Here is a 115,343-nt window from a genome sequence, read left to right as displayed (position 1 = left end):
GATTCTACTAGTTCATACGCTTAGCCGCTGTCAACTTGCGATATACAACACGTCCAAGCCAGCGCGCAAGCAGGTTAAAGATAAGAACGAGGATAACGAGAACGGCCGAAGCTCCTGCCGCAATCTCAAGCGCATCAGGCGCAAGCTGCTCACTGTTGACTTTCCAGATATGCACGGCTAGTGTTTCTGCCGGACGCATCGGATTCAGCGGTGATCTTTCGCTGAACGGATTCCAGTCCGTAAAGTCAAGCGGCGGACTACTCATTCCGGCTGTATACATCAGCGCTGCGGCTTCACCGAAGATCCGTCCGGCAGCAAGAATCGTACCCGTGATCATGCTAGGCAGCGCAACCGGAAGCAAAATGGAAGTAATGATCTTCCACTTGGACAAGCCGAGTGCAAGACCTGCCTCCTTCTGCGCCGTCGGAACGGAACGGAAGGCCTGCTCTGTCGTACGTACCATCAGCGGCAGATTAAATACGGCGAGCGCAAGTGCACCGGACAAGAGTGAGAAGCCAAATCCAAAGGTGTTAACAAGTAATAGCAAACCGAACAAACCGATAACGATGGAAGGGAAAGAGGATAGTACTTCAACAACCAATCGTATAAAGTTAGTAATCTTGCCTGGTTTCGCATATTCCGCCATATAAATACCGGCTCCCCAACCGAGCGGAATGGTAATGATTAGAGTCAAGATAAGCAGGAACACGGAGTTAAAGAGCTGCGGCCCAATTCCGCCTCCGCCCCGAAGATTTTGCGGCCGGCTGGTAAGGAAGTCCCAGCTGATATGGCTAACGCCGCGAAGTATAATATAACCGATCAATCCCACCAAGATCGCGATAATAAATACAGCGAAAGCGATGATGATGCCAGTGGCTAATTTATCGGCTGTTTTTGGTTTCATCATACCTGGTTTCTCCTTTCAAGCAAACGCACCAGTAAGACGAACAAGAAGGTCATGATCAGCAGCACAAGTGCCATACTCCACAACGCATTGTTGTGAACTGAACCCATTGCAGTGTTACCCATGCTAAGCGTAATTACACTCGTTAGTGTAGATGCTGACTCCAGTAATGAAGTTGGTACAAATGGAGCGTTACCGATAACCATCTGTACCGCCAGAGCTTCACCAAATGCACGCGCCATACCGAGCACGACACCCGTCAGAAGCGCAGGAAGCATCGTCGGAATGACAACACGGGCAATCGTTTGCCAGCGAGTAGCTCCGAGAGCATAGGAGGATTCACGGAGTCCTCCAGGAAGAGACGTAATCGCATCTGCCATAATACTTGTAATTGTCGGAAGAATCATGACGGATAAGACTAGGCATCCTGCAAGAATACCAACCCCTGTACCTCCAAAGATCGAACGCAGTAACGGAACGATGACACTCAAACCAACAAAACCATAGACAACCGATGGAATACCGGACAGGAGCTCAATGGCTGGCTGCAGAATTCGCTTGCCTTTACCGGGTACTATTTCGGTCATGAACAGCGCCGCACAGAGCGCTAATGGACTTGCAATCAGTGCTGCCAGAATTGTAACAGCGAAGGAGCCGACAATGAATGGCAGAGCCCCGTAAGAAGCCGGATCAGATGTCGGGTTCCATGTTGCCGATGTAAAAAATTCTTTGACGCTTACACCGTTAACAAAGAAGGTAGCAAGCCCTTTGGAGGCTACAAAAAAAACAATTGATACAATGACGACGATAAGGAAAACTACACAGATGGAAGTATATATTTTACCGATCCAATCCTCGTAGAAATGCTTCTCCCGCTTGGGACGAGACTGTTCACCGGATTCTAGCACCGGCTCCCTCTTCGTTAGACTCATCTAAACCATCCTTTTGAATCATTTTAGTATAATTTGTATATCTTGCCGTTAACCGAACGAAAGAGGTCGGGCAAATTTGCCCGCCTCTTCTCATTAGGTCATGTATGAAATCATCATTGAGGAATCCTCGATTTCATACCGCTTAATTCGTATTCAGCATTATTTTTCAGTGATGTTACCTTCTACGTCACGCTCAACTTGCATACCGCTAACTGGAATGTAACCAAGCTCTACAACATAAGTGTTCTGAACTTCGTCAGAAACCATGTAATCAAGGAATGCTTTTGTTACTTCATTTGGCTCACCGTTCGTGTACATATGCTGATAAGCCCACACTGGATATTCACCAGACTCGATGTTTTCTACAGTTGCTTCAATACCTTCATACTTAACTGCAGTCAGCGTATCATCCAGATAGGACAATGCTAGGTAGCCGATTGCACCAGGAGTTTCAGTTACAAGCTTCTTAACGTTACCAGAAGATTCTTCTTGAATCGATCCTTCAAGGTCAGGAGCCGCTGCGCCAAGTGCGTATTTCTCAAATGTAGCACGAGTACCAGAGCTTGCAGGACGGTTAATAATCACGATATCTTGATCCGCTCCACCAACTTCGCTCCAGTTCGTCACTTTACCATTGAAGATGTCGGACAGCTGTTGCTTAGTCAGATCTGTCACGCCTACTTCTTTGTTTACTACAGCTGCCATACCAACTACTGCTACTTGATGGTCAACGAGTTGTGCTGCTTGATCAGCCTCAAGCTTCTCTTCAGCAAATACGTCGGAGTTACCGATGTCTGCTTGCTTATCAGCAACTTGTGTAAGTCCAGTACCACTACCGCCGCCTTGAACTTGAACTGTAATGTTCTCATTGCCTTCAATCGTCATGAAATCTTGTGCAGCTTGGTCAACAAGCGGCTGAAGCGCTGTAGATCCTACTGCAAGCACGGAACCGCTAAGCTGTGTTGTTTCTGTGTTGCCATTAGAGCTCCCTGCTGGGTCTGTATTTCCAGATCCGCTCGTATCTGTACCTGATCCGCAGGCAGCGAGTACGACGGTCATCGCTAGTGTAGTCATCATTAAAGGTAATTTCTTAACTCTTTTGAACATGTTAGGTTGTCCTCCCCCAATTTGTGTGTGGTCTTATTTGTGTTCACCACTTACATTACTCATTTTAGTGGCGGTGCATCATCTTAAAATTTATCCTTTGTTAAATGTGTATTAAATATGTATACACAGAATCTATTAAAGCATATAATAAATCTATGATAGATATAAAGAAGTGCGCCTTTTTTCCTGTAATCCTCCTTATAATGAACTAAATTATGATCTTATATTCCAAATGTTGCGTCTATTTTTGCAAGATTACTATATATAGATGTTAAAAATTCGTTTACAAACGTGATAACTTCAAGCAAGGAGGAACCTCGTAATGAATTTAATTAAATTTCAGATTCTCGTGTTAATAGATAAATGGAACAAAGTTACGGATGTCGCCAAGGAGCTTGATATGAAGCAGCCGACGGTTTCTTTTCATATGAAGAGCCTTGAGAAGGATATGGGGACCACCCTATATATTGCAGCAAGGGGCAGAATCATGCTCACAGAGGCGGGCAAAGCCATCCTGCCCTATGCCAAGCAAATGATAAATCTGGATCAGACCGCACGGCGAACGGCACAGCTGTTCAGTGAACTGAATCAGGGAAGTCTTCAGATCAAATCTGATCCCATGGTCTCAAACTATTACCTTCCCGGTCTTATCGCTGAATTCGCGGATCTATATCCTGGTATTCGTATTTCAAACCGCTTGTTTAATGAGGTAATAGATCCAGGCAGCGAGGAGAACTTTATTACGGCCAGGTTGGACAAGCTGGGTAACCCATTAGAAGAAGCGTCTTCTGACAAAGTTTTGATCCATACAGATGAGCTGATTCTCCTCGTCCCCGAGAACCATCCCTTTACACACGAGTCAACTTTGCATCCTGGAGACCTAAGCAAATATATGTTTGTTAATTATGAGAGCTGCGGATGGTTATCCGATCGGATGGAGCGTTTTACGCAGATCACGGGTGCCCATCTATGGGAGAGAGTATTTGCTGCGACACCCGAAGCAGCTGTAAACATGGTTGCTGCAGGCAAAGCGATTACTTTTTTTCCGGCAAGTGCTGTACTTTCGAAAAATAGAGGAGTTGTGAAGCTCTCGATCCCTGGTCTCTCTAAGGAAGATGTCACTATGCACATCACATTATCTAAAATGAATGAGCTCACACCGGCAGGCCAACAATTTTGGTCTTTCCTAAGTAAGAACCACAGGAACCCAAAGGCTCTTTAATCCATATATAAGAACATGGGCGTCATTACAATGAGAAAGGCCCTCTGCTTAGCACCTGGTCAGAGAGATTGACTCAGCGCTCAAAAAAGGGTCTTTCATCATAATATATGTGAATTATTTTAAAATGGCTGAAGTATAAGGTGGCAGCGTCAATGTCTGATCTGCCCACTTCGCCTCCGCATTTGTAGCATGTACAAGCTCGGTATACTTCACTTCTGAGTCGTTCAGGACAACCTGTCTCTCCTCTTTAGAGAGGTTATGAATGATCAGCGCTTGCTCTTCCTCTGCTGCCCTGACATACCCTAACAGCTGATCGTCATCCAGATCGAAATCGGCAATCGTCCCATCTGTGAGGGCTGGGCTTCCATTCCTCCAATCGATCAGTTTACGATAGTGAGACAGAAGGGATAAGCTGTCCGGCAGCTGGTCTTCGACACTTACAGCAGCCTCGCCCAGATTATGCTTCGGTGTCAGCCAGGTCGTCTGTCCCTCACCAGCCTTCGCTTGATACCATAGCATCGGCTCACGAATCTGCTCATCCGGCTTAGCGCCCTCCATCCCGATCTCCTCACCATAATAAATGAACGGATTACCAGGAAGGGTCAATAGGATGGATGCCGCCATTTTTGCATGATCTTCCGATCCGCCTAGCTGACTCATAACGCGATTCTGATCGTGATTGGCCAGAAAGACCGCATCAACAAATGTTCCTCCGGATTGTTCATTAAACAGCTCATAATTCCGGGCTAGCTGTACAGTAAACCCACCGTTCGTCTCGCTGGTCACCGTACGAATGATTTGATCAGCCAACCCAAAATTAAATCCCGAGTCAAATGCACTGTCCAAGTAAGGCGCTACGGAGACAGGGGAGTTCTCCCATACCTCTCCCACAATATAAGCATCTTCCTTGACCTGATTCATGGCCGTTCTGAATTCCTGCCACCAAGAGACATTCTTCTCCGTTGTTTCTGTGCTGCGGTCACTCTGCACATCCTCGTAGATATGCTTCGCTGCATCAAGCCGGAATCCGTCAAAACCAAACTCCAGCCAGTGCTGACCGATCTTGAGCATCTCAGATCGAACTTCTTCATTGTCAAAGTTAAGATCAGGCATTCCACTCCAGAAAGTCCCCAAATAATGCATGCCTTCCTGTTCGTGCCAAGCCGGCCCACTGCCTGCGGCACTCATCCCTGAAGTATTCTCACCCGTGTCCTCTGCCCAGCTGTACCAGTCACGGTATTCACTGTCCGGAGATATACTCGATTCTTTAAACCATGGATGCTCTGTACTCGTATGATTGACAACCAGATCCATGATGACCTTGATGCCCCTTTTATGCGCTTCTTCCAGCAGACGCTTCAAGTCATCCTTCGTTCCATAATCGGGATGGACATCGTAATAATCCGTCACATCATATCCGTGATAGCTGGGAGAGGGATTGATTGGCATCAGCCATATCCCTCCCACGCCAAGATCCTGTCCGCCAGGCTGACCATCATTTAAGTAGTCCAGCTTCTGCGTAATCCCGTTCAAATCTCCGATCCCATCTCCATCTGAATCATAGAAGGAACGAACAAAGATCTCATAATAAACGGTTGACGGCTGTTCAAGGGTGGCGAGTTCAGCGTTACCTTGGCCTCCTGCTTCAGCTTCCTCGGCAGCAGCACTCCCATCAGAATTCTTCTGCCCAGCTTCGGCATCTTCTGTAACGGGCTCTTCTCCATGCGGCTGCTGTCCTATGTCGGCTCCTTCACTACTGCACGCACCCAGCATGCCAGCTATCAGGAGAACAATGACGGGATATGCAAAGCGTTTGCTTAGCCCTTGCAGATAGCGCGGCGACATAGGCCTCACCCTTTCGTTGCTCCTGCAGTCAAGCCATCCACCAGGAAGCGCTGCAGGAACATGTATAGGAGCGTAATCGGCAGAGCTACGAGAACAGAACCTGCCGCGAACAGTGTAAACTCGGTACTCGTGTAGCTGTTTACCAGCTCATACAAGCCGACAGCCAATGTCCAGTTTTCACGTGAGCGCAGGATCAGTCTGGCAAAAATAAAATCAACCCATGCTCCGCTGAATGTCATCAGGGAAATATACGTAATAATCGGTTTGGATAACGGCAATATAATAGAAACAAAAATTCTCATGTGACTCGCTCCATCGAGCAATGCCGATTCTTCAAGTGCACGCGGAATGGTATCGAAGAAGCCCTTCGCTACAAACATACCGAGTGCTGCACCCGAGGTATATACGAGGATAAGAGCCCATGCTGAATCGAGCAAATTCATTTGCAGCAGCATCACGTATACAGCAATCATACTCATGAAGCCTGGGAACATCCCAAGAATCAAGATGACTGACATTGCCGTCTGACGTCCTTTGAACCGGAAGCGAGACATCGCATATGCAGTAAGCACTTGGATAATCGTTCCGAGCACCATGCTCGTGACAGCAATCTTCAGTGTGTTCCAGTACCACTGGAGAAAAGGAATATCCTTGTCTGCCTGCGGCATAAACAGATCTATATAGTGCTGTAATGTAAACTGTTCAGGTATGATCGTTTCACTGTATAAGGAATCCCCGACTTTAAAGGAAGACATAATAATCCATAGGGCGGGATATATACATACGATGGCGATCAGAATCAGCAAAATATAACTAAAGGTGAGCTTAATCCGTTTTTTTCTCTTCATTGAATCATATCCTCCTCTTTAAACGAACGGCTTCTGCGATAGTTATAGATCGAGAACGAGGCGATGATTATGAATATTAGAATACCGATCGCAGATGCAAAGTTGTACCTTTGATTATCCAGCGTCAGCTTGTAAAGCCACGTTACGAGAAGGTCTGTACTACCCGCAAATGCATAGTCACCGTTCGCCGGAGCACCTCCGGTCAACAGGAAGATTACGTTAAAGTTATTGATGTTGCCCGCAAACTGCATGATCAGAATTGGCGCAGTCTGGAATAGTACAAACGGCATGGTAATGTTGCGGAATTTCTGGAATGCGGAAGCACCATCCACCTCTGCCGCTTCATACAAATCCTTCGGAATAGCTGTAAGCACACCAAGCACAAGAATCATCGATACCGGAATACCAATCCACATATTGACGAGTATGACGGTGACTTTGGCCATGAATGGGTCATTGAGCCACGGCAGCCCGCCGAGTCCCAGCATGCCTAAATACTGATTGATCGGTCCAAATTGAGAATTGAACAGGTTCTTCATAATCAACAGCGAGATGAACTGCGGTATCGCATAAGGAATAATAAAAATGGTGCGCCACATGGTCTTGAAGCGTATTCCATGCTGCTGAATAAGCAGCGCAACCAGGATACCTCCGAAATAAGTCGTTACCGTAGCAACAATTGCCCAGATAATGGTCCAGATCAATACGCCAAAGAAGGTATTGCTCCAAGCTGTCAGCGTAAAGAGATTCTTAAAGGTATCGAAGCCGACCCAATCCACCAGGTTCTTCGGCGGAATATGGTCGGGAGCGGAATAATTCGTGAAGGCCATCAGAACCATGAACAAGATCGGTAATATAGTAAAAAAGAGCACACCGATGGTCGGGAGCGACAGCAGCAGGTACGGGAACCCTTTGTCCAGCAGCTGCTTTACCGTTTGGCGGAAGGATGGTGCCTGATTCCCTTGATCGCGGAGCTGTCCGATACGATGAGCATCCTTGATGTTTCCAATGTAAAAAGCAATAAGAAGCACGAAGTATATCAGTGCCACGAGCCCATAGATCATCATGAATATGGAATGATCACCCGGCACATTTTGATATAGACGTCCTACCTTCTCCATTCTTGAAGGTGAATCTCCCAGTGTTACGAGCCCCCATAGATTGGCTCCCAGCTGTGAAATAATCAAATATATACTAATGACTTCGACTAGAAAAAAGATTGCGCCTTTTACCCATTGTCTGTGATACCACTGCCCAAGCCCCATGAATACAGCTGATAAAATAGCGCCTGTGCGGGCATGGCTGCCCGAAGCCGATTGCGGCTTCCCGGTTGACATCATTACCGGTGATTGTCCTCTACTCATGTATGGTCCCAGCCCTTCCTTCCGATAGATGGTATGGAGCCACCGCGTGAAACTTATTTTACTAAAGTCTCTCGCGATGGCCTCTTGTCTTTTTCTACATATTGATCTACGTAATCTACCTATTAAGAACCTGTTTGAATGTTGCTCTTCATTTGCTCTACCATGCTGTCCATAGCTGCTTTAGGATCTTTATCGTTGTTCCACAGCTCGGACAGAGCAGCTTCCATTGGGGACCAGAACTGTGCCATAGCCGGGATGGAAGGCATCGGAATTGAATTCTCGAATTGTGCAAGGAAGGCAGAAGCGATCTCATCGCTCTTCACCGCTTCACTTGCGGCAGCTTCTGTATTTGCAGGAAGTGCACCTGTCATTTCAAAGTTCTTCGTTTGGTTCTCTGCATTCGTAATAAAGTCAGCGAACAGTTTAGCAGCATTCGGATACTTCGTATTTGCATTTACAAAATAGCTCTTCACGCCAGAGAACGGCTTCATCGGCTCACCATTAGGCAGGCTTGGATACACGCCAACTCCGAGATTAGCTACGCCTTCCTTCAGAGAACCCACATCCCAAGGACCAGATACGTTCATGGCCAGCTTGCCTTCAGTGAACAAGGATTTGCGGATATCCCCGTTAATGTTGGAAGAATTGAGCGGCAGAATTTCTTTCAGGCTCTGCATAAAAGTTGCTGCCTCGATACCTTGTTCATTGTTCAAGCCGATATCTGTAGGATCTGTGCCGTCACTTCCAAATACATAAGCGCCATAACCGCCAAAGAACGGGAATGCGTTATAACCATTACCTACATCCCACATAATCGCAAATTTATTGCTCTTCGTATCATTAAAGGTGCTTGCGAATTCCTTCACACCGTCCCAGTCAGCAGGAACAGCTTCAATCAGATCTTTGTTATAGAATACGGCCGTTGTTTCAACCGATTTTGGATAACCGTACAGAATTCCGTCATATGTCAGAGCATTAACAGCAACTTCGCTGTTTCTCGCTTTGGTTTCTTCTTCAAACCAGTCATTCGGCATAATAACTCCTGCAGTAACCCCTTGACCGATCTGGTCATGCACGCCTGCGAATACGTCAGCGCCTACACCGGCAGGTCCATCCGTTACCATCTGGCTCATTGCCTTGTCAGCTCCAAGCTCAGTGAAGGTTACTTTGACTCCATGTTTCTCTTCAAATGCTTTGCCCACTTCTTCAATAAATGCTTTCTGATCGCCGCCATCCCATACGGTAAGCTCAGCGCCTTCTTCAGGAAGCAGCTCCTCTACTTCAGCAGGAGGTGTCTCTGCCCCAGGTGCAGGTTCAGTTTCAGCCGGTGCATTGTTACCCGTACCACATGCAGCCAAAAAGACCGTCATGGCAAGCGAGAGTGTCATAAAACTAAATTTTTTACCTTTTTTCATGTGTAAATCATCCCTTCCCCTTTTTGTTCTGCATGCGCTTAACCCGATCAAGCTCCTGTTCAGAAATATTTGGATTTCATACAAATGTTTGCGCTTATGATATTTTTGAAACTATTGTGCAAACGTTTGTCCAAATAGTTAGATGTATTTCCTCTTTAGATAGGCACTTGAATCAAAATACAGAGGATATTGATAAAAATCAGGCTAAGTAAGCGCTTTATCAGCAAGCTAATCATAACCGAGAATTCAAATTTGTTAAAACGTTTGCATAGAGCATTTTCAGCCATAATTGACCATTTATATAAAATTAACACTTAATATCTCCTTTTTCCGTTTCTATGCTACTATTTACTCATGTTTTTGAGTTGGCCACTTGTAAATCCTAGGTATTATATACCAAAATTTTTATGTAGTTATGATCGAGGGTAAGAATATAATGTGATTTATAGCCTTTTTCAGGGCATTTAACCAAATGAACTCATTTTTGATGGAGTTCTCATCAGCGGACAAAAAATCTCATTTACAAATATGCAATTCATGGATTAACATAATCGGTAAAACGCAAACGGTTCCACGGAGGAGGTGAAACAAATGGCGGTAACGATAAAAGACGTGGCAAAAATGGCAGGGGTCTCACCATCCACGGTATCCCGTGTTTTGTCCGGGCATCCAAGAATCAGCCAGAAGACAGCCAGTAAGGTTCGTACGATTATGACGGAGCTGGGCTATCATCCGAACATGATGGCGAAAAGCCTAGTATCCAAGACAACCAAAAGTATTGGTGTCATTTTGCCCAAACCGGCTGAAGAGCTGTTCCTTAACACCTTCTTTATGGAGCTTATTCGTGGAATTGTGTCCCAGGCCAACAAATCAGGCTACGATATTGTAATCAGCTCGGGAGCTAATGAGCAGGAGGAAGTGGAAGCTGTCGGAAGACTGGTCCATGGTGGACGAATTGACGGCGCCGTTCTGCTGCACTCCAGGCAAAATGATCCCGTTGTAGAATATTTGCATAATCTAGACTTCCCATTTGTACTTGTGGGACGGAATGAACTGTATCAGGATGTATTATCTGTGGATACTGACAATGTACAGGCCGCCTATGATGCAACTCGGCATCTGATATCTTTCGGCCATGAACGCATAGGCTTTGTCAGCGGTCCCAAGAACCTGATTGTCTCCAAAGACCGTATGAAGGGTTACAAAAAAGCCATGCATGAAGCCGGTCTCTCTACCAAATCTGAGTGGATTGTCGAAGATGATTTTCTGCAGGAGAGCGGGTATCGTGCCATGTCATTTTACATGACGCTTCCCGAACGCCCAACAGCACTTGTCGTCATTGATGACGTGGTGAGCTTCGGTGTTCTTCGCGGGTTAAATGAATTAGGCTATAAGGTCCCCGAGGACCTATGTATTGTCAGTTTTAACAATAATGCAGTCTCAGAACTGTACAGTCCTCCACTAAGCAGTGTAGACATCGGAATATATCATCTTGGATATGTAGCGTCACAGGCACTCATCCAAGCCATTCAGGGAGATGATAAGTCGCTATTCTGCAAGCGCCACATCATTCCGCATCGTTTAATGGTTAGGCAATCTTCAATGCATACCGTGATGAGAACCACATAAGCTTTACGAAACACATGAACCTCTACACGTGGAATCGACATCAGTTCAAACGTTTGCATTAGTGTTGACAACTTGTGATCTATATTGAAATCAACTTATGAGCTAGCATGCTCATTTGCACTATTTTACTGTAGTAGCGCAAAAAATAGTGTACCCGCAGTCCTCCCGGGCAGCGGGTAGTTCGTGCTTCATTGTAACCAACATAATGACTACACTTCCTCTTCTACTCTTTCTCTTCTGGCCCTTCCTTCTCGTTATTCTCTTCTTTATACAGTTTGCTGTTCCTGATGAGTTCAATTAATTCCAGCTTCATGCTCTGCAGCGCATCTTCCTTCGGCATCGGAATATACCGGCTCAGAATCCGCATATCTTCTTCGAACATCTCGATGATGCGGGTCATACTGCCCTCATCTCCTTGCTTAACGCCTGCTACCAGCCTTAGGAACTCATTCTCTGGGATATGCTCTGGATCGATTTTCTTTTCCATTTGTTCACCGCCTGCTGGCTTATATTCATTCGTTTAGATATTTCTGCTTCACTATGCCCTTCTATATAGAAGAGCCGAACCACTCGCTTTCCTGTCTCTGAGGGAATCAGCCCCAGCAAATATTCAACGTACAGTTTAGAATCGACCTCCTGCTCTAGAGAGCTTGCAGACAAATGCACATGCTCATGCATGATCGGAATCTCCCTGCGGCGTTCCGAACGGGCCCGATACCCGAGACGCCATGCGATACGTTTAAGCTCCTGTTGATAATACTGAACTGTCTGATCCATACCCATTCCACCTTTCATATTTATTAAAATAAGAACGTGTGTTCCTATTTTTATGCACATTATAATCTATCCCCCTCTTTCTTCCAAGTCCCAAAAAAAGAGTTCTAATCTCCTACCGCCAGAACATACAGCTGCTTGGTTGTTCTTTCTTGATTTTTCGCATAATCCTCGGTGTAGAAAAAATGTTTTAAAATTTTTTTTGGATAATAGGTTGTAAAAAGAACGGTTAAAACTCCTTTATAAGTGAATCAATTTCATAACTCATTAAAAAGGTGATTTCGAAACTATATATAGACAAATTAAATCTTTTTGATCTGATCTATATATACCTTTGATTTAAGCAGCTAAAGGTAATATGAAATTGATTCAAATGAACAACAAAAAATAACGATTCAAGGAGGATGAACTTGAATGAGCTGCAAACAAACAAATCTGCCTGTAGAAACTTTAACTGTACCGGGGAACATCAATATCGATATGGCCTCTGCTTCAAGAGGAGACGAACGCCGCTTGATGGTGAGCGACAACCCGGAGACTCTGACTGCTGAGAGCTTCCCGGTCGAGTACGGAACACTCTGGCATGACGTCGTCAAAACATCGAAGCGTTCCGTGAAGCATCGCATTTTTGGCTGGCATTACAATCGCACGGGTGCTCCGGTTAAGCTAGGTGTTACGATTGAGAATAAAGACAAGGACCGTATTGAAGTACGTCATATCGAAAGAGATCTGATCCTCGGCCCGTCTACGGTCAGTTGGATTATTGATGTCGGTCAATGCATCGCCAAATCCTGTCTTGGCGGAACACTTGACCGGATCAAGCCTGTTGATCATTACAAATTCGGGACTGGTGTGGCGCTTATCGAGGAATTTATTGTAGACGAGGATGTACTCGCAGGATTTATCTATGAGTTTACGGTGGAGCATGCAGATGGAAAGGGAAGTCAGGATTATGAAATTCGTACTGTCGCATCGAAGCTGCTGGACAAGGATCTGCGTGAAATTACGACAGAGCCTGTACCGCCTCGCCCAGCACCTCAAGCACATCCTCGCGGCAGCTGGACCTTCTCCGAAACAGATGCCATTACCCCTGTATACCGAGTTGGACAAAGTGCAAACTTCCGCACATGTGCAGGAACCAAGCTCACTGGGGAGCCGCCAGTTGACCTGCTATTTACCGCCGAGAACAGTACGCTGCCGAACTCACTGACAAACCGCGGACAATTCGGTGCAGTCTATCAGGTGACGATTCCGATTCTGAATGAGACCGACAGTGAAGCAGCCGTGCGCATACGCGTCAATCCTAGAGGCGGAGCCTTTGCCGGAGCTGCCCTGATTGATGGCAAGACCTACGGAATTCCGCTTCTGCGCAACAACACCCAGCTCAGCCCGATCGCGGATATTACGGTTCCACCGGGTGAGAGCTCCTATAGCTTCAAATACATGACTGCAGGCAGTGCAAGCACACCGCTCGGCATCTACGTAACCACCATCGTCTAGTTCATTGTCTGATCATCTCTATCGACACATCTGAACAGCGATCAACAGAGCAGCGTTCAACTCCTGCTTCTCCTCGTTAAAAAATCTTCCCCGCAAACGGCAAAAGATCCGTACCCGCTGGCCACCTCTTGGCTCCTTGCGGGTACGGATCTTTTGTTCGTTCTTACATCTTAGGATGCAGGGATGATGATTTTTTGTCCTATTTGCAGCTTGTGTACATTGCTTATTTTGTTTGCCTTGGCAATCGCATTCCAATCAACCCCGTACTTCAGGCCAATTCGGTACAGGTTGTCCCCTCTCTTGATGACATACACCTGATCCTTGCCAGCCTCCGGTTTGACAGGCTTAGGGTCCGGCTTCGTTGCTGGAGTTGTCGGCTTTGGTTCCGTCGGCGTCTCTTCTGCTTCCGGTTCTTCGACTTCTGGAGCTGCCGTATCCGCGCCGCCGGACAAGTCTAAGGAATACTTGCCAAAACCATCCTCATTCTCACCCAGATAGGTCATCGCGCCGCTAAGCTCCGCATCGGCAGTAACAATACTGCTGGCTGCAGGGGAGGTATTGAAGATAATCTCCGGAGTACCGGAAATCTTGGCAAATGACCAGTTTCCATCCGCAGCTGGGTTGATTGTCTTATTTTGCGCGATATAATCAATAATGGCCTGACGGCTCTCATCTGGAGCAGCCATAATGATGCGCTTACCGTCCGGATTCGCCAATTTATTGGAGCCTGCACGATAGTTATTGGTAGCTACAATAAATTTTTGCTCAGGCTCAATCGCCTTACCATCATACTTCAGGTTCTTGATGCGGTTGGAAGATGCACTTACGACGTTCCCTTTACCGTCATATTTCGCTGGCTCCGTCACATCAATCTCATAGGTTACACCATCAATAACATCATAATTGTACGTCGGGAAGTCAACATTCACGAGCTCCTGCTCTCCACTCTTGGATGGATCAATGGTATTGAATTGTCCTGCGGACCATTCCAGCCATTCCTTCACTTCTGCTCCTGTCAGTTCAACCGCATGAACTGTATTAGGATATACATATAGATCTGCTACGTTTTTAATGGCGATTGTACCTGCCGGGATATCTGTATAATAGTCCGGACCCATGCGTCCGCCCGCCTTGAATGGAGCACCCGCGGACAGAACTGGAATTCCTTCATACTCTGTGCCCTTCAACTTGTTCTCTACATACCATTTCTGTGCATTGGTCACGATCTGAATGGATGGATCATCCTGTACAAGCGCAAAATAACTCGTAATTGGCGCTGTAGTCTCTCCTACAGGACCACGCACGTATTCCACGGTTGCTTCATGTTCCGCTTGTACCGCTGCCGCTATTTCTTCATCCAATGCTGCAATCGATTTGGCATTTGCTGAATCGTAGATCGGGCGGGATACTGCTGTGGAGTCGACAACCTCCCATTCTCCATCCACCTGCGCAAGCTCCAGATCAATGACCCCGAGATTATCTCCCCATGCTCCCGGCTCAACAGCCGCAACACCATTAATGGTTCCTTTCGCGAGGTCAACACCCTTCATTCCTTCAAAAGCAGATCCAGGGAAAATCTTATGGGCATGTCCGAACAGGATTGCGTCAATACCTTCAACCTCGCTAAGTGGCAGAACCGCGTTCTCCGCCATTTCTGCTGGTGGATTCTCATCATAACCCGAGTGCGCCAGAGCTACGATCAAATCCGCCCCTGCAGCTTCGATTTCGGGCACGAACTTCTCAGCTGTTTTGACGATATCCTTCGTAATTACTTTACCTGTCAAGTATGCGCTGTCCCATTGCATAATTTGAGGAGTAACGAGACCGATAACGCCGACCTTAAGCGTATGCTCCTTACCCGACTCGTCCGTTACCTTCTTCTCGATAATCTCATATGGTTTATAATGGTTCACATCATTGCTCTCATCATCATCGCCGTCATCCTTGTAGATGTTTGCATTCACATAAGGGAATTCTGCCCCTTTTAATACCTGGTCAAAGAACTCCAGTCCATAGTTGAACTCATGATTCCCGGGCGTTGCCGCATCATAATCAAGCAGATTCATTGCTTTATATACCGGATGCACTTCGTCACCCTTAAGCGGCTTAACCTTGGCTACATAATCCCCAAGCGGATTGCCCTGAATGAGATCGCCATTGTCGAACAGCATGCTGTTCTTCGCCTCACTGCGTGCTTGTTTGATCAGCGTTGCTGTTCGTGCCAGACCATAGGTCTCAATCGCTTTATCCGTATAGTAGTCGTAGTCTACCAAATTGGCATGAATATCTGTCGTTTCGAGAATGCGTAGTTTAACCTTGGCTGCTTCCTCTGCGGACACGGGCTGTCCTGGAATGGCAAAGAGCTGAAACAACAGTGCTGCCGTTGTCATTCCTGCCAAAATTGTATTCCTCTTCTTCAAATGTACCCCTCCTGTATTAGGTCCTTCATTCCCTTGCCACAGTTCCTTGTATGTAGAATCTACGCTGTCATCTAGCCTGACACCAAGACCTCCCTTGGAGAAATATATTTCTAAATGCTATTTTATATCAATATTTAGAAGTGTTAAAGAGAGAAGTTTTTGATTAATGCACAACGTTATAACATATTTTTATGAAAAAACACAAAAATGACTTTACCTTACAACCATTAAGTTAAGTTATTTGACATCTAGATGTCGATTATTCGAATTATGTGTCTGTGCAATCATCTGGCCTTCATCGTCAATCAAACACAAAAAAGAGCAAGAGAAGCTTCGGTAAGCCTCTCTTGCTCTTCCATCATTAAGCTTAGACGTCTACTGCTTGATCTGATCATCCTTATGATCTACAAATTACGCTTCCCATACCTGCAGTTCCTGACCCTTGCCTGTAAACTCAATTCGTTTAGGCGTGATATCTAGGATGACATAATTGGGATCATCGGGCCCTGTAAACCATTTCTCCAGACGGTCATTCCACAGCTGCTTGCGGAGTTCACCATTACGGCTCACTTCTGCTGTCCCTTCAATCTCCAGAAGGTCCTTCGTTCCGCCTGATTCGTATCCGAGCAGCAGGCTGACATTCGGATTATCCTCAAGCTCCTCCACTTTGTGGGTGCAGCGGTTGGTCGCCATATAGATGTTGAGACCGTCATTATAGACAGCCATATATCTTACCTTAGGCTTACCGCCTTCCACCGTTGCCAGCGAGCAATACGGATTGTCCTCAATCGCTTCTATAATATGTTGTTCAAGATCTGTTTTATTCATAGCACTTCAGGTCTCCTTTCAAAAATACACTCTATTATTAGTGTACCCTGCTCCTGAAAGTTGAACCCGTGGATATTTAACATAAACCGCCCCATACCTGCCCGGCTTGTCATTCACTAGGAATCTGAGTGCTGGCCTGATAGAACGAACAGGTTCTTTAATTCTCATTCTGCCGGACAGGAACCAGCCTCTCTCTATTTCCCATATAAGGGCGGAGCGCCTTCGGTATATAAACAATTCCATCCTCCTGCTGATGATTCTCAAGGAGAGGAATCAGGATTCTTGGTGAGGCCACGGCCGTGTTGTTCAATGTATGACAATACCTCAATTGACCATCGGTACCCCTATAGCGGATATTGGAGCGGCGCGCCTGAAAATCATGCAGGTTCGACGACGAATGTGTCTCCCCATAGCTGCCCCGGCTAGGCATCCAAGTCTCAATATCATACTGTTTATATGTTTTTTGAGACATATCACCTGTGCATACTGCAACCACCTGGTATGGAAGCTCTAGCGCCTGTAGCAGCTCTTCAGCGTAGCCCGTAATTTCCTGGAGCATCTCTTCCGACACCTCCGGATCAGCCTCTGTCAGGACGACCATCTCTACTTTGGCAAACTGATGCACCCGGTAGAGCCCGCGCACGTCACGTCCCGCAGAGCCGACTTCACTCCGGAAGCTTGTCGATACGGCCGCCAGACGAACCGGTGCTGCCACATCAATCACTTCCCCAGCATAATACGAGATGAGCGGAACCTCTGAAGTACCGATCAGAAACTTATCATCTCCTGCAAGCTCATAAGTCTGGTCACGACCGCTCGGAAAAAATCCGGTGTTCTCCAGCGCCTCTTCCCTGACCATAATCGGCACCTCCATCGGTACGAAGCCGTGCTTCATCACGATATCCAGTGCAAGCTGCTGAACGGCGCGGTGCAGCAGAACTCCGTCGCCCTTCAGATAGTAGCTGCGCGAGCCGCCAACTTTGACTCCGCGTGGAGCGTCAATGAGATCATGAAGCTCTCCGAGTTCCATATGGTCCTTGACTGGGAATGGAGGCGAACTGACCTCTCCAACCTTCCTTACAATGACATTATCCTTATCGCTCTGCCCTCGGGGTGTGTCAGGGGATACAACATTCGGGACAAGCAGCCGCAGCTTGTTATAACGTTCCGTCACCTCGGCGAGCCTTGCTTCTGCTTCCTCTAGTTGTCCGTTTACCTGCCGCACAGCTTCACGGGCAGCCGCTGCCTCCTCCTGTTTGGCCTCTCTTATCAGCTGTCCTATTCTCTCCGACTCGACATTTCGCTGTTGCCGGAGCTTCTCCACTTCGGTAATCAGCTCCCTACGCGCATCATCACACATTAGCAGCTCATTTATGGATATGTCTATTCTCTTCCAATTAGCTGCTTCCTGAACCTGCTCTGCATGCTCCCTAATCCATTTCATATCCAGCATTCACGTCACCCCTAAGTTAAATTCGTTATACTAAAAAAAGCATAGAGCGCCCTCATCCGTTGGGACGAGGAGCGCTCTATGCTCGCGGTGCCACCCAATTTATTGAAGCAGCCTTCATGCGGTCAGCATTAAGTCTCACTTCAATCTCTTTGGTTCCGCGATAACGGGCGGTTCCGATTAACTTAGGGGTCAGTATAAACTTTCCCTTGACGAGAATACCTCCGAGTTGGATGCTCTTCATTGGCATTTTTCACGTTTTCAATTAAAGGTATTATAGTTTAGACATTTCCACATTACAATGATTTTATTCCTGAATATGCTGTACTTTCCTGCCAAGGAGGGCTATAATTAGCTTCTGAAATGTCCTAAACTTCATATTCAACCTCAAGGGGTGCTGGGTTAGCCGGCTGAGATAGTATCCGTGAAAGCGTGTTAGATACGTACCCTTTAAACCTGATCTGGGTAATGCCAGCGTAGGAATGGAGAGAACTTCGAGTGTGCTGTTCTATATTTAGACAGCCCTTAGCCCTTACGTCTGCATGCGTCCCTTATCTGGGACGCTTTTTTTATTATGATCGCAAGAATGCACTCCCACTCTAACGATCTCCCGTTTCAGGATGGCTTTCAAGGAAGCCTCTCTTGAACTTATAGAAGTTGAAATGGAAATTTCGTCAATAATAGGGGTAATTTAAAAGGAGAGAGAAACATGTACAAAAAGTTAGGAATCCTGCTTCTCATTACACTCATGACGATCGTCACCGCTTGCGGCAGCAGCGGCACAGCGAATGAAGATTCTGGCGCAGGCTCGGAGGAACCGGCAGCGAGTGAAAGCCTCCGCGACATCAAGGTCGTACTGGACTGGACGCCAAATACGAATCATACGGGCTTATACGCAGCAGTCAGCCAAGGCTTCTACGAGGAGGAGGGCCTGAATGTAGAGATTATTCAGCCCGGCCAAGCCGGTGCAGATACAATGGTCGCTTCTGGTGAGGTTCCTTTTGGCGTAAGCTATCAAGAAGGGGTTACCCAAGCTCGGACACAAGGTGTCCCGATCGTATCCATTGCTGCCGTCATTCAGCATAATACCTCCGGCTTTGCAGCGCCTGCTGACCGGAACATCGAGTCTCCGAAGGACTTTGAAGGCAAAACCTATGGAGGATGGGGCAACCCCATCGACTCGGCAGTTCTGGATACAATTATGGGTATGGAAGGCGCGGATGTAAGCAAAGTGAATAATGTGAACATCGGCGATGCCGACTTCTTTACCGCAACGAAGCGAGACATTGATTTTGCATGGATATTCTACGCTTGGACGGGTATTGAAGCCGAGCTCCGCGGTGAGCCGATCGATATGTTCTACGTTAAGGACTATTCCGAGAAGCTTGATTACTACACTCCTGTACTTATCACGAATGAGGCAACCATTGATGAGGATCCTGAGCTTGTCAAAGCCTTCATGCGCGCCACGACCAAAGGCTATGAATATACGATTGATCATCCGGAAGAAGCCGCAGGGATATTGAGCGAGGCCGTACCTGACCTCGATAAAGAGCTTGTGCTTGAGAGTCAGAAGTGGCTCAGCCCGAAATATCAGGATGATGCTGCGCACTGGGGCGAACAAAAAGCAGAGGTATGGCAAAACTACTCCGACTGGATGGTAGAGCACGAGCTGCTAGACCAGCCACTGGATGTCGAGAAGGCTTTTACGAATGAATTTCTGCCACATCAATAATTATTAAAGGAAAGCGTTGGTGAACCAAATGGCTCAAACATTACTAAGCATTCAAGTTATTCCAAAAACACCGAATGGAGAAGATTCGATCCCTTATGTGGACCGTGCCATTGAAGTGATACAGCAATCCGGCGTGAAATATCAGGTTCATCCACTCGAAACGACCCTGGAGGGCGAGCTTCCCGAACTGCTCGAAATTGTGCAAAGAGTTCATGAGGTACTCATTGAGGCTGGCAGCCCGAGCATTATTTCACAAATCAAGATTGCCCATTATCCAAGCGGAATCAGCATGGAAGGATTAACGGAGAAGTATCCATCATGAAACGTGTTGTAAGAAGTGTGCTGCCGCCTGTCGCGGCGGTCATCCTCTTTTTGGCGGTATGGCAAATAGCCGTGCCGCTTTTTCACATTGAGAAGTGGATTCTGCCAAGTCCTGTTGATATTACCCGCGAAGCAGCTGCACAGGCGGCAAGTCTTACGGAGCATACTTGGGCGACCGTACAGCTCACCCTGCTCGGCTTCGGCATTGGCGCTGCGATCGGACTTCTAACGGCCATGCTGCTGCATCTGGTTCCATTTATGAAAACAGCCCTATATCCATTGCTCATCCTGAGCCAGAATATTCCGACGATTGCGCTCGCGCCGCTTCTGATGATCTGGTTCGGATTCGGCCTGCTGCCCAAGATCATCGTTATTACGCTCGTCTGCTTCTTTCCGATCGCGGTATCTGCCATGGACGGACTGATGCAAACGGATCGCGCAATGCTGAGCTACATGAGAATGGCCGGAGCCAGCAAAGGGCAAATCTTCCGCAAGCTGGAGGTGCCTCACGCGCTCCCGTCCATTTTCTCTGGTCTAAAAATCGCAGCAACCTACAGCGTCATGGGCGCAGTCATCGCCGAATGGATCGGCACAGATAAAGGCATCGGCTATTATATGATGCTGCAAAAATCGGCCTATCGGACAGACCGGGTATTCGTCGCCATGGCCATCATCGTCCTCTTGAGCCTGCTCCTCTTCGCCGTCATCGCTATGCTGGAGAGAGCGCTCGTCCGCTATAAGACAGATGATCATAGAAATTCCAGTTCATGAGACGGCAGCAGCCATCGAATCGAATCCAGTAACGAGAGGAGGATAATCTTATGGATCCTTTACTAGAAGTGTCTGACATCCGTTTATCATTTCGTCAGAAAAAGCAGCAGCTTCATGTCCTTGATCACATATCACTCACGGTCGGCCAAGGTGAATTCGTCTCCATCATCGGACCCTCAGGCAGCGGAAAGAGCTCTTTATTTCAAATCATTGGCGGACTTCTTCAGCCTCATGCAGGAACAATCCGCCTGGACGGAGAAGTGGTAACAGGAACCCGTGGCAATATCAGCTATATGCCACAGCAGCCAGCCCTGCTCCCATGGCGGACAATAGCCGATAACATCAAGCTCGGCAGCGAGGTTGCGCCTGCTCGATTCCGCAGCAGGCAAGGAGCGGATTACGAGCTAACCACTCAGCAATGGATGGCTAAGGCTGGTCTGAGCGGCTTTGAAGATATGTATCCACACAAGCTGTCAGGCGGAATGCAGCAGCGGGCTGCCTTTTTGCGCGCACTCTTGAGTCCACAGGAGCTTATGCTGCTCGACGAGCCGTTCAGTGCGCTGGATGCACTGACGAGAAGCGAGATGCAGGAGTGGCTGCTCGGTATTTGGGAGCAATCGAAGCGATCGGTGCTATTCATTACGCATAACATTGAAGAGGCACTCCTGCTGTCGGATCGGATCTATGTATTTTCAAATCGACCGGCGACCGTACTCCATGAGGTGAAGGTCCCATTTGCCCGTCCAAGACAGGAAGTGTTGACCGAGGACCCTCATTTTCTTCGCTTGAAGCGTGAAATATCCGAATGGATGCGGGAGGAAAGACGCAAGCAGCCGGTTAGTTCCAGCCCTTACCCGAACATGAAGTAAACCAAGCTAGGAGGTGATAAGCGTAATGCAGCAGTCTGAAGAGGATTTAGCGCCTGTCATTGACTCGCATATTCACCTGGACCAGTATGAAGACGAGAAGCAGCCCTTGCGTCTGTCGTTTGCACAGCATCAAGTGGAGGCTGTAATCGCTGTATCTACCCATCTTGCCTCCTGCCAGAGAACGGAGAAATTGGCGGCTGCCTCTCCTTCGCTGATATATCCTGCTTATGGATATCATCCGGAGCAAGCTATCCCCTCTGAGTCCGAGCTGACAGAGCTGTTTGAGTGGATGGAGGAGCATCTGGACAGCATGATTGCCGTAGGCGAAGTTGGCCTGCCCTATTACACAAGATTGGAAACAGCTGTCGAAGGCAAAGCTCTGGAGATGAAGCCCTACATCGATATGCTGGACAAATTCATCGCATTTGCCAAGAAACACGATAAGCCCATCATTCTGCATGCAGTTTATGAGGATGCAGACATTGCGGTCGAGCTCTTGGAGCAGCATCGCTATGAGAAAGCGCATTTCCACTGGTTCAAGGGTGCAGAACATACGGTCTTGCGCATGGCGAAGAACGGATACTATATTTCTTTTACGCCCGACATCGTATATGAAAAAGAAATACAGGATCTTGCCAGTATCTATCCTCACGATCAGATTATGGCGGAGACCGATGGCCCGTGGCCTTTTGAGGGCCCTTTTGCCGCGCATAAGACGCATCCCCGAATGGTGAAGGACGTGATCCGAGCCTGGTGTGATGTTACAGGAATCAAGCCGGAAGCAGCATTTGAGCTATTTTATAACAATACCAAATGCTTCTATGATATTTGACTTCAAGGTATAGATAAGCCTTGCATCTTACATATCAGCTTCGCAAGTGATGCCCCTGATGATTCAGGGGCTTTTTCAGCTTTAATGCCGCAATGATCTCATATGTTTCTTTATCCATTTCGTTCTCGTAATTCCCCTTTTCATGCAGCCATTATTTGAACTATTGTCGTATACGCAGGAAAGAATTAAAATTTGAGAGCATCTAGGATAATGGCACAGAGGCAGCCGAAGGAAGGAACCCTGTATAGAATGCGCTCCAGTCACCGTATTCTGACCCTATTCCATTTGTTGTCTTCAATAATGTAAGCACTTTCAACGGATGAAAGGAAACGTGGATAATATGTTTGGTTCCCGTTACTTTAATACACTTCGCAACCAAATATTTATTGGCTCTTTGCTCGTTATGCTGCTCGTTCTCGGCTCCATCGCACTCATTGTATATAACCAAATATCTGTACTGCTGCGCAGTAACGCAGAGAGCCATATTCAGCAGACCGCCGTCCAGGCATCCGGCAAGCTGGATGTCCTTCTGAATCAGATTGAGAACTGGACATCCCAGGTCGCAACCGATGCGACAGTTCAGCATGATCTGGCACTAGAGGCAGCAGGACAGCACATCAGCTTCTCACAGCGGCAACAGCTGCAGGAGGAAGTACGCAAGCTTGAAGCTTATGCCACATCGATTCGTTCTATCGAAATATACACAGCCGATTATCGCAGAATGCTTCCTCTGGATGATGCGGAGCTTGATGATCGTGTGCCTGCAGGCTGGATTACGAGGACGGATGAGGCTGAAGGACAGCTGGTGTGGTTTGGCATAGATCCCAGGGATCCGGCAAGCGTCGTTGCGATTCGTAATATTCGAATTATCAATCAGTCCTACCAGGCGGCAGGATATGTCGTTGTTCGCATTGATAAGAACTTTTTCCAGCTTACAGACAACGACTCCGGGAACCGTTCATCGCTCGAATTCTTGAATTTGTTTGATGATGAGGGGAAGCCGATCTCCCTTGCAGCGATGCCTGGTGTAAGTCCTGATATCCATCTACGGGAGCTTCAGTCCTCTGTAGAGCTGGATGGCGAGCCGTACATCACAGTTGAACGGCAATCCGAGAAGACAGGCTGGAATTTGGTCATATTGTCTCCAGCCGATTACCAGGCAGAGGGGATCAGCCTATTACTCACCGTTATGATTATTTCCGTTATCGGCGGGGCCCTGCTATTTGTCATCCTCTCCTTCTTCCTGTCGACGATGATTACGCAGCCTATTCTGAATATGATCAAGGTGATGAGGACCTCTAAATTCGGCACGCTCAAACCAAGCAAGGTCACTTCCGCTACGCTTGAAATACAAGAGCTCAACAACACATACAATCAAATGGTGGATCGAATGAATGAGCTGGTTGAGGTCGTATATCAGAAGGAGATTCTACAGAGCCGCACGGAGCTCAAAGCGCTGCAATCTCAAATTAATCCACACTTCTTGTTTAACACGCTGGAGGCACTGTACTGGGCTCTCGATGAAAAAGGAGAAGAAGAGCTTGGTGAGGTCGTCATTGCGATGTCCGGTCTGTTCCGATATGTCATTAGCCGAGGCGATGATGACGAGTGGGTAACTATTGATGATGAGCTCAGCCATGTAGAACGCTATCTAACGATTATGGACATCCGCATGGGAGACAGACTCTCCTGGAAGATCACTTGTGATGCGTCTATGAGGTCGGTGCCGATCCCCAAGCTGCTGATCCAGCCGCTCGTGGAGAATGCCGTTCTTCATGGGCTAGAACAGCAAGTCGGTGCTGGAAGCATTGAAGTGCTCGTTACTTCCTCCAGCCATTCGGGTTATATCGATGTCATCATCAAGGACAGCGGACCCGGCATGAGTGAGGCGAAGATTCGCTCCCTCTACACGGCTATGGAGGAAGGCCATTCCCCTTCCTCTAAGGGAACGGGCATCGGTATTGCCAATATCTACAGGAGACTAAAGCTCAGCTACAACCGGGAAGGAAGCGGACTTCACATTGCCAGCGATTTAGGCAAAGGTACCCTTGTTACGATGACGATACCCAATGAACCAGGAGGTACTTTTTATCATGAAAAAGATACTTATCGTGGATGACGAGCCCAGAACGAGAGAAGGGATTCGCAAAACACTGGAATCCTGGTCATCCGGACAGCATGTGATTGAGACCTCAGCCAGTGCGGTGGAAGCCCTTGAGTGGCTTAAGATAAATAATGCGCATCTTGTCATTACTGATATTCGCATGCCCGAGATCAGCGGACTTGATCTGATTGAGCAGATTCATAACGCCCCCTTCTCTCCGATTGTCATTGTCATCTCAGGCCATGCTGAATTTGACTATGCACAGCGAGCGCTGAAATATGGTGTGGTTGAATATTTGCTCAAGCCCATCGACAAGAAGAAGCTGGTCTCTGCTGTGGGGCTTGCTCTTCAGCGTTATGAGGATCAGAACCAGATTGAGAAGATGAAGAAGCTCGTCGATCCGAAACTGATGGCTACCTCGCAGGAAGAACGCAAGTATAGCCTCCCTGTCCAGGAAGCGATTGATTATCTGGAGCTGCATTTGCATGAGCCTGTCTCCCTGCGTGATCTATCTGAGGTGCTACACATGAACACAAGCTACCTAAGCGCCTTATTCAAGGAGCAGACCGGTCTTACATTTAGTGATTATCTGACACGCAAGAGGCTTCAACGGGCCAAGGAGCTGCTGCTGAATACCAGGCTCTCTATCAATGAAATATCGGAGATGGTCGGATACCAGACCCCCAAATATTTTGTAAAAGTGTTTCGAACCGCCGAGAATGTGAGCCCCGGGAGATATAGACAGCACATGCTGGAGGGTTCAGAGGAAAAGATCCAATAAAAGTGGTATTTAACCTAAAACCTGTTACGTTATGCGCTTACAAAAGCTTTGCTACAATTCAATATAGAGACAAATAAAGCGGTTTCAAAAACCGACTTAGATCATAAAGCAAAGGGGATGTAAACGTGTTTAAAACAAAAAAGAAGTGGACGTTAATGACCATGACTCTCTGCTGTGCCATTGCGCTTGCAGGCTGTGGGAACAGCGGATCAGGCAGTGACGAAGGAGCAGATGGCGGCGATAAAACAACGATCAATTTCATGCATCTGTGGCCTGAAGGCGTGTCAGCCGGACAGAACAAGATCGTTAATCAAATCATAGAAGATTACCAAACAGAGAACCCTGATGTCACCATCAAGACAGAGGTTCTGGATAACGAACAATACAAGAATAAGCTTAAGGTCCTCTCTGCTTCCAATGAATTACCCGATGTCGGCATTACTTGGGCAGCAGGCTTCATGACTCCTTATGTCGAAGGCGGATTGTTCACCCCTATTGATGACCTGCTGGGCGGCGAGCTGAGCGGCAAGTTCGTCGAAGGAACAACCGAAGCCTTCAACATTGACGGCAAGACGTACGGACTTCCACTGGAATTTAATATTACACCTGTCTTCTATAATAAAGCGATCTTTGAACAGTATGGACTCGAGACTCCGCAGACCTATGAAGAACTAAAAGCTATAATCTCGACCCTTACAGAAAACGGTGTAGCTCCGATCGCACTGGGCAATAAGGACCGCTGGACGGGGTCACTGATTTATATGTTCCTCGCTGAACGCTTTGGCGGACAAGAGGCACTCGCTAGCGCCATTAATGGAGAAGGCTCCTTCACGGATGAAGGCCTGACGAAAGCGGCGGCAGAAGTACAATCCCTTGTAGACAGCAATGCATTTATCAAAGGCTTTAACGGCTTGTCCAATGAAGAAGCCAAATCGGAGTTCCTGAACGGCAATGCAGCCATGTACATCATGAGCACATGGGAGCTTCCTAACTTTACGACCAATGAAGAAATACCACAGGAATTCCGCGACAGCGTTGGATTCTTCAAATTCCCTGAAGCCGAAGGCGGTAAGGGAAATGTCGACAGCTGGGTTGGAGGTCCTGGGGTTGGACTCTTCGTATCGGAGAACTCCGAGGTTAAGGATGAAGCGAAGAAGTTCGTTGAATACTTTGTATCCCAGTGGGGAGAGCAATCGGTAACCGGTGCAGGCGTTATTCCTGCAACCAAGGTAGATACAGCATCACTTGAGCTTCCTCAGCTGTACATCGACCTGTTCAATGAAATGAACAAAGCAACCAGCATCACCTTGTATGCCGATGTGCAGATGCAGGCATCAGCTGCGGAGACTCATCTAAATCAAATCCAGGCATTGTTCGGCAAAGCGGTGACTCCTGAAGCCTTCGCGGAAGAGCATGACAAAGCCATTTCCGGAAACTAACCAAACACAGCTCAGAATAATCACATAACAGGTGAACTGACCCGGTCCTGTACCGGGTCAGCTCGTTATATAACGGAAAGGAGTTTGATTCCTATGGACAAAGTGATGTCTAACAAGAAAATCATTGCACTATACGTGCTTCCAGCCCTGCTGCTGATCTTGACTCTTGTATATATTCCGATCATCTTGACCGGCTATTACGGCCTGCATGAATGGAACGGCATCGGTGCCATGAAATTTATTGGATTCGATAATTATGCGAATCTGCTTCAGGATAAAACTTTTTGGGACAGTGCCTGGCACTCCCTGCTGCTTGCGATATTCTCCGGCCTGAGCCTCCTTATCTATTTGGCAGTAGCAATGGTCGTGGCAGGACGCATCAAAGGAGCCAATCTGTTCCGCAAAATTTATCTTGTTCCGATGCTCCTGTCCTCTGTTGCAATCGCGCAGCTATGGCTTCGGATGTACCATCCAACAAACGGGGTCATTAACAGCTTCTTGACCTCTATAGGCATTGATAACCCTCCTGCATGGCTGGCAGAGCCTTCACTTGTACTGATTGCGCTCTTCATCCCGATTCTGTGGCAGTATGCTGGTTTCTATATTTTGATCTACTACTCTGCACTGAAGAATATTCCCACGTCACTTGAAGAAGCAGCCAAGATTGACGGTGCTACAGGAATCCAGATTGCGCTGAGAATTAAGCTTCCACTCATTATGGAAGTCATCAAGGTTACCATCGTGCTCTCTCTTGTCGGTTCACTTAAATATTTCGATTTGATCTATGTTATGACAGGCGGCGGACCCAATGGTTCAAGTGAAGTTATGGCCTCCTATATGTACAGTGAGGCGTTCAAATCCTATGACTTCGGCTACGGCAGCGCCATAGGCTTCTTCCTGCTTATTATTTGTCTTGTCGTGACCTGGATCATTCGCAAACTGACAGCGACGAAAGATACGATTCAATACTCATAAGGAGGTAACCTTCATGATGCACACTTCTGCTCAGATTGGCGGAGCCGCGAAGTCCGGGTCCAGTATGCTGAGAAAAATCGGTTATGCGCTGCTGTACATTATTCTCATCGGCGTGGCCGCATTTCAGCTGTTTCCGCTGCTATGGCTGCTGCTCTTCTCGCTTAAAAATAACCAGGAGGTATTCAACCTGCCTCCCCTATCCCTTCCGGCGAATCCGAAGTGGGAAAACTACGCAAAGGTATGGAATGCAGGCAATATCGACGTTTATTTCTTCAACAGTGTATGGATAACGGTTGCGGCAACAGTCATCACGGTCGTGCTTGGAAGCCTGGTGACCTTCGCCATTACACGGATGAAATGGAAAGGCAGCTCTCTCGTGCTCGGCCTATTCATGGTTGCCATGATGATTCCCGTTCACTCTACGCTGATTCCGTTGTTCAGCATGTTCAACAAGGTCGGTTTAACCGATCATCCGCTGTCACTGGTTCTCTCCTACGTCGCATTCAATATGCCAATTACCATCATGATTCTGTTAGGCTTCTACTATGCACTTCCCAAGGAAGTAGAAGAAGCGGCCATCATTGACGGCTGCAGCGTGAACCGCATGTTCTTCCGCATCGTGCTGCCAATGACAAGCTCGGTCATTGCAACGACAGGCATTATTAACATGATCTATAACTGGAATGAGTTCATATTCGTAAATACGTTCATTAGTTCAGATCATTACAAGACGCTTACTGTGGGAGTCCAGAACTTTATTGGACAATACACGACAGATTGGGGAGCCATCGGCGCAACACTGATGATCAGCATTCTGCCCATCCTCGTTGCCTACATGTTCCTTAGCGACCGAATCGTTGAGGGGATGGCGGCAGGAGCAGTTAAGGGGTAACAGCTTGTATAAGCCATTATCATTCTACGCTCTCCGTAGTTAACCCGCCGCCTAATGTGCTGTTGTATTGAAAAAAGCTCCGAACCCTTCAGCACGGGAGTCCATCCCGTGCGAGGTGTTCGGAGCTTTTCTATGGCTCGAATCTTGAATTAAGCTTCGTTGCTCTTGTAGATAAAGTAATCAAAATCCGCCGGCAGGCTATGTCCGGATGTATCCTGACTGCGCATACCGACAAATGCTCCCGTGAAGAAGCCGCCCCCTTGGATATAATCATCGGACAGCTTATGAGATTGGAATTGCACCGGAATTGTCGTCCAGTCCTGTCCATCCCAAGAGTAGGAATACTCGTAAATGTCGTACTTCACATCAACACGCAGGTATACGTATTCTGCCTCATCTGGAATGACAATTTCATTACCCAGCAAAGGCTGGGAGAATGAGAAGTTGTCGCAAGCGACCAGCTCCAGTATTCTTCCCTTCTCTTCATGCCAAGTGATCTGGCAGGAAGTCCAGTTCTGTGTGTTGTAGTAATTGCTAAGGCCTGCAGACTGCTGGAATGTCGTCGGGTTAAATGCCACCTTGGTTTCTGCGGTGAACCGGAAGTGCTGCCAGCGTCTAGCGATAAATGCCTGTGTAAACTTGGACGTGAACGACTCTTTGCCATACAGTCTCAAGTGACCCGGGCAATCTGTGAGTGACATAACCTCGCTTCCAAGCGGAATGCGCAGGCTCTGGAAATTCAGGTTCAGCACCTCGCTGTCAAAATCGTCCTTCTCCGGGAAGTCCGGACCCCAAACGACTTCTTCCATCTTCGGCCCTTCAATTTGAAGCGACGGCTGGTTACCGCCGACCACATAAGGCCATCCATCTCTCCATTCCAAACGCTGTATCGCTGTTTCGCGGCCGAGCGGACAGTATCCTCTTGGATCGAGCAGCGGCTGTCCTTCTCTAGAGAGTGGTCTGCCGGTTAGATGAATCAGGAACCATTCATCCGTATGGGTATGCACAATGGAGGAATGTCCTGCCTTCTGCAAAGGATTGCGCGGATGAGCAAAGGAAGATATAAGCGGATTCTCCGGGTGTACTTCATATGGACCACGCAGGTCTTTCGAGCGGGCAAGCGTTGAACAGTGATCATACTTCGTTCCGCCTTCTGCCGTGAGCAGGAAGTAAGTGCCGTCAATTTTGTATAAATGCGGAGCTTCCGTCAACTTAATGTCGGTTCCCTTGAAGATGATCTCTGATGTGCCGATAAGCTTCTGCTGTTCAGGATCATATTCCTGAAGCGCAATGCCGTAGAACGGATGATTTCCGACGCGCTGGTCCCACACCATGTTTACCAGATACTTCCTTCCATCCTCATCATGGAACAAGGACGGGTCAAATCCGGAGCTGTTCAAGTGGATCGGCTCAGACCACTCCCCGTCAATCGTATCGCAGGTTACCAAATAGTTGTGGGAATCCTTCCATTGCCCCTCTGTTACTTTGACATCCGTATAAATGAGCCAGAACTTGTCATCATGATAGGACAAAGCTGGCGCCCATATCCCGCCCGAGTCGGGATTACCCATCATATTCAGCTGACTCAAGCGATTAAGGGGTCTTGATACAAGTCTCCAATTCTTAAGATCTCTTGAATGATAGATACCCACACCTGGGAACCACTCGAACGTCGAAACTGCAATATAATAGTCGTCCCCGGCACGGCAAATGCTTGGGTCCGGGTTAAATCCTGTTAAGATCGGGTTCTGAATCGTAGCCATCAATATGCTCCTTCTCATTACGGTTCATGCTATTGTTCCTTTGACCATCATTTACCCAACTTATTCAGCATGATATACCCCGTATATTTTTAGTAGTATACTATAATCATAGCAAGGTTTATTGCGTTTACCCATATCCAGAAGAAGTCACAATTTATCCAAATCAAGCAAATAAAAAGCAGATCAATAAGAAGGGTTAAGAAGGTGAATCCATCGTGAACAATAGAAACGAACGTAAAAATGAACAGCCCATTCATCGGTTGAAATTTCCTGGAGGAGAGCTTAATCAAGACGAGCACAAGCGCACGGAATTTATGCTGCCTGATATGAACTCTACATTTCGTGTCTTTGCCGCCCACTACCGTACGGTAGACTCCGATTGGAGTTACCCTGCTCATACGCATCCCTTTTTCGAGGTCAATCTCGTCCTGTCCGGATCACAGCGGATGAGGGCTAATGGACAGCCTTACCTTCAGCAGCCTGGCGACCTGATGCTGCTAATTCCCGGTGAAGAGCACGAGAGCTGCGCGGCTTCTCCTCAAGGGATGACCTATTACTGCATTCATTTTGATGTGGATGAGCCCGCATTTAGAGAGCTGCTATGTGCCAGAAGCAGGCCATTCTTTGAGGCGGGAAGTGAACTCAGCAAGCAGATCCGGCCTGCACTGGACAAACTGATTCTGCTGACCCTTGATGAAGCTGGTGTACGTGTACAATCACGGATGATGATCCTCTCGGCCTTGTTCGAGCTGTTTGGAGCGCTCAGTCATGTGCTGTCCCAGGAAGAACACAGTACGCCTTCGCAGATTAACCCAACTGCATCTTATGTGGCCTCCAGGCTGGAACAGATGGTGGGAGATATTGAAAATGAGGATGGGGAGACACTCGCTCATGAGACCGTAGAGTCCATTGCTCAGGAGGTCGGCTATAGCACATCTTCGGTAAATCGAATGTTCTCCCGTGCTTTTGGCTTATCGCCGAGACAGTATATGTCCATGTTAATTCTAAAAAAAGCCAAGCTGCTGCTGATGGACCCCGATCTATCCATCGAGGAGATTTCCATGAAGCTGGGTTATAAGAACATTGCTCATTTCAGCAGGCAATACAAGCGCTGGACGGATGAATCACCCAGCCAGTTCCGGGGGAGATTTCATAAATAGCACAGTAAGCGGTTATTGAGCTATTGGAGCACTCCTATTTACTAAGGAAATAGCTCTAGCCACTAAAGAACTTCCCATTATAAAAGACACCGTCCAGTTTTTATTTGGACGGTGTCTTTGCTTCTTTTATGAATTGCTCGTTATAAGAATAGTTCATTATTATGAATCGCTCGATCGTTCACTTAACGCTTCATGAAGCCCTTGCTTTCAAGAAACGGCTTCAGCTGCAATCGCGCCGGCTGAGTCAGACGCTTCGCCATCATTTCAGACCAAGTTGCGGTCTGTTTACCGGATGAACGTTCTTGCATATAAGACGATAGAGTCTTGTCGTATTCCTTGACCTGTGCCGTCGTCTCTTCACGGTCGTATCCGTTCCTGTGAAGCACCGCAGGCAGTGGCAGACGCGGCCGAAGCAGCGGCTCCTGATCCGGAACACCAAGACACATGCCGAATACCGGGTAGACCAGCTCAGGAAGACCCAGCCGTTCTGCGACCTCGCCAATTTGATTGCGAATGCCCCCAATATATACGATACCCAGTCCGAGCGACTCTGCTGCAATCGCAGCATTTTGTGCAGCAAGCGCGACGTCAATGGTCGCCACTGTATAATTCTCTGTCGTATCCTCATAGGTCTCTTCGCCAGCTGCCTGCGAAGCGGCCGCTTCGCGAAGACGGTACAGATCTGCACACCAGACGAGGAAGACCGGGCACTCCTGAATATATGCCTGGTTGCCGGCAAGGGAAGCAAGCTCATCTTTCAATCCTGGATCTGTGACTGCGATAACGCTGTAGGCTTGCACATTACTGGATGAAGAAGCCATCTGAGCCGCAGCGATGATCGTATTTAGCTGCTCATCGGTGACAGGTTCGTTTTTGTATTTACGGATCGAACGATGGTTCATCAAGAGATTGATTGTATCATTCACGCTTCTTTCACTCCGTTCTCTAAAATAACAATTACTTTACGGATTAAGTCTACTCTTTCACTGAGCTTCTATCAATCACTCCTTGATTCTTGTCTTTTTCCATATATCTCCCTATATTCTTACCCACTTGCAATAATAAAATGAAAATAAACAGGGGCAAGTATTGCCCTTGAGATCTCCCCATACCCAGTGAGTGTTTTTGCATTCAGAGCGACTTTTGGCTATGGATGCTCTGATTACACTTCAAGGACATGCCTCGCATCCCAAAACAACCCGGAGCGTGGAAGGCAATACAGGAGCACCCAGGAGCACAAGGAACTTTTTGCGCTGTTCCTAAGTCTAATGGTAAGAGAGGTGACGCACTTGGAGTCAGATCATCAGATTTTATATAAACTCATGGACGAGTATGGCAACGACGTTTGGAATTACGCCTATTTTTTAACGAGGAACCGGGATCACGCAGACGATATCTCCCAAGAGGTCTTTATTAAGGTCTATCAGGGGCTGCATACATTTCGCGGAGACGCCTCTACGAAGACATGGCTATTTACGATTACGAGAAATACCGCTTTTTCCTATCGAAGATCCCGCTTCTTCAAACAAGGCCTGCTTGGAGGGCGGGTCTCTTCACTGGATTATTCGGCGGAAGGCAGCAGCGCCGCAAAGCTCAGTACAAGCACCATGCCTTCTGCGGAGACTGAGGTTATGGAACAGCAATATGCCGATGCGATATGGGACATCATCATGGAGCTTCCTGACAAATTCAGGGAGGTTCTTGTGCTGTCACTAAAGTACGATATGAAAATAAAAGAGATGGCAGAGCTGCTGAGCATCTCGGAAGGCACCGTTAAATCCAGGCTGTCCCGCGCCAAGCAAAAGGCACAAAAAGAATTAAGGAGGCTCGAAGAATGACCGATCAACATGAACACTGGCAGGAGCGATTGAAAAAGGGGCCTTTTAAGGAGGAACCTTTTACAGAAGAGCACAAGCAGCGAGTCATCCAAACGGTACAGAATCTGACTCCTCATTCTCAGCATAAACCCCGCCCTTGGCAGTGGAGACGTATGCTGCTCACTCTTGGTATCAGCGGAGCGGTGCTCGCTTCCGTATGGTGGATTATACCTAATGGTGCCGTTACCGAGAATATAGCGAGCTTATCCGATCAAGCAGTTGAGACCAGTCAAACTGAATCCATGGATACTGAGTTCGATACATCCCCAAATCAAAAAAACAACTATAATGCCAGCTCAGAGGCCTCTTCTCCCACCTCATCTTCAGAGCAATCCACCCATAAGGAGGAGGCCGCGACCGAGACAGAAGACCGCTCCGGCAGTGCATCAGAGAATGTGGAAGAGCAGCTCATCACACAGCAAGGCTCAGCAACAACTGGCACAACTGGCTCTGCCGAGAGCATTGCTGTCTCCTATTCCAGCTTCGAGGACCTCTTAGCAGATTCCGTGCTGGCCGCCGAGATTGAAGTCCTAGATGCCCAATCAGACCCTTATGAGGTCGAAGTCAAGGATGTTCTTTACTCAACAACCGTGGTTACACCTGGCGAGGAGATTAAACTGAATTATACTGGTGTTAAACAGGGACAAGAGAACGCTCATGCCGAAGACAGCTACAATCCACCGCTAACGAGCGGTGACCATGCCATACTGTTTTTAAAAAAAGGCGGGAATTCAGATCCATATTATATTGCTGGAGTCTATCAAGGAAATTACATGGTCCAGCAGGGTAAAGTATCCTCTGTCGGATCGCAACCAAGCACAGAGGAGTTAGAGCTTGTGCAGAAAGACAGCGGCACCTCACGGTTCGTCATAGATATGGAATTAACAGAGTTCAAAGATATGCTCAGAACCATTGCCAAGAAGTGAACACTGATCAAATGGTATGAATCCGCTATTCGCTTATCTATTGGTTTCTTCTGCAGCGTCAGCAACTATAGAGAGAAATAAATTCCAAAGTGACAATTAAGCGAACAAAAAAAAAGATACCTGGCCATCTCCACAACGAGATGCCAGGTATCTTCTATCTTTACTTACAGCTTAATTCGCTGGAGCCTTAAGGCATTGAGCACAACAGAGATCGAGCTGAGCGCCATTGCCGCTCCTGCCAGCCACGGAGCAAGAAATCCGGCTGCCGCAATGGGAATGCCAATGACATTGTACCCAAGCGCCCAGAATAGATTCTGCTTAATATTGCCCATCGTTTTGCGGCTCATTAGAATGGCATCAGGAATGCTGTTCAGGTCGCCACGCATAAGGGTAACATCTGCTGCCTCCATGGCAACATCCGTACCTGTACCCATTGCCATGCCGGTATCTGCTGTCGCCAGGGCCGGCGCGTCGTTGATCCCATCGCCTGCCATCGCTACTTTTTGGCCAGAGGCTTGAAGCTTCTTGATTTCTTCCGCCTTTCCTTCTGGCAATACCTCTGCAAGCACATGGTCAATACCCGCCTCAGCAGCAACCGCCTCTGCGGTACGCCGGTTATCCCCGGTCATCATGATGACTTCAATCCCCATCGCCTTCAGCCGCTGAACAGCAGCCCGAGATGTGTCCTTAATCGTATCCGCTACCGCAATGATTCCCGCATAGACGCCATCCACTGCGATGAGCATAGCCGTTTTGCCAGAGGCTTCAAGCTCCTCCATACCTTTCTCAGCAGAGTAACTATCCACCTTGTGTGCATCAAGCAATCTCCGAGTGCCGATCAGCAGCTCATGCCCTTGTACTACAGCCTTGACCCCATAGCCCGGCACATTCTCAAACCGTTCAGCCTCCGGAACAGCGATGCCTCGCTCTCCGATCCCTGTAACGATCGCACCTGCCAATGGGTGCTCCGATGCCGCTTCTGCAGCTCCTACAAGGGATAACAGCTCCTCTTCAGATCGGCCTTCAGCCATTATTACATCCGTCAGCTTAGGCTTCCCTTCTGTAACCGTCCCGGTCTTGTCCAGCACAACTGTCTCTATCTCCTGAGCATGCTCCAAGTGCTCTCCGCCTTTAAACAGAATGCCGTATTCCGCTGCCCGACCCGAGCCTGCCATAATGGAGGTTGGAGTCGCTAAGCCGAGGGCACAAGGACAAGCTATAACGAGTACAGCAATCGCTTTTTCCATAGCCGCCGCGAATTGACCCTGCTCCACGAAGAAGAACCACACGACAAACGTCACAATCGCAATTCCTACAACGATAGGAACAAAGATCCCAGAGATGACATCAGCGATTCGCTGTATTGGTGCCTTGGACCCCTGCGCTTCTTCAACCACCTTGATAATCTGTGCAAGCGCTGTATCCGAGCCTACCCGGGTTGCTCTAACTGTCAGCACTCCATTTATATTGATCGTCGCCCCCGCAACGGAATCGCCGACTTGCTTATCTACGGGCAGACTCTCGCCGCTCAGCATAGATTCATCTACAGAGGAGCTCCCTTTCTCAACTATTCCATCCACAGGAAACTTCTCACCGGGCTTTACAATAAGCAGATCGGATACGACAACATCTGTAGCCGGAATGATCATCTCCTGCCCGTCACGAATAACAGATGCCGACTGCGGTGCCAGCTCCATCAGACTGCGGATGGCCTGGGAGGATCGGCCTTTGGCCACACTTTCAAACCATTTGCCCACCAGCACCAGCGTGATCAGAATTGCACTTGTCTCATAATACAACTCGGCCCCATGGTGTCCTCCTTCAATGGTCCAGTTGATCGTCAGATACAAGCTATAGAAGTAGGCCGCCGACGTACCGAGGGCAACGAGTACATCCATGTTCGCACTCTTGCTGCGAAGAGCTGCATAAGCACCCTTATAGAACTGAAAACCGATAATGAACTGAACCGGTGTCGCAAGGATGAGCTGAAACCAAGGATTCATGAACAGCTCCGGCACATACATCCATGAAGTGAACGAGAAGTGGCCCACCATAGCCCACAATAACGGAATTGATAATATAGCAGATATGATCCATTTCCACTTCTTGCGAGCCATCTCCTTCTGTCTGATTTCTGTGATATCCTCCTTCGATCTCTGCAGCAGAGCGCCATAGCCCAGCTGTTCTACCTTACGGACCATATCCTGGGGAGTGGTCTCACTCGCATCGTATTCAACGTGGGCTGTTTCCAATGCGAGATTAACACTGGCACTAGCCACTCCAGGTATTCGGCTTAGTCCTTTTTCAATCCGTGTAGCACATGCCGCGCAGGTCATCCCTGTAATATCCAGATCCACCCGTTCCGTTACGGTTCCATACCCAAGTGCTTCGACCTTACTCCTAAGGTCACTGACCTCTAGGACGGCCGGGTCATAGCTCACAGTTGCTTGCTCTAATGCGAGATTAACATTCGCGCTGCGTACACCCTCCATGCGTGAAAGTCCTTTCTCGATGCGGGCAGAGCAAGCAGCACAGGTCATTCCTGTAATATTTATCTTCGCATGCTTCTCACTGCTTACGGAAGGCGAATTCATTTATATCATCCCCTAATACCCCTTGGGGGTATACTATTGTTCTGAAAAAAAGCAGACCTGAACAGGCTGCTCTTCGCTCATTGTTAACTTAATATGATCCATCCGCAGCTATATTAAACCACGTCATAACCTTGATCTTCAATCGCATGCTTTACTTGATCCACCGTTACCTTCTGCTCATCATATTCTACATTAACCGTACCGGAGGCCAAATCCACTTTGCCTCTAGCTCCGACGCTTTCCAGCGCTCCTTCAACAGACTTCACACAGTGGTTACAGGACATCCCTTGTACATTCAATGTTACGCTGCTCATATTCATTTCCTCCTATTAGATGGTTTTTTATATTATACGTCTGGACTTCCAACACCACGGATTCAATTACACTACTTCATTAGCTTCTTAACCGTCACCAGCAGCTCGTCAATCACTTCATGCTCGCCCGCCTGGATTCGATCAATAACACAGCTCTTCATATGCCCCTCCAAGAGAAGCTTCCCGACACCGTTAAGCGCAGACTGAATAGCAGCAATTTGCGTGAGCACATCATCACAATAGGTATCTCTCTCAATCATGCCCTTTATACCGCGAATTTGACCTTCAATCCGGTTCAGACGGGTCGTCAGAATATTCTTCATCTCATCGGAGTGATGGCTGTGCCTTACTCCATCTTGATGATGGTCTGAATGAGAATCATGGCAATGTACTCTGTTCTCACCTTCAACAGCTGTCTTCTTATCATCCACTCACATGACCTCCTTCCACTCTATCCTAATATATTATACCCCCCACGGGTATGTCAATACGCTTAAGTATACTTACCTGCTCGAGATCATTCTTAGGTCGATATACCTGTTGATCAGTGTTTGAACGAAATTTATAGTTAATTAGCAAGAGAGTTCACTCCATAACTCGTCGCAAAGATATATTTGATAATAATTCAGAATCAGACAAGAAAATTGATATCAGACAAATTAATTAAAAAATATCAAAAAAAATTTTAAATTCATGAAGGATTTACCAATTTGAAGTCGAATAATAGTATTACGATAAAAATTTGAAACTAACGGAGATTGATACATGGTCTATGATGGTATAATTCTAGGACTTATCGTAGGGCTTTTCAGAGGCGGCTTTAAGCATGGTCTCATGCAGTTTGGACAGATCAAGCTACGAGGCGGATTGATTTTCCCGATATTACTGCTTATCCAGTTTATCATATTCCGCTTTCAAGGCGACGCAGCTTGGCTTGCACCGGTTTCAGGATATTTCTTTATGTTCCTCTACATTGTAGGAATGTTCTTCCTATGGGTTAATAGGCAGAACAAGGGATTTCTGATCATTCTCATTGGCGTATTCCTGAACTTTATCGTTATGGCTGTCAACGGCGGCCGTATGCCTGTCTCATTAGAAGCTGCCCAAGTTCTCGGGCCTTACTATACAGAGCTTCTGACCAGCGGTGACGCTGTGTATAAGCATTACATGCTAGATGCCTCCACTCACTTATCTTTTCTGGGAGATATTATCCCACTCTCAAGTCCTTACCCTCGAACCCAAGTCATTAGTATCGGGGACGTTGTCATGAACCTGGGTATATTCCTGTACATCCAGAGTATTATGGTGCCCCCGAAGAAGGATTCTGAAGATCAAGATCTCGCACCAAGTTTACATACATCAAATTAAAACGAAAAGGAGGATACATACCATGAAAAAATCTAACATCGCCCGCATCATCATGAACGGGGTAATTGTTGCTTCTGTCGTTGTGGCATTGACTTCTGGATTTGCACTTGGCTAGGAGCTATTCTCGTCTCACATTTTCTCAAAACAGGCCTCATAGCCTGTTTTTTTCTTTATTTTTAATAGTTTAATGTCATGATAAAATATGAACATATACGATGAAATTAATAGGAGAATCTAGATTTCATGACAACACTTTTAATCAAAATAAAAAAAGTAGATATTAGCCAATGGTATATTCTTATGCTATGGATAGGCGGTATCCTCACTTTCTGCTACGTCAATAAGGGAGAGTTTTTTAATTATACCAGCGAACAATGGGTCAATCTCTACATCATGGTCGGGGCAACTCTTATTCTAAACAGCCTAACCTTTCGACTTCCACCTGAAGGAAATGTAATGTCCTTTGACTCATCCGTTTACCTCGCTTGTATTTTTATATATGGCAACTCGTTTACCTTATCTGTCTCTCTTTTGTGCTTAATTTGCTATCTGATATATAAGAGAAACGTTCCTCGTTGGAAGCATGTAACGAATTTTGCACTCTATTCGATCATGATCTCTGTATCCTACGAAGTATTTATCTTGCTTGATGGCAGATTGGGTTCGGTTTATGATCAGAACCTGCCATCTTATATGATCTCTCTTGCCGTTTACTTTGCAATCAACACGATAGGACTTTTTCTCTACTATTATCTGTTGTACCGGAAGGATCTTTATACAGCTCTAAAAGGTTTCGTCAAAGAAACCATGCTTGTTTACTTGTGTATGCTTATTCTTTCTCTTGTTCTAGTTGTTCTCATCGTGCATAACGGAGTTTTTGGTCTCATTCTCTTCTTAGGCTTAGCTATTTTATTATCTTATGCATTTCGTCAGCTATTTTTGGTGTATCATCAGATTCTGAATCGTTCGAATTTGGATCAACGTACCGGATTATACAATCACAGTTATTTTGAGAGTTCCCTGGAGACGAGCATCGACGATGCACGCAAGAACGAATCGCCGCTCACTTTAGCGATGATTGATATCGACGACTTTAAGAAATACAATGACAGCTTCGGACACCTCAAAGGGGATACTCTCATCAGCTTTCTAGGTGCTCTGCTTAAGGAGGAAACGAAAGACACTCCAATAATAGCTTCGAGATATGGCGGAGAAGAATTCACCCTGCTGATGCCTGGATATGCCATAGGAGAAGCACGTTCATTCGTCGATCGAATTCGAAAAAAACTAAACGATACTCCTTTTGATGGTGTAGAAGTTTTTCCTCATAAATGCTTATCCTTCTCTGCCGGTATTGCCGAATATGAAATTGAACTGTATGACAAATCCCAGCTAGTCGATTATGCGGATAAAGCGCTCTACTATGCGAAGAAACAAGGCAAGAATACCGTGCATACTTACGGATGTAATGTCGAGATGGAAGCTGACATTGATCTGGATCAGGAAATTCATTATATCGAGCAGCAGCTTAATCTGTTTATATACAAGGACATTGATACATTCAAGCATTCGAAGCGGGTATATAAGTATGCGCTTGATATGAGCACCAGTCTTGGTCTGGAGAAGGATGAGAGGCGTAATTTTATACTCGGCGCATTGATTCATGACATTGGGAAGCTCGAAATCCCCTGGGGCGTACTCAACAAAAAAGGCAAGCTGACTTCAGAGGAATGGGAAACCGTCAAACAGCATGTCGCCTGGGGCAAAAAAATTGCCATGACGGATCATCGGTTCAAGGACCTGATCCCCTATATCGAGCTTCATCATGAACGGTATGATGGCAAAGGTTATCCTCACGGACTTAAAGGCAAGGAGATTCCTAAGCTATGCCGAATGCTTACAGTTATTGATTCCTTCGATGCCATGACTTCGGAAAGACCGTATCAGAAGACAAAGACCTTCGAGGAAGCCATTGTCGAGCTTCGCACCTGTGCAGGCACGCAGTTTGATCCTGAGCTGGTGGAGTTGTTCATCTCTTATATCCAAGTGCAGATGCCGAGATCGGAATATATGGAAACAGGACATACCACCGTCTTATCCAATTAACATCAGCACTTCCCTATTCATATCAAAAAACCTATGTGTTCCTACGGATACCCGTAGAAATCGCATAGGTTTTTTTACATGCTCTTGCTTGGATTATGATTTCTTTACATCCAGTTCATGAGAGGTTTGATGAAGCTCTTTAATCATTTGTTGTAAAAACATACTCTGCTGTCTCGTAATGCCCCGCTGATTCTCTCTAATCAGCATCCGTTCGATATTCTTCTTGAGTATTTCACTTCGACGCTCCAATACGGCTTGACTCATGCTTTTACTACACTCCTTCAATCCATTTCTCTGTCTCTACACAAGTATATCGAAGTAACCTTACCTTAAGGAAGGCTGATTCTCTGTGATAATATCTAGTGAGGAGTGCTAAGTCCGTATTTTTCGTAAACCTTCTTCTGCAGCCATACAATTCCTCTTGAATGCTTGGGCTTCTTAATACAAAGAGTTCGTTCGTCTCTGAATTAAAGGTTATAATAAAATGAATTATACATCTTCACAACCTGCCTAGAAGGAGAACTCGAGCTGACAATGAGCTATAAACAAATGAAATGGATGATCCTATTCATCCCTACCATCACCGTTGGTCTATGGGAATATGTACGTCACCAATTCCTTATGCCCTATCTCTCCATGGAGGCAGGAAACTGGCTGACACCCGTTATTATATATTTCATTAGCGTCACTTTATTGAATAAATTGTTTACGATGATGGAGAAATCGCAGGCTGAGCTGGAACGTGAGAAGGCAGCGAAATCTGCACTGGAGGCCAGGGAGCACCTGGCACGGGAATTGCATGATGGCATAGCCCAGTCGTTGTTCCTGCTGTCCGTCCAGCTTGATAAAGCCGAGCGTAAACTGACCGGCACCCCTAACGAAGGAGAACTGCAGGAAGTTAGACAAACCGTACACGAAGTGCATCATTACGCCAGACAAGCCATCGCTCAGCTGAAAGTTCCTCACAGTGAAGAGAACAGCCCGAACTCTCCGCAGCAGCTGCTCAGACAGATTGAGGATATGGTTGCAGACGGCAGATATGATTCACGTATTCAATGGAATCTCTCGGATGAAGCGCTCACGACAAAAGAACATGTTGAGCTCATTGCCTGTATTCGGGAAGCAATTCTAAATATCCGCAAGCATGCCAATGCCAGCACGATCTCTGTAACAGGAACAGGAAATAAGGTGCATTGGAAGGTGTCCATTACAGATGACGGAACTGGCTTTACTGGCGACCCGGAGCAGCGGAAAGAACGGTACGGGCTTCGTATAACAAGAGGACGCGCGGAGGAGATGGGATGGAGGTTTCATTTCAGCAACATGGAGAACGGCGGAACTTGCATGCTGATTATCAAAGGAGAGGACCCCTCATGAATATGACACGAGTACTTATAGTCGACGATTCAGCCCATGCCAGAGCTGCCATGGAATCGATATTATCGGAGGAACCGATGTTTGAGATTGTAGCTACCGCGTCAAGCGGTGAAGAAGCACTGGTGCTGACCGAGGAATGGATGCCGGATCTCATCCTCATGGATATCCGCATGCCAGGAATGGATGGACTGGAGACGACACGAGCGATCAAGCAGCGCTATCCCTATGTCATCATTGTGATGGTTACCGTCTCCGATGATGTGACGCATCTGTTTGAAGCACTTAAACAAGGTGCGCAAGGATACCTCTTCAAGAACTTATCCCCCTCCACCTGGCTGGAATACCTGAAGGCCGTTGTCAGTGACGAAGCCCCTGTTAACCCGGAGCTTGCCTATCGCATATTGCAGGAGTTTCCAAAGACCAAGAAGGCAGACGATGGCAGCACACCGCTGACTACCAGAGAACGAGAAATTCTGAATTGGGTTGCCTCCGGCAAGACCAATCGGGAGATCGCCGATCGACTGGGAATATCGGATCAGACGGTGAAGAATCATCTCAAAAATATTTTGCAGAAGCTCCAGCTGGAGAATCGTGTACAGCTCACGAGGTATGCCCTGGAGCAAGGCTGGATTGAACGTGATTTTGATAACTGAACCCCTAGGTCTTTTCGTGCATCGCTCTGCTAGAATCAGAGCCCCAAACAGGGGGTCCATTCTTCTTAACGCGAACATAGTACACATAAACATTAAAAAGAGCTGCTTCCTAAAGTACAGGGATCAGCTCTTTCGTTATATTCTGAGAAGTCGATCAAGCCAGTGCAAGCTGCAATGCGGTCAGAGCAATCCCGATAATAAAACCAGTCACTGCACCGTTAATCCGAATCCACTGCAGATCCTCACCCAACTTATCCTCCATCATCGCAATGAGCGTTTTGTTATCCATTTTTTCGATATTTTCACGTACTAACTGGCCGATCTTGGAGTGATTTCGTTCTAGCAAGGTCGTTACGCTGTCCACAATCTTCTGGTTGATGCGTTCCAGAAGTTCAGCATCCTCTTTTACCTCTGCAACGAGAGATGAAATGACCGGAATGAGCTGTTTCTCTACGTAACTTCCATCCTCCATATAACTCAGCATCTTGTCACGGAACTCCACCAGCTTGTTTAGCACAGCTGATTCTGCATCCCAGTTCTTAAGCACTGAATCCTTCCACTCTTCAAGACCGCTTGTTACTTTCTTGCTGTGCGCTAAACGCTCGACCTGCCCACGAATGGCATTTAATGCACTGTGTCTGCGAGGGTGACCCTCATATTTCAAGTCCTGTACCTGATCATACAGGAAACGCTGAAGAATACCTCCAAGCCTTTCCTCATTCAGATATCCCATGAGTGCATTCAGGGCGAACTGCATCAGACCGTTAACCTGCAGGGAGTTCATCGCTCTCATACCAATCTCGCCGAGTGTATATTGGGTATCCGGTTTAACGAGCCACGCTTCTGCCTGATCAAGCCCATAATCCAGAGCCATTCGGTCGTATCCCTTACTCGTAATGTACTGCTCTGCCTTGGACAGCAGCGGCTCAATCTCTACACGTTCCGCCTGACGCTTGATCTCTTCTGCAACAAGCGGTGCAATCTTCTCCAAGGGAAGTGACGAAACGATGCGTTTGGCAAGCTTATCAATCGCCTCATGTGTAGTTGCTGTGTGAAGCTCCTTCTCAGCCATCTCCAGGATCATATGTGACACTGGCATTTCGGCAATCTTGGCAGCAATACTGTCTTTGTTCAGCAGGTTGTTCTCCACTGCAGATACGAGGGCCTCGGTAATTTTCTTACGATTCTTCGGGAGCAGTGCTGTATGTGGGATTTTGAGTCCCAGCGGATGGCGAAAGAGTGCCGTTACTGCAAACCAGTCGGCAAGTCCGCCAACAAGTCCGGCTTCGAAGGAACCGACAAGCATCTTACCGACCGTACTATCTTGAAAGGGCAGCGACGCCGCGAACCCCGCACCCATAATAACAAGCGACCATGCTGCGGCTTTTTTCGTCTGTTTAACCATTTGGGTTGACTCCTTCAATTGCTTAATCTATGTACAATACATGTTTATTTCATGCGGAATAGGCTATGTTTAATATTCATCTTATCACCACAATTGTATTATTCCAAACTCTGGATCTGGATAAGCAAAAAAAACGGGCCGACCTATTGTCGACCCGTATAAAGAGCTGAACCTTACATGAACCTGTTGCGCCGCATGCAGCTGCACATGGCTCCGCTCAGCTTAAATCTCCATCTTACTACTCTCCACGCTGGATCAGCCGGAAGTCATCATAGTGGAACCCTGGGGCTACTACACAGGATACAAGCACCGGCTCATCTCCGAGCGGCCTTGCCATCTGCCATTGTCCGCCTGGCGCCAGTGCCTGCGGATGCTGACCCGCTACAACGTCTGGGCCCAGAATGAAGGATTCCGTCTGACTCGGATCTCCTTCGCCGCTGCCGCCAATAATAAGCTCGAGCGGACTGCCGGAGTGCCACATCCACAGCTCATCTGAGTGAACGACATGCCAATCTGAGAACTCACCTGGGTGCAGCAAGAAATAAATCGAGGTGGCCGCTGGGCGGGCCCCGGAATACACGCCTGGCAGCACGGATTGAGGAATTTGGTAAGTCGCCTTCCAGATCTCCTTGTACCAGCCACCTTCCGGATGAGGCTCCATAGAGAGCGCAGCAACAAGCGGTGATAGATTACGTTCTGTCATATAAGTTAACCCTGCCTTTTATACAATGATTTCTTACAGCTTTCTTAATCCTATAGAGTGTATCATACTAGAAAACCTAAATGCTCTCAAACAAACAGCATCTACAAGCCGCTTCATTTCCATTCAATGATTCGGCTGCTCAGCTGGGACAACAAGCTCTCCTCATGGCTAATGACCAGTATACCCATTTCGCGCTCCACAGCTATGGCCTTAACGACATTCCAGATCTGAGCCTGAGTCACGGCATCCAGCATCGTGGTCATCTCATCAGCGATGAGAAATCGCGTGCCGGCTCCGAGTGCACGGGCCACACAAAAACGCTGCAGCTCCCCTCCTGACAGCTCGCCCGGTCTTCGTGCAAGCCATGCTTCATCAATTCCAAGCGAATGCAGCAGCTTCGCATCATGCTGACCGGCTTCCTGCAGCACTTTATGCATTCGCCATCTCGGATTAATCGCAGATTCTGGATGCTGGAAGACCAGCTGAACCGGAGCATACCCTTTATGTATTAACAGCGGCGAGTCATCCAGAAGCACCTCTCCTTCAACAGGCTGCACATAGCCTGCCAGCAGCCTGGCCAGTGTTGATTTGCCTGCACCACTCGGACCGCGAAGTCCGACAATTTCTCCAGATGAAATGGACATATGGACGTCTCTTATACACCAATCCTGACGACGATCGTATCGGTAACCGAGGTTCTTCGCTTCAAGTTGCATGAATGCATCTCACCTCTCCGCCTCGCAGCTCCCGGAGCAGCGGAAGCACTTCTGTACATTCCCATGTTGCCATCGGACATCGGTGGGCATACATGCACCCTCTTGAACGATGGTTGCTGTCCAGTGTCAGCTGAGGTCCTGGAGGCATCTTGAAGCCATTATGCGGTAACGCGTTCCAGAGCGCCTTCGAATAAGGATGCCTCAGCTGCTCCCCTCTGCCTGTAAAATCACCCGGGCGTGCGCTCTCCACATTAGTTCCTGCGTAAAAAACAACGAGTTCGTCTGCAATTTGAAGCGCGGATTCAATGTCATGGGTTATCCATAGGATGCCTGCTCCTTGATTCGCAATGGAGCGAAAATGTTTAAGCGTCTCGGACAGTGCCTCGACATGAATGCCTGGCGTCGGCTCATCGGCAATGATCAGGTCCGGTTCGCCTGCAGTTGCAATGGATAACAGCACTCGCCTGGCCATACCACCGGACAGCTCAAACGGATATCGCTCCGTTACCTCGATTGCCAAGCCGTATTTGCTGAGTATGTCATCAAGCCTCTTGCGCTCAAGGTTCTTTCGTTCATGCCTCCGAGCGATGTTAGACCCTGTCATTTTTATGGATTCATAGCGATCTTTACTTCGTTCAAAGCTGTAGCTTACTTGTGCGCCCACCTTCATAAGAGGGTCGAAATATTGTACGGATTGCGGTACAAGCGCAAGACGGCTGCCTCGAAGCTCCTCTTTAGCCGCGTTATTCATCAGTGTACCGTTAAAATGAAGCGTACCACGAGTGATCGCATTGGATGGAAGTATGCCCAGAATCGCATGGGCCAGCAGACTTTTGCCCGATCCGCTCGCACCGACCACTGCCGTAATTCTGCCTGCCTCAACTGTCATACTGAGTCCATGGATTACCTCCGTTTCCTCCACCTTGAATAATCCCTTGCTGCGCGCAAATGAGACCGACAAGTTATCTATTTCGAGCAAAGCCATATGAACCTTTACCCCCTCTCTTTATCGTTCAAGTTTAATCGGATCGCTATAGCTTCTGATTCCGTGACCCAGAGTATCAAAAGCAAGCACCGTAAGCGTCAGTGCCAGTCCGGGGAAGAAGGCCAGCCACCACATGCCCGCAGATAAATATTTCATTGATTCTGACAGGATAATGCCGATGGCAGGCTGCTGAGGTGATAATCCAAGACCAAGAAACGTAATGGCCGCCTCATGCAATATAGCATGGGGGAATACGAGCAGCAGACCCACTAGGAGCTGCGGAACCAAATGTGGAAGCATATGATGCAGAGCAACATAACCTCGAGACTTACCCAGTCTCCGAGATACCTGTATATAATCAGCCGACTGTAGCTGAAGCATATCAGCACGGATCACTCGTGCCAGCTGGGGCCAGTGTGTGCATGCGATTGCAACAATCACCCCTTTGGCGCCGCCGCCAAAGGCAAAGGCGATCAGAATTAACGATACCAGATGCGGAACACTCATAAACAAATCAATGAACCAGGACAACGCCTGATCCATTCTTCTGCCCGCGGCTGCAAGCAGGCCAACCAGCAATGCGATAAGACTGGAGCAGACTGCCGCTGTAAGCCCGACTTGTATGCTGTAAGCAAGTCCTTTTAAAGTGCGGTTAAACATGTCGCGCCCAAGCCAGTCCGTACCGAAGAAATGTCCGGCACCCGGCACCAAATTCCGTTCCGATAACGACGTATGGGCCGCCTGCTCTGGCAGGAGCGAACCCAAGAGCAGGATTGCAGCCAAGAACCCGGCACTTATTAAGATCTGAATCAGATTTTTGCCTCGGGTATTCAAGGAGCGTCTGACTCCGGGAGTTGAAGAAGAACGTTCTAGCTGCTGCATTACGCCGCCTCCTTATGATCAAACCGGGGATCAATCCATCGGTATAGCTGATCGGCTATGAAATTGCCGGTGAATACAAACAGCGTGCTGCACAGTACGAGACCCAGGAGCAGAGGCACGTCGCCACGAAGTCCTGCTTCAACCGTCGCTTGTCCCAATCCTGGATAGGAGAAAACCTGCTCCGCCAGTACGGCCCCGCCAAACAGTTCACTAAAGGAAGCAAATTGAAGCGTTACTGCAGGCAGCAGAATATTGCGGAAGCCGTGACGCCGGAACAGCGTGAATCCCTGTTCTCCTCTTGCACGCGCATAGAGCACGTAATCTGAATCCAGCACATCTATCAGCTTCTGACGCGTGTGAAGTGCGATATTCGCTACTCCCGCTACACTCAGTGTTAGTGCTGGTAGAATCATATGTCGCAGCCGTTCTATGACGGTAACCTCACTGCTGAGCACCCCTGCGGGTACACCAAGCCCAATGGGAAACCAACCCAGCCAAACACCAAATACCATCAGCGCAAGCAGGGCTATCCAGAATGCAGGCGTGGAAGCCAGCACGTAGCAATATCCTTTCACTACACGATCCAGCCAGCTTCCCTTGTTCATTGCAGCGAGCGTGCCGAGCGCAAACCCGAGCACACCCGAGATTGCCCAAGCTGTTCCCATCAGTGCAAAAGAAGCCATAAACCGGTCCTGGATCAAATCCAGAACCGGCTCACGATATATCATGGAAGTTCCCAAATCCCCTTGCAAAAGGGATGACAACCACTTGCCATACCTGACCAGCGGCTCATCGTTTAATCCCCAGCGCTCTCTGATCTGCTCCAGCTGCTCATGGCTTACCTTGATAGCATCAGCACCTACATAAGCCATCACCGGATCTATCGGTGAGTACTCAATCAGCATAAAGGCGATAAAACTGACTGCCGCCAGCAGTGAAGCCAGCCGCAGTACTTTTTTCAATAAGTATATTATCCAGCTGTTGTAAGGGACTCTTCGCTGACTGCCCTGCATTACAGCGACCCTTCCCAGGACCACTCTTCAATGTTTGAGGTAATCGGCCATCCGTGACCGTGCGGATGGATCTGCTGCTCTCCGATATTAAGCCCCTCACGCACCAGATAGATATGATCGACGTTAACTAGCCATGCCCAAGGGGCATCTCCTTGAAAGCCAAAGCCTGTTGTTCCATCCCATAACGCCTTCTGCCAGAACCCCCACGCTTCCTCTTCATCGGTTGCCCTCATCGCCTTGTCCATCCATGCGTCAACCTCAGGGTTGCTGTATTGTCCGGCGTTGTAATATCCCACCCCATTTTTGGTACTGGAGTATAAATTGTAGGTTTCAAGCGGATCATGACTTCCCCACCCGAATAGCACCGGATTCGCATACATCAGCTTCTGTACTTCTTCACGGCTCTTACCTTCGACCTCAATATGAATACCAGCCTCCTTCACCATATCGGCTACAGTCAGAGCAATAGACTGCCTGGTCATATCTCCGGCAAAATAATACAGATGGAAGCTGGCTTCAAGCCCACCTTTCTCTACAATTCCATCATTGTCTGAGTCAAGCCATCCCGCGTCTGCCAGGATCCGCTTTGCTTCTGTCGGATCGCCATCCTCAAACCGCGCTTCCTCACTGCCCCATGGCAGATCATCAGCCACAGAGTATGCCGGACGCCCATATCCCTCCAGCACACCTTCCACCAGCGCGTCTCGGTCAATCGCCACGTTTACAGCCTTCCGGATTGCAGCATCAGCGGTTACATCATTACCGGTCATAACCCCTTCCGAGGTTGTCCCTCCTGCCGAATTGTAAGGAAATACGATTCCTCGATTGTCTACGGTCTTCACTGCTTCAATCTTCATGCCCGAAATCTCTTGTCTGGTAAAAGCTGCCGGAATCGCAGCTACATCCACCGTGCCAGCTTGTGCCGCAGCATAGGCTGCGTCCTCCTCCAGGAACAGGAAGGTCAAGCGGTTGAAATACGGCTGTTCACCATAGTACTCAGGATTTCGCTCCACGATGACCTGTTGGCCCTTGTCCCACTGCACCAGCTTATACGGACCAGAACCGATTGGATGCTCGGCGTAGCTCTTATCATATGCATGCTCAGGAACAATCCCGAGTGTAGTCAGAAGAGATATAAATGTCGACTGTGCTTCCTTTAATGTGAATACCACCGTGGTATCATCAGCAGCCTCTACTTTCTCCATGTTGGTTAGATCAATGATGGATGCGCTCCTTGCGGCAGTCTCGAAGGTAAAGGTTACATCTTCTGCAGTCAGTGCCTCACCGTCCGAGAACCGGACATCCTCTCTCAAAGTAATCGTCCAGGTCTTGCCATCTTTGCTTACTGTATAGCCGGTAGCCAGATCATTAACCACATTGAGCTCAGCATCCCGTTTAAGTAACGTGCTCTGAAAAAGAGGAGAGCCATATTGCCCCCAGCCTGTTGTTGGGTCATACCCAGCCTCGGTCTCTGTGCCTATAGCTAGAATCAGCTCGTCCTTCACTTCAGGAACTGTATCTTTGCCTTGTGTGACTGTTGTCTCTTTCCCATTGGTACAGCCTGCAAGAATGATGATTGATAAAAATGATGCCATAATTAACATGGATTGCATTAACCGATGCTTCATTGGACAGTTCTCCCCCATTTTTCCCTCTTTTTAGGGTATCGTGCTACAAATTTCACTAATTGTAGCACGATATTTAATGAAGCATCAACCATATTTTGGATTAAACAGTGATTTCACGTGAAGAAAGTTGACATAAGAACCTTTCAACTGAAACAGTCAACTTGAAAAACAAAAAAAGAGGATCTTCAATTTACCCCTAGGCAAATTGAAGATCCTCTGTTGATATATAAACTGTAGTTATACCTTATACCTTAAGAAGCACAGTTCTCACATTCAAAATAACGATTAGATGCGTCCATCGTCTTAAGCAATTTACCAACGATGACATCCTCAAGCTCTGTAAATTCAAGATCAGCGATCCGCTCACGAACAGCCTCTTTCGCCTTCTCCTCAGACTCTTCTACCCAGCTGAATTCACCGCGGAAGCCAGTGGATTGTAATTCATATTCGAATAGATAACGGTTCATCTTATATTCCTCCATTTCAATATCGCAGCTCAGAAATACCAATATAATACAACAGATAGTGGTAAACTCTATTGTATACCCCTATATATAGTCTGTAAAGAGGGATGACAGCTTAAATATGCGAATGGGTCTTAGCATCATCATTAAACGTTACAGACAGTTCAGCATAGTGTACGCCCTTCTGAACCTGAATCTGTTGATGCAATGAACGAAGACTGCTGACGGATCCGCGGACGGCAATGACTTCAAGACACTGATGATGGTTTAGATGAACGTGCATATTCGAAATAATGTCTTGATGATAATGATGCTGTAATTCCATAAGCCTACTCGGCAGCTCACTCGCATGATGGTCAAAGACCATGACAATGACACCGGCTACCTGCTCGTCCGAATGCAGTCTCGAAGGTTCGAGCATCGTTCTTCTGGCCAGATCACGAATCGCTTCTGAACGATTCTTATAGCCCTGATCCAGTATATATTTATCAAACTGCTCAATCAGCGGCGTTGGAAATGCTACGCCAAAACGAGTCAGCTCATCCTTATCACTCATCATTAACCCTCCTGTTCTTCATTTAAGCATAATATGAACAGAAGTTTAACACAGGACCCGGCATGAAATATAGAAATGAATGATCACTGCCGCTTTATCTTCTGCGTATCAGTGAGCCGCTTCGCACGCCTGGACCTGCTGATATTTGGCATCCTTCCTGCCCACTCGAAACCCCGTATACAATGCCGGTGCTCTCTGATCCCGTTACGACGAGCAGCCGTCCATCGGCTCCGAGACCTTCGATCTCAGACAGCTCTACACCGCGGCATTGATGCAGGCTGACAAGAGAGCCTTGATCGACCTTTGCTGCAATATTCGTCAGCTTCAGATGCTTGGCCTGAGCGCACACAAAGCCATTAACTGCTTGTACATTGTAGTTCTCCACACGGATATCTTCCACCGGCATTTCTGCGAGTCCGCTCATGTACAGCGAAGTTTGGGCTCCACTGCATACCACCTCACGAATGGAGATATTACGAAAAACCGGTGTCCCCTCGTCCACGGCATAGATTTTCTCATCTCCGCGGCCCGAGCCTTCCTTCCCCTCATAGAACAGCGAGAATAAAATCGCTTCCTTTGCTATATCGAGCATCCGGATTCGCTCAATGAGAATATCCTCAACAATACCGCCACGGCCTCTCGTACTCTTAAAGCGCAGACCGATATCGGTTCCCATAAACATGCAATCAGAGACTCGGATATGCCGAACGCCTCCGGACATTTCACTGCCGATGACAAAGCCGCCGTGCCCATGGTACACCGTAGAGTGGCGGATCGTCACGTATTCAGTAGGGAGCCCAAGCTCACGACCTTCTGCGTCTTTGCCTGATTTAAGACAGATGGCATCATCTCCGACATCGAAGGAGCAATACTCGACGAGCGCATGCCTTACTGAATCCAGGTCCAGCCCGTCCCCATTCTGTGCATACCAGGGATTCCTTACATTCACCTTACGAATCGTGACATGCTCACAGGCCCATGGATGGAGGTTCCATGCCGGAGAATTCTGAAATGTGACTCCTTCCAAGAGCACACGCTTACAGCGGCGCAGACTGAGTAAATTAGGACGCAGAAATTCATGAGCCGGCTCATAAGCTGACTTATCCCGAACTCCTGACCTATGAAGCCCTTCCGTGAAAGAAGCCCCTGCCATCGCCCGTTCGGACGGCCACCAGATGGAATTGCCTCCTTCACGCTCGTTAACGACTCCACCGGAGGCTACGAGCGCTTCCCAGGCTGAAGCAGTAAGCTTGTTCTGCTTGACGGGTCTCCATGCATCACCGCTGCCATCAAATATACCTTCACCGGTTATAGCAACATCCGTGAGATTCTCTCCGTCGATCGGAGACCTTGAACGAATCGTCTCACGTCCTTCATAGCTCGATAGGATGAGCGGATAATCCGTATATTCCCGGCTAAACTGAACAAGCGCCCCCCGCTCTAAATGCAGTTCCGTTCTGCTCTGAAGCAGAATCGGTCCTGTCAGCCATACACCGGCAGGGATTACAACTCTGCCCCCGCCCGCTTGAGCACAGGCCTCCAGCGCTGAGTTAATACAATCTGTATTATCATATAGCCCATTGCCAAGGGCACCAAAATCAACAATTCGAAATTCACACTGCGGGATATTTGGAGGTTCGACATTATACAGAGAAGCTTCCGTCCCATCGATCTCATGCACATTCAGTTCCTTCACAGGCATCAAAACTCCTTTGTACTTATATGGTGAAGTTCAAGATTCCATCTTCCTCCCGTGATATATTCGCAGCTTCTCTATCATATTCCTTGCAAAAAAGATCATATTTTTGAAATATATTGCTATTTATGTTTTAAGTCCCATTTTATATACAAAACCAGAACTTAAATTTCGTTAATCCTAACAAGAAACTTACATTTGTACAACAAAAGAACTAGATAATTTGCTACTTATGTAATGTTTCGTGACAAAAAGATTGCTCTACTCTTTGGTCTTATAGTATCATTATAATCATATTTCCTTGATATTCCTTAAATGGATGTATAGAAATAGAAAAGGGCGGTGATCTTTCATTGATCGAGTTCAAAAATGTTAACAAACATTACGGCAGCTTTCATGTACTCAAAAATATCGACCTTCAGATCAAGGAAGGCGAAGTTGTCGTGATCATTGGTCCTTCCGGTTCAGGCAAGAGCACCTTGCTGCGCTGCATCAATCGTCTGGAGACGATATCCGGCGGAGAGCTGCATGTCAGCGGCGTTCCTCTGCATCAGCGCAAGATCGACATCAACAAATTCCGCAAAGACATCAGCATGGTATTCCAGCATTTTAATCTATACCCCCACAAGAAGGTTATTGAGAATATTACACTGGCTCCCATCAAAGTAAAGAAGGAGTCCAAGGCCGCGGCATCTGAGACAGCGATGAAATATTTATCCCGTGTCGGCATTGCAGAGAAGGCGGACAGTTATCCGAGCCAGCTGTCCGGCGGACAGCAGCAGCGTGTAGCCATCGCGAGAGGACTCGCCATGGATCCCAAGATCATGCTGTTTGACGAACCCACCTCGGCACTAGACCCCGAGATGATCGGCGAAGTCCTCGATGTCATGCGAACATTGGCAAAGTCGGGGATGACGATGGTGATTGTCACTCATGAGATGGGCTTCGCCCGCGAAGTAGCGGATCGGGTTATCTTTATGGACGAGGGACAAATCGTGGAGGATGCATCCGCAGAACAATTCTTCTCTAACCCAGGAGAAGAGCGCGCACGCCAATTTCTCAGTCGTTTAATCCATCATTAATTCAAATATGATAAAAAAAAGGGGTGTTCTTATTTATGAAAACGAAAAAGAGATTTAAAGGTCCAAAGCTCTCGCTCTTATTCATGCTTATGTTTGTCATCATTCTCGCCGGCTGCGGCAATGATGAAGCATCGCCAGCCACTGGCTCCTCAGGAACATCAGGCGGCCAGGAAGCATCGGAGAATATGGATACCATCGCAGCGATCAAAGAACGCGGCAAGGTCATTGCAGGTGTTAAATACGACACCCGGCTGTTTGGACTGAAGGATCCTATATCCGGTAATGTCGAAGGCTTTGATATTGATATGGCCAAGGCTCTCGCCAAAAAGATACTCGGAGATGAAACAAAGGTGGAGCTGAAGGAGGTCACCTCCAAGACCCGGACACCGCTTCTTCAGAACGGTGAGATCGACATCATTATCGCGACGATGACGATTACGGAGGATCGTATGAAGGAAGTGGACTTCAGTGATGTTTATTTTAATGCAGGTCAATCTCTGCTTGTCGCCAAGGGCAGTCCGATCACAGGTATCGACAGCCTAAATGCCGACACGACTGTGCTTGCTGTTAAAGGTTCAACCTCCGTTACTAATATCAAAGAAAAAGCACCGGATGCCAATGTACTCGAATTCGAGAACTACCAGGAAGCCTTCACTGCGCTGAAAGCAAACAAAGGAGACGCGCTTACAACAGACAACTCCATCCTCCTCGGTATGATGCAGGATGATCCTAATTACGAGATGGTTGGAGACATCTTCACTGACGAGCCTTATGGCATGGCGATTCGCAAAGGCGATCAGCAAATGGTCGATACCGTCAACGAAATGCTTCAAGAGATGAAAGACAGCGGAGAATACGATGAGCTCTATGAAAAATGGCTGGGAACAAGTCCGCCAAGCGCGGAGTAACCAGTATAAGCATACTTTCGTAAGGGCGGCTCGGCCGCCCTTCTTTATTTGCAATGAACCTTTACATTCCCTGCGGTCAGCCTAACTTTAATTATGCTCAATGGTATTCGCAGGGATCTAAGAAGGAGTGAATCCTATGCCAGAAATTGACATTAGTGTGCTATGGCGATACTGGGATGATTTCTCGGCAGGCTTTCTGAATACGCTGAAGATCAGTCTCATGGCTTTGATCGGCAGCTTTTTGATCGGTGCCGTTATCGCCGTCTTTCGCATTGCACCCATTAAACCGCTGAACTGGTTTGGTGCGGCCTATGTGGAATTCATACGGAATATTCCACTGCTTGTTACGATCTTCTTTTTCTATTACGGGCTCTCATCTGTAGGACTCAACCTGGATGGCTTCGTATCCGGGACACTCGGTCTGACCATCTATACCTCTGCCTTTGTGGCCGAATCCATCCGGGCAGGAATTCAATCCGTACCTAAGGGGCAACTTGAGGCAGCCCGCTCTTCGGGACTCAGCTACATCCAGACAATGGTGCATGTCGTTATGCCCCAGGCTGTTCGCATCGTGCTTCCGGCCATGGGGAACCAGTCCATCAATCTGGTGAAGAATTCTTCCATACTAGCTGTCGTTGCCGGACTAGATCTGATGTATTTTGCAGACAGCGTCAATTCGGCTACCTTCCAGACGCTTTCCGTCTATACCGTTGTTGCTATTCTATATCTCGTTATCACACTTCCATTAAACTTCCTTGTGCATTACTTGGAGAAACGCTTGAACCAGCGCGAGATCCGGAATACAACTAAAAAATCACGTTCACCAAAACTGTCAAGAGGAGTGGACAGGCCGCTTAACTAGCTTTTTTCCGACATGAAAGGAGGAGGACGAAATGGATTTTGCAGGTGCTTATACCTGGCCCTATATACGGTTTCTTCTGGAAGGCTTCATGCTGACATTGCAGGTCGCTGGTGTTGCCATCCTGCTCAGCTTTATTGTTGGCATCATCCTAGGCACTCTTCGATATACAAAGTTCCCTGTTATTTCGCAGATTGTTGCCGTGGTCGTGGATACGATCCGCAACCTCCCGCTCTTTCTCATCATTCTGGTGTCGTATTTGATACTTCCTCAGTTCGGCATCAATATGTCTGTATTCTGGGCTGCCGTATTTGGACTGACGGTATTTGAAGGCTGTATGATTGCCGAAATATTGCGCGGCGGGCTCAATTCCATTGATAAAGGACAGATTGAAGCAGCGCGATCATCGGGTCTCAGCTATTTTCAGACACTTCGTCTAATTACACTCCCGCAGGCCCTGCGCCGAATGGTGCCTCCCCTGCTCAGCCAAACCATATCTTTGCTGAAGGATACCTCACTTGCTGTCGCCATTTCCTTACCGGAGCTGATGAACCATGTGCGCATTGTCGGAGGTCAAAATCCTGATTTCTACCTTCCGATGATTGTTTTCGCAGCAATGCTCTACTTTATCGTCAATTATTCACTGTCACTCTTTGCCCGACGTCTGGAGACAAGGGTCGACGCTTAATCATTTTAAGAATGGGAAGAGGCCGGATAAGCTCCGGCCTCTTTTTCTCATTTTCGTACAGAACATGAATACCCTATTCATAAGGACTACCAGCTTCATTTGTATGCATCGTCTTGAAGATGTCGATACTTGAATCAAAAGGAGGCTGTCTTGAAATGAACACCTTGCTTATTGCTCTGTTTCTTATTCTTCCCTTCATTCTGAGCGCCATCTCACTGCTCTTCAAACCGATACAGAGGGTGCTGCACTTCATTGCCTTGTTCTGCTTCTATGCTGCAGGGATTTGTCTGCTGATCTCTGTATATCACACGAATATGAGCGGCATGACCTTCACGACCCAGATTCATCACATCTTGCTAGATCCACTGTTCGTCATTCCTGCCGCCTATCTCGGAATCTACATTCCATTCCTCATCATTACGTACTTTCTGCTGTCCAAAAAGAAATGACGAATATAACGGCTCACAAAAAAATAATCCAACAAAATACAGATTAACAATTGCAATTTGATTAAAAAACATGCATAATAAACTCATTGATAATGATTATCATTGTTGTAGGTTGTCTTCATGACAAACTTCAAATTTCTATATAAAGGGGACTCTAAGACAGAATGAAAGCATCGGTAACCAAAACCTCACTACAGCTTGATGATTATCTGGACCTGCTTAATCTGGCGGTGTCCATTGGCGACGAGAAATGGCAGAAGGAAATTATTCGCAAATTGTCTTATACTTATCCTGCAAAAGCCGCTGCCCATATGAAGTAACACATACTTAACTTATAATAGAATCGAGAGCTTGCCCACGATTCTCATTCAATTCGAAGACATCCGTTCCAGAGCCGCGGGTGTCTTTTTAATATGGAAGGACATGAACTCCTTCGTTCATCTGAGCGTCTTTGTCACGCTCTCACGTGTTGCCCCAATCATTTCGGCCAGATCGGCATGGTTCAGCTTTTCCATAATTAATATTCCTTCCGGAGTCGCTTTACCGTAACTATTGCCCGCTCTCACCCGCATCGATGCCAGCGCTCCTGCCTTGCCGTTCATTAGCAAATCGCGAAGCTTGAGTTGGGTGCCCGAAGTGCGGGCGGAGCCTTATCTATTGAGACGAGTATAGGCGAGGGCACGAGAATTACGGTGTCTTTTCCAAATAAATAAAACGATTGAAGGACATGCTTCTTGCAGCATGTCCTTCTTCTGTATCATTCTGTCTTCTTCCTCCGTCAGCTTGTTACCTGAGTTATCCGATAAGAAGCCATATACCACCCACTACTTGGTTGCTGCTATTTGAGGAGCAGTTACCTTGCTCTTGACACCCGCATCGCCTTTGACGAACAAGAAGAGCACCCCACCGATGAGCAGCAGAACGCCGGATAGATAAAATCCAACCTCAATATTACCCGTGACGTCTGACAAGTACCCAGTGATATACGGAGCAAAGATAGAGGAGAGCATTCCTGCAAAGTTAAAAAAGCTGTACGCCTTGGAATACATATGAGATTTCGTATTATCTGCGACAAAAGAGATCAGAATCGGGTCCAACGCCAGCTTGCCTACGAAACCATAAATGATCAGTCCAACAATCATAAGTGAATAATTCTCAACGTAAGGAATGACGAATTGGCATATTGCACCGAAGAATACGAGGATGAGGATAAGGGGCTTCTTGTTCTTCGCCCGATCGGACAAATAACCGAACAAGATCGCTCCCGGAATAGAGGCCCATGGAACCAGGGAGGCAATAATGCCCGTCTCCGAGCCTTCAAGACCGCGTGATTCCTGCAGGTAGAACGGCAGCCAGGTCATCATTCCGAAGAAGCCGTATAACGAGCAGAAGATGAGGATATACGTTAAAATGTGATTTCTGGTGAACAAATCGCGGATGTTCCCCTTCTCTACCGGTGCGGAAGCTTCTGATGGAGCCACTTCCTTGCTGCGGTCATCTTTGACGAACACAGCAATTGCGATAGCCACAAAGATTGTCAGCACGCCGAATAGATAGAAAGTGAACTGCCAGCTCATGCCGAGCTCGAAGGTAAAATAACTGGAGGCGATAAAGCCAAGGGAGATCCCGAGCGCCATGCCGCTATTGATCAGCGCCGAGGACACCCCCCGATATTTTTGGGGAATGGCATTGGCTGAAATACCGTACTGAGGGCCGTAATAGGTTCCTTCCCCAAGTCCGGTAATCGCCCGTATAACGAGGAATACAATAAAGCCGGGAGCAAATCCGCTGAGAATGGTGCCGATCCCAAACAGGATGTAGCCTGCAACAAGCACCTTCACTCTTCCAAAGCGGTCTGCTAAATAGCCCGCTGGGATCTGCATTGCAGCATAGGTAATAAAAAACACGGTCGACATTAGCCCAAGCTCCGTGTTGTTTAGTCCCCAATCCTCCCCAATGACACCCATTACCGGAGATAAAATATTGCGATCTGCATACATAAAAGTCCAGCCTAATGCAAACAAAATGATAAGTACCACCGGATTGCTTGTCTTCCAAGATTTCATCACAATCACTCCCTATAGTTTATGTGAGGTTTCTTTCCATAAATTTCGATATTTAAAGCTGTTTACGTAAAAACACCTCCATTCATTAAAATAGTATAAATAAAAATGATAAAATGAGTATTATGTGTTATTTAAACTAACATGTTGAAAGAATAGCATGCTCTTTTCATTGTAGTCAACAACGTTTTGAAAGTATTAAGAATGTTATATTAACGTTTCGCATAAAAATAATTGACTTATCTTTCGAAAAGTTTTTAAATAAGCAATGTGGGTTACATAAAGTTCGTTGTGAAATGAAATATGACGGTTCAACTTACACCATGTAAGAAAGGTGGTTTTTTTAATGAGTGAAGATTTTTACGTGAAAAAGAACTCAACAGAGATTCCGCTTATGCACAGTCTCGATGAGATAGATCGCAAAATATTACTTGCATTGCATCAGAACAGCCGGATTTCCTACACGGATCTGGGGCAGCAGATTGGACTATCGCGTGTCGCGGTCCAGGCTCGAATTAATGCACTCGCCGAGAAGGAGATTATTGAACGCTTTACGGTTGTCATTAATCCGGTCAAGGTGGGGTTGTCCGTGTCCGCCTTCTTTAATGTGGACATTGAGCCAATGTATCTGGATGAAGTCGCTGAACGGCTTGATCAGGAGCCCGCTGTAACGAGCTTGTACCACATGACGGGTCCGAGCACACTGCATATGCATGGTATTTTTGCGGATATGGAAGAGATGGAGCAATTTCTGCTTGAGAAATTATACAAAATGCCCGGGATCGTCAAAGTCGAGTCCCAGCTGCTGCTCAAACGCTACAAGAGCCGCATGGGCATGCGTTTATAGGAGGGAACACCTACGATGGACTTACAGCCTTATAAGGAACTTGCAATTGGGATGGCCAGAACAGGAGTGCTTGGCTATGGAGGCGGCCCGTCCGTTATTCCGCTCATCCGCTATGAAGCAGTGACCAGGTACAAATGGATGGAAGATGAGGAGTTTGGTGAGACACTCGCGCTCGCCAATGCGCTTCCTGGGCCAATCGCCACCAAGATGGCAGCCTATCTTGGATACAAGAAGAAGGGTGTGCTTGGTGCGATCATTTCTGTACTTGCTCATATTTTGCCTTCAAGCATCGCGATCGTCGCTCTACTCGGTGTCATGTATACTCTCAAAGACTCTAAATACATAGCTGGCATGATTGCCGCCGTACGTCCTGTTATCGTCGTGATGCTCGGAATTATGGCTTATGAATTTGCGATGAAGGCCTGGAAGGGGCTCGGAAAAGGGTTTGCGATATTATTCGGCGTGCTCGCTTTTGTCCTGCTGCAGCTGCTTCAAGTTCACCCGGGTATTGTCGTCATCCTCTTCCTCGGGTACGGCATGTTCCATTTGAATCTTGTGCAGAAATACAAGCGGAATAAACAGAACGATAAAGGAGTGTCTTAAGCGATGGAACGTTTGCAAACATGGTGGGAACTATTCTGGGGCTTCTTTGTCGCGAATGTGCTCGGTTACGGCGGAGGACCTGCCTCCATTCCGCTCATGCAGGAGGAAATCGTCAATCACTACAATTGGATGACGAATGAACAATTCGGCGATGTTCTTGCGATCGGAAATGCCCTTCCGGGTCCAATCGCTACGAAAATAGCGGCATTCGTAGGTTACCAAGTGGCCAGCTGGCCAGGATTCATTATTGCGACATTCGCAACCATTGTCCCTTCAGCTGCAGCCCTGATCCTTCTGCTCAGTCTCCTGAACAAATACCGCACCTCCAATGTCGTAAAAGGTATGACACTGCTCGTGCAGCCCGTCATCGCTGTGCTGATGATCCTGCTGACTTGGGAGATGGGTGTCGTCTCTGTCGAGGTAATTAACTTGTGGCAGACACTCGCTATCGCTGCTATCGCGCTATGGGTACTGACCAAGACCAAGATTCACCCGGCGCTTGTCATTCTGGCGTCCTTTGCATATGGCGCACTCGTAATATCGCATACGATTTAACATTAGATTTCAATTGATCATTTTCTTCTCTATCTGGTATAAAAAAAGAGGCGCTCCGGTCTCCTGCTCCCTATGGGGCAGATCTCCGGCAGACGCCTCTTTTTTTACAATTAATTTATTTCATTGCAGGGTAGGGTTCCATGAATTACTCTGTAACGATAACGCTGACCTTCGTCTTCTCTCCTGCAAAATCCACCGTAATCGTTGCCTTGCCTTTACCCGTTGCCTTAATCACGCCATCCTTCACCGTAGCAACGGTGATGCGGGAGGATTTCCAGAGGGCAGGCTTGGACACATTGGCTTCCGTACCATCTGCGTAAGTAGCTGTTGCGATCACGCTGGCGGATTTGCCTTTTTTCAGCTCCAATACCACCTCATCGGTCTGCAGATACTTGAGTGTATCAACATCAAGCGGAATACTGACGAGTTTACTTCCGTATTTGCCTGTAATTTTGGTCTTGCCATATCCTACGGCTGTTACTTCTCCCTTGCTGACCGAAGCTACTTTGTAGCTGCTTGCCTTCCATTCAGCGAAGTCGGTGACATCACGGGAGGAACCATCGCTAAGGAACACCGTGAGGGTAATCTCTGCTTTGTCTCCCGATTTCATTGACAGGGAGTCCACCGAAGCTTCAATCCGATCAATATCATCCACTTCTACCGATACCGTGATCTTCTGCTCGCCGTATTCAGCCGTAATGGTGGACTTGCCTTTGCTATACGCAGTTACGAGCCCTTGCTTCACATCGGCAATACGAGAGCTGCTTGATTTCCATGTTGCATCGCTGCTTACATCCTGTTCGTTCCCATACTGATCGGATGCCGTCAGCTTGATTTGATAAGTCTCTTTGGACAATAGTGCAACAACAGGTACATCGGCGGACAAGCCACTCGCAAGACCCACCTCTACAGACATCGTGTACGACTTGCCGTCATACTTTGCCGTAATGTTTGCCTTACCTGTTGAAACACCCGTAATCATCCCCTCAGACGAAACCTCGGCTACCTTCTCATTGCTCGAGCTCCACTCTGCTTCCTCATTAATGACAACCTCGCGGTTATCTCCATCGAGCGCATAAGTAGCGATCAAGTTCGCCTGCAGTGTACCTGCTTCAGGTAATACACCCTTCTTATTCTGCAGCTCTACCTTGGTCGGGATATCGACACTGATGGCAACTTCAACGGTTTTGCCGCCATAAGATGCCTTGATGGTTGCTTTTCCTGATTTATAAGCATGTACATTGCCTTTGGACACATATACGAAATCCGCATCACTGGAAGTCCAGTCTGCTTTGCCTGTAACCTCTTCTGTCGTACCATCAAGGTAAGTCGCATTCAGCTTAAACGCATGCGTGCCTCCTACCGTCATCCCAAGCTCTTCTTCCTCCAGATCCAGATGTCTCGCAACTTCAACGTCAACCGGGATTTCGATGCTGCGATCCCCATACTTGGCTGTAATCGTTGCAGAGCCAGAAGCATTGGCATACACTTTGCCATCAATGACATCGGCTACTTTTTCATTACTGGATGTCCAAGTCGCACTATTGGTAACGACCGTTTCCTTCTCATCCGGGTATACCGCCGTCAAGCTCAGATTGTCTGTATCACCAATCTTCATAAACAGGCTAGGCTTGTTCACGGTCAGCTTGCGTGTCTTGTCGACATCCACTTCCAGTGTTGTTGTCTTGGTTCCATACTCGGCCGTAATGGTAGCCGTTCCAGCCTTGTAAGCAACCACTTTGCCCTGGTAAGCATCCGCTACCTTCTCGTTGCTGGAGGACCATACGGCCTCTGTGGTCACATCTTTAGTTGATCCGTCCGGATAGGTAGCAATCAGCTCCACGGTCTGCTCCTCTGTTAGAAGCAGGGATAGCTTGGCGTAATCTTTAATTTCAATGCGTCTTACAACTTCTACATTTACATCCAGTGACACGCTTTGCTTGCCCAGCTTGGCTGTAATCGTGGCTGTACCTGCAGACAAGCCTCTGATGGTTCCGTTAATAACCGTAGCTACTTTGCCATCCGAGGACGTCCACTCCGCCTTATTCGATACTGCTTCGGAAGTATTATCGCTATAGATTGCCGTAAGCTCAATCTTCTCGCTGTCTCCGATGCGAAGATCCAAGCTCTGTTTATCCTTCGTCAATGCCTTTACTTTCTTCGTTACTTTGACCTCAACCGCCTGGGATTCTCCTTCATAGGCAGCAACAATGGTTGCCGTTCCTTCTCCCTTGGCTGTGATCGTTCCGTTATATACCGAAGCTACTGTACTGTCCTCACTCGTCCAATCCGTATTCACAGTCACATTGCTCGATTTACCGTCGCTGTATACAGCTGTCGCTGTGAGCGTAATGGAATCTTCCATTTCCAGACTCACTGTATTCGTCGATAGCACAAGTTTGCTTAATTCAGCATCTGCAGCAGAGACGCTCTTCATGGAAGTCAGCCCTGTCGTCGTCAGAATCAGGAGCAGTGCCATAAATACCGTAAACACTTTTGCATAGCTATGCTTTATCATGATTTCCCCCCATATTATGAATAAAAGTTTTATCTTCTCTTATTTCGGTCAGAGGAGAATAATTAATTAGTCTATTAGCCTACTTTTTATATATGGAAGCCCCTTCATTCTTCCAAATAAAGTGAGAGTCGTGTAGCGTGAAGCTCATGCTGATGAGGCATCGGATTGAAAAGCATACCCGGGGCAGGATATCGCATACGTTACAGGAGAGGAGGGAACACATATGTCATTTGACTATATCGGATATTGGGAAAACACGTATAGGAACGGGGGCACCTCTGGAGCTGGCTCATATGGGCTGCTGGCTGAATTCAAGGCAGAAGTCATTAATCGATTCATCGCATTGCATAAGCTGGAGCGCGTCATCGAATTTGGCTGCGGAGATGGCAATCAGCTAAGCTACATGGACTATAAAAAATATCTCGGACTGGACGTATCCGCTTCCTCCATTCAGATGTGCGCGAAACGCTTTGCTTCTGATCCTTCCAAGAGCTTCATGTTATATAATCCAGGATTATTCCTCAATCAAGGGTTTATAGAAGCCGACCTTGCTGTATGTCTTGATGTGCTGTATCACATTACCAGCGAAGAGGACTACATCAGCACCCTTCGAGATCTGCTCAGCGTATCTGCTGATTGGGTCATCATCTATACTCGCATAACGAACGCCTATTCTGCATCAGGAGTAGAAACGATTCAGGATCGGAACATATTTGATTATTTGGCGGCATTCCCAGAATACAAGGTAGAAGAGATCATTCCACAGCGATATCCGGACTTGTCCTCTGCCGATTTTTTGTTGCTGCGAAAAGCTTGAGCACATCTGTTTTGAAAAAATTATAATTTTGTCTCTTTTTACTAACATTTGATGTGTATAATAGCTAATGATGCCATTATTAATTAAGGATTCTCATCAATCCGCATTAAATGAATATGTAAAAGGAGTTTATCATGCTACAAAAGTTAGTGTTCTGGACCGTGGGCGCCGCTGTCATTATCAGCATCGTGGTGCTGTCCATTTATTTCAACAGCGGGATTGTCCCACAGGATACGATTCAATAGTACACTGGATCATTGGCCGCTGAAAAAGGCTGCGAGAGAAAGATATTCTCTGCAGCCTTTTTTGATTTCATTTCGAGGATTTATGCAATTCTTCATTTTTCTATTGTAGATCATGCTCGCCTGCTCTCATTTCAAACTTTAGCCTGCAATACGTTTCAAGCTCTGCAGATTGAACATTCCTGTGCGTAAGACAAGTGGTATAAAAAGTAAACGGATTCCCGTCATGATCAATATGATCCGTAGAGTACATGGATGCTTCCAGCTGCTCCGGATCATAGTGCAGTTGAAGCACAGCCTCTGCCCCATACCAATACACCGTTCCTGTCTCCACAATTACTGGCTTGAAGTGGCTGATAAGCCTTTCCTCAAAATGCTTTTCTTCACAGCTCCAGACGAACCGATCTGTCAGCTCCATCGTGGCCTTGTCCTCGGCAGGAGGACAAATCCACTGGGCACAACGGGTATAGCGCGCAATCCCTGCGTCGGGGTATGCCCCCGTCAAATCCAGCTCCACCTCAAAACTGAGTTCATTCTGACTCTGCCTGATGGTTCTGGCGCGATATCCACTGCCACTTCCCTGCATAAATCCGTTAATGATGGGGACATTGTGACCTCCAGACGATATGTTAATGATGCGCTCTCTTCCTGCTTGAAAGTATGCCTGAGTATACATCCCTGCTCCCAGGTCGCAGATGATGTTATCTCCGCCTGCATGCAGTATAAATTGACCCAGATCATTATGATTATGCGGCTCGCCATTATGCCCGCCCTTGATGGCAAACCCGCAGATTGTAGATTTCTGCTTATGCTCATGCTCATGTTCATGCTTATGCTTATGCTCGTTCTGATCCGCTCCAGATCGCTGAGCCCGGCAGATCCACCATCCGAGTTCGTCAAATGCGCTGACATGCAAATCAGGAGTATTCTCCTTCACCTTCATGGATGATTCTGCATTCAGAACTGTATCACTCGCTGTCCACAGCCCATTTCGCAGCACATGCGCCCACCGTCTCACCGGATCACTTAACAACCCTGGTACAGCAGCATAAGGAACGACCTGTGATCCGGTTCGCTCCAATAGACGATGAAGGAGACCTGTAGGGAGCACCTCCTTCTCACGGCTGTCCGAGAAATTGACATACACACCTTGAGACAGGTGAATTCGCTCTGGAAAACCGGCTATGGCAAGAGGATGGGATTCCGCCAGCAAATCCAGTCTGCCATCCGTCCGCTCTCTCAGCATCTCCGCGAAATAGGTATAGTACCCGAAGCCGTACACCCAATATCCCAGTCCCTCAGCACATCCTCCATCCGCTCCATAGCCGCTGAGAAAAGATTCAAGCGAAGCACATACCTGCTCAATCGCGGCTGCAAGCTCGTCTGTATTATCCATTAGTAACAGTGCGGCCATCCCGCTCCCTCCCGCACACACAGCCGACCAGTTATGATCGGCCTGTCTCCAGAAGAAGGACATCTTCTCTGTAAATACCGGATCAAGCACCCGTTTCCGCACTTCTCTTCTGATACGCTCCGCTACAGTGCGATCTAACACATCTTCATGCATATATAACAGCTCGGCAAGCATCTCTGCCGTCTCGGCAGCAAACAGATCCACCTCTGATGCAGGATCGCCTTCTGCCGGAAGATGTGCAGTCAGACACCAGGTATACTCTCCGCAGACATCCCAGAGAGCATCCTCCAGCGTAGCAAGATATATCCGTTCTTCATCGCTGTCCGCCGCTACTGCTGTCTGAATTCCCAGAGCAGCAAGCCTCGCTCTGCGTTCAAAATATACCTCTTCATAGCCTTTTCGCGCTCCGGTCTCCGCAAACTGTCTGAACACGGAATAGGTCAGCGGAGGGAGCGGCTCCTGCACTGCAATCTGTGCCGTTTCCGCAATCTGCTGCCAGTACAAACTGAACTCGGCTCTTTCGGTCGTCATTTGCAGCTGCGCCTTCCAATCTGCTGTACCTAGCAGGGATGCTTGCTGTTTATTGCTGTGGATCAAAGCTCCTTTTATCTGGCTGCTGTCTACTTTCAAGTATGGAGTCCTCTCGCCTGCCTGTTTCCTATGGTTCATATCGATCCAGACCACCTTTGCGTGGATAGTATGTATTCGTTTACATTTTATAATTGATATCGTCCATGAATTAAGACCTACAAAAGGGTTATAAAATGAGTTATACTGTGGTAAGAATAAGTAAGGAGCCGTGCTGGAACACGACTCCACTGTACAATAACTGCATAAAGAGCAGTCGGCCACACAGCTAGGTCGAGAATAGACCGTTACCCTGCCGAGGGCGGTCTATTTTTTCATGTAGGAAAGAAGCGCCAAAATGAACATACCGAACATGAACATTAAGGAGAGTGCATCTTTAACCTCCACGGGCATCACCTCCCTTCTGGGAGACTAGCCGACCGCCCTTCTAGCCGTATACCGTACTTGCAAATTATAGCATAAAAAGACATATAAAAACCCAAATTTATACATAAAGCAGATCATCTACCTTAACCTAATCAAAGGACAGCTCATCCACCACTTGGATCAGCTGTTCTTTAATTTTATGGAACTTTTTTTCAAATGACAGAGTCCAATTTCTAGTAAGCGAATTCGCAATTCAATGAAATGGGGGTCTTCAATTTGAGAGAAAAAGTATTACTGCTCTTTGTTCTGCTGATGCTTACCCTATCCGGCTGTACTACGAATGCAGAGCTTGAACCACCTCAGCCTGAGATTCAGACACCAAAGGAATCACCTGCCGATCAGGAAGTCATAAACCTGCACGGACAAGTTACAGGGCTGTATTACCTTGATGAATTTCTGAATAAAGAACGCATTTCTCAAAAAATCGTATCCTACACAATTGAAGGAGATCCGATTTATCACACCTTAACACACATGGAAGACGATACAATAGAGGTGCTCTATGATCCAACTCAAGATGCCTACGGTTCAAATGAAATCAGCACATTCAGCTGTAATGCCCTGCTTAAATCAGACACAGACAATGCCTTGGTCTATTCCCTCTCACAGTGCGATAACGGAAATTTAAGTGAACCCCTAATCCTGCTTGATTACCAGCTGGGTCACCTAGAGTCGCTGGACTTTCGGCTGGAATATGGCGTGGATCAAGGAAATGTAATAGATACAGAAACAAAGCAGATTACAGCCATTTTAGAGAATGGAGAGTCTTTTACAGCAAACGATGTTCATCTGAATGTAAAGACCCGCACGCAAATCTATAAGGAGATGGTCAAGCATGGGGCCTTTACCACGAGCAGCGAGGGAAACACAACTTGCAGCAAGACACCCTATGAGAGCTACAGCCTCATCGTAAAATTCAGGAATGAAACTTATCGTCACGAATGGAATGAATGTGATAAGGCGCATCAGGAGCTGACACAATTAACTGACATTATGACAGATTTGATCAATGCATACTATAAATCCAATGTAACGCTAGGAAAGGCATCCCCACATACTCCATCGGAGCTGCAAAGAACAGAACAGCTGCTTCTAGGCACGGACGAGAAAGAGTATCTGAGAGGAGAAACCGTTACCTATCACATGGCTAACCAATCTGATCAATATAACCTGACTTACGGGGAAGATGTCTTTATTGAGCAGAATACAAATTCAGGCTGGAGAGAAGCACACGTCAATGTTTCCTTCCATGAGCCGGCTTATGGCCTGAACCCGGGTGAGACCGCAGAGATGGAGGCATATCAGGCTCGCAAGCTTCCTCCTGGAGAATATCGGCTTATCAAAAAGGTTACCCACTATAACCCAAAGAATCGCGAAGCTAGGAAGGACCTGGTACTCATCAGTAATTCTTTTCATGTAATGCCGCTCTAGGAAACAGTAGGTTCATAATTTATTACAAAAAAGATCCTGATCGATTTGGAATCTTTCTTTTTAAGTTGCGCAAAAAAAATCAAAAACGCTCCTGTTTGTTTTGCTATCCTTGTAGACAAAGGAGGGCCTGACCTTGAGTACCCATCGCGCGATTCAACAAAGTATCGATTATATGGAAGCCCATCTGGAGGATCAGCTGTCACTCGAGAGCATCGCTGCTCACGTCAGCTTCTCGCCTTATCACTTTCATCGCATGTTCCGAAGACAGGTCGGGATGAACGTGGCCGATTATTTACGGAGACGAAGGCTGTGTTATGCCGCCCAGCTGCTGTTATACTCCGATGCTTCCATTATCGACATCTCACTGCACTGCCATTTTGAGAGCCAGGAGTCTTTTACAAGGGCATTTAAGAAGCTCTACGGCATGCCGCCTGGCCGTTATCGTAAATTATTCATTCTTCACACCTATAACCATGAACAAGGAGAGGGTCAAATGAATGAGCAGATTGCTTCACCAATCAAAGGCTGGTTTATCAGTGGGAGCCATCCCCAGGATTATGAAATGGGCATTGACCGGAATACCGTACACCAAGGAAGCACATCTGGATATTTAAAGGCACAGACTCCCATGGATGATGGGGCCTTTGCCACGATGATGCAGCAATTTAGAGCAGACAAATACAAAGGAAAAAGAATGCGTTTCTCCGGATTTGTCAAAACCGAAAATGTAAAAGAATACTGCGGGCTGTGGATGCGTGTGGACAGCCACTCAGAGGACGTGCTCCAGTTTGACAATATGAATGACCGCCGTATTACAGGCGATACACACTGGAACCATTATGCGATCGTGCTCGACGTGCCTGAAGAGAGCGGCACAATTTCGTTCGGAGTTTTGCTTATGGGTGAAGGGAAGGTGTGGGTAGACGGTTTTCAATTTGAGGAGGTCGATCTCAGCGTGCCGACCACGAGTCTGAGGCTCGATTACGAAATGAACGACGAACCAACCAATCTTTCTTTTGAGGAATAACAGGAATAATACGATATATTTGGACCGCTATAACCAAACTCATGCTTGAATCGAGCAATCTTATAACCAGCCTGCTAAAAAAGGAGCCCTCCTGAAATGGAAGGCTCCTTCTTGTGTTGTATATTTCTTATCTTACTTTTTCGAAATCGTAAATTCAAAGGACATATCCTGCGCCGGATCAATTAGGTACTCATCCAGCACGGGTGCGCCCCAGCTGTCATCACCGCCGACACCCATCTGGCGACCTGCAATCGTGACAACTGTATGATGCACATTTGGCAGCTCGTAATGATGCGTCGCATGCTCCAGCTCGAATGCAGTAAATGGCGAGATGCTCGCTTCAACCGGCTGTGTACTTGGAGCCACAATCTCGATCCCTTGTCCAAGCTCGTTCGTAATCGCAACACGTCTTACGCCCGTGCGGTTGCCAGATTCCTGCGGCACGAGATATGCCGCTACATTGTCCTCCGCTCTGTTCTGGAAGCGGCCAAGTCTCGCTCCATAAGCACGGTCAATGTAATTCTCCTCTGGTCCCTGTGCATAGTAGTCTAGGTTCGCATAATCGGCCGGAACCTTGAAGGACAGAGCAAAGATCGGGAATTTAGGCAGGCCTTGCGCCCCTTTATAATCCGACTTCACATGAATGCTGCCATCTGCAAATACGGTGTAGGCAACCTTGACGCTGACCTCATCCGATACACTGAGTCTGTACGTATACGCTACAGTCGCTTGATTCGCTCCCTCACTCAGCTCCCACTTCACGCATCTGCGGGACAGGCTTGCCGCATACCAGACAGAAGATTCAAAGTGGAGCCCTGCTCCCTTGTCATTATCCGTCATCGCTCTCCAGAAGAGCGGCGCTGGCGGCGCGGAGATCATCTCGCGTCCTCCATAATTTACAGAGATTAGCGTACCTGCTTGCTTCGAGAACATGATCGAGAAGCTTCTGCCATGCACACCGATATTCACGTCCCCTTCAACTACACGGAACTCACTGCATGCTGCAGGAGATGTAGCTGCTTCGGCCGCTTCCACCTGGAAGATATGCTGTCCAAAGGCCACTTCAAATCCTGCTTCTGCCCACAGCTCCTCTTCTCTCAGCACAAGTGATACATCTACCGTGTATTCTCCGGCTTCTCTATGCTCCGGCAAATCAAGACTCACATACTGCTCTTCTCCAGGAGCAACCGAGACACTCTCCTCGCTGCGGAACAGCTCTACGCCTTCCCACTTCAAGCTGCATACGAGATCGAACAGATCTGTATTCACAAACAGATTCTCATTCTTCACCGTCACGCCCTTCGCATCCGGCAGCAGCTTCACGTTCTGATACACGAACTTCACTTCCTGCATCTTCGGTGACCATCTGCGATCGGCATAGACAATCCCGTTACCCGAGAAGTTATAGTCGGTAGAGCGATCATCAAAGTCACCACCGTATGCCATGAACTCCTTGCCGTAGCGGTCCTTCTTCACAATTACCTGATCCATGTAATCCCAGATAAATCCGCCTTGATACATCGGATACTTCTCTTCCAGCTCGGTGTATTTCACAATTCCGCCGACCGAGTTGCCCATGGCATGCATATATTCGCAGCTGATATACGGCTTCTGCGGATCCGCATTCAGGTACGCCTCGATATCCGCGACTTTGGCGTACATCCGGCTCTCCATATCACTCGCCGCATCATAGTCCCGATTATGGAATACACCCTCGTAATGCACGAGACGGGAAGGATCGCGGTCACGGAAATAATTCGATACGTTAACGATGACTTCACCTGCATAAGATTCGTTACCGCATGACCAGATCAGGATTGACGGATGATTCTTATCCCGCTCTACCATCGATATGGCCCGGTCCATAACGATATCCTGCCATTCCGGAAGGTTGCCCGGAACGTTCCAGGACGGTTCTACTGCACCCATCTTCTGCCACGAGCCATGCGTCTCCAGGTTCATCTCATCAATGACATACACACCATATTCATCGCACAGCTCATACCACAGCGATTGGTTCGGATAATGCGAGGTACGGACTGCGTTCATATTCCCCTGCTTCAGTGTCTTAATATCCCACAGCATGTCTTCCTTCGTGATACTGCGCCCTCTGCGTGGATTAAATTCATGACGATTTACGCCTTTGAATACAATGCGCTTACCGTTCAGATGCATCACTTTATCCTTCATCTCGAACTTGCGGAACCCGACACGCTGAGGTACGACTTCAACCAGCACGCCGGACGCATCATAGATCGAGACGTACATGGTATACAGATTCGGCGCTTCCGCACTCCATAGATCAACTATGCCTGCATTCAGTGTTAAGGATACAGATTGACCAGGAGAACTCACATCACCCAGAGCAGTAACCTGACCCGCTTCATTCTTCAGCTCTACAGCCACCTTCGATGCCGGAGCTCCGCTCAGCTGCACATCGACAGTTAGCTTCCCTTGTTCATAACGTTCATCAAGATCGGTATGGACAAACAGGTCGCGAGCATGAATGGAAGGAGTGGAATATAAATAAACATCACGGAAAATACCCGAGAAACGCCAGAAGTCCTGATCCTCCAGCCAGCTGCCTGTACTGCGCTGATACACCTCGACAGCGAGCTTGTTCTCCCCGTCTGTAAGATACGGAGTCAGTTCAAATTCGCTCGGAGTGAAGCTGTCTTCACTGTAACCGACAAATTCACCGTTCAGCCACACATAGAAAGCGGATTCAACCCCTTGAAAAGAGATAAATACAGGACGCTGATTCCACTCCGCAGGCACTTCAAAATATTTAACATAGCTTCCCACCGGATTATGATCCTCCGAGATCATTGGTGGACGAAGATGCTCATGACCATCCCACGGATACATCGTATTTACATACTGCGGCTTCCCATATCCCTGCAGCTGGATGTGTCCAGGCACTTCAATAGGATCCCATCCTCTTACAGATACTTCGGTCTTATAAAAATCTGCCTGTCGCTGCGCTGGATTGACAGCATAACTAAACTTCCAGCTGCCGTTCAAGCTTCGGCGGAGCGGCATTTCCGAGCGCTGCTTCGCTTCCTCCATCGTTTCATAATAATAGTGATCGGAGTGAGCCGCCACCCGATTCACTGAAAATACGTTTACGTCAGACAGCCAGGCAAGGCTCGGTTTCTGTTGATGCGTCATTCGTATGATTCCTCCTGTCATAAAATGAAGAGGACTGCTGATATTCCAAGATTGTGCTCTTCGAGTATACAGACAGTCCTTCTTCCTCACTACTTAATTATTTAACGGACCCCGTCATTCCTGCAACGAAATGCTTTTGCATCAAGAAGAATACGATGGCCGTCGGCAATGTTGTAATTACAATCGCGGACATGATTAGTCCATAGTCCGGAGCGTACCCCGATCCGAGATTCGAGATCAGAAGCGGCACCGTCATATTTTCCGGAGATTGAAGCACGATCAGCGGCCACAGGTAGTTGTTCCAGCTGTTCAAGAACGTAATGATGGCTGCAGCAGCATAAGTGGATTTCATCGTCGGCATATATACACGGAAGAACAATCCAAGCTCTGTTAGACCGTCCATACGCCCTGCTTCGAGCAGATCCTTCGGAAACATCTTCGTGCTCTGACGGAAGAAGAAGATCAGGAATGCCGTTGTAAAGGTTGGCAGAATAACGGCCGCCGCTGTGTCAATGCCGAAGAATGGTGCGATATTGGATACCTTCGCAAACATTTGATACAAGGGCACCATAATTGCAGCAAACGGGATCATCATGGATGCAAGCAGGATGTTAAATACGACATCCTTGGCCTTGCTGCGGTATACCTCAAACCCATAACCGGCTGCCGATGCAACGAGCAAGGACAGAATGGTTGTGGTGATGGAGATTTTGGCCGAATTCCAGAGCGCCTGCCACATATCTACACTGTTAAATAAGTTCGTAACGTTCTCTATAAGATGGGACCCCGGCAGCAATGTTCCCTTGGTAACGTCCACCGACTGGTTCGTTGCGCTTACGATCATCCATATAAACGGAAAGATGGAAACGATGGTGGCGATAATAAGGAACAAATACGTAAAAAAGCGTTTCGGCTTGATCATTTTTTATCGCCTCCAATCTTGTTCTGAATAATGGTAAGCAGTACAACCATAACGACGATGGAATAGGATACTGTTGCTGCGTAGCCGAAGTCCGGCGTATATTCAAAGGATAAGTTATAGATATACTGCGAGATCGACATGGTCGAATTACCAGGTCCGCCCTTCGTGATATTGACGACCTCATCAAACAATTGGAGTGTACCAATCGTGGAGGTAATTCCTGTGAACAGGATCATCGGTTTGAGCAGTGGAATCGTAATTTTGAAGAACTGTGTAAAAGCATTTGCCCCGTCAATTCTCGCAGCCTCGTATACCGATTTGTCGATATTTTGCAGAGAAGATAAATAAAATATCATGTTGTAGCCTGTAAAGCGCCATGTAATGGCGATAATGATCGTTACTTTTGCCCAGAACGGGTCTGTAATCCATTGAATCGGCTCAGAGATCAGATGAAAGTTCATCAGCATCTTGTTGACGATACCGTCTGCACCGAACATGTATTTAAATACGACTGAATAAGCAACGAGGGAAGTTACCGTCGGCAAGAAGATTGCAGTTCTAAAAAATCCTTTGAACTTCAAATTCTCATCGTTCAGCAAGACTGCGATAAAGATCGCCAGTACGAGCATGACTGGAACCTGAATGATCAAGTAAATAAATGTATTTTTTACAGCTGTAATGAAGTTAGCATCGCTGAACAACCGGATGTAGTTGTCGAATCCGACAAAATCCAGATTCATCCCCCGGCCGGATTTAAACGACAGGATCAACGCCTGAATCATCGGATAGAAATAGAAAATACTGATTGCCAGAACCGGTATCAATATAAAGAACCAGCCCGCTAAATTCGTGCGATTGTAACTGACTAAACTTTTGCGGCCTGAGGTCAACTTCGCAGGTTTCACGCCACTCCACTTCCTTCCATAACTAAGCTTCTATTTATCTAATCTATTCTGTTCTTTAGAAAACCCTTGCCCCTTCTCCTCAAAAGAGCAATCCTCTTAAGAAGCAGCGTAAAGAGCAAGGGTTTGTTGTTATTCTAAGATTAGCGAATTTGCGTTTCCGCTTGAGACTGAGCATCACCCAGAACGGTATCCAGATCCTGTCCACCAAGGTAGCTCTGCATCGCTACTACGAGAATGTCTTCAATTGCATAGGTGTTCAGACCGTAGTTCACGTTCGGAATTTGTTCTGTCCAAGCAGCAAAATCGGATACGACTTTTTGATTCTGGAAGAATTCATCCTCTGCCTTGTACGCTTCACCTTCTGCAGCTGCTTTGAGTGTACCGATAACACCTACATCTGTATTCAAGGTTTGATACAGATCCACATCAGAACCAAAGGTCTGCTTCAGGAATTCAGCGGCCGCCTCTTTGCCATCCACATTCATAACATACCAGGAGCTTCCTCCAAGATTGGATGCATGCACAGAACCTTCAACACCAGGAAGCGTAGGAAGTGAAGCTACTGCCCATTGGCCAGACTGAGATGCCTCGGCTTTGATGGATGGTGTAATCCAGTTTCCTGTAGGAACGGTTGCAATTTCACCACTGTTGAATGCACCGACGAATTGGCTCCAGTCCGAGTTGACTTTGACGATACCAGAATCCATCATTTCTTTGTAGATCTCGAACGCCGACTTCATCGCTTCGTTATCAGCGATCGTTGGTGTTGAACCATCTTCAGCTGTATACCAGCTGCCAGCGGATTGGATCATCATACGGATGATACCCAGATCGTTAGGGTCTTGAGTCAACATCGCTTTGCCTGTCTTCTCTTTTACGTCTTTACCGATCTCAATGTACTGCTTCCAATCGATATCCTGCAGATCCTCAAGCGTATAGCCTGCCTGCTCCAGATAATCCGTTCTGACATACATGCCGGTGACACCAGAGTCAAACGGTACACCATATTGCTTGCCGTCTACACTCGTTGGACCAATCTTATAATCTGCGAAGTCCTCAGCATTGATCACATCGGTTAATTCATAGAAAGCATCCGGGTAGGATTGCAGGAAGCTTTGTGCTCTGTAATCCTCAATCAATACGATATTCGGAAGACCTCTTGTAGATCCAGAGTTAAGTCCCGTGTTCAGCTTCTGTACAATGTCATTTTGTGCGTTCTCCACGATGTTGACCGTCACGTCTGGATTAACCTCAGCATACGCTTCTTTTGCTTTGTTCATTGCCGCAATATTAAATGCCGGGTCCCAGGCCCATACGGTAATTTCGTTCGTATCTGCGCTGTCCCCTGATCCGGATTCTCCTCCACCGCCGCCACAAGCGGTCAACAGTACGCTACTCGCCAGCATTACAGACAATAATTTTTTCAAAATCATAACCCCCTCAAGGCTTGTAAATGAGATGTTCTATGTCCGGGACATGCGCCTCGGCTTGATGCAAAATCTGAAAAAATAAAAGATGGAAGCGTTTACTCTTACTATACTCCCATCTTATCACTCTTGTATGCGTTTTCTTTAGAACTATCTTTGCAAGCTTTTGTTCTTTTATTGGGTGTTGGCAAGAGTACAAGAGTCATTGTCAGGTAATATCTTTAGCTTTTTGCAATATTTTTATGACTACATGTACTCATAACCTGTAGTTTAGAATTATTTTCATCACTTTGGCAGTCACGGTATAATCCTGAGCCTTATGAATTGTCCTTGTTGGATTGAATTAGCGGCAGACTGATTTTCACCTTGGTTCCTTCACCGGGCTTGCTTGTAATTTGGACACCATAGTCTTCCCCGTACATGATTTTAATCCGCTCATCCACATTTTTAATACCGATCCCAGAGAACAGCTTGCGATTCCGCTTTGTCTGCGGAAGCTTGGTCTCCTCACCCGCTTTGTTATGACGATCTAATTCCATATCCATTCCGTCTCCGTTATCAACGACCTCACAGATCAGCTGTTCATGCTGACAGGAAATCATAATGATGATGCTTCCTTCCCCTTTGTGATTAAAAGCATGGAAAAATGCATTTTCGATAAATGGCTGAATAATGAGTTTAGGAACCTCATAATCCATGACACCGGGCTCTATGAAATAGTTCACACGAATTTTGTCTCCATAGCGAACATGGTTAATATACACGTAGTTTTTCAGTGTCTCTATTTCCTGCCTCACGGGAATGGTCGATTCCACATCGCTTACCGTATTTTGCAGCAGGGTAATTAAGGAGTTAATCGTCTCTGCTGCCCGTTCACGGTCTCCTTGCTGAACCAGAAATTTAATTGACGCAAGTGTGTTGTAAAGGAAGTGAGGATTGATCTGCATCTGCAGTGCTGCAAGCTCTGCATTACGCTGCTGCTTCTCGGTCTTAACAAGTCTGTCTACGTAGTCATTCAGCTCGTCCAGCATAAAATTGAACGCATTTCCGAGCTCCTGAGCCTCCCGGCTGCTTGTCGAGATATCGACATAATTGCTGAATCCTTTCGTTGGGATACCTGACATCTGATGAATCAGCCCTCGCAGAGATCTTGTCATTTTTCTAGTCATAAAGTACACGATAATAAGAGTTATTCCCACAATACCAAGGGTGGTCAGTGTCAGCGCTCTTACGTTAACCAACTGTCCGATAGCAGCATCCTTATCGATCAGGTTGACCAGATAGAAGTCGAACTCAGGTAAGTACTCGGAGAACAAGATGCGGTCATCACCCAGCAGATCGGCATTCTTCCCCAACTCTCCACTTCGCTGGTCAGCGACTACTTTGTTCAGCAGGGTTTTATCTGTCATTCCAATCAGTTCCTGCTGATTGCTGGAGATTACCATTCCTTCATCATTCATCAGGAGCACATCATTTCCGTCACTCGTGAAATTGGCATAGAAAGGTTTGAACATGCTGTCTCTGATCATGACATATATGGTTCCGTAAATTTCATCCGAGCCATGATGATACAGCGCTTTGGAAGCAATCAGCACAGGCTCTTTCCATGTACCTGACTGACTGTCATCATGGTAGAGCTGATACACGATCTTGTGAGGATTACGAATGGTTCTCTCTGTGATCGGATGATCCGCAAGCTCAGCTGCTGTTCCGGACCAGTACCACGGATCTGTCGTGTAGCTGCGCCCATTGGCGCCTAGTATCATAATACTGACTTCATAAGCACTCAGATTAGAGCTGATGGTCTTCATTCGCTGGGTCATATTGTATGTCTGCATCGCCAGAGATACGGAATCCGTATCTCCGCTCGTCAAATAGTTGCGTATGGTTCCGCTCTGACTAACCAAGTTCGTAGTAGTAGCCACCGCTCCGTTATAGGATTCAAGATTCGATTTCATCTGATTCAGCAGCTTCGTATTCGTGATGCTGAAGGTTTGCAGGAAGACCTGCTCCGACATCCGGATCGTTATTGCCAGTGTGAGTACAGATACCGTAATAAGACTGATTAATGTAACGAGGAACAGTTTGACAAACAAGCTTTGATTATTGAACATTCTCATATATCTCATTCCTCTTTTGCAAATTGCTCTCTGCGATAGGTGCTTGGTGATAAACCCGTAAGCTTCTTGAACACTTTGGTGAAATAGCTCTGATCCGAATACCCGACACTTGCGCTGATCTCAGAGATTGACTCCTCTGTTGAAGTAAGCAGCTCCATCGCTTTTTGAACACGGATCTTGTTCAGATACTCGCTGAACCCCTCGTTATTATGAGCCGAGAAATAGCTCGACAAGTAGGATGGGTTGAAATGAAATTGTTTGGCTACCTCGGTTAGAGTAACTGACTCCCTGAAATGCTCCTGAATATAGCTCAGCAGCATCGCCATATTCGGATTTACCGCAGTGTTGGTTTCGCCGATTACCTGCTCGGCTTCATGAATGAAATCAACAATCCGTTGGATCGCATCCCGGGCATATCTCGCCTCATCAATTCTGCGGAAGAACTCATATTTGCTCTGCTCCAGCCGCTCTGTATCATATTTCATTTTTCCAAGTGTGCTCGTCACATTAAAAATAAAATTGCCTAGATAGGCCTTGAACTCGAAAGTATCCGTTCGGTAATCCATAGATTTAAGATGAATGTGCTCCAGAAATCCGGCAAAGCCTCTCTGAAACTGCTTCCGCTTCAGCTGCTCTGTCAGCTCCCCCATGTCGAGGTCTGCTGCCACCTGAGGCAAGTCCGGCAGATCCCCGCCAAAGATAAAATGCATATCCGGCAGATAGAAGGAATACCGCGCAAGCGACAAGAACTGATTCTGATACACCTCTCCTAACTGGTAAAAATCCGTAAAACGATCAGTCAAAACAAAGTGCACCCCTGATTTTTTTTCCGGCGGCAGCTGCCCTATCCTTTCTCTTACTTCCATAATGAGGCTGTTCCAAACCCCAGAGTCCATATTCATTAAATAAAGAGCCTGGTCCTTCATATTCAGATGAATGCTTACCGTATCTGTAACCTGTGAGATCATCGTTTCTACGGTCTGAATCAAGCTAGATCTCACTTCCTGCATTGCGATGTGCTTCATATCCATGCCGAAGAGGACATAGCTGTCCCCCGGCAGGACGGTATCCAGCATTCCTGGCTGAAGCTCGGCTTCATAGCCTGCAATCAGCTTCTCCGCTGCCTGTTCAATGTACCTCTCCTCAGCTGGTTCTTCTACTGCAGTTTCCTGTAACTCCACGATTTGGGCTGCCGTTTTATTCAGAATGCTGAGCAAATAATCGGCTTCCAGCTTTGGTTTCAATATATAATCAGCTACACCGCTTTGGAAGGTGGACCTGACGTACTCGAATTCACTAAAGCTGCTGAGAACGATAACTTCAATCCTTGGATGCCGTTCCTTCACAATTTTCACGAATTTCTCGCCATCCATGATGGGCATCACGATATCGGTCAGAATGATATGAGGTTTAACCTCTTCCACAAGATCAAGTGCCTCAAGTCCGTTCGCAGCTTCGCCTACAATTCGAAATCCGGCCTGTTCCCAGTTCATTAGATGCTTAATGCCCTGCCTTACCAGCATCTCATCATCAACGATCATCACTTTGCATATGGATTTCAATATTTCATACCTCCTCTTGAATACAAAAAAAGCCCAACTAATCTCGCCAGGCGCCCAAAGTAGGGACATGGGTATCTTAAATCTGCAGAAAATAGTTAATGAAACGCTTCCGTTCATTTGTTTTATATATTGTATAGATGATGGCTTATACAAACAACCTTAATCAAGAACGAACCGGCTTCTATGTATGCAAATAAAATAAGCTAAGATGATATTTCTTGCAAATACCTTCTTAGCTCATCGCACTTATTCCTATCTTTCATCGTCAGAATTTCCACACCTAATGCGCTGCTCCCGTCATTCCTCCACCCTGGTAATCTGTCTCGTCTTCCTTAATCCGGACCCCTTTCCTTTTGGCTTCTTCAAGCAAGTCGGCAGCATCGTCCTGAGGCTTGTACCCGATCTGCGATTCCAAATATCCGATATCGTAGTAATTGTCGGTATTGGCCGAAGTCCCGTACAAGCATAGAAACTTATGATCATCCGAGGCCTCGATGCATTTCTCAGCCAGCTGCACCATATCCCGCTCTGAAATCCAAATATGGGCGGCTCTTGCCGAATGCGGACGGTCATCACCTGGGAAATTGCCGATTCGGATATTGATGGAGGATATCCCATGCCGATCTGCATACAATCTCCCGAGCAGCTCTATATAGCACTTGCTTAATCCATAGAAGCTGTCTGGGCGGTAAGGATCTGTCACCTCTACTTTTTCCTCCACTTTATAGAAGCCAGTCGCATGGTTTGAGCTTGCGAAAATAATGCGTCTCACTCCTTGCTTGCGTGCTGCTTCATATAAATGATAGGCCCCTGTTACATTGATCGGCAGCACTTTGCCCAGGAAGTCTTCTTCATCCTTCGCCCATGCAATATGAAGCACGGTGTCAACGCCTTCCGTAAGAGCAAGCAGCTGTTCCGCATTTGTGACATCCAGCGGTTTAATGCCCTGTGCATCATTCGCATTCAGATCTGCCGCAATAATGTCATATGCCTCTGTCGCCTGTAAGCCTTGGGCAAGACAGCTTCCGATCCTACCCGCGGCACCTGTGATGAGTATTTTCCGTCTATCAGCCATTCCTTCCTTCCACCCTTCGTAAGATTATTTCCCGGGATATAAAGATGAGTTCCACTATACCCCAGTATTAACTAACCAAAAAAACAAAAAACACATGCACAATAATCTCGATTGTACATGTGTTCTTTTTGAAATTTATGCAAATTCCTCATTATAAAGTGTTGTAGCCGTTCGGTGCATAAGGCTTGAGCTTCTCAAGCCAGCTCGCCTCCAGCTTCTTCAGCGCATCCTTTGCATCGAAGAAGGGATTGCCCTCCGGCACCTTCAGCTTCTCCAGCACTTCAATTTCGAATGCGCTCTCACCAAGCTCTGCCCACTCCTGTTGCAGCCCGTGATTTCGATGACTTCCCATGTTCAGCATAAATTGCTGTCCGTTTATAGATTTCAAATTCGGTGTGCTGGCAACGTAGAGCCTGCCGTTCTCCTTATTGCGAATTTGGTAAACCCCTGCCTCGGTCTTCATTTCTTTCGCCTGCAGCTGTAATTCCTCTCTCCGGTTCATCTTCTTATCCTCCATTCCTATAGAATTGGTCAACACATACCGGCTTCCGTCTTCTTCCCTGCTCAGTATTCCGTAATCCACCATATATCTGCGCACCGTCACATAGTCCTCATACACTTGTTCAAGCATCCGGTTCACCTCAGGCTCCGTGTACTCGACGCCGGGTATAAAGCGCTTAGCAAGCTCGTTCATCACAATGATGCGATGCTTCTCCTGCATGGAAAAGGTCTTAAGCGGTCCCTCCACGCCATGGGGGAAGTATTTCTTAAGCACCCTGTCTTGTTCAGAGGAGCTAATGCTGTACCTGTCATCATTCTTACCTGCGCGTTTGCTGATCGGAGCCTCCAGCTCGGCAGGGCGATTCGTATCAATCTCACTCAGCAGCTCCATCACCGCAAGCAGCACCTTGGCCTGGCGCTCCTTCTCCTTCAATACAAAACGATGATTGCGTATGGTCGATGTTGATCCTACACCAAGCTCCTTCTGAATGTCGGCATCCTTCTTGCCTTCGTAGAATTTCGCTAACACCTTGCGCTGTATATCCGAGAGTCCGCTCACACTCTTATCCAGTGAAATCAAATATTCAAACACAGACCCATGCTCCTGCTCGATATGGATCTGAATATACCTGAATGCTTCATAGAGGATGCCGTCAACCGGATAGATAACTCCCTTCTCAATCCGTTCGCCGCAGCAAACACAGACGAACTCGAGATCGCGCTCCATATATCCTCGCTTAATCTCCTCCAGCCCTGCATCATACATATAGGCTTTATTCACATCCATATTATTCGCACTCTCCATTACATTTTATATAGACATAATATTATTATGTTTGTTTATTGTCAAACATATATAATTTTTATCTATAAATTTTCAATTTTATGTATGTCAGATTCGATCTTCAGCTCTCAGAATGATGCGAACATTAAAAAAAGCAGGACAATGAGGGTAAACTCCCATCACAATCCTGCTTATCACACATTCAACAAGGCAATCTGAACGATTCATTTGATGATCCGATTCCACAGGGCGATCTTTCGCATCATTCCGGTTCAGCCGAGCGCCAGTTTGCCCATCACAACCCGGCGACCGGCGCCAGTAGCAGAGGGGGCATTGTTTGGTATGCCGTGGATACATTCGTTACCGAGCAGTGCAAAGATCAGCGCTTCTTTGGCATCATCATCAATCCCAAACGAGCTTGCTTTGGCAACTGTCCGGCCCGGAAGCAGCTCACTCAGCATAGCTAGGAGCACCTCGTTATGCGCACCCCCGCCAGATACAATGATTTGATCAATCTTGTTTTTAGGAAAAACCCAGCGTTCATAACTGTCCGCAATCGACTTCGCCGTGAACCAAGTAGCGGTAGCTACAATATCCGCTGAGGACAATCCACGCTCCCTTGCACCGGCTAGAACAGCCGCTGCATATGCCGCTCCAAATAGTTCACGGCCGGTGGATTTAGGGGGCATCTGTGAGAAATAGGGGTGTTGCATCATTTTAGCCACCAAGGCTTTATCCGGCGTTCCCTCAGCTGCCCACTTCCCGTTCTCATCATAGGCAAGCTTTCCTCCAGACAATTCGAGCACCACTTGATCGATAATCATGTTACCCGGTCCCGTATCATAAGCCGTTACCTGATCAGCCGTGCAGGCAGCAGGGAGAACCGTGCAATTCCCGATTCCCCCAATATTTTGCAATACTCTCCCCTGCAGTGCATCACCGAACAATATCAGATCTCCATAAGGAACAAGTGGAGCGCCCTGCCCTCCTGCCGCCATATCTGCTGGTCTGAAATCACCCACGACCGGTCTTCCGGTCCGAGTTGCGATGACCGACAAATCCCCAAGCTGTAAGGTCGAGCGGGCAAGTGACTGTGCTGCGTCTGACTTCGGAATATGCCACACCGTCTGTCCGTGCGAGCTGATAAAGTCCACTTCATCCATAGCGATGCCCGCTTGTTGGCATACGGCTTCTGCGGCAGCGGCAAATCGGTCTGCAAGCAGAAAATTCATGGAGCAAACATCCGCTACACTAGACTGTTCGATATTACACAGTGCTTTGATCTGCTCTCTGAAATCCTCCTCATATGGAAGCTGTACATAGGCAATCAGTCTGGACGTCGTAGTCAGCCCACTCCCTTTTATTCGAACCAGTGCTGCATCCACACCATCGAGCGACGTACCTGACATGAGCCCGATGGCTAGACTCTCTGTTTTGAAGCCTGTTATGCTGATCATCGCGAGGAGGTGCCTGCTGTCATCTCATCACCAAGGGTTACAGGCAGCTTGCCCTTGAATGGAATCGAGCCAAGCAAGGCTCTTGCAGCGCTCCTCATGGCGATAGGCCTGCTCTCATAAGCCGCGATATATACCTTAATATCCGGAAACGCCTTAAGATCATAAGGATTGCGCGTAGCGACCACCGCGAGCGGCTTGCCCGTAGCCTGCAGCTGTTTCACCAGCTGTGCCTGCTCGGCATAGAAATGAGCGTTATAAGTAGCGATCACAATTTGCTCAATGTCCGGGCTGCTTGCTGCAGTGATAACAGATTCACTCTGCTCCGCGACCTCTGCTGCCGCTATACTCAGATCTTCCACCTGAAGCCCCTGCTCCACCAGCGCAGCGCCAAGACTAAGCTGATCCTTGATTTTCTCATCCGCAATGGTCATCGCAGAGGAAGCCACGGTCACAGCAAGCACCTTCCTCCCGGACAGCGGGAGCATGCCTGCTTCATCACGAACGAGTGTCATGCTGTGTTCACTAATGCGGCGAGCGATGTCTCCATGCTCTGCAAGCCCGACACCCGCTGGCAAGCCGCTCGCGTCACTCACAGGTGCAGCCAGCACCTCTTCCGGGAAGCTGCCATCCTCCATCATGATGCCGCGCCGGATCTTCAGCGACAGCAAACGGCGGACTGACTCGTTAATTCGCTCTTCACTGAGACGGCCTGCAGCCACTGCCTGCTCAATAGCTTGATATGCCCCGGCAAGCAGCTCATGGGTATGACTGATCAGCACCAGATCGGCTCCTGCTTCAAGTGCCATTACAGAAGCCTCCACGGTGCCATATGTATCGACGATGGCATGCATCTCCATGCAGTCGGTCATGATTACTCCCTCATAGCCAAGCTGTTCTCTCAGCAGTCCTGTCAGTACAGATGAAGATAAGGTTGCCGGTTTCTTCTCAGCTTCAAGTGCCGGAAAGTAGATGTGAGCGGACATTATAAAGTCCACACCCTCTTCAATCGCCTTCACAAAAGGTGTCAGCTCCAGTTGCTTCATTCTCTCCAAATCATGGGGAACAATCGGCAAATCCAGATGCGAGTCAGCCGCTGTATCGCCATGTCCAGGGAAATGCTTCGCACACGCAGATACACCTGCATCCTGATATCCCCGAACCGCCTGGGCACCATACTCGGCTACCATTTGTGCTGACTCACCGAAGGAACGGACTCCAATTACCGGATTAAGCGGATTGTTGTTCACATCCAGTACGGGTGCAAAATTCAAATTAATACCGAGTGCACTTAATTCCTTGCCGCTGGCCAGCGCCGCTTCATAAGCATCCTCGCTGGAGCCTGCAGCGGCAATCGCCATATTGCCAGGGAATAAGGTAATTCCATCCGCTATACGTGCAACCATACCGCCTTCCTGATCAATGGATATCAGCAGCGGCAGCTGTCCCGCTTCACTCGCAGTGGTTTGCAGCTGATGTGTAAGCTGCGCCATCTGTCCAGGGTTCTCTACGTTCCGGGCAAAATAAATAATCCCTCCGACAGGATGCGCCTTGATAAATTCTGCGAGCGGCTCTGTCAATTCAGGACCCGGAAGTCCGCACAGCAGCAATTGACCGATTTTTTCACGCAGACTTAAACGAGCAAGCAGTGCTTCTACATTAGAATTTGAATTCATGTTCTCAGCTCCCATAGATCAGATAAGATGCTCTTCTCTCATGCCATTTCTCTTCGTCCTGATGCCAATTCGCCAGGATCCTCCGAAGTCCTTCTTCGTCTTGAATCCATTCTCTAATTTCCCTTCCTCCCGTAAGCAGATCAATAAAATATCGGCTGCCGCCTGAAGGAGGCGGGGTCCATTCAAAGTGCTGAGGATACGAGCATGCAATTTCGTGCAGCAGCATCAGCCCTGTCTCTACTGCTTTAAATTGATCTCTATTCGTAATGAACAGCCGAACACCCCCGCACAGCAGTCCCTGATGCTTGGAATACACCGGTGAAGCATACACAGGATGAATATGGACACCGGGAAGCTGATGAGCTTCCATCCGCCGTGCAATCCGCTCGCCGTCCATCCAGGGTGCTCCTATCCACTCAAATGGTCTGGTCGTGCCCCGGCCTTCAGACACATTCGTGCCTTCAAAGAAACAAGTCCCTGCATATATCTCAGCCGTTTCTGGCGAGGGGAGATTAGGTGACGGCATCATCCAAGGCTGTCCCGTTTCGGCATAGGTCATCGCTCGCCTCCAGCCTTCAAGCTTGACGACATCCAGCTCACATCCGATACCCTCTTCCTTGTTCCGCATCAAGGCGATCTCTCCAATGGTCATCCCATAGCGTATTGGTGTATGCCAGGCACCCACAAAGGATTCATACCCTTGCTGCAATATACCCCCTTCGACCTTCATTCCCCCAATCGGGTTGATTCGATCAAGAATAAGCAGTGATTTCCCACTGGCAGCACAAGCGTCCATTATATAGAAGAGAGTGGACAGATACGTATAGAAGCGCACCCCTGCATCCTGCATATCAAAAATAACCGTATCCACCTGTGCCAGCATTTCCGGCGTTGGTTTCTTATGCTTGCCGTACAGGCTGAACACCGGAATTCCGAGTACCGGATGAATCTCATCCTCGAACAGAACCCCTGCCTGACGCTCACCGTACAGCCCGTGTTCTCCTGCAAATAAGGCGGTCAGCCGGCTGTTCTCAAGCTGCGCACACACCTCAACCGTTGTTCTGAAATCAGCGGTCATGCCTGTAGGGTTCGTAACCAGTCCTATTCTTTTGCCTTCAAGAAATGGATGTGATACTTTGGATAATCGGTCAGCTCCGGTAAGCACGTTTATCTTCATGTCATACCCTCCCTTGGCTATAGAGAAGGCGCAGGATATCACTACCTGCGCCTTTTTATTACCTTTGCAGGCATAAGACCTTGAGCAATCAATTTCAATACTATCTAACAGAGCCAGCCGTTATTCCCTGTTCATTCCACTCGGCAGCGGCCGGCTCTTCTTCAATTAAATTAGCCGTCACCTTGTACATATAAATTCCCATCATCCCGTTGAACAGTACGAGGAAGCCGACTGCTGTCAGAGCGAGCAGCACAGTAAGACATACCGTCTGGAAGAAGGCGCCGACAGTGTAACCCGGATGCCGCAGGAGCAGCTTGACACTTTCTCCCATCGCCTTGAAGATCCCCATCTCCTTCTGTAGAACAAGCTGGAACGTATGAAATTGAGAGATGAACGCCATGATGACAAAATAAGTCTGGAACACAGCAATAATAGTATAGAACATGCCGTCTTTGCCCCCGTAATACCACCAAGTGGACCAGAGAATGAACACGAGCAGCGATATGAACAGCCCCATGACAACCGCAGGAAAATACCCTTTTCGCACTCCGGCAGCCAAATCCTTAAGCCCGTTCCTTCTGCTCTTACGCTCCATTTTATGATGGAATACATTCAGTACACCAAAGAACAGCGGCATATAAATGAAAGGAATGACAAACAAGGCAGCCGTTATGGGCAGCAGCAGTACAGTGGGAATCAGAATCAATGAACTGAGTACACTGTATAGGGCAACGGGGATGATCTCCCGATAAATCTCCGCTCCAGTCTTGACCAACACCTCACTCAGCTTACGCATCGACATTCACTCCCTTTACGAAGTTAAAATAATTCTTTGTTCTGTCTCCGGGTCAAAATAATGGGCCTTATGCAAGTTAAACAAGAAGGTTTTGGACATTCCCGTATAAGCTGTTGTTTCGGGATTGACCTTCGCCGTAATCAACCGGCTCCCGATGTGAAAATAGATCAGGTTCTCCGATCCGAGATGCTCAACGACATCTATCTTCGCTTCGATCTTGTGATATTCATTCAGACTCGGAGCGATGTCCTCTCCGTAAATATGCTCTGGACGAATACCGAGCACAACCTTCTTGCCGTGATAACCCGCAAGTCCGGCGGCTACCTCATCTGTTAGAGTCAGCTCCGCTCCTTCAATACGAATCCTGTTGCCCTCAACGACAGCATCAATGAAGTTCATCGCAGGCGATCCGATAAACCCGGCGACAAACATATTCTGCGGATTGGCATACAGCTCGGTCGGGGAATCAATCTGCTGGATAATGCCGTTGTTCATCACCACGATCCGTTCTCCTAGGGTCATCGCTTCCACCTGATCATGGGTCACATATACAATGGTTGCTCCAAGCCGCTTGTGAAGCTCGCTCAGCTCTACCCGCATTTGGATGCGAAGCTTGGCATCAAGGTTTGAGAGCGGCTCATCGAACAGAAACACCTGCGGGTCCCGGACGATGGCCCGGCCGACGGCCACACGCTGGCGCTGACCGCCGGACAGTTCTTTCGGCTTCCGCTCCAGCATATGCGTGAGTCCCAAAATACCGGCCGCATTTTCCACCTGCTGATTAATATACTCTTTATCCTTCTTCAGATTGCGAAGACCAAAGGACAAGTTCTCCCGAATCGTCATGTGAGGATATAGCGCATAATCCTGAAACACCATAGCAATGTCCCGGTCCTTCGGATGCAGGTCGTTGACGACCCTTTCGCCGATTAGAATATCGCCGCTCGTCTGCTTTTCTAGTCCTGCAATCATTCGAAGCGATGTTGTCTTTCCACAGCCGGAGGGACCAACGAACACGACAAATTCTTGATCCTCAATAACGAAGTCGGAGCCCGCTACCGCGGTAAAGGTCCCTTTTTTGTCATCACTAAACTGCTTGCGCACTTGTCGAAACTCCACGCGTGCCATAGGTATTCCTCCTTTCTCGTATCAGCCTTTAACGGCTCCAATAGTAATGCCTTGCAGGAAGTAGCGCTGCAGGGAGAAGAACAGGATAATCATGGGCATTGCGCCCACGGTCGCTCCCGCCATCATGGCGGCAAAATCGGACGCATCGCCGAACACGAAGGAAGCAAGCCCAACCTGAATGGTCCGCATATCGCTTGAATTCGTAATAAGGAAAGGCCAGAAGAACTCATTCCATGAGGCAACGAAGCTGAAGATCGCCAGGACAGCAAGTCCCGGCTTCGCCATCGGCAGAATGACCTTCCAGAAGATCCCGAACTCGCTGCAGGCATCAATCCGTGCCGCATGAATGAGCGAAGTAGGAAGGGAGGACATATACTGCTTCATGAGAAATATATTCCCCACGCTGACAGCCGTCGGCAAGATAATCGCCGTGTAGGTGTCCCCGATATTGAACACATTCACCATCAAAATATAGAGGGGAATAAGCGTAACCTGCGCAGGAATCATCATCGTGCTGAGCAGCACCCAAAAGATGGCCTTGTCCCCCGGGAATTTGAGCTTGGCGAAGGCATAACCTGCGAGCGAAGCGAAAAACACGTTCGTAATCGTGGTAATGGCTGCGATAATAAACGAATTCCATAACCAGCGCCAGGCATCCGTTTTGCCAAAGAACCGCTCATAAGGCGACATCGAGATCACTTCAGGAATCATCTGCGGCCGGAATGTAGCCGACACCTTCGTATCCTGAACAGAGCCGACCAGCATCCAGTACAGCGGAATGATCGTTATAATCGCCCAGAGCAAAATAATAACGGCTGCCAGAATGAGCAGAACCGATTTTTTTTGTAGTTTCATCGTCATACATCACACCCCCTCTATAGCCGCCTTTAATATTCAACATCGCTGGAGAAGTATTTAAACTGGATTACGGAGATGACCACGATGATGAGAGCCAGTACAAACGACTGCGCCGAAGCCAAACCAAACTCATAGAATACGAAGGCGGTCTGATAGATCAAATAAGCTATCGTAGTTGTCGCGAAGTTCGGACCCCCTTGGGTCATCAAATAAACCGAAATGAATACCTGGAACGACCCGATTACGCCTGTAACGAGCAGGTAGAGCGTCGTTGGCTTAAGCAGGGGCCAAGTAATCTTCGTAAACTTGGTCCATGCACTGGCATGATCAATATCCGCCGCCTCATAGAGCGACTTCGGAATGCCGCCCAGAGCGGCCATGTAGAGGATAATCCCCGCGCCATGGGAGCCGAGCCAGCTCATCAGGATGAGCGAGAAGAGCGCTGTGCTGGATTGTCCCAGCCATATCACAGGATCAAGCCCAAACCAGCTAAGGAACCTGTTGAGAAGTCCGACTTCGGTCGGATCGAATATAGCCAGCCATACCACGGAGATCGTAACGCCAGATGCGACTGCCGGCAGGTATAGCGTTGCTTTGAAGAAGGTCTGCCACTTACTCTTCATTTGAAAGATCAGCACAGACAAGACGAAGGTAATAATAATGTTGACAGGCACTGTTCCCAGTGTGAAAAAAGCGGTGTTTCGCATCGACTTCCAGAATGTAGCGTCCTGGAATAACCGACTATAGTTATCCAACCCTACCCAGGTGGAATTCATAATGCCGTACTCCTGGAAGCTCATAAAAAAAGCATGACCCACCGGATAAAGCGTAAATACGAGAAACAGCAGAACCGGAGCTAATATGAAGAGATAGGCCCAGCCATATTCCTTAATCGCTCGCATTGGGCTTTGCCGGGAAGGTGTCCTTTTTGGCGCAAGTGATGTCTGCATCAATCCTCACCCCCTCGAGTTTTTATTATCGAAATTGAATCCATCCATAGGCATTCCTTCTAATCAGAAAGGGTCCCAAGGACTTCGTCCTCAGGACAGCCTCCTCTGCTAATCACGCTATTTATTTGAGTATTTGCTCTGCCTTTGCCTTGAAGTCCTCCGCGATTTGCTCAGGTGTCTTCTCCCCGGAGAACAGGGCTTGAATGTTAGGCTTCACGACTTGTTCCTTGAACTGCTTCTGCTGTGCTGATTTGTCAATGTCGAGTGAGAGGGTTACCGGAATCTCGATATGCTCTGCCATGATATTCGCAGCTTCTATGGTGTCCGGTGTGCCCAGGCCCTTGCCTTCGAAATATTCGGCTTGTGATTGCCGAACGAAAGGAAGTACGAGCTCGTTGGCCGAGTTCCCTGCTTTGGCGCCGCTCAGCGCCTCCATCACAAGGAACGTGTTCTTGGCATGCTGCTCGCCCTTGTCATTCTTTTGCTTGAAGGCAACGTAACCTTCACCGCCCATGGTAGACTTGGGCTCAGCCCCGTCATTATGCGGTACGGGAAGCAATACAAATTCGATTTTTTCGCCTTGGACGGTGCCGGCATCAATATCTTTGTTACGATTTTGAATCATGACATCATAATAGGGAAGTGCTTTGGAGATGATGGCCGCTTGCCCGGCATAGAACATATCCGTCCGTTTTGCGGGAGCAATGGCTGCGGTTTCTTTTGGCATATAGCCTTGATCAATGAGGTTGTGTATGAAGGTAAGTGTGTCTAATATACGATTGTCATTCCACTGAAATTCGCCACTGGCGTTAAGTACATCCGGCATTCCATTGTTGCGGGTCAGCAATTCGATAAAATCCAGCGAGGTTCCGTCTGTGACGAGCGCATATTGCGTGGTGCCGTCAGGAGCCGTGCCTGTAAGCTTGGCAGCCGCCTCGTTGAATTCACTCCAGGTCCAGCCTTCCTGCTGGATCTGTTTCCAGTCAATTCCCGCTTCCTCCAGAATGCGCTTATTGCCGCCCCATGCCCACTGGAATTGATATATCGGCAAGCCATACTGTTTGCCTTGAATTTGCCCAAGCTCTAGTGTGCCGGGCACATAGTCATTCTTGATCTCCTCGGTCAGATAGGAGTCCAATTCAAGTGCAAGCCCCGTCTTCACATAAGCGCCATCAACACTGTGAAAATACAGATCTGGCGGATTGCCCGCATTCAGAGCAACGTCAAATTTCTTAGGACCCTCTGCCCATGTAAGCATTTCGTACTCGACCGTAATATGGGGATGCTCCTGATTAAAATCAGCGATAAGTTCCTTCAACTCATCTTCGTACGTGCCATGAACAGGGTAAGTCCACACGGTTACCGTGTCTTTGGCATCCGCATCTACGGTCTCCGCTTCACTGTCAGAAGCGCCGCCGCAGGCTGTCACGATGAGCATCATCATAGCGATCATAAGCGCAACCGGTTTTTTCATATACACCTTTCCCCCTTTTCTTAGTCTAGATTTTACTTGAACATCTCTTCTCCCTTAGCCTTGAACTCGGCCGCAATCTCTTCGGCTGTCTTCTCGCCTGTAAATAGTGCCTGAATGTTCGGCTTCATCACCTGTTCCTTGAACTGCTTCTGCTTCGCTGCAAGCGCTGAATCAAGGGAGAGAACGACTGGCTGCTCCATATGCTCTGCCATGATGCTGGCTGCCTCCAGCGTTTCTGGAGTACCCAGACCCTTGCCTTCAAAATATTCAGCCTGTGATTTTCTAACAAACGGCAGCACGAGCTCATTGGCTGAATTTCCGGCTTTGGCACCGCTTAGTGCTTCCATGACAAGGAAGGTGTTCTTGGCATGCTGCTCACCCTTATCATTCTTCTGTCTAAAGGCTACATAGCCCTCGCCGCCCATTGTTGATTTCTGCGGAGCATCCTTATGATGGGGAACCGGCAGCAATACGAATTCAACCTTGGCTCCTTGAACCGTACCTGCATCAATATCCGCGTTCCGCTGCTTGATGAGCACATCGTAATAAGGGATGGCCTTGGAGATAATGGCCGCCTGCTCGGCATAGAACATTTCTACACGTTTCGCAGGAGCAATGGCTGCCGTTTCTTTTGGCATATAGCCTTCTGTGCGAAGGGTCTCCAGGAACTTCAGCGTTTCTAGAATCCGATCATCATTCCACTGGAACTCTCCTTCCGCATTCAGTACATCCGGCATATTGTTGTTGCGAGATAGCAGCTCCATAATTTCCATGGTCTGTCCTTCAGTTACAAAGGCATATTGCGGAGATCCGTCTGGAGCAGTTCCCATTAGATCTGGCGCAATTTCAAGGAACTCATCCCAAGTCCAGCCCTCCTGCTGAATCTTCTGCCAATCAACTCCAGCTTCCTCAAAAATACGTTTGTTGCCTCCCCAACCCCATTGGTACTGGTAGATCGGAAGCCCGTATTGTTTTCCTTGAATCTGCCCGAGTTCCAGCGTTCCCAGGTAATAATCCTCCTTGATCTCGGGTGTCAGATAATCATCCAGCTGAATAGCAAGACCAGAATCGACATAGCTTCCATCTACACTGTGAAAATACAGATCCGGCGGATTACCCGCATTCAAGGCGACATCAAATTTCTTCGGGCCCTCAGCCCAGGTGAGCATCTCGGTCTTGACGGTGATATTCGGGTGTTCCTTATTAAAATCGGCGAGGAGTTCCTTGAGGTCCTCTTCATACTTGTTATGAACAGGATACGTCCAGACCGTCACCGTATCCTTGGCATCCGCGCTTTGTTCGCTGCCTCCTCCCCCGCTGCAGGCAGTCGCCGCAAACATAAGAATAGAGGTCAGCATAATCCATGTTTTACGCATTAGCACCTATCTCCCCTCATTCGTTCCACTTAAAGGAACACCGTAGATTAGACTACCTTCTTAGGGCCCGCCTGCTCTCCTCCAGATATTTCACCGACTGCTCGTAATTCTTGCTGGCTACACAGAGATACAAAATATCAATCAGATTGAGCTGAGTCATTCGGGAACCCATAGCACCGCTTCGAATTTCACTCTCTGTGGATGATGTGTATAGAGGTACGGTCGCAAGCTTGCTTAGCTTGGAATGTCCGTATTTGGTCATGCTGATCACTCCTGCCCCCCGCTCCCGGACCAGTTCAGCTACACGAAGCACTTCTTCCGTTTCACCCGAATAGGAAATGCAGACGGCCACATCTTCTTCTGTCATCGTGACCGCTGAGGTCAGCTGCTGATGCGGATCAGCAAAGGAGAAGCTCATCTTGTTAATTCTTAAAAACTTCTGTTGTGCATCCATCGCTATTAGGTTTGAAGCTCCAACGCCAAAGAAATAGATACGCCTTGCCTGATCCATTAAAGAAACGGCTCGCTCAACCATCGCCTCGTCCATAATCTTCAGCGTATCTCGGATGGACTGAATATTGTTGTTCGATACGCTTCGAATCATCGCAGATACACTGTCATTCGGTCTGATCTCCTGATAGCCTGCCTGCTCATCCGACTCCTGCAAGTCACCTGCCACTTTAATCTTAAGATCCTGATAGCCTTTGAAGCCGATCGTTTTGCATAGACGGATAATCGCTGCCTGACTTGCACCACTCTTTGCTGCCAGCTCGGCAACGGAGAGCTCGATAATCTCGCCAGGCTGCTGCAGAATGTAGGCCGCAATTTTACGTTCCGAAGGATTCAGCGTTTCATAGAATTCCTTGAGACGAACCAAGCCACCATTCATGTGTGCAGCTCCACCTCCATTCAACAAAATATGTACATATAGGTTAGATAAGCTAACATATTCAGTTCTCTATCCTTCCAAATATGTTTGGATTGATATTATTATATGAGGTATGAAATATAATTTCAATAATTATTTATATACTTAAAATTTTATTTTACATCCTGGAAATTATGACCTATACTAAATAAAAAATGAGAAGGGGTGAAGCGTTGAATGTCTTTATAGGCGTGGATGGTGGCGGTTCCAAAACAGAAGTAACAGCCGTGCTTGATGACGAGTCTATTCTCGCTCAATTCTATGGCGGGGCAACCAACCCCTATACAATTCCACCTCTTGAAGCAGCCAATGAGCTCGACAGGTTACTGGAAACCACACTCATATTTATTAACGAACGCTCTCTATTGTGTAATGGTATTTGTCTTGGTATGTCAGGTTTTTACTCGGATGAAGAGAAGAACACGCTTATAAATCAGGTTACACGATGTTTGAAACGCAGATCCCTCTCCTTTCCTATTGCGGTTTGTACAGAGGGAGAAATATCTCTCATGGCAGCAACTGGGGTGCACACAGGCGTACTTGTGATCGCCGGAACAGGCTCCATTGTGTATGGATTTACAAGAGAGGGAGGCATTCACCGTGCCGGAGGCTGGGGGCATCTCCTTGGGGATGAGGGCAGCGGTTATCAGATTGGCCTGCAGACTCTTCAAGGGATCATGAGAAGTTATGACAACATCGCCCCACCTACCTTACTGACTTCCCTCGTTCAAGAAGCCTGTCGGTTAAACGAGATAACAGAGCTTCGTACCTTCATTTATCAACAGCCCTTTAGTAAGAAGATCATTGCTTCTTATGCTAAGCTGTGCATTCGTGCCGCCGAGGAAGGAGATCTGCTTGCATGCAGCATACTTAGATCTCAGGCCGCAAGTCTGGCAGACACAACCATTGCTCTTCTACGTTCTCACCCTGATCTTCAGCAGGAAATGGTCGCTATGACTGGCTCTATCTTCCTTCATTCCTCTATATATAGAGCACACTATGAGGAATGCGTAAGTACTATCTTCCCCCACCTTAATATGGTCACAGGTTCAGAACACAGGCCGCCAGCCTATGGCGCAGCCCTGATTGCACGACAGCGGTTCTCCCCCGCTCAAGGGACCCATGGACTCTTATGAAGTAATCTCTCTTTTCCTTTACATCTACCGCTTCATCTCTGTCCTGCCGTTACTTACAAAAGAAGATTCACTAATATAGAGAAGCTTGTAATCAAGAGGCCCGGCCATATAGATGAATAGCATAATTCATAGTCTATTCAAGAGTTCGGGCCAGGAGCGAAGGAGGCCGTACCTTTTATGAATCATCTAAGTCATAAACTTAGCCAGTTGATTACTGAACAGCCCAATCCGAGAACAGACCATATTGATCAGCTGGATTCCATTGAAATTATGAAGCTCATTAACGATGAGGATCAGCAAATCGCCAAGGTAATTAGACCGCTCATACCTGATATCGCAAGGATTGCCGATCGAATTGTGGATAGTTTTGAACGAGGCGGACGCTTATTTTATGTCGGTGCTGGTACCAGCGGCAGGATCGGCATCCTTGATGCATCAGAATGCCCTCCAACCTACGGTACGGATCCATCACTCATTCAAGGGCTTATCGCCGGAGGCTTTGAGGCAGTTCGAGCAGCTGTGGAAGGTGCAGAGGACAGTGAACAAGGGGGCAGCTCAGATATGCACTCCCATCAGGTCGGCCCGTACGATGTTGTTATCGGCATTGCCGCAAGCGGCAGAACGCCTTATGTGCTGGGTGCCATGAAGGAAGCTCGTGCTCTGGGCGCTCTTGTCGTTGGACTCTGCAACAACCCCAATTCAGCCATGAAGCCGCTGGCAGACTATACGATTGAAGCTGTAACCGGGCCCGAGGTCATCATGGGCTCTACCCGAATGAAGTCCGGCTCCGCACAGAAGCTTATTTTGAATATGCTGACGACGACAGCCATGATTCGCTCCGGTAAAGTATACCGAAATTTGATGATTGATCTTAACCCTTCCAATGAGAAGCTGGTCCATCGCGCCAAACGAATCATTAAGCTGGCAACCGGAGCAGCCGAAGAGCAGATCAATGATGCCTATATAGAATCAGAAGGCCATGTCAAGACAGCCATTGTTATGATTATGACCGGTTCAGACGCGATAGCAGCCAGGAAGCTGCTCGCTTCATCCAAAGGCTATGTCCGCAAGGCGATCGACAGTACTCCAACTTCATAATAAAAAGAGCGCCCTATCATTCCTTAGCACGAAGGAATGATAGGGCGCTCTGTAAATTTCTCTACAATTTGAAACGCTGAATAATCTCCTGAAGCTCATCTGCAATATTAGATAAAGTTGCTGCAGAAGAAGCTACCTCCTGCATGGCTGCCAGCTGCTCCTCCGAAGCAGCAGACCCTTCCTGCGCTCCAGCGGATATCTGATCCGAGATCGCTACAGCGACCTCAAACGACTCTCCGACATGGACCATGGAGGCATCCATCTGCTTCGATGCAGAGGATACTTCCTCCATCTGAGCAGCAACCTCTTGAATGGACTGCAGAATCACTCTGAACCGCTCGCCTGCCTCCTGAACTGTAGCGATCCCCTTGGTAATCTCTTTGGTTGCTGTGCCCATAGATTCTGTCGCAGCACCTGTTCCCTGCTCCATTTCATGGGTCAATTTAGCGATTTGTGCTGCAGAGGAAGCCGACTGTGCTGCCAGCTCCTTCACTTCGTTCGCTACGACAGCAAATCCTCGCCCATGCTCACCTGCTCTTGATGCTTCGATTGAAGCATTCAGGGATAGAATATTGGTCTGTTTAGCGATATTCGTAATCACTTCGACAATTTTTCGTATCTCTACTGATTTATCTCCAAGCCCTTGAATAACCTCATTGAGGTTACCCGCCGATGCGCCGATCTGATCCATTTGATGCTTTGCTTGGTCGATACTGCTCATACCCGCCTGGGACTCTTCAGATACCTGTTTGGCTGCCAGAGTTGCTTCTCCAGCTTGGTTTGTAATAGCTTTGACGCCGCGTGACATCTCATCAACGAGCTGCTTGGCTTCGCCGAGGCTCTGATTGGAATGAATCGTTCCCGTTGCGGTCTCCTGCATAATCGTTGCCAGCTGTTCTGTCGCCCTTGTTGTCTGCTCCGAGCTGGCAGCCAGCTGCTGGGAGGAGGCTGCGAGCTGATGCGAAGTTTCACTCACTTCTCCGAGAACGGATCGAAGAGAACCGGTCATCCTATTAAATCCTTCCGCAAGAATGCCGTATTCGTCTCTGCGCTTCACGGACAGATCGATCGTCAGATCTCCGTTTCCAATATCGCGGGATGCTCTAACCATCGCCTGAATCGGACGGTGCAAACTGCGAATCATCAGAATCATAATCCCCACTCCCACGAGGGCAGAAATGCCAAGCACCACAATCAGCGCGTTTAGGATCGGACGAGAGGCTTCGTCCACTTCGGCATAATCCATTTCAGCGACGAGTTTCCACCCCGTAGTCGCATGCGTGCTAAAGAACGCATATTTATCTGCGTTCCCCATTGCATAACTCAAGTCCCCGTTATCCTGCTCTACTACACGACTTGTTAATGTCTCAAGCGCACTGGTTCCTGCATTAAAACGGGAGTGGACAAGATAATTGCCATCACCATCTACCAGATACACGATACCTGTATCTCCAATATGTACATTATTAACCGTAGAAGTCAGCGCTGCCAGACTGATCTGCATACTTGCTACCCCTTGACCATCTGATAAAGCTCTGGCCAACGTTACAACTACATTACCTGTCGAGCTCGATTTATAAGGCTTCGTCACGATAACCTCTTCACTGCTTTGCGCATCCTGATACCATGGCTGGTCTGTTACAGACTCATTCATTCCATACATTGGGGCTTTCATTTGCTGATCTCCACCAGACGATACGATGACAAGAGATTCAACCTGAGGGTTGGCATCCTTCAAATCATCAAGCAGCCGCTGTGCCTGTGGACTTTGATTGGCAATTTGCGCCGCATTCGTCTGTCTTGCAAGCAAATTAATATTCGATTTCTGACTGTCAATCAAAGAGTCGATTTGCTTACTGACAAGTGCGAGGGATTGCTCCATCGTCTCATGATCCGACTTCCGAATCTCTGAATCTGCCGTGTTGTATGAGACCCAGAAGATGGCTATACTAGGCAGGAACAAGAAGAATAGAAATGCCACAATCAACCTTACTCTGAAAGACAACAAGCTTTTCTTTTCTCTGCTTATCTTACCTTTTTGCTGTTCATTTCTTTGCTTATCGTTACCGCTATCTTCCTTACTCTTTTTTCCTTCGTTTTTGTTACCCAGCTTCATTTTTTCAAAGCTTTTTTTCAGTAATTCTTTCAAAGAAACAGCCCCCTTTCTACAGTATGTGTAATTCATGCAGCTTGTTAATGCATCAATGAAGATGACTTCACCAGCATACTGTCTATAAAAAAAGACAGAACATTTTATCTATCGGCAACTGGAGGCTGAGATGTTATACTTTTTCTGAAATTTTCATTTTAGTTTACATTCGATGTAAGATAACAGCTTGCTAAGCAGATACGTCAGTATAAAATAGATCAACGCAGCCGTTAAGTATGGCTCCCAGATCGCATAATATTGACCTCTCATCGCGTTGCTCCAGAACATAATCTCCTGAACGGAAATGATCGCAAGCAGCGAAGAATCCTTGACCAGCACAATAAACTCATTCCCGAACGCCGGGATCATTCGCCGAATAGCCTGAGGCATAATGATATAACGCATTGTCTGGTAGCGGTTCATTCCGGAGGAATAGGCTGCCTCAAACTGCCCCTGATCTACGGATTGAATTCCTGCTCGATAAATCTCTGCCATATACGCAGCAGAATTCAGTGTCATGGACAGGATCCCCGCAGTGATCGCATCTGTACTCCCATAGAACATCGGCACGACACCGAAGTGAATAATCAGAATTTGAACATAAAATGGCGTTCCACGAAAAAAGTTGATATAGAGGCTCGCAGGCCAATTCAAATACCTCGGCTTTGCCATTTTTCCGAATGAGATAAATAATCCCAGAATAGCACCCAGCACAATTGAAACGATCGAGAGCCCTATCGTTAGAAGCATGCCTTTCAGGATCAATGGCAGATACTCCACGATGATATCAAATCTAAAATTATCCATGAGCAGTACTCCCTTATTTAATATGGGCAACAAGAAAAGCATGTGCCCGCACATACCGCTGACACATGCATCCCGGTTTTAACCTGTGCGCTTACTCTGCTGCCTTATCCAATTCTTCCTTCAATCGTGTTAGATCCGGCTCATCTCCGAACCATTTTTTGTACACCTCTGCATATTTTCCATTATCTATAACCGCCTTGATCGCAGGATCAAGCTTTGCCTTGAGCTCCGAGCCCTTAGGATAAAGAATGCCGTAATATTCCGAATCAAAGTTCTCCGGATCGAGGATGCTTTCGAATGCTTTATCCGGATTGTTCTTCATATACTCCTGCACGATAGCCACATCCGCCACCGCAGCATCTACACCGCCGCTCTCAAGCTCCATGAAGGCAAGGACGTTACTCTCGAATTTCTTAAGGTCGCTGTTGCCCTGACCCATGATCTCCGTCATCAGTGTATCCGCCGTAGTAGCACCCTGAACCGCAACCTTCATATCTTTCAAATCCATAGCACTGGTGATTACGGTTCCTTCTTTGAACAGAATCATATTCGTCGACTCAAAATAGGGCAAGGAATAATCATACGTCTCTTTACGCTCTTCTGTGATGGATACGCTGGATATTCCTGCGGCAAATTCAGTGCCCTGCTGAACACTGGTCAGCATCGCATCCCAGCCTGTATTGCTGAGTTCATAATTGATGCCTGCTTCGGCCATCACTTCCTTGAGAAAATCAATGTCAAAGCCGGTAATCTCACCTTTATCCATAAATTCCATAGGAGCGTATGCCGCATCAGTCGCAATTTTGACGGTGTCCGATGCCTCCTCTGCTCCTCCAGCCCCTGTCGTAGTGCTCTCTTCATTACCGCAGGCTGATAAAACTATCACAAATAAAGCAATTAACATAACACCAAATCTCTTGATCATATGAATCCTCCCTATTTGAATCTAGTAATATAAACAGATTCTATCAACAGTTACATAGATTAACAATATATTTTATTATATGCGTCAATAAAGATAACATAGAAGTATGGTTTCAATCGTGATGCTGCTCACAAAAAAGCCTCACTGAAGAGTCAGGAGGCTTTTCTTCTCTCTATATTTTCAAGCTATAGCATAGTAAACCTTTATTGCTCTGAAATGTGTGTTTGTTTGATTGTGTGTTTGTCTTACTCTATTTCTGTACGAAGCACCCTCTTAACTTAAGTCGTTCCAATCCGCACACCCATCTGATTAATCCAGCGGCGGTAAGCTACGGATAACAGATCCGCTTTATGATTCAGCTCTGTCTGCAGATCCAGCGGCAATAGCTCAGGCTTCTGGGTTTCAATAATCCACTTGTCCTGCTCGAATACGGTATCCTGAAAATCAATAAACTGCTGGTCATCCACCTCATGCGCATAGTTGCGAGATACCGGCATATACACGATACACTCCTGTTCTGACACAGGAAGCACGGTCAGCATAATCCAGAGCGTCTGACCCGTTGCCTGATCTCTCTTGGATAAACGGGCAGCAAGCGGTCTAAACACCTCCTTTACATAGACATATGTGGTTCCCTCGCGATGCTCTGATCCGGAATGGGCAACCGGCTGAAAGATCGGCACATCCCCGGTATACACACGGTCAGGTTCCTTGAACACCTCGAAATCAGGAAGCTCCGAATAATCCGGGTGACCGAGCAGGCCGCCATGCACATACATCAAATGTGCAAAGTCCGTAAAATTCTCGATGACGCGCGTCCCTGCAGCCTTCACATGATACGGACCACAAACCAGCGGTCGGTATTCCGGATTCTCAAATTCATCGAAGCATGGCAAATCAGCCGTTGGTTGACCGATACATACCCACACAATACCGAATTTTTCTTGGCAATGATATTTGGTTGCCTTCGCTCTTGGTGGAATACGGTCATCCTTTCCTTGAGCAGGGATGCATACACATTTGCCTTCCGAATTGTATTGCCATCCATGATAAGGACAGACCAAGTTTTCATTCTTGTCTACCCAGCCTTTGGACAGCATGGCTCCGCGGTGAACACAGAGATCGCGCAGCGCATGCACACCTTTACTCGACCGGTAAACAGCAACCCTCTCCTCGAGCACGATGACAGATATCGGCTTGTCAACAAGCTCATGCGATGCGCATACCGGATGCCATTCGTTCTCGAGCACGGTATCTGACAGGGCTGCTGAGCCTAATGGTTTAAGCAGTTTTTGATCAATCATTGTGATCCCCTCCTGAGTTCATATACTTCCTGCCTATTCATCACTACTACTCGTTCTGAACTGAAATCTCTCCGCTCTTCAGCGCGTCGATCGTAGCCTGGACCTTATCCTTGACTTCCTGAGTCATTTTCTCCTCGAATCCATGGTAGGGACTCATGTAGACAGCACCGTCTTTCACGCCTAGGGACATCGGCTCCGCCTTCATCGTTCCGTTCATAATGGATTTGATCGCGGCCGTCATAGCGGTTGGATAATCTTGAATTACACTGGTAACCACCGTATCCGGTGCAACAGGGTTTAAATCTTCATTGGAGCCAATCGCGAGTACACCCTCCTGCTTGGCAGCATCAATACCGCCCATCCCCGCCTGATTCGCGTTAGTCATAACAACATCGGCACCTTTTTCAATGAGGGAAATTGCTGTCTCCTTGGCCTTTGCTACATCATCACTGGATCCTGTCATGGTCGTCAGGACACTAATATCGGGAACAGCTGCCTTTGCCCCTTCTTCGAATCCTTTGACGGAATTCGTAATCGGAGGAATCTCCTGCCCGCCGATCGCCGCTACCGTCCCCGTTTCAGACATCAGAGCTGCTACAGTTCCCATCAGATACCCCTGCTCCCGATTGTTAATGCTGATGGAAGCGACATTCGGGCTTTGGCTCACGGTTGCACTCGTGACCAGAAACCAGGTATCCGGATATTCACCGGCGACAGACATCATCGGTTCTGCGAATTCAAATCCATGACCAATGACGACATCATACCCATCCATCCCATATCCGCGAATAAACTCCCCCATATCAGACTGGGCAACCTTCTCGGAATACTGTACTTCCGCGCCAAGCTCGCTCTCAATCTGCTTCAACCCCTTATACGCCGTCGCATTCCATCCGTTATCATTCACTGGGCCCGGAGTGAGCAGAGCGACCTTAAGCGGCTGATTTGATTCTGTAACAGGCGTGCCGGAACCTGCAGCTGCTTCCTCGCTCTGTCCGCTATCCGCAGCACCGCCGCATCCTGCAAGCAGTACAGCAATACCTAGAATCAATGTACACAACAAGTGGAATCGTTTAATCCTCATTTAGTGCATCCCCCTTTAATTGATCAATCCATCATCCCGGCCATTCGCCGGCCGATTCGTTCACGCGTTGCCTCTTCCCTGCTCACCATATCCACAATACGGCCTTTGAATAGGACAGCGATTCTGTCCGAGAGGGACATCACCTCTTCAAGCTCTGTAGAAATGAGCAGAATTCCAACTCCCCGATCCCTCTCCGCCAGAAGCCGCTTATGTACATACTCTGCTGCTCCTACATCCATCCCGCGAGTGGGCTGCATCGCAATAAGCACCTTTGGATTCAGCATGAGCTCTCTGGCCAGAATCACTTTTTGCTGATTGCCTCCTGACAGCTGACCAGCCGTATGCTCGCTCGAAGGCGTTCTGATATCAAACTCCTGCACGGCTTGCTCGGCGGTCTTTCTTATCGCCCCCCTCCGCAGCATGCCGAATTTGCTGAAGATGGGTGACTTGTACTGCTTCGCGATCAAATTCTCACCAATGCTCATAGGCAGCATGAGCCCTTCCTTGTGCCGATCCTCGGGAATGTAGCCTACACCCTGCTCGGTCATATAGCGGGGATGCAGACGCTGTACAGGTCTGCCGTCAAGCTTGACCTCTCCACTCGCCAGTTCCGCCAGGCCCATGAGTGCTTCACTCAGCTCGCGTTGTCCGTTGCCGTCTACACCAGCGATGCCGACAATCTCCCCTTCCTGTACAGTGAGTTTGATGTCAGACAATACAGGGATCTGGCTCCGAACCACTGATAGATCCTGCACCTCGAGCAAGCATCGTTGGCTATTGTTATATGGACTATGCCTCAGTGCTGTGATCTCTCTTCCAACCATGAGCCTTGCCAGCTCCGCAGGGGTGGTTTCCTTCATCGCCATAGAACCCTCCATTTGACCGGCCCGAAGCACAGTTACCCGATCACAGACCGCTTCCACTTCTTGCAGCTTATGGCTTATAAAAACGATAGTTTTCCCCTGCTCCTTCAGCGATCGCAGTACAATGAACAAATCCTTGACCTCCGGTGGAGTAAGTACGGCGGTTGGTTCGTCCATAATGATGAATTCTGCGCCGCGGTATAATGTCTTCACAATTTCAACACGCTGCTGCTGACCGACAGATAATTCACTGACCCGCTTTGTAGGGTCCACATCAAGACCGTAGGCATCTGAGATCCTCTTAATTTCTGCACAAGCTCTGCGAAAATGAAACCAGGGACTTCGGTCTTCCTTAAGTCCAAGCACCACATTCTCTGCCACAGTCAATGCCGGTATCAGCATGAAATGCTGGTGGACCATGCCGATTCCGATTTCCATTGCCTGTCTGGGTGAATCAAAATTGACCCGCTTACCTTTAAACAGAAGCTCTCCTTCATCGGGATGAAGAAGGCCTGACAGCATATTCATCAGCGTACTCTTACCTGCTCCGTTCTCACCCAGAATGGCATGAATTTCGCCATATTTGATGTGGAGATCAAGTCGATCATTGGCGGTAAACGATCTAAACCGCTTGGTGAGTCCTCTGGTTTCCAAAATATAATCAGCCGAACTCCTGACAAGGGACGGATTCTTCATTCCAACCGAAGGCTGTTCTATAGGCTGAGAAGTGTGTGACTGCACTGGTTCATCCCCTCCTTCCGTGTATTGATCACCACGACGCTGCCTATGCGTGACGATTGGCTGCACTTTTATAAGGTTTGCCTGTCGCAGCAGGCTGTCTTGCCTTACCTGAGAACCAGGCCAGCGCAAGCATGGTCAGAATATAAGGAAACATCAGCATGAATTGGTACGGAATCTCGATGCCGAAGGATTGGATGCGAAGCTGAAGCGCATCAGCTCCCCCGAATAACAAGGAAGCTCCCATCGTTCCCGCTGGTGTCCAGCGCCCGAAGATGACAGCCGATAGAGCGATAAAGCCTCTGCCCGCTACCATATTCTCCGTAAATTGATTCAGAATGCCGAGTGACAGCGCACAGCCTGCAAGTCCTGCCAGCATGCCGCCAATGAGACAGCAGGTGTAGCGAACTCGATGCACTCTGACCCCAAGCGTATCTGTGGCAAGCGGATTCTCGCCCACGGCACGAACCGTTAGCCCCCATCGTGTTCGGTATAAAACCACACTTGTTATCGGAACCAGCAAAAATGCGAGGTATGCCAGCAGATTTTGTTCAAATAACGCCGGACCGATCCAAGGTATATTTTGAAGTAACGGAATATGAGGTACGGGAACCGCATCCACTTGTATCGTTTCAGACCCCATGCCCAGAAGACTCCTGCCAAAGACCGTCGTCAAACCCAGACCGAGAAGATTCAGCGCCGTGCCGATGATGACTTGGTCCGCTCCGGTCGTTACAGTCAAGAATGCATAGATGATGCCAACCAAGCCGCAGACCAGAGCTCCAGCAGCAAGTCCAGCCCATACATTGCCGCCGTAGTACGCACCGACGACTCCAGCCAGCGCGCCGATCAGCACCATGCCCTCCATGCCAATGTTCAGAATTCCGCTCTTGGACATGAACAGCACACCGATTGCTGCCAGAAGCAGTGGTATTGAGAGCCTGATTGCAGCGCCGACATAACTGATCCACAGCTCTTCACCCATTTTTCCCGCCTCCTGCCTTGGAAAGAGACACCTTGCCCGGGTGAGGGTCGGCATACGCCCCTTTGAGCTTGTGTTGTATCCAATTTGTAATTTGACGTTTGTATTTGCCGAACCAATACCGGTTGCATACCACGATGATAATCATCAGTGCCTGAATGACAAGCACGAGCGAGGTGGAAGCACCGGTTGCTCTCTGCATTGCATTCGCTCCGCTCTTCATCCCTCCGAACAAGAGTGCCGATAGCATATTGCCGAGCGGATGCGTGTTTCCGAGCAGTGCCACCGCAATTCCTTCATAACCATAGCCTGGTGAGAAATTTTGCAATAACCTGTGCTGAACACCGGCAATTTCAATATATCCGCCGAGCCCAGCCAGACCACCGCTGACAAGCATCACCATGACCATATTTCTTCTCACCGGCATCCCCATGACTTTGGCGGCCTGTCCGTTAAGTCCTGTGGAGCGGATCTCATAACCCCAGGTCGTCTTGTGGAGCAGGAAGTACATCATAATCGCGACGACAATAGCGATAATAAAACCATAATGCAACCTGGACCCAAGCAGTGTCGGCAGGACCGAACTGTCCGGAAGAGGAGCCGATTGAGGCATGCTCCCATTCGGATCTTTCAGCGGGCCCGTGACCATATAGCTGATCAAATAAATAGCAATATAATTCAGCATGATTGTATTAATGATCTCGCTTGCTCCCCGGCCTACCTTGAGCAGACCTGCAATACTTCCCCAGATCGCTCCGCCAAGACAGCCGCACAAGAGAGACAGCGGCAGATGCAATAGAAACGGAGTGCCTACCGGCATAAGCAGAGCAGCCATTGCCCCTGTAAGTGCCCCGATGTAGATCTGGCCTTCAGCTCCGATATTGAATAGCCCGCTTCGATAAGCAAAGCTGTAGCTGAGACCTGCGAATAAGAGCGGGGTTGCTTTTACAAGGGTTTCTTTAATACTGTTCACACTGCCGGCTGCCCCCTGCCAGATCAGCCCGTATGCTTCCAGCGGCGATACGCTGGCCGCAGCCATCACGAGCCCGCCTGCAACCAGAGCCAGCAGAATGGCAAAGACATAGAAGATAAGCTCCATCCCCCACTCTATACTTCTTGTCACCCACCTTCGATGTGTCATCCCATCCCCTCCTTCTATAGAAGCGTAATTAGCTGCGAACACTGTAGACAGGATAACGGTTCATCAGCTTTTCCCTTAGCCGATTCACTCTTGCCTGTGCGTGCCTAATGATCTCCTCCTCATCGACAAGCGTACAGCGTCCGGCTTCCACAACAATCTGTCCATTCACAAGCACCGTATGAACATCGTTCCCGTTGGCGTTGTATACCAGTGCCGAGGAATAACGATGAATTGGTGCAATATGTGCTTTTTGCATATCAATAATGACGATATCTGCCTTCTTCCCAGGTTCTAGTGATCCTAAGTCCTTCTCTCTGCCCATTGCCTTGGCTCCGCCGCGGGTACCCATTTCGAGCACCTCCATTGGAGGGAGCATAGTGGAGTCCAGATGATACACTTTATGCAGACATGCTGTGAACTTCAGCACTTCAAGATTATCCTGACAGTTGTTGCTGCCCGGTCCATCCGTACCTAGAGCAACATTGATGCCCGCCTTTCGCATTTCAGGCACCCTTGCAACACCGGAAGCGAGATACATATTCGATACCGGACAATGAATAACGGATGCCTGATGCTGTGCGAGCAGCTCAAGCTCGCCATCATCAAGCCAAATTCCGTGTACCACTTGAGTCCTTGGACCGAGCATGCCGACCGCTTCGACCAGCTCCAGATTACGAAGTCCAAACCGGGATAGCGTATTGTCGATCTGATCTCTCGTTTCGGCGACATGAATATGCGTGATCAGATTTCGATCCCTGCTGAATTTTGCCGCCCGTTCAAGGAAGGGCCTTGAGCATCCGTACAAATTCAATGGTCCCATAGCAATCTCGATGCGTCCTGTCCCTTCGCCCTGCCAGCGGTCGAGCAGTGCCGCCGTGCGCTCGAAGATAACGTCCTCCTCTTCTCTCAGCCTCGGTTCGTAGCTTAGATCCACTCCCCCGCGGGCCAGGTGTCCACGAATCCCCGATTCCACCATAGCCCGGAGTACATTCTCCGTGTTCTCCTCGTAGGTATGAATGTAATGGTGATCCATGATGTAAGTAGCACCTGATTTTAAATTTTCGATACACCCGATCAGTGCTGCCAAATAGAAATCCTCTGCCTCCATGGCAAGCGATCCCGGCCAAATAACCTGCCGCAGCCACTCGGACAAAGGGTGGTCATCTGAAACGCCGCGAAGAAAGGTCTGGAACAGATGCGTGTGGCCGTTAATGAGACCAGGAATGACGGCTTTGCCGCCGGCGTCTATTTTCCGATCTGCCTCAAGCCGATGGCGGACACTCCCTTCCTCCAGAGGCCATGCTCCTGTCTCTACGATGTGGTCATGCTGGATGTATACGTATCCCGGAGAGTACACTTCATTGTCCGCATTCATTGTAAGAATGGTGCCGTTATATATAAGCGTTGTACTAATGTTGATCACACCCTGCCTTATGTTAGTATTTATTACATTTCGCTGAATTGATCTCATCATAAAGGATTGAATATTTCATTGTCATTGGCTATAGTAGACTAAAACATTTTAATTTGTTGGTTAAGTTAACCAACTTCTAGCAATAACCTCACGTATACCTGACGTAAAATACCTAAAAATCATTTTTCCTTCTCCCAATCTTTCTTGCCCTAACGATCTTCACGCTAGGCCTGCTCCTTTCAACCGGGCAGATGTTTGATTGAGATGCAGCATTCAAGATTCGATACCTTCGGAGGTAATCTATGAAAATATCCGATCTGCTCGATATTCCCATGCTCGCCAGCTCCCGGGTGACGGCCGGCCGCGAGGGACTCCACCGTAATGTGTACTCGGTCAACATGATGGACTCGCCCGATATCTTCGATTACTTAAAGCCTAATGAGCTCCTCCTCACCACCGGATATGTCATCAAAGACAAGCCTGAGGTATTGACACAGCTGGTCACAAGGATGGCTGAGCTGGGCTGTGCCGGACTTGGCATCAAGACAAAGCGGTATCTTGATCACATTCCTCAAGAAGCCAAGGAGGCTGCCGACCGCCTTCAATTTCCACTGCTTGAGCTGTCTCTCGATTGCGCCCTCTCCGAAGCGCTGCATCAGCTGCTGGCCCGTATTATGGAATCCAGAACAGAGGAGATGAGATATGCGCTTGAGAGCCACCGTTACTTCTCAGATATTCTTCTGGAAGGACAAAGCCTTCAAACGATCCTGGAGGAGCTCGCAAGGCTCCTCTCCTATCCTGTAATTCTTGTGAACCGCAGCTTGGAGCCTTTTGCTACATCATCCGGATTTGGAACTGCCTACTCCTCGTTCCTGCAAGATATCTCGAATTGGCTGCCGTCTATGCTGAACGAAGCCCGCTCTCCCAGCATCCCGCTGCCATCCGGCAGTGCTGTTCCATTTTCCTATTTGCTGCAATATCCGATCCAAACCGATCAGTCCCAAGGGTACCTGCTGTCCTTTACAAATCAGAATCCTGTCAGTACGCTCTCCTTGCTCACCCTTGAGCAGGCGGCTAACGTTATTAGCTTTGATCTCCTGAAGCGCCAGGCTGTCAAGGAACGCTCCCGCCGCTACAAGAATGACTTCTTCGGAGACCTTGTGGATGGGCTGATCTCAGACAAGCAGGACCTGATTCATCGCGGCCGCAGATATGGTCTCAGCGAGCAGCGTTCCTATTACTGTATTGTGCTGAAGAAGGATGCACCGCTTTGCAACCGCAATAGCTTCAGTTCTTCCTATTCACCCATGCTGCCGAACGACTCGATCGGGGGGCGTACAGCTTCAATGAAGGAGGACCTGTATGAGCTCGTTAAAGGAGAAGCCAAGGCGAGCGGCTTCTCATTTATTCTTTTTTCCAAAAATGACGCCGTCGTCATGCTGCTTCCAGTGAATACCCTTGAGGAAGCGGCCTTAGGCGAGCACCAGCTGCCTGATCGTCTTCTTGCCTCACGTCTACAGCAGATGATTCATTCGCTCTGGTCTCAGCATAAAGTATCGCTGTCCATCGGGGTCAGCAATACCGCAGATGAGCTGTCCCAGCTGCCGAGGGCTTACCAGGAGGCACTGGATGCACTGCAGACGGGCATGCACAGCCAGCAGCAGCGTTACGTTCAGTTCTATCATGTCAAAGAGTTATCTGACCTCTTACGAATGCTTCCACAGGAGGATCTGCAGGAGTTTATCAAAGAAACGTTCGCACACTTGCTCTTTCTGGAGGACAAGGAACGCGGGGAGCTATTGAAGACGCTGCGATGTTTTTTGGATAACCACTGCCATATCGCCGATACGGCCAAGCAATTGTACCTTCATCGGAATACGGTTATTTATCGACTGGACAAATGTGAGCAGCTGACGGGCCGCTCTCTGCGCCTGCCTGCGAGCAGCCTGCGTTTCAGGGCAGCATTTTTGATGGAGGAGTTATTAAATTAAACCGCCCAGTATATGGGTTGTTTACCAGCTATCAATCCTATAAAATGAAACCAGTATGGTATCCTGATTTGATGATTGCTGCTCGTCTAATCCGGTTAGATCCATTACATAAGGTCATAATCAGAATTGGAGGCTTACTTACAACATGATTAGATTCAGCACAAATGTTCATAAGAATTCGATGCTTAATCGAACTTTATCAGCCATACTTGTTACCTCTGCTTTATTGACACAGACCATTGGTGTCTCGCAGGCTCAAGCCGCTTCCGTTGCAACCAAGCCTGCTTCAATTACAGTCGACAGCCAATCCGTGACGTGGGAATATGCCCCTTTTGTTGAGAAGGGAACCACATACGCTCCTCTAAGGCAGGCGGCTTCTGCTCTCGGTGGACAAGTGAAATGGAACCAAGCCAAACAAACGGTGGAAATTTACGATCATGGCGATACCATTACACACCGGGCGGGAACCAACGTCATTCAAATCAATGACGATCGGCTCATGCTCCCTGCTCCATCCAAGAATATGAGCGGCACGCTGATGATTCCGCTTCGTTCCCTCTCGGATGCGATGAAGGCCGGGCTGCAATTAACCAATACACCTACCAAAATGATCATCACACTGAAATCAGATTCGTCGACAATCATTAATCGTGAATCTACAGCAATTGACCAGTATCTTAAGGAGGCTGGCTATTCAGGCATAGCGCTTGTAGCTAGTAATGGAGATATTCGATTGAGAAAAGGCTACGGATTATCGGATATCAATTCCCTTGTTCGCCCGGATCAAAAATCACACATTGCCTCCATAACTAAAGGCTTTACAGCTGCAGCCATCATGCAGCAGGTTCAGCAGGGGAATATTTCGCTTGAAGATCCGGTTTCGAAATACGTATCCGGAATCGACCGCGGCAATGAAATTACAATTCATATGCTGCTCTCGCATACTTCCGGGCTACCTTCCAATTTTACGCGTAAGGAAGGGATTACAATGGAGTATACACTGGCCGAGATTCGTACAAAGAAGCTGATGGCAGAGCCAGGTGCTGAATACCGTTACAGCAATAATGGCTACATTTTGCTAGCTGCTATTTTGGAAGAGATATCAGGCAAAGAGTATGGGGCTTATCTTCAGGAGCATTTCTTCAAGCCGATTGGCATGAAGGATACGGGCACGGCAACGCCTTCAACCAAAACGATTAAAGGCTATACTGATCAGAACGGCACATGGGCTGAGGCGAGCTATTATGTTTCCCAGTCTGGAACCGGTACGCTGTATTCTACGGTCGATGACCTGCTGAAATGGGATCAGGCTCTGCGAGGGGATAAAGTCCTGTCAGAGGAAATTCAAGAGACGATGTACTCTCCTTATTCTGACCAAAACTATGGATACGGCTGGATCGTCAGTGAGACAGAAGAAGGCACGGTCGTGTTCCATAACGGCAGCGGCACAGGCTATTCCACAGGTATTTCGCGCAATCTGGATAATGGCATAACGGTTATCCTGCTTGGCAACCATGCCGGAATGGAAATGACAGGCATGCTCGATCAAATTCAGGAGATGGCACTCAAGCTATAGTTGTTAATTTCAGATCAGACCAACCCGAATAGAGGTGTCACTAGTGATCAATAAATCGCAGATAGATCATATTGAGATCATCGGAAACATTGCAGAACAACATATGGATAGTGCGGCAAGAGCAGATGAGCAGAATGAGCTGAACTACGCACTGATTGAAGATTTGCTGGCAGCAGGCTACCACGCCTATTCTGTTCCTAAGGAGTATGGGGGACTTGGCTTATCCCTCTCCGATTTCTTGCAGTGTCAGGAACGTATCGCCAAGGTCGATGCAGCAACAGCACTCGCTATTGGATGGCATCATATTACCGTGTTTAACGTGGGCCAGAACCAGCTATGGGATGAAGCGGCTTTCCGTGCTTTATGTACAGCCATCATAACGGAAGGCGCCTTGGTTAACGCAGCTGATTCAGAAAAAGCGACCGGCAGTCCTTCACGTGGAGGGAAGCCGCAGACCTCTGTGCAGAAGAAACCAGACCGCAACGGCTATGTGCTGACAGGCCGGAAGACATTCACTTCGCTGTCAACAGCACTGCATTATTATGTCGTATCTGCCACGGATACGATTACCGGTGAAATAGGCGAATATCTGGTTCATAAAGATATGCCAGGTGTAAGTATTGAACCTACTTGGAACATGATAGGCATGCGCGGAACAGCGAGCCATGATCTTGTGCTGAACCAGGTGTTGCTGCCTGAAGACGCGCTAGTTAGAAGACGTGCTGCAGGTAAGAAATCCATTCGTCCCAACGCCTACTTGCTTAACATTCCAGCCGTATATCTTGGCATCGCCCAGGGAGCAAGGAGAGAAGCGCTTCGTTTCGCCGCGGCATATCAGCCAAACAGTCTTACCCATCCCATCATCGAGCTTCCTCACATTCAGCACAAAATTGGGCAGATCGAAATGGAGCTTACGACGGCCCGGCATTTTTTGTACAGTGTAGCAGCCAGATGGGAGCAGCTTGAGAGACCTCTGACAGACAGCGACTTGGCCGGAATTGCTCCCGACCTTGGCGCAGCGAAGACCTTTGCTGTTCAGAACGCTCTCTCTATTGTAGATACAGCCATGCGAATCGTCGGGGTTCACAGCCTGGCCAGCTCCCACCCGCTCTCACGCATGTACCGTGATGTGAGATTCGGACTCCATAATCCGCCGATGGACGATGCCGTTCATCAAATGCTGGCTAAACGCGCCATAAGTGAGGTTCTCTTGAATTAAATTTATGGACCAAAAAAGAGATTCGGGCTGCTCCCCATTAATAAAAGGTCATAGCCGAATCCCCGATTATTCCAAGCGACACAATATAAAATATTAATGTGCTGCATAGAGAGGAAGCATTCCATTCTGCCCTCTGACGGTACAAAAAAGAAGCTACGACACATACCCGTCCTCCCTATAAGCGGCATGTGATGCGTAGCTTCCTATTTTTTAACTGATCTTCAGTTATCGATCAATCGATCAGTCAGATAAATCTTCTTATCGTCATCAGCTTAAGCTTTACCTGAATCTTGCGTTTACTGCTTTCTTTTTCTATGATTCAGCATGCTGCCTCTACTCATCCCATTTTATTATTTAACTTGGCCGTTTCGTATTTGTCCCATCCCACCATATTTTCTAAAATAATCACAAGCACAACACCCATTACAAGTCCATTGGACAACAGCGGCGTAAGCAGCGGAGGGAAGTCTCTAAAAGCAGAAATCGGTATATTCATGATGCTTATTCCAACAAGCACGGGCAGTGCAACCCGATAGATGGTCTTCGGATTAAATACCGCATCTTGAAACGTTCGAATGGCTGTACCGAACATTTGGAGATATGCGGCAAACAGAACAGCATTTCCGACCGTCAAAGGCAGCTTGGCCAGCCATCCGCTTAACGAAGGGAATACCCCGACGATGATATCAGAGCACCCGCCAACAAGGCCGCACGTCGGAGAACCTTTGTATTCTCCAGAAATCCGATCGAGGAGGCAAATGTGCCAAAAGGAATCAGCCCCAGACACCCCCCGAGCACAGAGAATAGATTGGTGAATATAAATGCTCTTTTTAATTTGTTAAATCGCGCACAAAAAAGCCTTCCGCAATAAGCGAAAGGCTTTTTCAAGTAAGCGGGTGATGGGAATCGAACCCACGCTACCAGCTTGGAAGGCTGGAGTTCTACCATTGAACTACACCCGCAAAATATATGAAATCGGGATGACACGATTTGAACATGCGACCCCCTGGTCCCAAACCAGGTGCTCTACCAAGCTGAGCTACATCCCGTTACACAGATTAAGAATGATAATGGCCTGTTATCATTTCATAAAAGTGGCGCGCCCTGAGAGATTCGAACTCCCGACCTTTTGATTCGTAGTCAAACGCTCTATCCAGCTGAGCTAAGGGCGCGTATTATGGAGCGGAAGACGGGAATCGAACCCGCGACCCTCGCCTTGGCAAGGCGATGCTCTACCGCTGAGCCACTTCCGCAAAACATATGGTGCGGTCGAGAGGACTCGAACCTCCACGGCTGTTACACCACTAGAACCTGAATCTAGCGCGTCTGCCAATTCCGCCACGACCGCATATGTTATTTAAAAAAGTGAGCCATGAAGGACTCGAACCTTCGACACCCTGATTAAAAGTCAGGTGCTCTACCAACTGAGCTAATGGCTCTTATTAAAATGGCTGGGGATATAGGATTCGAACCTATGCATGACGGAGTCAAAGTCCGTTGCCTTACCGCTTGGCTAATCCCCAACAGTGATAAGGAGTAAAAAATGGGGCGATCGATGGGACTTGAACCCACGAATGCCGGAGCCACAATCCGGTGCGTTAACCCCTTCGCCACGACCGCCATATTAAAAGAAACTGGTGGAGGATGATGGATTCGAACCACCGAACCCTTACGGGAGCAGATTTACAGTCTGATGCGTTTGGCCACTTCGCTAATCCTCCATATGAAACTATGGTGCCGGCGAGAGGACTTGAACCCCCAACCTACTGATTACAAGTCAGTTGCTCTACCAGTTGAGCTACACCGGCAAATTGATTACCAAAACTGTATTCCAAATCAGAAGTAAAAGTGGCGGAACTGACGGGATTCGAACCCGCGATCTCCTGCGTGACAGGCAGGCATGTTAGGCCTCTACACCACAGTTCCATGTAATTCAATTGCGGGGGCAGGATTTGAACCTGCGACCTTCGGGTTATGAGCCCGACGAGCTACCGAGCTGCTCCACCCCGCGATATTAAGAATGGAGACTGAGGGGATCGAACCCCCGACCCTCTGCTTGTAAGGCAGATGCTCTCCCAGCTGAGCTAAGTCTCCATATTAAAGTGACCCGTAGGGGATACTCTCACATTCGTTCGAGACTGCGATGCAGTTGCTAACGAAGTAAACGCTTCGACGAACCCTGATGAGTTCTCATCCCCAATCGAAGAAATAAATTAAAGTGACCCGTAGGGGATTCGAACCCCTGTTACCTCCGTGAAAGGGAGGTGTCTTAACCCCTTGACCAACGGGCCTTGCTATAAATACTGCTTGTCCAATAATTTAGTGGCGGAGAAAGAGGGATTCGAACCCTCGAGACGCTTGTGACGCCTACACGATTTCCAATCGTGCTCCTTCGGCCAGCTCGGACACTTCTCCGTGAGAGCTAAGTCCCTAAGAGCAAATGAATGCTCTCAGGATATTGGACTCCCCGAACAGGACTCGAACCTGTGACAACTCGATTAACAGTCGAGTGCTCTACCAACTGAGCTATCAGGGATCAATGGTGGAGCCAAGCGGGATCGAACCGCTGACCTCCTGCTTGCAAGGCAGGCGCTCTCCCAGCTGAGCTATGGCCCCATAATAGAAGTAATATGAAATTAAATGGTGGGCCCTAGTGGACTCGAACCACCGACCTCACCCTTATCAGGGGTGCGCTCTAACCAGCTGAGCTAAGGGCCCATGAATTTCACTTTGTGCAAAACCCTAAAGGGCTGCGCTTGGCAACGTCCTACTCTCCCAGGACCCTGCGGTCCAAGTACCATCGGCGCTGGAGGGCTTAACGGTCGTGTTCGGGATGGGTACGTGTGGAACCCCTCCGCTATCGCCACCAAACGGGATTTTTCGAAGCCTTCGCTTCTTGAAAAATCATCTGAAAAATCCATTCTTCACGTTAGAATCGGTACATCACATAAGTGTGTATGATTCTATAAGTG

Annotated in this window: 99 protein-coding genes, 18 tRNA genes, 1 rRNA gene and 1 riboswitch; of the genes, 37 read left to right on the top strand and 81 right to left on the bottom strand. The window is 47.9% G+C overall.

Annotated features, from left to right (window positions below; genetic code table 11):
• Nucleotides 1-7 precede the first annotated feature (7 nt).
• The 3 genes from pstA to BM415_RS14805 form a co-directional block, all read right to left on the bottom strand.
• Nucleotides 8-904 (bottom strand): phosphate ABC transporter permease PstA, encoded by an 897-nt coding sequence (pstA, locus tag BM415_RS14815; protein ID WP_091159783.1) that lies wholly within the window; start codon nucleotides 902-904, stop codon nucleotides 8-10.
• Nucleotides 904-1,836, bottom strand: coding sequence for a phosphate ABC transporter permease subunit PstC (gene pstC / locus BM415_RS14810; protein WP_091159411.1), 933 nt, complete (start codon nucleotides 1,834-1,836; stop codon nucleotides 904-906). Before pstC ends, pstA begins: the two co-directional genes overlap by 1 nt.
• 159 nt (nucleotides 1,837-1,995) lie before the next feature.
• Nucleotides 1,996-2,943, bottom strand: coding sequence for a phosphate ABC transporter substrate-binding protein (locus BM415_RS14805; RefSeq protein ID WP_091159409.1), 948 nt, complete (start codon nucleotides 2,941-2,943; stop codon nucleotides 1,996-1,998).
• A 322-nt stretch (nucleotides 2,944-3,265) separates the two neighbouring features.
• Between BM415_RS14805 and BM415_RS14800 the strand changes: the two genes are divergently transcribed.
• On the top strand, nucleotides 3,266-4,165 hold the full coding sequence (locus tag BM415_RS14800) for a LysR family transcriptional regulator (protein WP_091159407.1): 900 nt from the start codon (nucleotides 3,266-3,268) through the stop codon (nucleotides 4,163-4,165).
• A gap of 114 nt (nucleotides 4,166-4,279) precedes the next feature.
• Here BM415_RS14800 and BM415_RS14795 read toward each other — a convergent pair whose 3' ends face one another.
• The 4 genes from BM415_RS14795 to BM415_RS14780 form a co-directional block, all read right to left on the bottom strand.
• Nucleotides 4,280-6,010, bottom strand: coding sequence for an alpha-amylase family glycosyl hydrolase (locus BM415_RS14795; protein ID WP_244533454.1), 1,731 nt, complete (start codon nucleotides 6,008-6,010; stop codon nucleotides 4,280-4,282).
• Nucleotides 6,011-6,015: 5 nt separating this feature from the next.
• Nucleotides 6,016-6,858 carry a sugar ABC transporter permease gene (locus tag BM415_RS14790; protein WP_091159406.1) on the bottom strand — a complete coding sequence of 281 codons (843 nt, stop codon included), beginning with the start codon at nucleotides 6,856-6,858 and terminating at the stop codon, nucleotides 6,016-6,018.
• The gene (locus BM415_RS14785) at nucleotides 6,855-8,195 is read right to left on the bottom strand and encodes a carbohydrate ABC transporter permease (protein WP_091159779.1); all 1,341 of its coding nucleotides are present in this window, start codon (nucleotides 8,193-8,195) and stop codon (nucleotides 6,855-6,857) included. The genes BM415_RS14790 and BM415_RS14785 overlap by 4 nt, the downstream gene beginning before the upstream one ends.
• Nucleotides 8,196-8,344: 149 nt before the next feature.
• The gene (locus tag BM415_RS14780; RefSeq protein WP_244533398.1) at nucleotides 8,345-9,637 is read right to left on the bottom strand and encodes a sugar ABC transporter substrate-binding protein; all 1,293 of its coding nucleotides are present in this window, start codon (nucleotides 9,635-9,637) and stop codon (nucleotides 8,345-8,347) included.
• 591 nt (nucleotides 9,638-10,228) lie between these two features.
• Between BM415_RS14780 and BM415_RS14775 the strand changes: the two genes are divergently transcribed.
• Nucleotides 10,229-11,266, top strand: a complete 1,038-nt coding sequence (locus tag BM415_RS14775; RefSeq protein WP_091159404.1) for a LacI family DNA-binding transcriptional regulator — start codon at nucleotides 10,229-10,231, stop codon at nucleotides 11,264-11,266.
• Between the two features lie 223 nt (nucleotides 11,267-11,489).
• Here BM415_RS14775 and BM415_RS24740 read toward each other — a convergent pair whose 3' ends face one another.
• A complete protein-coding gene (locus BM415_RS24740; protein ID WP_139236996.1) occupies nucleotides 11,490-11,753 on the bottom strand; it encodes a hypothetical protein in 264 nt (87 codons plus the stop codon).
• Nucleotides 11,705-12,043 carry an RNA polymerase sigma factor gene (locus tag BM415_RS14770; RefSeq protein ID WP_091159402.1) on the bottom strand — a complete coding sequence of 113 codons (339 nt, stop codon included), beginning with the start codon at nucleotides 12,041-12,043 and terminating at the stop codon, nucleotides 11,705-11,707. Before BM415_RS14770 ends, BM415_RS24740 begins: the two co-directional genes overlap by 49 nt.
• A gap of 411 nt (nucleotides 12,044-12,454) precedes the next feature.
• On the opposite strand from BM415_RS14770, the gene BM415_RS14765 reads away from it, so the two are divergent.
• Entirely contained in the window at nucleotides 12,455-13,540 is a 1,086-nt protein-coding gene (locus tag BM415_RS14765; RefSeq protein ID WP_091159401.1) for a hypothetical protein, read from the top strand.
• Nucleotides 13,541-13,710: 170 nt separating this feature from the next.
• On the opposite strand, the gene BM415_RS14760 is transcribed toward BM415_RS14765, so the two are convergent.
• The 4 genes from BM415_RS14760 to BM415_RS25125 form a co-directional block, all read right to left on the bottom strand.
• Complete coding sequence (locus tag BM415_RS14760) at nucleotides 13,711-15,930, bottom strand: bifunctional 2',3'-cyclic-nucleotide 2'-phosphodiesterase/3'-nucleotidase (protein ID WP_091159776.1); 2,220 nt, start codon at nucleotides 15,928-15,930, stop codon at nucleotides 13,711-13,713.
• A gap of 441 nt (nucleotides 15,931-16,371) precedes the next feature.
• Nucleotides 16,372-16,788 (bottom strand): pyridoxamine 5'-phosphate oxidase family protein, encoded by a 417-nt coding sequence (locus tag BM415_RS14755; protein WP_091159399.1) that lies wholly within the window; start codon nucleotides 16,786-16,788, stop codon nucleotides 16,372-16,374.
• A gap of 157 nt (nucleotides 16,789-16,945) precedes the next feature.
• On the bottom strand, nucleotides 16,946-18,241 hold the full coding sequence (gene serS / locus BM415_RS14750; protein ID WP_091159397.1) for a serine--tRNA ligase: 1,296 nt from the start codon (nucleotides 18,239-18,241) through the stop codon (nucleotides 16,946-16,948).
• Nucleotides 18,242-18,317: 76 nt separating this feature from the next.
• A complete protein-coding gene (locus BM415_RS25125) occupies nucleotides 18,318-18,482 on the bottom strand; it encodes a hypothetical protein (protein WP_170862499.1) in 165 nt (54 codons plus the stop codon).
• A 136-nt stretch (nucleotides 18,483-18,618) separates the two neighbouring features.
• Nucleotides 18,619-18,738, top strand: a riboswitch (TPP riboswitch).
• Between the two features lie 209 nt (nucleotides 18,739-18,947).
• Between BM415_RS25125 and BM415_RS14745 the strand changes: the two genes are divergently transcribed.
• From BM415_RS14745 to BM415_RS14700, 10 genes are all read left to right on the top strand, one after another.
• The gene (locus BM415_RS14745; RefSeq protein ID WP_091159396.1) at nucleotides 18,948-19,973 is read left to right on the top strand and encodes an ABC transporter substrate-binding protein; all 1,026 of its coding nucleotides are present in this window, start codon (nucleotides 18,948-18,950) and stop codon (nucleotides 19,971-19,973) included.
• 28 nt (nucleotides 19,974-20,001) lie between these two features.
• Nucleotides 20,002-20,295 carry an MTH1187 family thiamine-binding protein gene (locus BM415_RS14740; protein ID WP_091159394.1) on the top strand — a complete coding sequence of 98 codons (294 nt, stop codon included), beginning with the start codon at nucleotides 20,002-20,004 and terminating at the stop codon, nucleotides 20,293-20,295.
• Nucleotides 20,292-21,065, top strand: a complete 774-nt coding sequence (locus BM415_RS14735) for an ABC transporter permease (protein WP_091159392.1) — start codon at nucleotides 20,292-20,294, stop codon at nucleotides 21,063-21,065. Before BM415_RS14740 ends, BM415_RS14735 begins: the two co-directional genes overlap by 4 nt.
• Nucleotides 21,066-21,115: 50 nt before the next feature.
• The gene (locus tag BM415_RS14730) at nucleotides 21,116-21,934 is read left to right on the top strand and encodes an ABC transporter ATP-binding protein (protein WP_091159390.1); all 819 of its coding nucleotides are present in this window, start codon (nucleotides 21,116-21,118) and stop codon (nucleotides 21,932-21,934) included.
• A 25-nt stretch (nucleotides 21,935-21,959) separates the two neighbouring features.
• Nucleotides 21,960-22,766: a TatD family hydrolase gene (locus BM415_RS14725; protein WP_091159388.1), complete on the top strand. Its 807-nt coding sequence runs from the start codon at nucleotides 21,960-21,962 to the stop codon at nucleotides 22,764-22,766.
• A gap of 340 nt (nucleotides 22,767-23,106) precedes the next feature.
• Nucleotides 23,107-24,885: a cache domain-containing sensor histidine kinase gene (locus BM415_RS14720; protein WP_091159387.1), complete on the top strand. Its 1,779-nt coding sequence runs from the start codon at nucleotides 23,107-23,109 to the stop codon at nucleotides 24,883-24,885.
• Nucleotides 24,860-25,651, top strand: a complete 792-nt coding sequence (locus tag BM415_RS14715; protein ID WP_091159385.1) for a response regulator transcription factor — start codon at nucleotides 24,860-24,862, stop codon at nucleotides 25,649-25,651. The genes BM415_RS14720 and BM415_RS14715 overlap by 26 nt, the downstream gene beginning before the upstream one ends.
• Before the next feature lie 155 nt (nucleotides 25,652-25,806).
• A complete protein-coding gene (locus BM415_RS14710) occupies nucleotides 25,807-27,090 on the top strand; it encodes an ABC transporter substrate-binding protein (protein ID WP_091159384.1) in 1,284 nt (427 codons plus the stop codon).
• 93 nt (nucleotides 27,091-27,183) lie between these two features.
• A complete protein-coding gene (locus tag BM415_RS14705; RefSeq protein WP_047911374.1) occupies nucleotides 27,184-28,065 on the top strand; it encodes a carbohydrate ABC transporter permease in 882 nt (293 codons plus the stop codon).
• A gap of 13 nt (nucleotides 28,066-28,078) precedes the next feature.
• Entirely contained in the window at nucleotides 28,079-28,957 is an 879-nt protein-coding gene (locus tag BM415_RS14700; protein WP_091159382.1) for a carbohydrate ABC transporter permease, read from the top strand.
• 149 nt (nucleotides 28,958-29,106) lie between these two features.
• Here BM415_RS14700 and BM415_RS14695 read toward each other — a convergent pair whose 3' ends face one another.
• Nucleotides 29,107-30,720 (bottom strand): glycoside hydrolase family 43 protein, encoded by a 1,614-nt coding sequence (locus BM415_RS14695; RefSeq protein ID WP_091159381.1) that lies wholly within the window; start codon nucleotides 30,718-30,720, stop codon nucleotides 29,107-29,109.
• Between the two features lie 215 nt (nucleotides 30,721-30,935).
• Between BM415_RS14695 and BM415_RS14690 the strand changes: the two genes are divergently transcribed.
• Nucleotides 30,936-31,880, top strand: coding sequence for an AraC family transcriptional regulator (locus BM415_RS14690; protein ID WP_244533396.1), 945 nt, complete (start codon nucleotides 30,936-30,938; stop codon nucleotides 31,878-31,880).
• Nucleotides 31,881-32,062: 182 nt separating this feature from the next.
• On the opposite strand, the gene nfsA is transcribed toward BM415_RS14690, so the two are convergent.
• Complete coding sequence (nfsA, locus tag BM415_RS14685) at nucleotides 32,063-32,806, bottom strand: oxygen-insensitive NADPH nitroreductase (protein WP_091159379.1); 744 nt, start codon at nucleotides 32,804-32,806, stop codon at nucleotides 32,063-32,065.
• 354 nt (nucleotides 32,807-33,160) lie between these two features.
• Between nfsA and BM415_RS14680 the strand changes: the two genes are divergently transcribed.
• Together BM415_RS14680 and BM415_RS14675 are read left to right on the top strand one after the other, a co-directional pair.
• Nucleotides 33,161-33,718: an RNA polymerase sigma factor gene (locus BM415_RS14680; protein WP_311287251.1), complete on the top strand. Its 558-nt coding sequence runs from the start codon at nucleotides 33,161-33,163 to the stop codon at nucleotides 33,716-33,718.
• Nucleotides 33,715-34,683 (top strand): hypothetical protein, encoded by a 969-nt coding sequence (locus tag BM415_RS14675; protein WP_091159377.1) that lies wholly within the window; start codon nucleotides 33,715-33,717, stop codon nucleotides 34,681-34,683. The genes BM415_RS14680 and BM415_RS14675 overlap by 4 nt, the downstream gene beginning before the upstream one ends.
• A 164-nt stretch (nucleotides 34,684-34,847) precedes the next feature.
• On the opposite strand, the gene BM415_RS14670 is transcribed toward BM415_RS14675, so the two are convergent.
• The 3 genes from BM415_RS14670 to BM415_RS14660 all read right to left on the bottom strand — a co-directional run bounded on the left by BM415_RS14670 (nucleotide 34,848) and on the right by BM415_RS14660 (nucleotide 38,022).
• On the bottom strand, nucleotides 34,848-37,277 hold the full coding sequence (locus BM415_RS14670) for a heavy metal translocating P-type ATPase (protein ID WP_091159375.1): 2,430 nt from the start codon (nucleotides 37,275-37,277) through the stop codon (nucleotides 34,848-34,850).
• A 113-nt stretch (nucleotides 37,278-37,390) separates the two neighbouring features.
• Nucleotides 37,391-37,591, bottom strand: coding sequence for a copper ion binding protein (locus BM415_RS14665; RefSeq protein ID WP_091159373.1), 201 nt, complete (start codon nucleotides 37,589-37,591; stop codon nucleotides 37,391-37,393).
• A gap of 71 nt (nucleotides 37,592-37,662) precedes the next feature.
• Nucleotides 37,663-38,022 (bottom strand): metal-sensitive transcriptional regulator, encoded by a 360-nt coding sequence (locus BM415_RS14660; protein WP_280142870.1) that lies wholly within the window; start codon nucleotides 38,020-38,022, stop codon nucleotides 37,663-37,665.
• A gap of 334 nt (nucleotides 38,023-38,356) precedes the next feature.
• Between BM415_RS14660 and BM415_RS14655 the strand changes: the two genes are divergently transcribed.
• On the top strand, nucleotides 38,357-38,959 hold the full coding sequence (locus BM415_RS14655) for a DUF5317 domain-containing protein (RefSeq protein ID WP_091159372.1): 603 nt from the start codon (nucleotides 38,357-38,359) through the stop codon (nucleotides 38,957-38,959).
• Between the two features lie 243 nt (nucleotides 38,960-39,202).
• Nucleotides 39,203-41,065: a bifunctional diguanylate cyclase/phosphohydrolase gene (locus BM415_RS14650; RefSeq protein ID WP_091159370.1), complete on the top strand. Its 1,863-nt coding sequence runs from the start codon at nucleotides 39,203-39,205 to the stop codon at nucleotides 41,063-41,065.
• 93 nt (nucleotides 41,066-41,158) lie between these two features.
• Here the strand turns inward: BM415_RS14650 and BM415_RS25120 are convergent, their stop codons facing one another.
• The gene (locus tag BM415_RS25120) at nucleotides 41,159-41,329 is read right to left on the bottom strand and encodes a hypothetical protein (protein WP_170862498.1); all 171 of its coding nucleotides are present in this window, start codon (nucleotides 41,327-41,329) and stop codon (nucleotides 41,159-41,161) included.
• Nucleotides 41,330-41,599: 270 nt separating this feature from the next.
• On the opposite strand from BM415_RS25120, the gene BM415_RS14645 reads away from it, so the two are divergent.
• Together BM415_RS14645 and BM415_RS14640 are read left to right on the top strand one after the other, a co-directional pair.
• Nucleotides 41,600-42,442, top strand: coding sequence for a sensor histidine kinase (locus BM415_RS14645; RefSeq protein WP_091159369.1), 843 nt, complete (start codon nucleotides 41,600-41,602; stop codon nucleotides 42,440-42,442).
• Complete coding sequence (locus BM415_RS14640) at nucleotides 42,439-43,095, top strand: response regulator (protein ID WP_091159367.1); 657 nt, start codon at nucleotides 42,439-42,441, stop codon at nucleotides 43,093-43,095. Before BM415_RS14645 ends, BM415_RS14640 begins: the two co-directional genes overlap by 4 nt.
• A gap of 154 nt (nucleotides 43,096-43,249) precedes the next feature.
• Here BM415_RS14640 and BM415_RS14635 read toward each other — a convergent pair whose 3' ends face one another.
• The 10 genes from BM415_RS14635 to BM415_RS14590 form a co-directional block, all read right to left on the bottom strand.
• On the bottom strand, nucleotides 43,250-44,500 hold the full coding sequence (locus BM415_RS14635; RefSeq protein WP_091159366.1) for a DUF445 domain-containing protein: 1,251 nt from the start codon (nucleotides 44,498-44,500) through the stop codon (nucleotides 43,250-43,252).
• Nucleotides 44,501-44,738: 238 nt separating this feature from the next.
• Nucleotides 44,739-45,203, bottom strand: coding sequence for a cupin domain-containing protein (locus tag BM415_RS14630; RefSeq protein ID WP_091159364.1), 465 nt, complete (start codon nucleotides 45,201-45,203; stop codon nucleotides 44,739-44,741).
• A 113-nt stretch (nucleotides 45,204-45,316) separates the two neighbouring features.
• Entirely contained in the window at nucleotides 45,317-45,919 is a 603-nt protein-coding gene (locus BM415_RS14625; protein WP_091159363.1) for an ABC transporter ATP-binding protein, read from the bottom strand.
• Nucleotides 45,909-46,904 (bottom strand): ATP-binding cassette domain-containing protein, encoded by a 996-nt coding sequence (locus BM415_RS14620; RefSeq protein ID WP_091159361.1) that lies wholly within the window; start codon nucleotides 46,902-46,904, stop codon nucleotides 45,909-45,911. The genes BM415_RS14625 and BM415_RS14620 overlap by 11 nt, the downstream gene beginning before the upstream one ends.
• Nucleotides 46,905-46,925: 21 nt before the next feature.
• The gene (locus BM415_RS14615) at nucleotides 46,926-47,786 is read right to left on the bottom strand and encodes an ABC transporter permease (protein WP_091159360.1); all 861 of its coding nucleotides are present in this window, start codon (nucleotides 47,784-47,786) and stop codon (nucleotides 46,926-46,928) included.
• Nucleotides 47,786-48,799, bottom strand: coding sequence for an ABC transporter permease (locus BM415_RS14610; RefSeq protein WP_091159358.1), 1,014 nt, complete (start codon nucleotides 48,797-48,799; stop codon nucleotides 47,786-47,788). The genes BM415_RS14615 and BM415_RS14610 overlap by 1 nt, the downstream gene beginning before the upstream one ends.
• Complete coding sequence (locus BM415_RS14605; protein ID WP_091159356.1) at nucleotides 48,799-50,427, bottom strand: ABC transporter substrate-binding protein; 1,629 nt, start codon at nucleotides 50,425-50,427, stop codon at nucleotides 48,799-48,801. The genes BM415_RS14610 and BM415_RS14605 overlap by 1 nt, the downstream gene beginning before the upstream one ends.
• Nucleotides 50,428-50,678: 251 nt before the next feature.
• Nucleotides 50,679-50,894: a hypothetical protein gene (locus tag BM415_RS14600; protein ID WP_091159355.1), complete on the bottom strand. Its 216-nt coding sequence runs from the start codon at nucleotides 50,892-50,894 to the stop codon at nucleotides 50,679-50,681.
• A gap of 112 nt (nucleotides 50,895-51,006) precedes the next feature.
• Nucleotides 51,007-51,447 (bottom strand): nickel-responsive transcriptional regulator NikR, encoded by a 441-nt coding sequence (gene nikR / locus BM415_RS14595; RefSeq protein WP_091159353.1) that lies wholly within the window; start codon nucleotides 51,445-51,447, stop codon nucleotides 51,007-51,009.
• A gap of 94 nt (nucleotides 51,448-51,541) precedes the next feature.
• Nucleotides 51,542-53,143: a glycoside hydrolase family 28 protein gene (locus BM415_RS14590; protein ID WP_244533394.1), complete on the bottom strand. Its 1,602-nt coding sequence runs from the start codon at nucleotides 53,141-53,143 to the stop codon at nucleotides 51,542-51,544.
• Between the two features lie 353 nt (nucleotides 53,144-53,496).
• On the opposite strand from BM415_RS14590, the gene BM415_RS14585 reads away from it, so the two are divergent.
• From BM415_RS14585 to BM415_RS25115, 6 genes are all read left to right on the top strand, one after another.
• Nucleotides 53,497-54,225 (top strand): amino acid ABC transporter ATP-binding protein, encoded by a 729-nt coding sequence (locus BM415_RS14585; protein ID WP_139236994.1) that lies wholly within the window; start codon nucleotides 53,497-53,499, stop codon nucleotides 54,223-54,225.
• Nucleotides 54,226-54,260: 35 nt separating this feature from the next.
• Complete coding sequence (locus tag BM415_RS14580; RefSeq protein ID WP_091159349.1) at nucleotides 54,261-55,133, top strand: glutamate ABC transporter substrate-binding protein; 873 nt, start codon at nucleotides 54,261-54,263, stop codon at nucleotides 55,131-55,133.
• A gap of 136 nt (nucleotides 55,134-55,269) precedes the next feature.
• A complete protein-coding gene (locus BM415_RS14575) occupies nucleotides 55,270-55,995 on the top strand; it encodes an amino acid ABC transporter permease (RefSeq protein ID WP_091159347.1) in 726 nt (241 codons plus the stop codon).
• Nucleotides 55,996-56,026: 31 nt separating this feature from the next.
• A complete protein-coding gene (locus tag BM415_RS14570) occupies nucleotides 56,027-56,680 on the top strand; it encodes an amino acid ABC transporter permease (protein ID WP_091159346.1) in 654 nt (217 codons plus the stop codon).
• A 155-nt stretch (nucleotides 56,681-56,835) separates the two neighbouring features.
• The gene (locus BM415_RS14565) at nucleotides 56,836-57,129 is read left to right on the top strand and encodes a hypothetical protein (RefSeq protein ID WP_091159344.1); all 294 of its coding nucleotides are present in this window, start codon (nucleotides 56,836-56,838) and stop codon (nucleotides 57,127-57,129) included.
• 164 nt (nucleotides 57,130-57,293) lie between these two features.
• Nucleotides 57,294-57,449 (top strand): hypothetical protein, encoded by a 156-nt coding sequence (locus BM415_RS25115; RefSeq protein WP_170862497.1) that lies wholly within the window; start codon nucleotides 57,294-57,296, stop codon nucleotides 57,447-57,449.
• 117 nt (nucleotides 57,450-57,566) lie between these two features.
• Here the strand turns inward: BM415_RS25115 and BM415_RS24735 are convergent, their stop codons facing one another.
• A complete protein-coding gene (locus BM415_RS24735) occupies nucleotides 57,567-57,701 on the bottom strand; it encodes a helix-turn-helix domain-containing protein (protein ID WP_244533392.1) in 135 nt (44 codons plus the stop codon).
• 252 nt (nucleotides 57,702-57,953) lie between these two features.
• On the bottom strand, nucleotides 57,954-59,195 hold the full coding sequence (locus BM415_RS14560) for an MFS transporter (protein WP_091159342.1): 1,242 nt from the start codon (nucleotides 59,193-59,195) through the stop codon (nucleotides 57,954-57,956).
• Nucleotides 59,196-59,538: 343 nt separating this feature from the next.
• Here BM415_RS14560 and BM415_RS14555 point away from each other — a divergent pair, with 343 nt between their 5' ends.
• The 3 genes from BM415_RS14555 to BM415_RS14545 are packed head-to-tail and all read left to right on the top strand — an operon-like array spanning nucleotide 59,539 to nucleotide 61,197.
• On the top strand, nucleotides 59,539-60,039 hold the full coding sequence (locus BM415_RS14555) for a chromate efflux transcriptional regulator ChrS (RefSeq protein ID WP_091159341.1): 501 nt from the start codon (nucleotides 59,539-59,541) through the stop codon (nucleotides 60,037-60,039).
• A 15-nt stretch (nucleotides 60,040-60,054) separates the two neighbouring features.
• Entirely contained in the window at nucleotides 60,055-60,642 is a 588-nt protein-coding gene (locus BM415_RS14550) for a chromate efflux transporter ChrB (RefSeq protein WP_091159339.1), read from the top strand.
• Nucleotides 60,643-60,645: 3 nt separating this feature from the next.
• A complete protein-coding gene (locus BM415_RS14545; RefSeq protein ID WP_091159337.1) occupies nucleotides 60,646-61,197 on the top strand; it encodes a chromate efflux transporter ChrA in 552 nt (183 codons plus the stop codon).
• A 145-nt stretch (nucleotides 61,198-61,342) separates the two neighbouring features.
• Here the strand turns inward: BM415_RS14545 and BM415_RS14540 are convergent, their stop codons facing one another.
• A complete protein-coding gene (locus BM415_RS14540; RefSeq protein ID WP_091159335.1) occupies nucleotides 61,343-63,715 on the bottom strand; it encodes an Ig-like domain-containing protein in 2,373 nt (790 codons plus the stop codon).
• A gap of 223 nt (nucleotides 63,716-63,938) precedes the next feature.
• Here BM415_RS14540 and BM415_RS14535 point away from each other — a divergent pair, with 223 nt between their 5' ends.
• The gene (locus BM415_RS14535) at nucleotides 63,939-64,532 is read left to right on the top strand and encodes a class I SAM-dependent methyltransferase (protein WP_091159334.1); all 594 of its coding nucleotides are present in this window, start codon (nucleotides 63,939-63,941) and stop codon (nucleotides 64,530-64,532) included.
• A gap of 345 nt (nucleotides 64,533-64,877) precedes the next feature.
• Here the strand turns inward: BM415_RS14535 and BM415_RS14530 are convergent, their stop codons facing one another.
• Together BM415_RS14530 and BM415_RS25810 are read right to left on the bottom strand one after the other, a co-directional pair.
• Nucleotides 64,878-66,857 carry a heparinase II/III family protein gene (locus tag BM415_RS14530; protein ID WP_091159332.1) on the bottom strand — a complete coding sequence of 660 codons (1,980 nt, stop codon included), beginning with the start codon at nucleotides 66,855-66,857 and terminating at the stop codon, nucleotides 64,878-64,880.
• A 225-nt stretch (nucleotides 66,858-67,082) separates the two neighbouring features.
• Nucleotides 67,083-67,163: a putative holin-like toxin gene (locus BM415_RS25810; RefSeq protein WP_305954055.1), complete on the bottom strand. Its 81-nt coding sequence runs from the start codon at nucleotides 67,161-67,163 to the stop codon at nucleotides 67,083-67,085.
• 255 nt (nucleotides 67,164-67,418) lie between these two features.
• On the opposite strand from BM415_RS25810, the gene BM415_RS14525 reads away from it, so the two are divergent.
• Nucleotides 67,419-68,633 carry an immunoglobulin-like domain-containing protein gene (locus BM415_RS14525; protein WP_170862496.1) on the top strand — a complete coding sequence of 405 codons (1,215 nt, stop codon included), beginning with the start codon at nucleotides 67,419-67,421 and terminating at the stop codon, nucleotides 68,631-68,633.
• Between the two features lie 133 nt (nucleotides 68,634-68,766).
• Nucleotides 68,767-69,660, top strand: a complete 894-nt coding sequence (locus BM415_RS14520; RefSeq protein WP_091159329.1) for a helix-turn-helix domain-containing protein — start codon at nucleotides 68,767-68,769, stop codon at nucleotides 69,658-69,660.
• Nucleotides 69,661-69,792: 132 nt separating this feature from the next.
• Here BM415_RS14520 and BM415_RS14515 read toward each other — a convergent pair whose 3' ends face one another.
• From BM415_RS14515 to BM415_RS14430, 18 genes are all read right to left on the bottom strand, one after another.
• Complete coding sequence (locus BM415_RS14515) at nucleotides 69,793-72,831, bottom strand: beta-galactosidase, LacZ type (protein ID WP_091159327.1); 3,039 nt, start codon at nucleotides 72,829-72,831, stop codon at nucleotides 69,793-69,795.
• A 97-nt stretch (nucleotides 72,832-72,928) separates the two neighbouring features.
• Nucleotides 72,929-73,753 carry a carbohydrate ABC transporter permease gene (locus tag BM415_RS14510; protein WP_170862495.1) on the bottom strand — a complete coding sequence of 275 codons (825 nt, stop codon included), beginning with the start codon at nucleotides 73,751-73,753 and terminating at the stop codon, nucleotides 72,929-72,931.
• A complete protein-coding gene (locus tag BM415_RS14505; protein ID WP_091159769.1) occupies nucleotides 73,750-74,643 on the bottom strand; it encodes a carbohydrate ABC transporter permease in 894 nt (297 codons plus the stop codon). Before BM415_RS14505 ends, BM415_RS14510 begins: the two co-directional genes overlap by 4 nt.
• A gap of 155 nt (nucleotides 74,644-74,798) precedes the next feature.
• Entirely contained in the window at nucleotides 74,799-76,085 is a 1,287-nt protein-coding gene (locus BM415_RS14500) for an ABC transporter substrate-binding protein (protein WP_091159325.1), read from the bottom strand.
• 317 nt (nucleotides 76,086-76,402) lie between these two features.
• Nucleotides 76,403-78,214, bottom strand: a complete 1,812-nt coding sequence (locus BM415_RS14495) for a cache domain-containing sensor histidine kinase (protein WP_091159324.1) — start codon at nucleotides 78,212-78,214, stop codon at nucleotides 76,403-76,405.
• Nucleotides 78,211-79,767 (bottom strand): response regulator transcription factor, encoded by a 1,557-nt coding sequence (locus tag BM415_RS14490; RefSeq protein ID WP_091159322.1) that lies wholly within the window; start codon nucleotides 79,765-79,767, stop codon nucleotides 78,211-78,213. The genes BM415_RS14495 and BM415_RS14490 overlap by 4 nt, the downstream gene beginning before the upstream one ends.
• 280 nt (nucleotides 79,768-80,047) lie before the next feature.
• A complete protein-coding gene (locus BM415_RS14485; protein WP_091159319.1) occupies nucleotides 80,048-80,842 on the bottom strand; it encodes an NAD-dependent epimerase/dehydratase family protein in 795 nt (264 codons plus the stop codon).
• 151 nt (nucleotides 80,843-80,993) lie between these two features.
• Nucleotides 80,994-82,130 (bottom strand): DUF2087 domain-containing protein, encoded by a 1,137-nt coding sequence (locus BM415_RS14480; RefSeq protein WP_091159318.1) that lies wholly within the window; start codon nucleotides 82,128-82,130, stop codon nucleotides 80,994-80,996.
• A 269-nt stretch (nucleotides 82,131-82,399) separates the two neighbouring features.
• Nucleotides 82,400-83,584: an anhydro-N-acetylmuramic acid kinase gene (locus tag BM415_RS14475; RefSeq protein ID WP_091159316.1), complete on the bottom strand. Its 1,185-nt coding sequence runs from the start codon at nucleotides 83,582-83,584 to the stop codon at nucleotides 82,400-82,402.
• Nucleotides 83,581-85,257, bottom strand: coding sequence for a beta-N-acetylhexosaminidase (gene nagZ, locus BM415_RS14470; protein ID WP_091159767.1), 1,677 nt, complete (start codon nucleotides 85,255-85,257; stop codon nucleotides 83,581-83,583). Before nagZ ends, BM415_RS14475 begins: the two co-directional genes overlap by 4 nt.
• Before the next feature lie 4 nt (nucleotides 85,258-85,261).
• The gene (locus tag BM415_RS14465) at nucleotides 85,262-86,434 is read right to left on the bottom strand and encodes an exo-beta-N-acetylmuramidase NamZ family protein (RefSeq protein WP_091159314.1); all 1,173 of its coding nucleotides are present in this window, start codon (nucleotides 86,432-86,434) and stop codon (nucleotides 85,262-85,264) included.
• A 100-nt stretch (nucleotides 86,435-86,534) separates the two neighbouring features.
• Nucleotides 86,535-87,230, bottom strand: coding sequence for a hypothetical protein (locus BM415_RS14460; protein ID WP_091159313.1), 696 nt, complete (start codon nucleotides 87,228-87,230; stop codon nucleotides 86,535-86,537).
• Between the two features lie 15 nt (nucleotides 87,231-87,245).
• A complete protein-coding gene (gene ugpC / locus BM415_RS14455; protein WP_091159311.1) occupies nucleotides 87,246-88,358 on the bottom strand; it encodes an ABC transporter ATP-binding protein in 1,113 nt (370 codons plus the stop codon).
• Between the two features lie 21 nt (nucleotides 88,359-88,379).
• Nucleotides 88,380-89,213, bottom strand: a complete 834-nt coding sequence (locus BM415_RS14450) for a carbohydrate ABC transporter permease (RefSeq protein WP_091159766.1) — start codon at nucleotides 89,211-89,213, stop codon at nucleotides 88,380-88,382.
• Nucleotides 89,214-89,245: 32 nt separating this feature from the next.
• Nucleotides 89,246-90,166 carry a carbohydrate ABC transporter permease gene (locus BM415_RS14445; protein WP_091159309.1) on the bottom strand — a complete coding sequence of 307 codons (921 nt, stop codon included), beginning with the start codon at nucleotides 90,164-90,166 and terminating at the stop codon, nucleotides 89,246-89,248.
• 121 nt (nucleotides 90,167-90,287) lie between these two features.
• The gene (locus tag BM415_RS14440) at nucleotides 90,288-91,640 is read right to left on the bottom strand and encodes an ABC transporter substrate-binding protein (RefSeq protein WP_091159308.1); all 1,353 of its coding nucleotides are present in this window, start codon (nucleotides 91,638-91,640) and stop codon (nucleotides 90,288-90,290) included.
• 32 nt (nucleotides 91,641-91,672) lie between these two features.
• A complete protein-coding gene (locus tag BM415_RS14435; protein WP_091159306.1) occupies nucleotides 91,673-93,016 on the bottom strand; it encodes an ABC transporter substrate-binding protein in 1,344 nt (447 codons plus the stop codon).
• Between the two features lie 52 nt (nucleotides 93,017-93,068).
• Nucleotides 93,069-93,905 carry a MurR/RpiR family transcriptional regulator gene (locus tag BM415_RS14430; protein WP_091159304.1) on the bottom strand — a complete coding sequence of 279 codons (837 nt, stop codon included), beginning with the start codon at nucleotides 93,903-93,905 and terminating at the stop codon, nucleotides 93,069-93,071.
• Nucleotides 93,906-94,117: 212 nt separating this feature from the next.
• Here BM415_RS14430 and BM415_RS14425 point away from each other — a divergent pair, with 212 nt between their 5' ends.
• The gene (locus BM415_RS14425; RefSeq protein ID WP_170862494.1) at nucleotides 94,118-95,080 is read left to right on the top strand and encodes a BadF/BadG/BcrA/BcrD ATPase family protein; all 963 of its coding nucleotides are present in this window, start codon (nucleotides 94,118-94,120) and stop codon (nucleotides 95,078-95,080) included.
• Nucleotides 95,081-95,257: 177 nt separating this feature from the next.
• Nucleotides 95,258-96,178, top strand: a complete 921-nt coding sequence (gene murQ / locus BM415_RS14420) for an N-acetylmuramic acid 6-phosphate etherase (protein WP_091159301.1) — start codon at nucleotides 95,258-95,260, stop codon at nucleotides 96,176-96,178.
• Nucleotides 96,179-96,239: 61 nt separating this feature from the next.
• On the opposite strand, the gene BM415_RS14415 is transcribed toward murQ, so the two are convergent.
• The 9 genes from BM415_RS14415 to BM415_RS14375 form a co-directional block, all read right to left on the bottom strand.
• Nucleotides 96,240-98,327 (bottom strand): methyl-accepting chemotaxis protein, encoded by a 2,088-nt coding sequence (locus BM415_RS14415; protein ID WP_170862493.1) that lies wholly within the window; start codon nucleotides 98,325-98,327, stop codon nucleotides 96,240-96,242.
• Nucleotides 98,328-98,480: 153 nt separating this feature from the next.
• Nucleotides 98,481-99,134 carry an amino acid ABC transporter permease gene (locus BM415_RS14410; RefSeq protein ID WP_091159298.1) on the bottom strand — a complete coding sequence of 218 codons (654 nt, stop codon included), beginning with the start codon at nucleotides 99,132-99,134 and terminating at the stop codon, nucleotides 98,481-98,483.
• Between the two features lie 91 nt (nucleotides 99,135-99,225).
• Nucleotides 99,226-100,059, bottom strand: a complete 834-nt coding sequence (locus tag BM415_RS14405; protein ID WP_170862492.1) for a basic amino acid ABC transporter substrate-binding protein — start codon at nucleotides 100,057-100,059, stop codon at nucleotides 99,226-99,228.
• 278 nt (nucleotides 100,060-100,337) lie between these two features.
• The gene (locus BM415_RS14400) at nucleotides 100,338-101,363 is read right to left on the bottom strand and encodes an aromatic ring-hydroxylating dioxygenase subunit alpha (protein WP_091159297.1); all 1,026 of its coding nucleotides are present in this window, start codon (nucleotides 101,361-101,363) and stop codon (nucleotides 100,338-100,340) included.
• 46 nt (nucleotides 101,364-101,409) lie between these two features.
• The gene (locus BM415_RS14395; protein WP_091159295.1) at nucleotides 101,410-102,447 is read right to left on the bottom strand and encodes a BMP family protein; all 1,038 of its coding nucleotides are present in this window, start codon (nucleotides 102,445-102,447) and stop codon (nucleotides 101,410-101,412) included.
• A 23-nt stretch (nucleotides 102,448-102,470) separates the two neighbouring features.
• Complete coding sequence (locus tag BM415_RS14390; protein WP_091159763.1) at nucleotides 102,471-104,006, bottom strand: ABC transporter ATP-binding protein; 1,536 nt, start codon at nucleotides 104,004-104,006, stop codon at nucleotides 102,471-102,473.
• 88 nt (nucleotides 104,007-104,094) lie between these two features.
• Nucleotides 104,095-105,033 (bottom strand): ABC transporter permease, encoded by a 939-nt coding sequence (locus tag BM415_RS14385; protein ID WP_091159293.1) that lies wholly within the window; start codon nucleotides 105,031-105,033, stop codon nucleotides 104,095-104,097.
• A complete protein-coding gene (locus BM415_RS14380) occupies nucleotides 105,026-106,171 on the bottom strand; it encodes an ABC transporter permease (protein ID WP_091159291.1) in 1,146 nt (381 codons plus the stop codon). The genes BM415_RS14385 and BM415_RS14380 overlap by 8 nt, the downstream gene beginning before the upstream one ends.
• 28 nt (nucleotides 106,172-106,199) lie before the next feature.
• The gene (locus BM415_RS14375; RefSeq protein ID WP_244533390.1) at nucleotides 106,200-107,594 is read right to left on the bottom strand and encodes an amidohydrolase family protein; all 1,395 of its coding nucleotides are present in this window, start codon (nucleotides 107,592-107,594) and stop codon (nucleotides 106,200-106,202) included.
• A gap of 293 nt (nucleotides 107,595-107,887) precedes the next feature.
• Between BM415_RS14375 and BM415_RS14370 the strand changes: the two genes are divergently transcribed.
• From BM415_RS14370 to BM415_RS14360, 3 genes are all read left to right on the top strand, one after another.
• Nucleotides 107,888-109,576 (top strand): PucR family transcriptional regulator, encoded by a 1,689-nt coding sequence (locus BM415_RS14370; RefSeq protein WP_091159290.1) that lies wholly within the window; start codon nucleotides 107,888-107,890, stop codon nucleotides 109,574-109,576.
• Between the two features lie 145 nt (nucleotides 109,577-109,721).
• The gene (locus tag BM415_RS14365; RefSeq protein WP_091159288.1) at nucleotides 109,722-111,152 is read left to right on the top strand and encodes a serine hydrolase domain-containing protein; all 1,431 of its coding nucleotides are present in this window, start codon (nucleotides 109,722-109,724) and stop codon (nucleotides 111,150-111,152) included.
• 43 nt (nucleotides 111,153-111,195) lie between these two features.
• The gene (locus tag BM415_RS14360; protein ID WP_244533389.1) at nucleotides 111,196-112,371 is read left to right on the top strand and encodes an acyl-CoA dehydrogenase family protein; all 1,176 of its coding nucleotides are present in this window, start codon (nucleotides 111,196-111,198) and stop codon (nucleotides 112,369-112,371) included.
• A 337-nt stretch (nucleotides 112,372-112,708) separates the two neighbouring features.
• Here the strand turns inward: BM415_RS14360 and BM415_RS14355 are convergent, their stop codons facing one another.
• The 20 genes from BM415_RS14355 to rrf form a co-directional block, all read right to left on the bottom strand.
• The gene (locus BM415_RS14355) at nucleotides 112,709-113,158 is read right to left on the bottom strand and encodes a purine/pyrimidine permease (RefSeq protein ID WP_244533382.1); all 450 of its coding nucleotides are present in this window, start codon (nucleotides 113,156-113,158) and stop codon (nucleotides 112,709-112,711) included.
• Between the two features lie 104 nt (nucleotides 113,159-113,262).
• Nucleotides 113,263-113,333: transfer RNA gene (locus BM415_RS14350), tRNA-Gly, on the bottom strand.
• A gap of 13 nt (nucleotides 113,334-113,346) precedes the next feature.
• A tRNA-Pro gene (locus BM415_RS14345) sits at nucleotides 113,347-113,420 on the bottom strand.
• A 46-nt stretch (nucleotides 113,421-113,466) separates the two neighbouring features.
• A tRNA-Arg gene (locus tag BM415_RS14340) sits at nucleotides 113,467-113,543 on the bottom strand.
• A 6-nt stretch (nucleotides 113,544-113,549) separates the two neighbouring features.
• Nucleotides 113,550-113,624 (bottom strand) — tRNA-Gly (locus BM415_RS14335).
• An 8-nt stretch (nucleotides 113,625-113,632) separates the two neighbouring features.
• Nucleotides 113,633-113,719: transfer RNA gene (locus tag BM415_RS14330), tRNA-Leu, on the bottom strand.
• Between the two features lie 18 nt (nucleotides 113,720-113,737).
• A tRNA-Lys gene (locus BM415_RS14325) sits at nucleotides 113,738-113,810 on the bottom strand.
• A gap of 9 nt (nucleotides 113,811-113,819) precedes the next feature.
• Nucleotides 113,820-113,894: transfer RNA gene (locus BM415_RS14320), tRNA-Gln, on the bottom strand.
• 21 nt (nucleotides 113,895-113,915) lie between these two features.
• Nucleotides 113,916-113,991: transfer RNA gene (locus tag BM415_RS14315), tRNA-His, on the bottom strand.
• A 15-nt stretch (nucleotides 113,992-114,006) separates the two neighbouring features.
• Nucleotides 114,007-114,092, bottom strand: a tRNA-Tyr gene (locus BM415_RS14310).
• An 11-nt stretch (nucleotides 114,093-114,103) separates the two neighbouring features.
• Nucleotides 114,104-114,179: transfer RNA gene (locus tag BM415_RS14305), tRNA-Thr, on the bottom strand.
• 41 nt (nucleotides 114,180-114,220) lie between these two features.
• Nucleotides 114,221-114,297: transfer RNA gene (locus BM415_RS14300), tRNA-Asp, on the bottom strand.
• 11 nt (nucleotides 114,298-114,308) lie between these two features.
• Nucleotides 114,309-114,382 (bottom strand) — tRNA-Met (locus tag BM415_RS14295).
• 10 nt (nucleotides 114,383-114,392) lie between these two features.
• Nucleotides 114,393-114,465: transfer RNA gene (locus BM415_RS14290), tRNA-Val, on the bottom strand.
• Nucleotides 114,466-114,590: 125 nt separating this feature from the next.
• A tRNA-Glu gene (locus BM415_RS14285) sits at nucleotides 114,591-114,662 on the bottom strand.
• Nucleotides 114,663-114,694: 32 nt separating this feature from the next.
• A tRNA-Ser gene (locus tag BM415_RS14280) sits at nucleotides 114,695-114,786 on the bottom strand.
• A gap of 48 nt (nucleotides 114,787-114,834) precedes the next feature.
• Nucleotides 114,835-114,907, bottom strand: a tRNA-Asn gene (locus BM415_RS14275).
• Nucleotides 114,908-114,911: 4 nt separating this feature from the next.
• A tRNA-Ala gene (locus BM415_RS14270) sits at nucleotides 114,912-114,987 on the bottom strand.
• 25 nt (nucleotides 114,988-115,012) lie between these two features.
• Nucleotides 115,013-115,089 (bottom strand) — tRNA-Ile (locus BM415_RS14265).
• Nucleotides 115,090-115,125: 36 nt separating this feature from the next.
• Nucleotides 115,126-115,242, bottom strand: a 5S ribosomal RNA gene (gene rrf, locus BM415_RS14260).
• Between the last annotated feature and the right edge of the window lie 101 nt (nucleotides 115,243-115,343).

Source organism: Paenibacillus sp. 453mf (assembly GCF_900116105.1).
GTDB classification, from domain to species: Bacteria; Bacillota; Bacilli; order Paenibacillales; family Paenibacillaceae; genus Paenibacillus; species Paenibacillus provencensis.
The sequence above is the reverse complement of the archived record's forward strand: the minus strand, read 5'-3'. Positions and strand labels throughout refer to the sequence as shown.

Coding starts and splice junctions, on each gene's coding strand:
- BM415_RS14755 (WP_091159399.1), bottom strand. CDS start 16,788: ATGAATAAAACAGATCTTGAACAACATATTATAGAAGCGATTGAGGAC.
- BM415_RS14760 (WP_091159776.1), bottom strand. CDS start 15,930: ATGACAACGGCAGCACTGTTGTTTCAGCTCTTTGCCATTCCAGGACAG.
- BM415_RS14555 (WP_091159341.1), top strand. CDS start 59,539: ATGAGTGAAGATTTTTACGTGAAAAAGAACTCAACAGAGATTCCGCTT.
- BM415_RS14675 (WP_091159377.1), top strand. CDS start 33,715: ATGACCGATCAACATGAACACTGGCAGGAGCGATTGAAAAAGGGGCCT.
- BM415_RS14775 (WP_091159404.1), top strand. CDS start 10,229: ATGGCGGTAACGATAAAAGACGTGGCAAAAATGGCAGGGGTCTCACCA.
- BM415_RS14625 (WP_091159363.1), bottom strand. CDS start 45,919: ATGCAACTTGAAGCGAAGAACCTCGGTTACCGATACGATCGTCGTCAG.
- BM415_RS14510 (WP_170862495.1), bottom strand. CDS start 73,753: ATGATCAAGCCGAAACGCTTTTTTACGTATTTGTTCCTTATTATCGCC.
- BM415_RS14405 (WP_170862492.1), bottom strand. CDS start 100,059: ATGATCAAGAGATTTGGTGTTATGTTAATTGCTTTATTTGTGATAGTT.
- BM415_RS14565 (WP_091159344.1), top strand. CDS start 56,836: ATGAACACCTTGCTTATTGCTCTGTTTCTTATTCTTCCCTTCATTCTG.
- BM415_RS14670 (WP_091159375.1), bottom strand. CDS start 37,277: ATGAATTCGCCTTCCGTAAGCAGTGAGAAGCATGCGAAGATAAATATT.
- BM415_RS14605 (WP_091159356.1), bottom strand. CDS start 50,427: ATGAAGCATCGGTTAATGCAATCCATGTTAATTATGGCATCATTTTTA.
- BM415_RS25120 (WP_170862498.1), bottom strand. CDS start 41,329: ATGAGTCAAGCCGTATTGGAGCGTCGAAGTGAAATACTCAAGAAGAAT.
- BM415_RS14540 (WP_091159335.1), bottom strand. CDS start 63,715: ATGATAAAGCATAGCTATGCAAAAGTGTTTACGGTATTTATGGCACTG.
- pstC (WP_091159411.1), bottom strand. CDS start 1,836: ATGAGTCTAACGAAGAGGGAGCCGGTGCTAGAATCCGGTGAACAGTCT.
- BM415_RS14385 (WP_091159293.1), bottom strand. CDS start 105,033: ATGGGTGAAGAGCTGTGGATCAGTTATGTCGGCGCTGCAATCAGGCTC.
- BM415_RS14465 (WP_091159314.1), bottom strand. CDS start 86,434: ATGAAGATAAACGTGCTTACCGGAGCTGACCGATTATCCAAAGTATCA.
- BM415_RS14440 (WP_091159308.1), bottom strand. CDS start 91,640: ATGAAAAAACCGGTTGCGCTTATGATCGCTATGATGATGCTCATCGTG.
- BM415_RS14560 (WP_091159342.1), bottom strand. CDS start 59,195: ATGAAATCTTGGAAGACAAGCAATCCGGTGGTACTTATCATTTTGTTT.
- BM415_RS14710 (WP_091159384.1), top strand. CDS start 25,807: ATGACCATGACTCTCTGCTGTGCCATTGCGCTTGCAGGCTGTGGGAAC.
- BM415_RS24740 (WP_139236996.1), bottom strand. CDS start 11,753: ATGGAAAAGAAAATCGATCCAGAGCATATCCCAGAGAATGAGTTCCTA.
- BM415_RS14705 (WP_047911374.1), top strand. CDS start 27,184: ATGGACAAAGTGATGTCTAACAAGAAAATCATTGCACTATACGTGCTT.
- BM415_RS14740 (WP_091159394.1), top strand. CDS start 20,002: ATGGCTCAAACATTACTAAGCATTCAAGTTATTCCAAAAACACCGAAT.
- BM415_RS14645 (WP_091159369.1), top strand. CDS start 41,600: ATGAGCTATAAACAAATGAAATGGATGATCCTATTCATCCCTACCATC.
- BM415_RS14795 (WP_244533454.1), bottom strand. CDS start 6,010: ATGTCGCCGCGCTATCTGCAAGGGCTAAGCAAACGCTTTGCATATCCC.
- BM415_RS25125 (WP_170862499.1), bottom strand. CDS start 18,482: ATGAAGAGCATCCAACTCGGAGGTATTCTCGTCAAGGGAAAGTTTATA.
- BM415_RS14620 (WP_091159361.1), bottom strand. CDS start 46,904: ATGGCTTTGCTCGAAATAGATAACTTGTCGGTCTCATTTGCGCGCAGC.
- BM415_RS14600 (WP_091159355.1), bottom strand. CDS start 50,894: ATGAACCGTTATCTATTCGAATATGAATTACAATCCACTGGCTTCCGC.
- BM415_RS14570 (WP_091159346.1), top strand. CDS start 56,027: ATGGATTTTGCAGGTGCTTATACCTGGCCCTATATACGGTTTCTTCTG.
- BM415_RS14635 (WP_091159366.1), bottom strand. CDS start 44,500: ATGGTTAAACAGACGAAAAAAGCCGCAGCATGGTCGCTTGTTATTATG.
- BM415_RS14655 (WP_091159372.1), top strand. CDS start 38,357: ATGGTCTATGATGGTATAATTCTAGGACTTATCGTAGGGCTTTTCAGA.
- BM415_RS14780 (WP_244533398.1), bottom strand. CDS start 9,637: ATGAAAAAAGGTAAAAAATTTAGTTTTATGACACTCTCGCTTGCCATG.
- BM415_RS14545 (WP_091159337.1), top strand. CDS start 60,646: ATGGAACGTTTGCAAACATGGTGGGAACTATTCTGGGGCTTCTTTGTC.
- BM415_RS14615 (WP_091159360.1), bottom strand. CDS start 47,786: ATGCAGCAGCTAGAACGTTCTTCTTCAACTCCCGGAGTCAGACGCTCC.
- BM415_RS14735 (WP_091159392.1), top strand. CDS start 20,292: ATGAAACGTGTTGTAAGAAGTGTGCTGCCGCCTGTCGCGGCGGTCATC.
- BM415_RS14435 (WP_091159306.1), bottom strand. CDS start 93,016: ATGCGTAAAACATGGATTATGCTGACCTCTATTCTTATGTTTGCGGCG.
- BM415_RS14485 (WP_091159319.1), bottom strand. CDS start 80,842: ATGGCTGATAGACGGAAAATACTCATCACAGGTGCCGCGGGTAGGATC.
- BM415_RS14410 (WP_091159298.1), bottom strand. CDS start 99,134: ATGGATAATTTTAGATTTGATATCATCGTGGAGTATCTGCCATTGATC.
- BM415_RS14495 (WP_091159324.1), bottom strand. CDS start 78,214: ATGAGATATATGAGAATGTTCAATAATCAAAGCTTGTTTGTCAAACTG.
- serS (WP_091159397.1), bottom strand. CDS start 18,241: ATGCTGGATATGAAATGGATTAGGGAGCATGCAGAGCAGGTTCAGGAA.
- BM415_RS14630 (WP_091159364.1), bottom strand. CDS start 45,203: ATGACAGAACGTAATCTATCACCGCTTGTTGCTGCGCTCTCTATGGAG.
- BM415_RS14610 (WP_091159358.1), bottom strand. CDS start 48,799: ATGCAGGGCAGTCAGCGAAGAGTCCCTTACAACAGCTGGATAATATAC.
- BM415_RS14575 (WP_091159347.1), top strand. CDS start 55,270: ATGCCAGAAATTGACATTAGTGTGCTATGGCGATACTGGGATGATTTC.
- BM415_RS14725 (WP_091159388.1), top strand. CDS start 21,960: ATGCAGCAGTCTGAAGAGGATTTAGCGCCTGTCATTGACTCGCATATT.
- BM415_RS14770 (WP_091159402.1), bottom strand. CDS start 12,043: ATGGATCAGACAGTTCAGTATTATCAACAGGAGCTTAAACGTATCGCA.
- BM415_RS14805 (WP_091159409.1), bottom strand. CDS start 2,943: ATGTTCAAAAGAGTTAAGAAATTACCTTTAATGATGACTACACTAGCG.
- BM415_RS14365 (WP_091159288.1), top strand. CDS start 109,722: ATGATTAGATTCAGCACAAATGTTCATAAGAATTCGATGCTTAATCGA.
- BM415_RS14430 (WP_091159304.1), bottom strand. CDS start 93,905: ATGAATGGTGGCTTGGTTCGTCTCAAGGAATTCTATGAAACGCTGAAT.
- BM415_RS14745 (WP_091159396.1), top strand. CDS start 18,948: ATGTACAAAAAGTTAGGAATCCTGCTTCTCATTACACTCATGACGATC.
- BM415_RS14640 (WP_091159367.1), top strand. CDS start 42,439: ATGAATATGACACGAGTACTTATAGTCGACGATTCAGCCCATGCCAGA.
- BM415_RS14720 (WP_091159387.1), top strand. CDS start 23,107: ATGTTTGGTTCCCGTTACTTTAATACACTTCGCAACCAAATATTTATT.
- pstA (WP_091159783.1), bottom strand. CDS start 904: ATGAAACCAAAAACAGCCGATAAATTAGCCACTGGCATCATCATCGCT.
- BM415_RS14665 (WP_091159373.1), bottom strand. CDS start 37,591: ATGAGCAGCGTAACATTGAATGTACAAGGGATGTCCTGTAACCACTGT.
- BM415_RS14475 (WP_091159316.1), bottom strand. CDS start 83,584: ATGATCAGCATAACAGGCTTCAAAACAGAGAGTCTAGCCATCGGGCTC.
- BM415_RS14765 (WP_091159401.1), top strand. CDS start 12,455: ATGAGCTGCAAACAAACAAATCTGCCTGTAGAAACTTTAACTGTACCG.
- murQ (WP_091159301.1), top strand. CDS start 95,258: ATGAATCATCTAAGTCATAAACTTAGCCAGTTGATTACTGAACAGCCC.
- BM415_RS14395 (WP_091159295.1), bottom strand. CDS start 102,447: ATGAGGATTAAACGATTCCACTTGTTGTGTACATTGATTCTAGGTATT.
- BM415_RS14400 (WP_091159297.1), bottom strand. CDS start 101,363: ATGATTGATCAAAAACTGCTTAAACCATTAGGCTCAGCAGCCCTGTCA.
- BM415_RS14800 (WP_091159407.1), top strand. CDS start 3,266: ATGAATTTAATTAAATTTCAGATTCTCGTGTTAATAGATAAATGGAAC.
- BM415_RS14390 (WP_091159763.1), bottom strand. CDS start 104,006: ATGAAGAATCCGTCCCTTGTCAGGAGTTCGGCTGATTATATTTTGGAA.
- BM415_RS24735 (WP_244533392.1), bottom strand. CDS start 57,701: ATGCGGGTGAGAGCGGGCAATAGTTACGGTAAAGCGACTCCGGAAGGA.
- BM415_RS14785 (WP_091159779.1), bottom strand. CDS start 8,195: ATGTCAACCGGGAAGCCGCAATCGGCTTCGGGCAGCCATGCCCGCACA.
- BM415_RS14480 (WP_091159318.1), bottom strand. CDS start 82,130: ATGGATGTGAATAAAGCCTATATGTATGATGCAGGGCTGGAGGAGATT.
- BM415_RS14650 (WP_091159370.1), top strand. CDS start 39,203: ATGACAACACTTTTAATCAAAATAAAAAAAGTAGATATTAGCCAATGG.
- BM415_RS14790 (WP_091159406.1), bottom strand. CDS start 6,858: ATGAAGAGAAAAAAACGGATTAAGCTCACCTTTAGTTATATTTTGCTG.
- BM415_RS14695 (WP_091159381.1), bottom strand. CDS start 30,720: ATGGCTACGATTCAGAACCCGATCTTAACAGGATTTAACCCGGACCCA.
- BM415_RS14530 (WP_091159332.1), bottom strand. CDS start 66,857: ATGAACCATAGGAAACAGGCAGGCGAGAGGACTCCATACTTGAAAGTA.
- BM415_RS14460 (WP_091159313.1), bottom strand. CDS start 87,230: ATGCGTAAGCTGAGTGAGGTGTTGGTCAAGACTGGAGCGGAGATTTAT.
- BM415_RS14370 (WP_091159290.1), top strand. CDS start 107,888: ATGAAAATATCCGATCTGCTCGATATTCCCATGCTCGCCAGCTCCCGG.
- BM415_RS14450 (WP_091159766.1), bottom strand. CDS start 89,213: ATGAAACTACAAAAAAAATCGGTTCTGCTCATTCTGGCAGCCGTTATT.
- BM415_RS14535 (WP_091159334.1), top strand. CDS start 63,939: ATGTCATTTGACTATATCGGATATTGGGAAAACACGTATAGGAACGGG.
- ugpC (WP_091159311.1), bottom strand. CDS start 88,358: ATGGCACGCGTGGAGTTTCGACAAGTGCGCAAGCAGTTTAGTGATGAC.
- BM415_RS14515 (WP_091159327.1), bottom strand. CDS start 72,831: ATGACGCATCAACAGAAACCGAGCCTTGCCTGGCTGTCTGACGTAAAC.
- nagZ (WP_091159767.1), bottom strand. CDS start 85,257: ATGAATTCAAATTCTAATGTAGAAGCACTGCTTGCTCGTTTAAGTCTG.
- BM415_RS25115 (WP_170862497.1), top strand. CDS start 57,294: ATGAAAGCATCGGTAACCAAAACCTCACTACAGCTTGATGATTATCTG.
- BM415_RS14715 (WP_091159385.1), top strand. CDS start 24,860: ATGAAAAAGATACTTATCGTGGATGACGAGCCCAGAACGAGAGAAGGG.
- BM415_RS14730 (WP_091159390.1), top strand. CDS start 21,116: ATGGATCCTTTACTAGAAGTGTCTGACATCCGTTTATCATTTCGTCAG.
- BM415_RS14445 (WP_091159309.1), bottom strand. CDS start 90,166: ATGCAGACATCACTTGCGCCAAAAAGGACACCTTCCCGGCAAAGCCCA.
- BM415_RS14580 (WP_091159349.1), top strand. CDS start 54,261: ATGAAAACGAAAAAGAGATTTAAAGGTCCAAAGCTCTCGCTCTTATTC.
- BM415_RS14700 (WP_091159382.1), top strand. CDS start 28,079: ATGATGCACACTTCTGCTCAGATTGGCGGAGCCGCGAAGTCCGGGTCC.
- BM415_RS14380 (WP_091159291.1), bottom strand. CDS start 106,171: ATGACACATCGAAGGTGGGTGACAAGAAGTATAGAGTGGGGGATGGAG.
- nikR (WP_091159353.1), bottom strand. CDS start 51,447: ATGAGTGATAAGGATGAGCTGACTCGTTTTGGCGTAGCATTTCCAACG.
- BM415_RS14550 (WP_091159339.1), top strand. CDS start 60,055: ATGGACTTACAGCCTTATAAGGAACTTGCAATTGGGATGGCCAGAACA.